Annotated in this window: 91 protein-coding genes and 2 pseudogenes (1 of these 93 running past the window's edge); 60 read left to right on the forward strand and 33 right to left on the reverse strand. The window is 55.1% G+C overall.

The genetic code is table 11. The features are described from left to right. Positions 1–444: 444 nt before the first annotated feature. From fsa to ACR0LN_RS00025, 5 genes are all read right to left on the reverse strand, one after another. Complete coding sequence (gene fsa / locus ACR0LN_RS00005) at positions 445–1,098, reverse strand: fructose-6-phosphate aldolase (protein ID WP_480426725.1); 654 nt, start codon at positions 1,096–1,098, stop codon at positions 445–447. Between the two features lie 93 nt (positions 1,099–1,191). Then, positions 1,192–1,710 (reverse strand): nucleoside/nucleotide kinase family protein, encoded by a 519-nt coding sequence (locus ACR0LN_RS00010; protein ID WP_480426727.1) that lies wholly within the window; start codon positions 1,708–1,710, stop codon positions 1,192–1,194. A 149-nt stretch (positions 1,711–1,859) separates the two neighbouring features. Then, a complete protein-coding gene (locus tag ACR0LN_RS00015) occupies positions 1,860–2,642 on the reverse strand; it encodes an ATP-binding cassette domain-containing protein (RefSeq protein ID WP_480426729.1) in 783 nt (260 codons plus the stop codon). After that, a complete protein-coding gene (locus ACR0LN_RS00020) occupies positions 2,642–3,712 on the reverse strand; it encodes an ABC transporter permease (protein WP_480426730.1) in 1,071 nt (356 codons plus the stop codon). Before ACR0LN_RS00020 ends, ACR0LN_RS00015 begins: the two co-directional genes overlap by 1 nt. Positions 3,713–3,821: 109 nt before the next feature. After that, positions 3,822–4,841, reverse strand: coding sequence for a substrate-binding domain-containing protein (locus tag ACR0LN_RS00025; RefSeq protein ID WP_480426732.1), 1,020 nt, complete (start codon positions 4,839–4,841; stop codon positions 3,822–3,824). Between the two features lie 186 nt (positions 4,842–5,027). Between ACR0LN_RS00025 and ACR0LN_RS00030 the strand changes: the two genes are divergently transcribed. Continuing rightward, positions 5,028–6,227: an ROK family transcriptional regulator gene (locus ACR0LN_RS00030; protein WP_480427675.1), complete on the forward strand. Its 1,200-nt coding sequence runs from the start codon at positions 5,028–5,030 to the stop codon at positions 6,225–6,227. A gap of 140 nt (positions 6,228–6,367) precedes the next feature. Here the strand turns inward: ACR0LN_RS00030 and ACR0LN_RS00035 are convergent, their stop codons facing one another. After that, positions 6,368–8,098: an adenylate/guanylate cyclase domain-containing protein gene (locus ACR0LN_RS00035; protein ID WP_480426734.1), complete on the reverse strand. Its 1,731-nt coding sequence runs from the start codon at positions 8,096–8,098 to the stop codon at positions 6,368–6,370. 170 nt (positions 8,099–8,268) lie between these two features. Continuing rightward, complete coding sequence (locus ACR0LN_RS00040) at positions 8,269–9,054, reverse strand: DeoR/GlpR family DNA-binding transcription regulator (protein ID WP_480426736.1); 786 nt, start codon at positions 9,052–9,054, stop codon at positions 8,269–8,271. A gap of 164 nt (positions 9,055–9,218) precedes the next feature. Here ACR0LN_RS00040 and ACR0LN_RS00045 point away from each other — a divergent pair, with 164 nt between their 5' ends. The 8 genes and pseudogenes from ACR0LN_RS00045 (at position 9,219) to ACR0LN_RS00080 (ending at position 18,615) form a co-directional block, all read left to right on the forward strand. Beyond that, complete coding sequence (locus ACR0LN_RS00045) at positions 9,219–10,187, forward strand: ABC transporter substrate-binding protein (protein ID WP_480426738.1); 969 nt, start codon at positions 9,219–9,221, stop codon at positions 10,185–10,187. After that, positions 10,184–11,878: an ABC transporter permease gene (locus tag ACR0LN_RS00050; protein ID WP_480426739.1), complete on the forward strand. Its 1,695-nt coding sequence runs from the start codon at positions 10,184–10,186 to the stop codon at positions 11,876–11,878. Before ACR0LN_RS00045 ends, ACR0LN_RS00050 begins: the two co-directional genes overlap by 4 nt. Then, positions 11,866–12,909: an ABC transporter ATP-binding protein gene (locus ACR0LN_RS00055; protein ID WP_480426741.1), complete on the forward strand. Its 1,044-nt coding sequence runs from the start codon at positions 11,866–11,868 to the stop codon at positions 12,907–12,909. The genes ACR0LN_RS00050 and ACR0LN_RS00055 overlap by 13 nt, the downstream gene beginning before the upstream one ends. Positions 12,910–12,924: 15 nt before the next feature. Then, entirely contained in the window at positions 12,925–13,995 is a 1,071-nt protein-coding gene (locus ACR0LN_RS00060) for an MBL fold metallo-hydrolase (protein ID WP_480426742.1), read from the forward strand. Next, positions 13,992–14,558: a histidine phosphatase family protein gene (locus ACR0LN_RS00065; RefSeq protein WP_480426745.1), complete on the forward strand. Its 567-nt coding sequence runs from the start codon at positions 13,992–13,994 to the stop codon at positions 14,556–14,558. Before ACR0LN_RS00060 ends, ACR0LN_RS00065 begins: the two co-directional genes overlap by 4 nt. Positions 14,559–14,950: 392 nt before the next feature. Continuing rightward, a pseudogene (locus ACR0LN_RS00070) lies at positions 14,951–15,626 on the forward strand (DDE-type integrase/transposase/recombinase). Positions 15,627–15,856: 230 nt separating this feature from the next. Beyond that, a complete protein-coding gene (locus tag ACR0LN_RS00075) occupies positions 15,857–17,305 on the forward strand; it encodes a phophatidylserine decarboxylase associated domain-containing protein (RefSeq protein WP_480426748.1) in 1,449 nt (482 codons plus the stop codon). A gap of 59 nt (positions 17,306–17,364) precedes the next feature. Beyond that, on the forward strand, positions 17,365–18,615 hold the full coding sequence (locus ACR0LN_RS00080; RefSeq protein WP_480426750.1) for a phophatidylserine decarboxylase associated domain-containing protein: 1,251 nt from the start codon (positions 17,365–17,367) through the stop codon (positions 18,613–18,615). 91 nt (positions 18,616–18,706) lie between these two features. Here the strand turns inward: ACR0LN_RS00080 and ACR0LN_RS00085 are convergent, their stop codons facing one another. Genes ACR0LN_RS00085 through ACR0LN_RS00100 form a run of 4 tightly spaced genes read right to left on the reverse strand, consistent with a single transcriptional unit; the run spans position 18,707 to position 24,184 of the window. Next, on the reverse strand, positions 18,707–19,759 hold the full coding sequence (locus tag ACR0LN_RS00085; RefSeq protein WP_480426752.1) for an adenylate/guanylate cyclase domain-containing protein: 1,053 nt from the start codon (positions 19,757–19,759) through the stop codon (positions 18,707–18,709). After that, the gene (locus tag ACR0LN_RS00090) at positions 19,756–22,548 is read right to left on the reverse strand and encodes a hybrid sensor histidine kinase/response regulator (protein ID WP_480426754.1); all 2,793 of its coding nucleotides are present in this window, start codon (positions 22,546–22,548) and stop codon (positions 19,756–19,758) included. The genes ACR0LN_RS00085 and ACR0LN_RS00090 overlap by 4 nt, the downstream gene beginning before the upstream one ends. Then, positions 22,548–23,156 carry an SCO family protein gene (locus tag ACR0LN_RS00095; RefSeq protein WP_480426756.1) on the reverse strand — a complete coding sequence of 203 codons (609 nt, stop codon included), beginning with the start codon at positions 23,154–23,156 and terminating at the stop codon, positions 22,548–22,550. Before ACR0LN_RS00095 ends, ACR0LN_RS00090 begins: the two co-directional genes overlap by 1 nt. A gap of 2 nt (positions 23,157–23,158) precedes the next feature. Beyond that, the gene (locus tag ACR0LN_RS00100; RefSeq protein WP_480426758.1) at positions 23,159–24,184 is read right to left on the reverse strand and encodes an ABC transporter substrate-binding protein; all 1,026 of its coding nucleotides are present in this window, start codon (positions 24,182–24,184) and stop codon (positions 23,159–23,161) included. Positions 24,185–24,451: 267 nt separating this feature from the next. On the opposite strand from ACR0LN_RS00100, the pseudogene ACR0LN_RS00105 reads away from it, so the two are divergent. Then, positions 24,452–25,065: pseudogene (locus ACR0LN_RS00105) on the forward strand (DDE-type integrase/transposase/recombinase). Between the two features lie 104 nt (positions 25,066–25,169). Here the strand turns inward: ACR0LN_RS00105 and guaD are convergent. The 5 genes from guaD to xdhA all read right to left on the reverse strand — a co-directional run bounded on the left by guaD (position 25,170) and on the right by xdhA (position 32,907). After that, on the reverse strand, positions 25,170–26,519 hold the full coding sequence (guaD, locus tag ACR0LN_RS00110) for a guanine deaminase (RefSeq protein ID WP_480426760.1): 1,350 nt from the start codon (positions 26,517–26,519) through the stop codon (positions 25,170–25,172). 63 nt (positions 26,520–26,582) lie between these two features. After that, positions 26,583–28,184, reverse strand: coding sequence for a xanthine/uracil/vitamin C permease (locus ACR0LN_RS00115; protein WP_480426761.1), 1,602 nt, complete (start codon positions 28,182–28,184; stop codon positions 26,583–26,585). A gap of 43 nt (positions 28,185–28,227) precedes the next feature. Beyond that, positions 28,228–29,106 (reverse strand): xanthine dehydrogenase accessory protein XdhC, encoded by an 879-nt coding sequence (gene xdhC / locus ACR0LN_RS00120; protein ID WP_480426762.1) that lies wholly within the window; start codon positions 29,104–29,106, stop codon positions 28,228–28,230. A 3-nt stretch (positions 29,107–29,109) separates the two neighbouring features. Continuing rightward, positions 29,110–31,428: a xanthine dehydrogenase molybdopterin binding subunit gene (gene xdhB / locus ACR0LN_RS00125; protein ID WP_480426764.1), complete on the reverse strand. Its 2,319-nt coding sequence runs from the start codon at positions 31,426–31,428 to the stop codon at positions 29,110–29,112. Between the two features lie 15 nt (positions 31,429–31,443). Continuing rightward, entirely contained in the window at positions 31,444–32,907 is a 1,464-nt protein-coding gene (xdhA, locus tag ACR0LN_RS00130) for a xanthine dehydrogenase small subunit (RefSeq protein WP_480426765.1), read from the reverse strand. 155 nt (positions 32,908–33,062) lie between these two features. Here xdhA and ACR0LN_RS00135 point away from each other — a divergent pair, with 155 nt between their 5' ends. Next, positions 33,063–33,965, forward strand: a complete 903-nt coding sequence (locus ACR0LN_RS00135; protein WP_480426767.1) for a LysR family transcriptional regulator — start codon at positions 33,063–33,065, stop codon at positions 33,963–33,965. Positions 33,966–34,032: 67 nt separating this feature from the next. Here the strand turns inward: ACR0LN_RS00135 and ACR0LN_RS00140 are convergent, their stop codons facing one another. Continuing rightward, positions 34,033–35,265 carry a urate hydroxylase PuuD gene (locus ACR0LN_RS00140; RefSeq protein WP_480426768.1) on the reverse strand — a complete coding sequence of 411 codons (1,233 nt, stop codon included), beginning with the start codon at positions 35,263–35,265 and terminating at the stop codon, positions 34,033–34,035. A 101-nt stretch (positions 35,266–35,366) separates the two neighbouring features. On the opposite strand from ACR0LN_RS00140, the gene ACR0LN_RS00145 reads away from it, so the two are divergent. Then, the gene (locus tag ACR0LN_RS00145) at positions 35,367–36,287 is read left to right on the forward strand and encodes a LysR family transcriptional regulator (RefSeq protein WP_480426770.1); all 921 of its coding nucleotides are present in this window, start codon (positions 35,367–35,369) and stop codon (positions 36,285–36,287) included. Positions 36,288–36,292: 5 nt separating this feature from the next. Here the strand turns inward: ACR0LN_RS00145 and uraH are convergent, their stop codons facing one another. Next, entirely contained in the window at positions 36,293–36,646 is a 354-nt protein-coding gene (gene uraH, locus ACR0LN_RS00150; RefSeq protein ID WP_480426772.1) for a hydroxyisourate hydrolase, read from the reverse strand. A 147-nt stretch (positions 36,647–36,793) separates the two neighbouring features. Between uraH and puuE the strand changes: the two genes are divergently transcribed. Genes puuE through ACR0LN_RS00165 form a run of 3 tightly spaced genes read left to right on the forward strand, consistent with a single transcriptional unit; the run spans position 36,794 to position 40,167 of the window. Further along, positions 36,794–38,206, forward strand: coding sequence for an allantoinase PuuE (gene puuE, locus ACR0LN_RS00155; RefSeq protein WP_480426773.1), 1,413 nt, complete (start codon positions 36,794–36,796; stop codon positions 38,204–38,206). Further along, entirely contained in the window at positions 38,203–38,688 is a 486-nt protein-coding gene (locus ACR0LN_RS00160; RefSeq protein ID WP_480426774.1) for an ureidoglycolate lyase, read from the forward strand. Before puuE ends, ACR0LN_RS00160 begins: the two co-directional genes overlap by 4 nt. A gap of 54 nt (positions 38,689–38,742) precedes the next feature. After that, entirely contained in the window at positions 38,743–40,167 is a 1,425-nt protein-coding gene (locus ACR0LN_RS00165; protein ID WP_480426775.1) for a uracil-xanthine permease family protein, read from the forward strand. Between the two features lie 259 nt (positions 40,168–40,426). Here ACR0LN_RS00165 and ACR0LN_RS00170 read toward each other — a convergent pair whose 3' ends face one another. After that, positions 40,427–40,615 (reverse strand): hypothetical protein, encoded by a 189-nt coding sequence (locus tag ACR0LN_RS00170; protein WP_480426776.1) that lies wholly within the window; start codon positions 40,613–40,615, stop codon positions 40,427–40,429. A 27-nt stretch (positions 40,616–40,642) separates the two neighbouring features. Beyond that, the gene (locus tag ACR0LN_RS00175; RefSeq protein ID WP_480426778.1) at positions 40,643–41,512 is read right to left on the reverse strand and encodes a bifunctional allantoicase/(S)-ureidoglycine aminohydrolase; all 870 of its coding nucleotides are present in this window, start codon (positions 41,510–41,512) and stop codon (positions 40,643–40,645) included. A gap of 365 nt (positions 41,513–41,877) precedes the next feature. On the opposite strand from ACR0LN_RS00175, the gene ACR0LN_RS00180 reads away from it, so the two are divergent. Beyond that, positions 41,878–42,642: a PP2C family protein-serine/threonine phosphatase gene (locus ACR0LN_RS00180; protein ID WP_480426780.1), complete on the forward strand. Its 765-nt coding sequence runs from the start codon at positions 41,878–41,880 to the stop codon at positions 42,640–42,642. 49 nt (positions 42,643–42,691) lie between these two features. On the opposite strand, the gene ACR0LN_RS00185 is transcribed toward ACR0LN_RS00180, so the two are convergent. The 3 genes from ACR0LN_RS00185 to ACR0LN_RS00195 all read right to left on the reverse strand — a co-directional run bounded on the left by ACR0LN_RS00185 (position 42,692) and on the right by ACR0LN_RS00195 (position 48,590). Next, positions 42,692–47,110: a WD40 repeat domain-containing serine/threonine protein kinase gene (locus ACR0LN_RS00185; protein ID WP_480426781.1), complete on the reverse strand. Its 4,419-nt coding sequence runs from the start codon at positions 47,108–47,110 to the stop codon at positions 42,692–42,694. 15 nt (positions 47,111–47,125) lie between these two features. Next, positions 47,126–47,587 (reverse strand): hypothetical protein, encoded by a 462-nt coding sequence (locus tag ACR0LN_RS00190; protein WP_480426782.1) that lies wholly within the window; start codon positions 47,585–47,587, stop codon positions 47,126–47,128. Positions 47,588–47,699: 112 nt separating this feature from the next. Beyond that, complete coding sequence (locus ACR0LN_RS00195) at positions 47,700–48,590, reverse strand: FHA domain-containing protein (protein ID WP_480426783.1); 891 nt, start codon at positions 48,588–48,590, stop codon at positions 47,700–47,702. Positions 48,591–49,461: 871 nt separating this feature from the next. Between ACR0LN_RS00195 and ACR0LN_RS00200 the strand changes: the two genes are divergently transcribed. Continuing rightward, complete coding sequence (locus tag ACR0LN_RS00200; RefSeq protein ID WP_480426786.1) at positions 49,462–51,345, forward strand: SLC13 family permease; 1,884 nt, start codon at positions 49,462–49,464, stop codon at positions 51,343–51,345. 512 nt (positions 51,346–51,857) lie between these two features. Here the strand turns inward: ACR0LN_RS00200 and ACR0LN_RS00205 are convergent. Both ACR0LN_RS00205 and ACR0LN_RS00210 read right to left on the reverse strand, forming a co-directional pair. Next, positions 51,858–52,949 carry an aminomethyl transferase family protein gene (locus ACR0LN_RS00205; RefSeq protein ID WP_480426788.1) on the reverse strand — a complete coding sequence of 364 codons (1,092 nt, stop codon included), beginning with the start codon at positions 52,947–52,949 and terminating at the stop codon, positions 51,858–51,860. 15 nt (positions 52,950–52,964) lie between these two features. Next, positions 52,965–54,515 (reverse strand): trimethylamine methyltransferase family protein, encoded by a 1,551-nt coding sequence (locus ACR0LN_RS00210; protein ID WP_480426789.1) that lies wholly within the window; start codon positions 54,513–54,515, stop codon positions 52,965–52,967. Positions 54,516–54,622: 107 nt separating this feature from the next. On the opposite strand from ACR0LN_RS00210, the gene ACR0LN_RS00215 reads away from it, so the two are divergent. From ACR0LN_RS00215 to ACR0LN_RS00225, 3 genes are all read left to right on the forward strand, one after another. Then, on the forward strand, positions 54,623–55,525 hold the full coding sequence (locus ACR0LN_RS00215) for a LysR substrate-binding domain-containing protein (protein ID WP_480426791.1): 903 nt from the start codon (positions 54,623–54,625) through the stop codon (positions 55,523–55,525). A 427-nt stretch (positions 55,526–55,952) separates the two neighbouring features. Next, complete coding sequence (locus ACR0LN_RS00220) at positions 55,953–56,948, forward strand: Ldh family oxidoreductase (RefSeq protein WP_480426792.1); 996 nt, start codon at positions 55,953–55,955, stop codon at positions 56,946–56,948. Next, positions 56,945–58,057: a mandelate racemase/muconate lactonizing enzyme family protein gene (locus ACR0LN_RS00225; RefSeq protein ID WP_480426795.1), complete on the forward strand. Its 1,113-nt coding sequence runs from the start codon at positions 56,945–56,947 to the stop codon at positions 58,055–58,057. Before ACR0LN_RS00220 ends, ACR0LN_RS00225 begins: the two co-directional genes overlap by 4 nt. 452 nt (positions 58,058–58,509) lie before the next feature. On the opposite strand, the gene ACR0LN_RS00230 is transcribed toward ACR0LN_RS00225, so the two are convergent. Next, positions 58,510–59,400, reverse strand: a complete 891-nt coding sequence (locus tag ACR0LN_RS00230; RefSeq protein ID WP_480426796.1) for a LysR substrate-binding domain-containing protein — start codon at positions 59,398–59,400, stop codon at positions 58,510–58,512. Positions 59,401–59,501: 101 nt separating this feature from the next. Between ACR0LN_RS00230 and ACR0LN_RS00235 the strand changes: the two genes are divergently transcribed. Continuing rightward, on the forward strand, positions 59,502–60,287 hold the full coding sequence (locus ACR0LN_RS00235; protein ID WP_480426799.1) for a HalD/BesD family halogenase: 786 nt from the start codon (positions 59,502–59,504) through the stop codon (positions 60,285–60,287). Beyond that, positions 60,284–61,534, forward strand: coding sequence for a M24 family metallopeptidase (locus ACR0LN_RS00240; protein ID WP_480426800.1), 1,251 nt, complete (start codon positions 60,284–60,286; stop codon positions 61,532–61,534). The genes ACR0LN_RS00235 and ACR0LN_RS00240 overlap by 4 nt, the downstream gene beginning before the upstream one ends. 203 nt (positions 61,535–61,737) lie before the next feature. Here ACR0LN_RS00240 and ACR0LN_RS00245 read toward each other — a convergent pair whose 3' ends face one another. Next, positions 61,738–62,637, reverse strand: a complete 900-nt coding sequence (locus ACR0LN_RS00245; RefSeq protein ID WP_480426802.1) for a LysR substrate-binding domain-containing protein — start codon at positions 62,635–62,637, stop codon at positions 61,738–61,740. A gap of 116 nt (positions 62,638–62,753) precedes the next feature. Here ACR0LN_RS00245 and ACR0LN_RS00250 point away from each other — a divergent pair, with 116 nt between their 5' ends. The 30 genes from ACR0LN_RS00250 (at position 62,754) to ACR0LN_RS00395 (ending at position 95,777) form a co-directional block, all read left to right on the forward strand. Next, positions 62,754–63,842 (forward strand): aromatic ring-hydroxylating oxygenase subunit alpha, encoded by a 1,089-nt coding sequence (locus tag ACR0LN_RS00250; RefSeq protein ID WP_480426803.1) that lies wholly within the window; start codon positions 62,754–62,756, stop codon positions 63,840–63,842. Further along, positions 63,842–64,582: a class II aldolase/adducin family protein gene (locus tag ACR0LN_RS00255; protein WP_480426804.1), complete on the forward strand. Its 741-nt coding sequence runs from the start codon at positions 63,842–63,844 to the stop codon at positions 64,580–64,582. The genes ACR0LN_RS00250 and ACR0LN_RS00255 overlap by 1 nt, the downstream gene beginning before the upstream one ends. Beyond that, the gene (locus ACR0LN_RS00260; RefSeq protein ID WP_480426805.1) at positions 64,579–65,226 is read left to right on the forward strand and encodes an enoyl-CoA hydratase/isomerase family protein; all 648 of its coding nucleotides are present in this window, start codon (positions 64,579–64,581) and stop codon (positions 65,224–65,226) included. The genes ACR0LN_RS00255 and ACR0LN_RS00260 overlap by 4 nt, the downstream gene beginning before the upstream one ends. Next, the gene (locus tag ACR0LN_RS00265) at positions 65,223–66,374 is read left to right on the forward strand and encodes a CaiB/BaiF CoA transferase family protein (RefSeq protein ID WP_480426806.1); all 1,152 of its coding nucleotides are present in this window, start codon (positions 65,223–65,225) and stop codon (positions 66,372–66,374) included. The genes ACR0LN_RS00260 and ACR0LN_RS00265 overlap by 4 nt, the downstream gene beginning before the upstream one ends. 35 nt (positions 66,375–66,409) lie before the next feature. Then, positions 66,410–67,261, forward strand: coding sequence for an alpha/beta fold hydrolase (locus ACR0LN_RS00270; protein WP_480426807.1), 852 nt, complete (start codon positions 66,410–66,412; stop codon positions 67,259–67,261). 178 nt (positions 67,262–67,439) lie between these two features. Next, on the forward strand, positions 67,440–68,267 hold the full coding sequence (locus ACR0LN_RS00275) for a TauD/TfdA dioxygenase family protein (RefSeq protein WP_480426809.1): 828 nt from the start codon (positions 67,440–67,442) through the stop codon (positions 68,265–68,267). Positions 68,268–68,445: 178 nt separating this feature from the next. After that, entirely contained in the window at positions 68,446–69,447 is a 1,002-nt protein-coding gene (locus ACR0LN_RS00280; protein ID WP_480426810.1) for a Gfo/Idh/MocA family protein, read from the forward strand. Next, positions 69,447–71,018, forward strand: a complete 1,572-nt coding sequence (locus tag ACR0LN_RS00285) for an acyl CoA:acetate/3-ketoacid CoA transferase (RefSeq protein ID WP_480426812.1) — start codon at positions 69,447–69,449, stop codon at positions 71,016–71,018. Before ACR0LN_RS00280 ends, ACR0LN_RS00285 begins: the two co-directional genes overlap by 1 nt. Next, positions 71,015–71,782, forward strand: a complete 768-nt coding sequence (locus tag ACR0LN_RS00290) for an enoyl-CoA hydratase/isomerase family protein (protein ID WP_480426814.1) — start codon at positions 71,015–71,017, stop codon at positions 71,780–71,782. The genes ACR0LN_RS00285 and ACR0LN_RS00290 overlap by 4 nt, the downstream gene beginning before the upstream one ends. 4 nt (positions 71,783–71,786) lie before the next feature. Further along, positions 71,787–73,310, forward strand: a complete 1,524-nt coding sequence (locus ACR0LN_RS00295) for an aldehyde dehydrogenase family protein (protein ID WP_480426817.1) — start codon at positions 71,787–71,789, stop codon at positions 73,308–73,310. 58 nt (positions 73,311–73,368) lie between these two features. Continuing rightward, on the forward strand, positions 73,369–74,619 hold the full coding sequence (locus tag ACR0LN_RS00300) for an ABC transporter substrate-binding protein (protein ID WP_480426820.1): 1,251 nt from the start codon (positions 73,369–73,371) through the stop codon (positions 74,617–74,619). 92 nt (positions 74,620–74,711) lie between these two features. Next, complete coding sequence (locus ACR0LN_RS00305; RefSeq protein ID WP_420584163.1) at positions 74,712–75,605, forward strand: carbohydrate ABC transporter permease; 894 nt, start codon at positions 74,712–74,714, stop codon at positions 75,603–75,605. Next, a complete protein-coding gene (locus ACR0LN_RS00310) occupies positions 75,605–76,486 on the forward strand; it encodes a carbohydrate ABC transporter permease (protein WP_170639053.1) in 882 nt (293 codons plus the stop codon). The genes ACR0LN_RS00305 and ACR0LN_RS00310 overlap by 1 nt, the downstream gene beginning before the upstream one ends. 6 nt (positions 76,487–76,492) lie before the next feature. After that, entirely contained in the window at positions 76,493–77,605 is a 1,113-nt protein-coding gene (locus ACR0LN_RS00315; RefSeq protein ID WP_480426824.1) for an ABC transporter ATP-binding protein, read from the forward strand. Next, positions 77,602–79,092 carry a GMC oxidoreductase gene (locus ACR0LN_RS00320; RefSeq protein ID WP_480426826.1) on the forward strand — a complete coding sequence of 497 codons (1,491 nt, stop codon included), beginning with the start codon at positions 77,602–77,604 and terminating at the stop codon, positions 79,090–79,092. Before ACR0LN_RS00315 ends, ACR0LN_RS00320 begins: the two co-directional genes overlap by 4 nt. Beyond that, a complete protein-coding gene (locus ACR0LN_RS00325) occupies positions 79,089–79,847 on the forward strand; it encodes a 3-ketoacyl-ACP reductase (protein ID WP_480426828.1) in 759 nt (252 codons plus the stop codon). Before ACR0LN_RS00320 ends, ACR0LN_RS00325 begins: the two co-directional genes overlap by 4 nt. A 16-nt stretch (positions 79,848–79,863) precedes the next feature. Next, entirely contained in the window at positions 79,864–81,456 is a 1,593-nt protein-coding gene (locus ACR0LN_RS00330) for a GMC family oxidoreductase (protein ID WP_480426831.1), read from the forward strand. Continuing rightward, positions 81,453–81,761: a Dabb family protein gene (locus tag ACR0LN_RS00335; RefSeq protein WP_480426833.1), complete on the forward strand. Its 309-nt coding sequence runs from the start codon at positions 81,453–81,455 to the stop codon at positions 81,759–81,761. Before ACR0LN_RS00330 ends, ACR0LN_RS00335 begins: the two co-directional genes overlap by 4 nt. Positions 81,762–81,765: 4 nt before the next feature. Beyond that, on the forward strand, positions 81,766–82,935 hold the full coding sequence (locus tag ACR0LN_RS00340; protein ID WP_480426835.1) for a dihydrodipicolinate synthase family protein: 1,170 nt from the start codon (positions 81,766–81,768) through the stop codon (positions 82,933–82,935). Positions 82,936–82,940: 5 nt separating this feature from the next. Beyond that, positions 82,941–83,948, forward strand: coding sequence for a LacI family DNA-binding transcriptional regulator (locus ACR0LN_RS00345; RefSeq protein WP_480426836.1), 1,008 nt, complete (start codon positions 82,941–82,943; stop codon positions 83,946–83,948). A 478-nt stretch (positions 83,949–84,426) separates the two neighbouring features. Further along, positions 84,427–85,710 carry a metal-dependent hydrolase family protein gene (locus ACR0LN_RS00350; protein ID WP_480426838.1) on the forward strand — a complete coding sequence of 428 codons (1,284 nt, stop codon included), beginning with the start codon at positions 84,427–84,429 and terminating at the stop codon, positions 85,708–85,710. 25 nt (positions 85,711–85,735) lie between these two features. Further along, entirely contained in the window at positions 85,736–86,866 is a 1,131-nt protein-coding gene (locus ACR0LN_RS00355; protein ID WP_480426839.1) for a substrate-binding domain-containing protein, read from the forward strand. Positions 86,867–86,929: 63 nt separating this feature from the next. After that, positions 86,930–88,447 (forward strand): sugar ABC transporter ATP-binding protein, encoded by a 1,518-nt coding sequence (locus tag ACR0LN_RS00360; RefSeq protein ID WP_480426841.1) that lies wholly within the window; start codon positions 86,930–86,932, stop codon positions 88,445–88,447. Next, positions 88,444–89,388 carry an ABC transporter permease gene (locus ACR0LN_RS00365; protein ID WP_480426842.1) on the forward strand — a complete coding sequence of 315 codons (945 nt, stop codon included), beginning with the start codon at positions 88,444–88,446 and terminating at the stop codon, positions 89,386–89,388. The genes ACR0LN_RS00360 and ACR0LN_RS00365 overlap by 4 nt, the downstream gene beginning before the upstream one ends. Next, positions 89,385–90,356 (forward strand): ABC transporter permease, encoded by a 972-nt coding sequence (locus ACR0LN_RS00370; protein ID WP_480426844.1) that lies wholly within the window; start codon positions 89,385–89,387, stop codon positions 90,354–90,356. Before ACR0LN_RS00365 ends, ACR0LN_RS00370 begins: the two co-directional genes overlap by 4 nt. Before the next feature lie 14 nt (positions 90,357–90,370). Beyond that, positions 90,371–91,720: a substrate-binding domain-containing protein gene (locus ACR0LN_RS00375; protein ID WP_480426845.1), complete on the forward strand. Its 1,350-nt coding sequence runs from the start codon at positions 90,371–90,373 to the stop codon at positions 91,718–91,720. Beyond that, positions 91,717–92,340: a helix-turn-helix domain-containing protein gene (locus ACR0LN_RS00380; protein ID WP_480426847.1), complete on the forward strand. Its 624-nt coding sequence runs from the start codon at positions 91,717–91,719 to the stop codon at positions 92,338–92,340. The genes ACR0LN_RS00375 and ACR0LN_RS00380 overlap by 4 nt, the downstream gene beginning before the upstream one ends. Before the next feature lie 2 nt (positions 92,341–92,342). Further along, positions 92,343–93,125 (forward strand): alpha/beta hydrolase, encoded by a 783-nt coding sequence (locus ACR0LN_RS00385; RefSeq protein WP_480426849.1) that lies wholly within the window; start codon positions 92,343–92,345, stop codon positions 93,123–93,125. Then, complete coding sequence (locus ACR0LN_RS00390) at positions 93,122–94,270, forward strand: fumarylacetoacetate hydrolase family protein (protein WP_480426851.1); 1,149 nt, start codon at positions 93,122–93,124, stop codon at positions 94,268–94,270. The genes ACR0LN_RS00385 and ACR0LN_RS00390 overlap by 4 nt, the downstream gene beginning before the upstream one ends. Before the next feature lie 10 nt (positions 94,271–94,280). Next, a complete protein-coding gene (locus ACR0LN_RS00395) occupies positions 94,281–95,777 on the forward strand; it encodes an aldehyde dehydrogenase (NADP(+)) (RefSeq protein WP_480426854.1) in 1,497 nt (498 codons plus the stop codon). Positions 95,778–95,995: 218 nt separating this feature from the next. Here ACR0LN_RS00395 and parA read toward each other — a convergent pair whose 3' ends face one another. After that, on the reverse strand, positions 95,996–96,634 hold the full coding sequence (gene parA / locus ACR0LN_RS00400; RefSeq protein WP_480426855.1) for a ParA family partition ATPase: 639 nt from the start codon (positions 96,632–96,634) through the stop codon (positions 95,996–95,998). Between the two features lie 272 nt (positions 96,635–96,906). On the opposite strand from parA, the gene ACR0LN_RS00405 reads away from it, so the two are divergent. The 4 genes from ACR0LN_RS00405 (at position 96,907) to ACR0LN_RS00420 (ending at position 103,366) form a co-directional block, all read left to right on the forward strand. Further along, the gene (locus tag ACR0LN_RS00405) at positions 96,907–98,697 is read left to right on the forward strand and encodes an adenylate/guanylate cyclase domain-containing protein (RefSeq protein ID WP_480426858.1); all 1,791 of its coding nucleotides are present in this window, start codon (positions 96,907–96,909) and stop codon (positions 98,695–98,697) included. 219 nt (positions 98,698–98,916) lie between these two features. Then, positions 98,917–100,014: an efflux RND transporter periplasmic adaptor subunit gene (locus tag ACR0LN_RS00410; protein WP_480426861.1), complete on the forward strand. Its 1,098-nt coding sequence runs from the start codon at positions 98,917–98,919 to the stop codon at positions 100,012–100,014. After that, positions 100,014–103,106 (forward strand): efflux RND transporter permease subunit, encoded by a 3,093-nt coding sequence (locus tag ACR0LN_RS00415; RefSeq protein ID WP_480426864.1) that lies wholly within the window; start codon positions 100,014–100,016, stop codon positions 103,104–103,106. Before ACR0LN_RS00410 ends, ACR0LN_RS00415 begins: the two co-directional genes overlap by 1 nt. Positions 103,107–103,195: 89 nt before the next feature. Further along, positions 103,196–103,366, forward strand: a complete 171-nt coding sequence (locus tag ACR0LN_RS00420; RefSeq protein WP_480426866.1) for a hypothetical protein — start codon at positions 103,196–103,198, stop codon at positions 103,364–103,366. Positions 103,367–103,455: 89 nt separating this feature from the next. Here the strand turns inward: ACR0LN_RS00420 and ACR0LN_RS00425 are convergent, their stop codons facing one another. The 3 genes from ACR0LN_RS00425 to ACR0LN_RS00435 all read right to left on the reverse strand — a co-directional run bounded on the left by ACR0LN_RS00425 (position 103,456) and on the right by ACR0LN_RS00435 (position 106,073). Continuing rightward, positions 103,456–104,274 (reverse strand): DUF2189 domain-containing protein, encoded by an 819-nt coding sequence (locus tag ACR0LN_RS00425; protein ID WP_480426867.1) that lies wholly within the window; start codon positions 104,272–104,274, stop codon positions 103,456–103,458. A 177-nt stretch (positions 104,275–104,451) separates the two neighbouring features. Beyond that, the gene (locus ACR0LN_RS00430) at positions 104,452–105,216 is read right to left on the reverse strand and encodes a hypothetical protein (RefSeq protein WP_480426869.1); all 765 of its coding nucleotides are present in this window, start codon (positions 105,214–105,216) and stop codon (positions 104,452–104,454) included. Next, positions 105,213–106,073 (reverse strand): hypothetical protein, encoded by an 861-nt coding sequence (locus tag ACR0LN_RS00435; RefSeq protein ID WP_480426872.1) that lies wholly within the window; start codon positions 106,071–106,073, stop codon positions 105,213–105,215. Before ACR0LN_RS00435 ends, ACR0LN_RS00430 begins: the two co-directional genes overlap by 4 nt. A gap of 329 nt (positions 106,074–106,402) precedes the next feature. Here ACR0LN_RS00435 and ACR0LN_RS00440 point away from each other — a divergent pair, with 329 nt between their 5' ends. The 3 genes from ACR0LN_RS00440 to ACR0LN_RS00450 all read left to right on the forward strand — a co-directional run bounded on the left by ACR0LN_RS00440 (position 106,403) and on the right by ACR0LN_RS00450 (position 111,074). Then, entirely contained in the window at positions 106,403–107,494 is a 1,092-nt protein-coding gene (locus ACR0LN_RS00440) for an efflux RND transporter periplasmic adaptor subunit (RefSeq protein WP_480426875.1), read from the forward strand. Then, positions 107,495–110,614: an efflux RND transporter permease subunit gene (locus ACR0LN_RS00445; RefSeq protein ID WP_480426878.1), complete on the forward strand. Its 3,120-nt coding sequence runs from the start codon at positions 107,495–107,497 to the stop codon at positions 110,612–110,614. 217 nt (positions 110,615–110,831) lie between these two features. Then, entirely contained in the window at positions 110,832–111,074 is a 243-nt protein-coding gene (locus ACR0LN_RS00450; protein WP_480426881.1) for a glycine zipper 2TM domain-containing protein, read from the forward strand. A gap of 934 nt (positions 111,075–112,008) precedes the next feature. On the opposite strand, the gene ACR0LN_RS00455 is transcribed toward ACR0LN_RS00450, so the two are convergent. After that, positions 112,009–113,601: a sensor histidine kinase gene (locus ACR0LN_RS00455; RefSeq protein ID WP_480426884.1), complete on the reverse strand. Its 1,593-nt coding sequence runs from the start codon at positions 113,599–113,601 to the stop codon at positions 112,009–112,011. Between the two features lie 128 nt (positions 113,602–113,729). Between ACR0LN_RS00455 and ACR0LN_RS00460 the strand changes: the two genes are divergently transcribed. Further along, positions 113,730–115,067, forward strand: coding sequence for a cytochrome P450 (locus tag ACR0LN_RS00460; protein WP_480426887.1), 1,338 nt, complete (start codon positions 113,730–113,732; stop codon positions 115,065–115,067). A gap of 48 nt (positions 115,068–115,115) precedes the next feature. Here the strand turns inward: ACR0LN_RS00460 and ACR0LN_RS00465 are convergent, their stop codons facing one another. Then, positions 115,116–115,343 carry the 3' end of a response regulator gene (locus ACR0LN_RS00465; protein ID WP_480426890.1) on the reverse strand. The gene runs 906 nt beyond the window's last position, so the window shows 228 of its 1,134 coding nt (coding positions 907–1,134); its start codon lies beyond the right edge, outside the window; the stop codon is at positions 115,116–115,118.

A 115,343-nucleotide genomic window follows, 5' to 3' on the forward strand; every position in this document is an offset into this window, starting at 1 on the left:
ATTTGGGAGCGCGTTTGCCAAGGCGCCGGTAACCCAAACAGTGGACGACTTTTGCTCCGCCCAATGGCAGACTTTCTCACCGCCGTTGACAGCTTTGCCCAGAGCCTTTGCATCACGGCGCAGTTGATCGAGTGATTTGGTCATCGGTCTTCCCTCCGCTGCCCGACGGTCCGCCAATCCGGGCTGAGAAACCGATGTGGTTTTCATACATTTTTTCAGAGGTGCCGATGACAGCTTTCCGCGGACCAGGTGGCCGCCTCAGAACGGCCTAAGGCCAGAGTAACCTTTGCCAACATGTCTCGCAAGCTGGATGCGGAACAGGCCGCAACGCAGGCGGCTACAATACGCAGCGAATGGTTGCAACCCGGGCTGCGATCGCAGGATTCCGGTTGGCTACTGGGTGTCGGCTTTGCGCCGTTCCGTGTCAGGCAAAATCATACCGTATTAAAGAATCGATTGCCCAGTCGACTTCCAATCATTGAAAAACTGCTCGATACCGGTTTCTGTCAATGGATGCATTACCAATTTGCGGATAACGGATGGGGGGATCGTAGCAATGTCTGATCCGGCCAGGGCGACCTCTGTTATATGATTGGGGCTTCTGATTGATGCTGCAATGATTTCAGTTTCAATACCATAATTGTCATAGATAATCCTGATGTCACGGATCAGATCGGCTCCGTCCAGGTTTATGTCATCTAGTCGGCCAACGAACGGCGAAACATAGGTAGCGCCGGCCTTCGCCGCCAAGAGAGCCTGATTGGGTGAAAAGCAGAGTGTGACGTTTGTTCTGATACCTTCTCTTTTGAAATGAGCACAGGCCCTGAGGCCATCCAAGGTCAGGGGCAGTTTGACGACGACGTTGTCAGCGATTGTCGCGAGGTGCTCTCCCTCTGCAATCATTCCTGCAGTGTCCAAAGCTGCAACTTCTGCGGAAACAGGCGTATCCGTCAGAGTGCATATTTCAGCAATGACCTCTTTGAAATTGCGGCCCGACTTGGCGATCAGGCTTGGATTGGTCGTGACACCATCCAATATTCCCAAGTCCATCAGATCTTTGATGTCGTTTACTTCTGCGGTGTCTACGAAGAATTTCATGAGTTTTCCTCATCGCTTATCGGGTGATTTTGATTGCATCTGAAACCGCCCTGAGGCGCTGCATCAACGGTTTGTGGCATCCAGAGCGCAAGTTCAGAACGCGTAGCGCATCCCGAATTTGGTGTAATTCTGGTTCAATGTAAGATCGGCTTTCCGGCTCTCACGGATGACACGCTCAGCGTTGGGCAGATCGTTGGTTTTCGCGCGTTGCAAAGCGGGTTTTGGGTCATAACCATGCTTGATCCAGCGGTGTTGCAGCCGGTTTTCGAGTTCTTTAAAAGTTGGGCTGACAAAAATCGTCGCGGCGTAGACATCCGCCAGCTTTTTCCACGGGTCGCTGTCCATCAGAAGGTAGTTTCCCTCAACGACGACAGTCGGAGTGTCCGGGTGAACCGCAATCGCGTTGGCAATGGCCAAGTCCATTTGGCGGTCGAACTTGGGATAAAAGGACTCATGTCGTGCAAATTTCAACCCTCTGATTGCATTGCAAAACCCAACTCCATCGAAGGTTTCAGGTGCACCTTTCCTCGCCAGTAGTCCTCGCGATTCAAGCAAGCGATTGTCCAAGTGGTAGCCGTCCATGGGGACCAGCGTGGCAAGCGGAACCGCCAAGCTCTGCTCCGCGTTCAGCGATTGCACAACGGTTTCTGCTAGGGTCGACTTTCCGGAGGCAGGGGGGCCAGCGATTGCAACAATCGTCCGAACCCCAACTTGCCTCCGGGAGGAGATCAAGTCGCAAACGCGCTTTGCATCGTTTTCGATCACGCGGCGTCCTCTTTCGGAGGTTCCTTGGCACCGGTCATGAACGCTACCGCATCGGACATGGTGTAGTCTCTGGGGTCGATTGTGCAGAGGCGTTTGCCAAGCCGGTGCACATGGATGCGATCGGCGACTTCGAAGACATGCGGCATGTTGTGGCTGATCAGGATGATCGGAATGCCACGTGCGCGTACGTCCTGAATGAGTTCAAGCACCTTGCGGCTTTCTTTCACGCCCAAAGCAGCCGTTGGTTCGTCCATGATAATGAACTTGGTCGCAAAAGCGGCCGCACGGGCAACAGCTACGCCTTGGCGTTGGCCGCCAGACAGCGTTTCAACTGCCTGATTGATCGACTGCACGGTCATCAATCCAAGCTCAGTTAGCTTTTCACGGGCAAACTTCTCCATGGCAGGTCGATCAAGCTGACGCATGTATTTGCCCATGAAACCTTGTTTGCGGATCTCGCGCCCCATGAACATGTTGTCGGCAATCGACAGGGCAGGGGACATGGCAAGTTGCTGATAGACGATCTCGATCCCCATGTTTCGGGCGTCTATCGGAGAGGTGAAATTGACCTTCTTTCCTTCGATCAGAATCTCGCCCTCATCCGGGATTGTGGCACCACAAATCGCCTTGACGATGGATGATTTACCCGCGCCGTTGTCCCCTATGACTGCAAGGATTTCTCCCTGACGCAGTTCAAAGTCGGAATGGTCGATGGCGGTGACGTGGCCATAGCGCTTCACGATCCCGCGCCCTTGGACGACTGGAGTTGTGTCTGACATTAGCCCGATACCTTTCTAATCCACTGGTCAACGGCGACCGCTGCGATGATGAGAAGCCCGATGAGAAGGAAGGTCCACTGTGCGTCCGCGCCCAGCAGCCTGAGCCCCAGAGTAAATACGCCAACGATCAGTGCGCCGAACAACGATCCCAGAATGGATCCCCGCCCGCCAAACAACGAGATGCCCCCGATCACAACCGCCGTGATGCTTTCAATGTTGGCCAATTGACCAGATGTCGGCGAGACCGATCCGATGCGCCCGATCAAAGCCCAGCCTGCAAAGGCGCAGATTAACCCGGACAGCATGTAGACAGACATCAGCGTTTTGTGGACGTTGACGCCAGACAGTTCGGCGGCCTCGGGGTCGTCTCCGACCGCGTAGACATGCCGCCCCCAAGCCGTGTGGCGCAGCGCATATGCCAACACGACGATCAGCAGCAGCATGAACACCACGCCAATTGTAAAGGAGGCACCGCCAACGCTGAATTTGGTGCCGAAAAACTGCAGGAAGCTGGCTTCGGCCTCGATATCCTGACTGCGGATGGTTTCGTTGGCCGAATACAGGAAATTTGTCGCCAGAACGATCTGCCACATGCCGAGCGTTACGATGAAAGGTGGCAACTTAACCCGGCTGACCAGCCAGCCGTTTATGGCTCCGATGGCTGTTCCCACAGCCAGTCCACACATAACCGCAATCGGCACGGGGATGCCGTAACGGAAGGTGAACTGCCCCATGATAACGGATGAAAACACCATGATCGCGCCAACGCTCAGGTCGATGCCCGCCGTCAGGATGACCAAGCTCTGCGCTGCGGCGACGATGCCCACGATCTGTACCTGCTGCAGGATCAGGGTCATGGCAAAGGGTGAAAAGAACTTAGAGCCGAGAAGAAGACCGAAAATGATGATCGCGGCGACGAGGACGATAAGCGGTACAAGTGATGGGTTCACGTGCAACGCGTGTTGAATTTGCCCGATGGCACCGCGCCGGTGATCTTCGAACTCGGCGACTTTCTCACGCCGATTGGCTGCCGCTTCGAAGTCTTCTGCTTTTTTTGCAGTATCTGACATAACGCCTCCCTTATCGCGAAAGCTATAACGCGATTGTTGTCGTGCGACGGTTTCAGGGTTTTATCGACTGAAAGGTAGCGAGGCGACTCTGTCGCCTCGCCGGTCGGGTTCAACCCCAGCAGAGATTCAGACCTTCAGCGACCGAGATGGATTCAACGCCATCGACAGGTTTGTCCGTGATCAGACCAACGCCTGTGTCAAAGAAGTCCTTGCCCGGGGTGGTTTCCGGTTTTGAACCATCCTCGGCCCATTGCTTTACCGCCTCGACGCCGAGGGAAGCCATCAGCAACGGATATTGCTGGCTTGTCGCGCCTATGATTCCGGCCTCAACATTGCGCACACCAGGACAGCCGCCATCTACCGAGACGATCAGAACATCGTTTTCGCGTCCGATGGATTTCAAAGCCTCATAAGCTCCGGCAGCTGCGGGTTCGTTGATGGTATAGACCACATTGATCTCGGGGTCCGTGGCGAGCAGGTTTTCCATCCCCTTGCGGCCACCCTCCTCAGAGCCGTCCGAGACATCATGGCCCACGATGCGGGCATCGGTTTCATCGCCCCATTTTCCGGCATCACCGAGATCGACTCCGAATCCTTCCAAGAAACCCTGATTGCGCAGTACACCGACCGTCGGCTGCGAGATATTGATGTTGAGCAGGCCGATCTTTGCATCGGCTGCAGCGTCGCCCATCTGCCCTTTGGCCCATTGACCAATTAAAAGCCCGGCACGGTAATTGTCGGTCGCAAAGGTGGCATCTGCGGTGTCCGCGGGATCAAGTGGTGTGTCGAGGGCAATAACCAGCATCCCAGCATCCCGTGCCTGGCCAACCGCCGAACCGATTGAGGAAGTATCTGATGCCGTCAGCAGGATCCCCTTGGCGCCATCCAGAATGCAGGTCTCAATCGCTTGAACTTGTGTCTCATGATCGCCGTCAAATTTACCCGCAAAGGCCTTGAGCGTCATACCGAGTTCTTCGGCCTTAGCCGTCGCGCCTTCCTTCATCTTTACAAAGAATGGGTTGGTGTCGGTCTTTGTGATCAGGCAGACCGTTTCCCCTGCCGCTTGAGCAGATGCCGCAGCCATTGTGAGCACGGTCGCAGATGCAGCAAGCTTGAGTAGATTTCTCATGTTGTCCTCCCAGAAAATTGTTGTCGCCTCGCGTGGCGTTCCTGCGAGACGCGCCTCCATCCTCCAATGAAGGTCTTATTCAAGAAACTGTGATTCTGGTCGCCCTGTCAATAAATAAATAAAGTTTATTTATTAATTTGCCTGATTACCTTTTCATAGGAAAACAAGGCGTTTATGTTCGGAGATATGGAGAAAGAAGCACTAAAAATACTGACTGGCGGGGTCAGCCAAAGCGGTGTTCGCGATCACAACGAACGCCTGATTTTGACAGTTTTACAACGGCATGGACCCGCGGCAGGTGCAGACGTCGCGCGGTTGACGGGTCTCTCTCCTCAGACTGTATCCATCATTTTACGCAAGCTCGAAAAGGACGCGATTCTCAAGCGTGGAACGCCACTGCGTGGGAAAGTGGGTAAGCCGTCGATCCCGATGGAGCTAAACCCGGAAGGCATCTTGTCGGTTGGTATGAAGATTGGCCGACGCAGTGCTGACTTGCTTTTGATCGACTTTACGGGCAAGCCACGTCGCCAGCTTTCCACGACTTATGACTATCCTCTGCCTGAAGCCGTTTTCGGGTTTCTGGAAACGGGTTTGGAAACTCTTCTCTCGCACGAGCCCCAACGGCTTCGTGACCGGGTCTGCGGAATAGGGATTGGCACACCATTCGAACTTTGGAAATGGCATGACCTGTCTGGACTTGCGGCCAAGAAATTCAGGTCTTGGAAAAACGTGAACTTCTTTTCTGAGGTTGCCAAATTCAGTGACCTGCCAGTTTTTGTGGTCAACGATGCGACGGCCGCGTGTCACGCCGAACACCTCTATGGCCGTGGGGCAGAGTATCGCGATTACTTTTACTTCTTCATCGGATCTATGATCGGCGGCGGAGTCGCGCTGAACGGCACTGTATTCGAGGGCAACCAAGGCAATGCAGGTGCGTTAGGCGCGATGCGGACGACGGGTCCTTTGGGGGAAAGTCAGCAACTGATCGACACCGCCTCGTTGTTCCTGCTCGAGGACAGGCTGATCGAAGCCGGTGTCGATCCTGAAATTCTCTGGAAGAAGCCACAGGATTGGAGCAGCATTTCGCGATATGTCGAGCCATGGATTGGTACTACAGCACAGGAATTGGCCAAAGCTGCACTTTCCATCTGTGCTGTCATCGATTTTGAGGCGATTTTCATCGACGGCGCATTCCCACCGGAAGTGCGGGAAGAGTTGGTTTCACGGGTTCGCCGTTACCTAGTCAACCAAGATAAACGTGGTCTAATTCCTCCGGTTGTGGAAGCCGCGGCGGTTGGGGAAAACGCCCGTGGGATCGGTGCGGCGAGCAGCCCGATTTTCCGACAGTTTCTTTTGAACACTAATGCAGGGCTATCTGGGATGTAGCTGATGCTTCTCGGTGTCAAAAAACCTAATCAAGAAAGGCCCCTGAATCTGCTAAGTGTGGCGGACGGCGAAAGATAGCATTGGCTCTGTCGCAGTGCAGCATTGAACCCCGAGCGAAAGCGCGTATTTCCGTAAATGCTTCACTGCGGCACTCCGGCTTTTCGCAACCCCTCCACCAAATGTTCAAAATAGTCTTTGTTGTATCCAGGCAGGCTTTGGGCGACGAATGACAGCGAAAATTCGGGCTTTAGAGCAAGAGCTTTGGAAACGGCTGTGCGGGCTTCATCTATCTTGTCCAGCTGGGCCAGCGCCGCTGCACGGAACAAGTTTGGCCAGTATTCACGCTCGTTTTCTCTGACAGCCTTGCCTGCCCAGTGTTCTGAAAGCTCGTAGTTTTTCAATTGATAGTATGCCGATGCGTTGTTGACGTAGAACGTCCACAATAGGGGATCGTTGGGACTTAGTTTTATAGCCATCGCCACATGAGCCAGCGAGTCCTCCGCACGCCCCCCAGCTTTCAGGGCGAAGGCCATGCCGTGATGTGCAAGGGCAAAGTTGGGATTGAGTGTGATGGCCTTTTCCAGGCTGGCGATCCCAGAATCCGTATCTCCGGAAAGACAAAACGCCCGACCGAGGGCGTAGTGGGTCAGCGCTTCGCGGTCATCCAACGCCTTTGCTTTTTCTGCTAATTGAATTGCGTTCGTCACTGTATCGGAGGAATCGTCGGCAATTCGCATTATGACGTCTGAGACGCCCACAAGAGCTTGGCCAGCGTACGCCAAGGCAAAATCCGGATCGGCCCGCGCGGCCGTCTCAAACAACTGGTGAGCCGTTTCATTGTCCTGCTTGGTAAAGCGATTTAGATGCCAGTTTCCCCGTTGATACAGATCCCAAGCGTTGAGATTTGAGGTTGGCTTATGCTTCGCTCGGTCTTGCTCGGCGCCACGCAGCTCTGAATCGATACTGCCAACTATTGTCTCGGTAATCTCGTCTTGCAGTGCAAAAATGTCATCGAGTTCCCGGTCATAACGGTTGGCCCAAAGATGATTGGAACTTTCGGCATCAATCAGCTGCGTGGTGATGCGAACCCGGTTTCCGGCTTTTCGGACGCTTCCTTCAAGCACGTAACGAACGCCAAGCTCTTGTGCCAACCGACGCACATCCACCGCCTTGCCCTTGTGAACAAACGTTGAATTGCGGGCAATTACAAACAACCAGCGAATGCGCGATAGCGCAGTGATTATGTCTTCGCTAACCCCGTCTGCAAAATACTCCTGCTCGGGATCGCCGCTCATATTGTCAAAAGGCAAAACAGCAATCGATGGTTTTTCAGATGCTAGTTGCGCGCTGCCGTCCACGACGGCCTCGCGCTCACTTGACGCGGACCAATGCCAGGCGCGCACCGATTGGCCAATATTCTTCAGGTTTTGTTCGCCAAGGTCGCTAAAGATCGGCCCGGTTTTCATGCGCACGGCTTGTTGGACAATGTCGGATACGCAGACGCCGCCGGGTTCTGCCAACGCCTCCAGCCGCGCAGCGATATTGACACCGTCGCCATAGATGTCGTCCCCATCAATAATAACGTCACCAAGATTGACCCCGATGCGCAGGAGGATTGGGCCTCCGGTCCGCGCCAACGTTGATTGGACTGTCATTGCGCAATTCACGGCATCCATGACACTGGCAAATTCAACCAACGCCCCATCGCCCATCAGCTTGATGATGCGGCCGTTATGTTCGCTGACTGTCGGATCAAAGGTGTCCAGCCGATGTGATTTCAGGCGCTCAAGCGTGCCTTCCTCGTCTTCTTCCATCAGTTTGGAATAGCCGACAACATCGGCGGCGAGTATGGCGGTCAGCTTGCGGTTCAAATTCCGTTCCTCCACAGGGCCAAGTTAAACCCGATGGTGCGTAAAATCTATGCTGTGCATTTGATGGTAATAAGGCCGCAATAGGCAAAAAGCACCAAAGTGGAAGTAGTCGCAATTTGGCTGCTGCTACTGTTCCGACTCATTTACCAAAATGAGCTTGGACAGTTTGTTTAGGCATGCTCATCATTGTTTACATGTACCACGCGGCAGCCTGAACCAGTGCATTTGGCCACCAATCCAGGCGAAAGATCCGCGCCAGTGACGACTATGTCGTAATCCCAGATCATGTGCTTTCGACAAGGTAGATCGCGGCCAAATTTCGTGCTGTCTACCACTAGTATTTTTTGTGCTGCACACCCCGATATTGCGACGCGTGCGGCGATTTCGTCGGTGTTGTAATCCAACACCTCACCGGCCTCAGACACACCGCCGCAGCTGAATATCGCCTGCTCGACCCGATAATCAGAAAAAAAACTTGTGCTTGCAGTGCCGATCAGGTCGAGATCGCGCAACCGAACTGCACCACCAGCCACCATTACCTCGGCGCGAGGTGCTAGGTGCAAGGCGATCACGGCATGCAGGTTGTTTGTGGCGACAAACAATCCCTGGTGAGCGGCGAGTAGTTGTGCGCAGGCTTCTACGGTGGTGCCGGTGCCCAGAGCGATCCGGGCGCCATCCGCCACCAATCCTTTGACGGCCAACGCAATGCGCCGTTTTTCCAGCCGCGCCATACTGATACGCGGTGTGTATCCAATGTTTTCCGATTGTTGGCGCAGCCGGACAAGCCCATTGCGGCGCTGCACAAGCGATGACTCATCCAGATCACGTAAGTCCGCGCGAATGGTCTGGACCGAAACGTCTAGCCGCTCAGCCAGTTCCGAGGCTGAAAGCGCCGGATGCTCGCAGAGCATTCCAATGATCTGGTCCCTTCGACGGTTCAGTTCATTCCGCCTCATCGGCTTTCCTTTGAAAGTGAAACGCTCCTGCTTTTGTGCCTAACAACAACAGCAGAATCGCAGCAAGACAATTTTTCTTAAAAGGAATGTCACAAAAGCTTTTCAGACTCACATCATAAGGACCGCGTTCAACTTTCGTACGAAAGCCAAACCGGAGAGCTTTGATGAAAACCCTTCTGACAGCCGCTGCCGTGGCCTTGGCCGCCACTGTGTCCCATGCCGAGACCCTGACCGTGTATACGTCTCAGCCCAATGCCGACGCTCAAAAGACGGTCGATGCTTTTATTGCCGCCAATCCCGGTGTCGAAGTCGACTGGGTGCGCGACGGAACCACCAAGCTGATGGCGCGCCTGCGTGCCGAGATCGAGGCTGGAAATCCGCAACCTGATGTGCTGCTGATCGCGGACACCGTCACGCTGGAAGGCATGGCGCAAGAGGGGCTGCTAAAAGCCTATAAGTCGCCCGAGGCCGAAGCCTATGATCCGGCGCTGTACAGTGCGGATGGCTATTATCACTCGACCAAGCTGATCACGACCGGGATCGTCTACAATACCGGGGCCGAGGTTCAGCCCGCATCATGGTCCGATCTGGCTAAGCCGGAACTGAAAGGCCAGATTGCCATGCCTTCGCCGCTTTATTCAGGTGCTGCGCTGATCCATCTGGCGACGCTGACTGGGGATGATACTTTGGGCTGGGACTACTACAACCAGTTGGCGTCGAACGAGGCGCGGGCCAAGGGTGGCAATGGTGGCACGTTCAAAGCGGTCGCCTCGGGTGAAAAACCCTATGGTGTCGTGGTCGACTTTCTGGCGATCCGCAACAAAGCGGACGGATCGCCGGTCGAATTTGTCTTCCCGCAGGAAGGTGTGTCTTACGTGACCGAACCGGTCGCGATCATGGATAGCGCCAAAAACGTTGAGACAGCCCAGAAATTCGTCGATTTCGTTCTGTCGCAGCCGGGCCAGGATCTTGTGCTTGAGATGGGCTATATCCCCGCCCGCGACGGCATGGATGTGCCCGAAGGTTTCCCGGCACGTGAAGAGATCAAGCTGATGGCTTTTGATCCTGCGAAGGCGTTGAAAGATGCCGAAGCCAACAAGGCGAAGTTCGCCGACGTTTTCGGTGCTGAATGACCTACATGCCGCTGAATGCGGGGCGCAGCCGGTCCGAGGGCCGGCTGCTGTCTATTGTACTGATTGTTGCCATTGTCCTGACGCTGGCACCGGTCCTGCGTCTGTTCATCGAGGGGTTCACGGCGGGTGGGGCGCTGAATCTTGCATTTTTGACCGACGTGCTGGCGCGGGACTCTACCCAATCTGCTTTGCGACATTCACTGGTGACCGCAGGTTTGGGAACGCTGGTGTCCGTTGTGATTGGCAGTATCTTTGCCTTTCTGGTCGCTCTGACCGATTTGCGGCGCAAGGCGGCGCTGGTGTTCTGCCTGATGATCCCGCCACAAATTACCGCACTGTCCTGGACACAGATCATGGGGCCTTCGTCGGTGCTGCTGAAAACCCTGGGACTGGCACCATCCTTGGGTGCGCCACAGCCGCTTTATTCACCAGGCGGGATCATTCTACTGCTGGGGATTCAGCACAGTTCGATCATTTTTTTGACTTTGCGCGCGGGCCTGCGTTCAATCCCACAGGATGTGGTTGAGGCGGCGCGGGTTTCAGGTGCGCGCGGTCTACGGGTTTGGTGGCAGATCGTGGTGCCGCTTAGCGTGCCCAGTCTTGCCGCAGGTGTGGCCATCACCTTTGTCACCGCCTTAGGGAATTTTGGAATTCCGGCCATGCTGGGCATTCCAGCCGGGTATTCGACGCTGCCGACACTGATCTATCAGCGGCTCGCGGGCCTTGGAACGACCGTTCTGGCCGAAGTCGCGGTCCTGGCGATTTTGATCGGCGCGGTCGCTATCGCAGGCATTCTGCTTCAACGCCTGTTTCAGCGCCGCCAGAAGGTGCATCTGGTTGGCAGTACGGCACGGCCGCTGTCCATACCGCTGGGCCGTGCACGCCTGCCTGTCGAGGTTGCGCTTTGGACAGTCATCCTCGCCATTCTGGTGCTGCCGATGTTGGGTCTGCTGGCGACGTCTTTGGTTCCTGCCTATGGCGTGCCTCTACGATGGGATACCCTTTCGCTCAGCGGCTGGCACGAGGCATTGTTCCGCCAGCCCGCAACTACACGGGCCTTTGCGAACTCGTTCAGCCTGGCGATCGGAGCCGCACTGTTACTGATGGCCCTGTGCCTGCCACTGGCGTGGCTGATGGAACGCCACCCAACCCGGTTGGGGCGTCTGTTCGACAGTCTGTTGGATCTGCCCTATGCCTTGCCGGGAGTTGTTCTGGCCATCGCGATGATCCTGCTGCTGATCAATCTGCCGTTTACCAGTTACACGCTCTACGGCACGATCTGGATCATCTTTCTGGCCTATCTGGCGCGGTTCTTTACGGTGATGTTCCGCCCCGTGCAATCCAGCCTGAAACAGCTTGACCCGGCAATGAACGAGGCCGCGCAATCTGTTGGCGCGTCGCTGTTGCGCCGTCTGCGGGACATCATCCTGCCGCTGACCGCTCCTTCGGCGGCGGCGGGGGCCATACTGGTATTTCTGACCGCGTTCAACGAACTGACGGTTTCGGCACTGCTGTGGTCATCGGGAACCGAAACGCTTGGGGTGGTGATTTTCAACCTTGATGACAGCGGCGAAGCGGTAATGGCCTCGGCCGTCGCCATGGCGGTCGTCGTGGTCGTGATCATTCTGATGAGCGTGATCCAACTGACCTCTCACCAACTTCCGAAAGGAGTTGTCCCATGGCAAAGCTGACCCTCTCCTCCGTCGGTAAATCCTTCGATGGCACACCCGCCGTTTCAGATGTTATGGCAACGGTCGAAGATGGCGAGTTTGTCGCCCTGCTGGGGCCGTCCGGGTGCGGCAAGTCCACTTTGCTGCGCCTATTGGCGGGGTTCGAACTTCCCTCGGAAGGCCAGATACATATCGGGGCACAAGAGGTTGCGAATGCTAAAAGCGGATACGCCTTGGCCCCCGAGGACCGCAATATCGGTTTCGTCTTCCAGTCCTACGCTCTGTGGCCGCATATGGATGTCCGCCGCAATGTGGGCTACCCGCTGGAGGTTCGGTCGGTTCCCAAATCCGAGCGCGCGCGCCAGATCGAAGCGGCGTTGCAGGCCACCGCGCTGATCCCATATGCGGATCGGATGCCGTCGGACCTGTCCGGCGGGCAGCGTCAGCGCGTGGCCTTGGCCCGCTGTCTGGTGTCTGATCCGACGGCCGTTCTGCTGGATGAACCGCTTGCCAATCTGGATGTAGCTCTGCGTGCGTCGATGCAGGACGTTTTTTCAGACTTTCACCAGCGCACTGGCGCGACCATGGTCTACGTCACCCATGATCAGGCCGAAGCGATGGCCATGGCCGACCGCATCGCGGTGATGGAGGCTGGGCGCATTGTACAGTTCGACACACCCGAACGCCTCTATGCCCGACCGCAAAACCGGTTTGTGGCCGGGTTCATCGGTGAGGGCAGCGTCCTGCCGGTGACGGACCCAACCCCTGCCGCAGATGGGGCCGATGTCACCCTGTTAAATCATCGTATCAGGGTTAGAAGCAACAGCGCCTCGCCCACGCTCAGTTGTCTGCGCCCCGAGGATATCGTTCTGGGCGAAACGGGCATGCTGCGCGCATGTGTTGAGCGCAGCACCTACCTCGGAGGGCAATACAGGCTGCGCTTGCGCACTGCGGACGGGGCAGAACTGACCGCTCGAACACACATCCGCCACATGCCGGGGGATCAGCTTGGGCTGAGTCTTTCGACACCCTGGGCGTTTTCCGAGACTTAACTGAACGAGGGTATCATGCATTACGTTACGGTCCTGTCCGGGATCGGCGATAAAGGTCCTGCCTGCATGCTGTTGGAGACCGCCGGTCGGCGCTGGCTGCTGGATTGCGGCTTTGGTCCGGAAGCAAATGCCAAGTTTGATCCCGACTGGCTTGAGGACGTCGAAGCGGTTTTTGTGACTCATGACCATATCGACCATATCGGAGGTGCGGCCTATGCCATCGAGGCCGATCTGCCGATCTTTGCCACGCGGCGCACCGCACTATCGTTGCCACCATCTGCCGACCTGCATCTTTTGCCGGAGAAAGGCAGTTGCGCGATCGGAGGCGTTCGGGTCACGACCGGGCGGAATGGTCACGCGTTGGGCGGGGTCTGGCTGCATTTCGATCTGGGCGATGGGTTGTTCTATTCCGGCGATTGGTCCGAGGAGTCGCGTTGGTTCGCCTTTGATCCGCCGCCTCGGGCGGGGACGGCGATTTTGGATTGCAGCTATCATCTGGATAACCTGTCCCAGGCGCAACGCCTGGATGCCCTGAACGACCTGCTGGATGGATTGACCGGCCAGGTCCTTTTTCCTGTGCCGCCCTCGGGACGGGCGGGGGAACTGGCGTTGCATCTGGTGCGCCGATATGGGGCAAACAACGTGATGCTGGACCCGGAATGTCGGGCGGCATTGCGCGCTGCGCTCGCCACGGACGGGGTCAACGGCGGCGCGCATGAAATTGCACCACTGTTGGAGCGGGGCGATCTGGACGGCGCGCGGTTTCTGATCTGCGATACACCCAACGCCGATGGCGGTGCGGCCTGGGGCTATGTGCGCGCCTGGCTTGAAGGCGGGCGGCTTGGGCGCGACGCGCATGTGGTTTTCACAGGACACATGACGGCACATGCCCGTGGCATCGAAAAGGTGGACGGCGGACATTTTCGGCGTTGGAACGTGCACCCACCCTTATCGGATCAGATCGGAATGCTACGTCACCTTGGCGCGCGCCGCTTTGCACCCGCTTTCTGCGCTTTGCCGGAGGAATACTTTCTGGAAACAGGTTTTGAGGCAGAGGTGTTTCTGCATGACAGGATTACGCTTTGACCTTGCCAATTCTGCCCCGGTTGCCTCAGCGCGACTTCACTCTGATCCGGCACGGTGAAACCACCGCGAACCGGGACGCCATCATTGCAGGCAGGCTGGATGTCGCTCTGACCGATGCGGGCCGCATGCAGGCGCGTGGTTTGGCCCAAAGAAGCTGGCCTGAAGACGCGGATATTTTTTGCAGCCCGATGTCCCGTGCGGTCGAGACCGCCCGACTGGGGTTCCCGGGGCGTATCTTGCAGCAACATCTCGGGCTGGTCGAACGCAATTGGGGATGCTTCGAAGGGTTGTCGCTGGACAGGTTACCACCAAGAGACAGCCACCCGGAACAAGGGGAGGCATGGCTGGACATGATACTGCGCGTCCATCGCGCATTGTGCGATGGCATGGAAAAGGCCGGCGGAGGTTCAGTGATTTTTGTTTGTCATTCGGGCGTAATTCGGGCCGCTCGCCTCTTGATCGGGCAAACTACCGTGGGAACGCGCCCTCGGAATGCGGTGCCGCATTTCTTTCTCTGGGATGGAGTGAGCCATACCGAGCATGTTGACGTGAAACCGGTTTGAGCTTTTGGGAGTGATCAAAAGAAGCACCGCGAAGCTGACGTAGATGTTTGGCTTGCCTTTAACGGCATAGATTCATTGCGTCCCATCGAATTTGGCTGCCGCTTTGAATTGGTTGTTATACTGGGCTGCATCGTTCCTGAGCTCTGCAACGCGCCCCTAGAGCCCGACGTTGTGCGGCGTACCAATATCAGCTTTCAGAGATAACTTGATTGAAGCTATCGCGCGGAGTGACAACTGCCAGTGCAGTGCGATCGAACTTACTCTTCGGCGCAATCCGCCCAACAGCCCGCTTTTCGGGGCGGGCAATAAATTGCTTCGCGGGTCTTGTCAGAAGAAATTGTCTTGAGGTGGGCAAGAGATTTTCGTGGCTTCGGGCCCTAGCCAATTGATTTCTGTTAAATTTCTTAAAAATTGGCCCCGAGATTATTCGCCTTTCCGTGATGTTAGGCGTTCGCTTCCCACTGTCGTTTTGAAACGTGGAAGATCAGTTGCATGAGCGCAGCATCGAAGTAAGCCGTGAAACTTTGCCGTATTAGTGGAACCGTTTCGGCCCGATGTTTACGCTTTATAACCGAAAGAGACGGGCCCTGCGGTTGCGGGCGTTCTCAAATTCGAATTGGTGCATTGACGAAGTTTTTAGAAAATCAATGGCAAGCGCCACGATCTGTAACGAGCAGTCCAAAATGAGGGCAAAGTTCTATATGCCCTTGTCACCAAAAGTCTAAACAAGCAGGCTGCGCTGAAATCCTAAGGAAATTATTGAAGCAACACGATGCTACGGATGAAGCCGTTGCAGATCGCTTCGCTTCATGTCGAGCTGCGCTCAGAAATCTCGGTGTGAGGAAAAAGCAGAAAACGGGCAGGTGGATAAACAATTGGGGTGAAGGTTCGCACTCACCCTTCCGACGTCAAGAACACGCGAAGCAGCGTTTAAGGCGTATGCGATTTTTGCAGAAACTCGCCGCCGTTCATTTTTTCGTCTGCGACCACTTCAACTGCGAACGACCTCGCACCAGCAGAGTCACATTCAATGTGGACACGCACGCAGCTCTCGCCGAGTGGCGTTAACGTGGCGCGGCGTAAAGGACAGCACTGATGGCGCAACTGAGACCGGTTCGAATTGTTCTGACATCACCTCGACGACCAAACAATTTAGAACCGCCGCGTGTTAGATCGCAATAAAGCGGCATAGGTCGAAACAGCAACGAGCCAGATCCTGCGATGCCAATCATCTGCTCGTGTTCCGGGTCATTCGACGACTGACATTATGGCCAACCTGAATTTTCTTCCAGATAGACATGGTGGCTGCTATCACTGAGGTTAGTTTTTCAAATTTTTTCAAGCAACGTGGCCTGGTTGGCTCCGTTGTACATCTGGTTGGGGAGGTCCAAGTTATGGATAAGAAGACTTTTGAATCGATTCAACAAGTTAAGCATGACCCTAAATCCGGCCCCTTGACCGAGGGCGAGTTGCTGCAGGCGCTCCATGAACAAAGACTGGCGGTCACCGGTGCCAAGATCGATCGCGATTTTAACCAGATCAGTGAGTTTCAGCGCTTTGTGCGGCTCGAACTTGAAGCGGGCAAGGGGCCAGCATGGACGCAGGAGGTCCAGGATCTGGCGGAGGTAATTGAAAAAGAAGCATTTGTGCGGATGTACGCCGAACTTGGGTTACAGCAAATTCCGGCAGAACGTAGTCATTTCAACAGCGTCCATCAAATGCTGGATGCAATCAACTACGTCGTGCATACTGCGCCAATCTACAAGGACGTCAGCTCCATATCATGGCAATTCCCTCTGTCGGCGCTGATGAATTTCTGGATGATGACCCCTGCGGGCAAAAGACTGATGCGTATGCCGCAATTCAACTCTGGCATGAACGCGATCATGAAGGCCTGGTGCAAATTCCTGGACAGCCCGGACAGTCGATATGTCCTGAATACCGGGCCGACGGGGTGGCTTAATCCCAAAGCGCTTGAATACAACCAAGTGCTGGAAGACTATGTTGTTCCGGATAAAGATGCGCCTTATTGGGGTTGGAAATCCTACAACGACTTCTTTCACCGCATGGTGCGCGAGGACAAGCGCCCAATTGATGACCGCGACTCTAATCGCACCATCAATTCGCCCAATGACGGTGTGGCTTGGGCCCTGGAAAACTATGTTCAGCGCGACGACGCCTTCTGGTTGAAGAGCCAAGCCTATTCGATGGCCAACCTCCTGAACAACAGTGAATTTGTTGACCGTTTTGTTGGTGGTTCCGTCTATCAGACTTACGTCAACGGTGGGGCCGACTGGCATGGGTTTAGCGCGCCGATCAATGGAACCGTGGTCGGGCTGGAACTTATCGAAGGGTATGCCTGGACCGAAAGCGATGCTGTCGGCCCGGATCCGATGTCAGGTCCCTATTCGCAGGGTTGGGCTGCCGGTGTTGCGACCCGTGGTTTGATCTACATTGACAGTCACGACAAAAAGCTTGGGGTTGTCTGCGTGGTTCCGATTGGCCTGACTGAGGTATCCTCGCTGGAGTTCGCGCCCCATCTGGCAGTTCACAAGCCGGTCAAGAAAGGCGACTTGCTAGGCAATTTCAGCTTCGGCGGATCTTCGTTTGCCTTGGTATTCCAGCCCGGCGCAGTCAAAGAGTTTTTGGTTAAACCTCCGCTGATCGGACGCAACGCCCAGCCCGAAGATACGCTGCGCGCCAACGCAAAATGCGCGATTGCCAATCTGGAAGGCGACGACAACTGACCTGTATATCCGGCGGTCTGTTCCGCCGATTGCCGGAATTCGTATTGGGGGAGGGGCGTATGTCGAACGCTGCACAACTGGACCGAAAATATGCGGAACTTCCTGCTGTGTCGGCGGGGAAGCTGCCAGCTGACAGACACGCCGTTTCGGACTGGCATCGTGACCTTCGAGAAATCGTCGCGGGTAAACGTGACGCCCCCCTGCGCCCGTCCGTTGCGGCCTTCGAGAGCCTGATGAAACGTGATGGCGTCGTCAGGATGCTGGTTAGCGAAATGATCGACGAAGTGGATCCGGCGCACAAGCATGTCGATGATATCCCGGAACTTCTTGCGCAACTCAGCTATATCGTCACCGACGCGCCAATCTGGGAAGAGAAAGAGGAAAAGCGGAACTTCTTCCCGATGTCCAAGCTGTTTACCTACATGATGATGACACGGGCGGGCGAGGCTGCTTTTCGCAATCGCGCTATGAATGACGCGCTGCGGCTCATCCTGCGTGAATGGTGCCATTATCTGGACAGCCCGGCCAGCCAACATGTGATCAATCGCGGGGCTCATGGTTGGCTGTCGCTTGGTGCGTGGGCTTACAATGAACTTGATGAATTCATTCTTCCCGACCCCGAAGCCGAACACGGCGGCTTTCCAAGTTTTAACGCTTATTTTCACCGTGAGATAAAGCCCAAGGCCCGCCCGGTTGCCGGGCGCGGAGATCCGAAGGTCGTGGTTTCCCCAAATGACGGCAAAATCTTCCGCGTTGCCCGCGAAGTGGATCTGGAACGGGAGTTCTGGGTAAAGGAGCAGCCCTATTCTTTGCGCGACATGCTTGCGGGCAGCGATCTGACCGAGATGTTCGACAAAGGAGATGTGCTGCAAAGCTATTTGTCTGGCGCGGATTACCATCGCTGGCACGCGCCGGTTTCCGGTAAGATACTGGCCACCGATGTCATCGAGGGACTTATGTTCTCGAACCTCGCGAGCCTTGGTAATGCGGTCAAAGGTGTTAGTGCTCAGGGCTATTACACGGCCGTCAACACACGCGGGCTTGCGTTTATAGAAGCGGATCACAAGCCGCTTGGCATTGTTTGCGTCATGCCGGTAGGCATCACCGAGATATCTTCGATCAGGCACGCTGTCGCGCCGGGTGATCACGTGTCAAAAGGGCAAGAGATCGGGCGGTTTTCTTACGGCGGCTCCAGTATGGCGGTTCTGTTTCAGAAAGGTGCGATCGATTTCTTTGATGTTAAGAACCCGCCCACGCCCGATGAAAGCGAAACAATCAAGGTGAACGCCGCCATTGCGGTCTCCAACTGAACCGCTACAAATCCCGCGCGTGAGTTGTGTAAAGGTGCCGCCCATGGACTACCCCATGCGTTAGGGTGCGACTGTATTTACCGCGCCGGTACTATGTCGTTTCCAGTGCCGGTTTTAGGATGTTGATCCGGATCGGGTCGACTAGGCCGCGCAACGGCGCAGAGCCTACGTCAGTCAGGGGGAAATCCCGCGTCAATCGCCGAGCGGTATTGCCCGAGACAATCACCATCGAGCCGCGTTCCTTGTTCAACTGCTCGAGCCGCGCAGCGGTATTTACCGTCGAGCCAACGACTGTGTAGGTCAGACGTGATCCGTCGCCGACATTGCCTGCAATAACATTGCCGGTATCGATTCCAATTCGCGTGCGCAGGGTGATACCGGCAAACTGCCGGGTTTCAGTTATTTTGTTGATTTCCATAGCCGCCATAACGGCGCGATCTGCGTGGTCCGCTACCGTGACCGGAACGTTGAAAAGGGCCATGAGGGCATCGCCTTCGAAATTATTCACAATGCCGCCTTGTCGCGTAATCGGCTCAAGAACTGTATGGAAATACGCGTTCAGCATCTCGAGAATGCGTTCGGCGGGATGGCTTTCGACAATTCTTGTGAAGTCCACGATATCGGTCATCAAGACCGTCGCAACGGTTCTTGTCGGCTCCAGGTCTCCCCCGCTTTCGACCATCTTCTTTGCGACGATGTCGGGGATATATTTACCCAACATGTCACGAATGAATTCCATCTGCTGCCGCACGGCGTCATTGAGACGTTTTTTGGTCAATGATCCACTGATCCTTGCCTTTAGCAATACCGGATCAAACGGTTTGTGCAGGTAGTCTTCCGCGCCGAGTTGAATGCACGCAACAGCATCCGAAGTTTCGTTGATTGCAGACACGACAATGACCGGCAAGGTTCGCAGGTTTGGGTCCGCCTGCATTTCGCGCAAAACCTCGTGGCCGGTCATTTCCGGCATGAGAATATCCAGCAAGACGAGGTCATAGGTGTTGGCGCGCATCATTTCCAGGGCGATCAGCCCGTTTTCCGCCTGATCGGATTCATGCCCAAGCGCACGAACTGCCATAGAGAGTTTCAGGCGGTTGGTTTCGTGATCATCGACGATGAGTATCTTGCCTGGCTGATCTGTCATAGAATTTCCCCGTCTCTGATCTGTTTCGAGACAATAACAAGCTCGGCTTCTACCGCACTCCATTCCGAGGCTGCTTTTTGGATGAGCTTTACCGCATCTTCTGCCCCCCCCGACGCACCGATTTTTTCCAACTCGGCGCATTGCGCGGCAAGCGTGGTTGCACCAAAATCTGCAGCGCTTGATCTTACGGTATGGGCGGCAATGCGCAGTTTTTCGGGGTCTCTGGCGGCACCCGCCTTCAGTTCGACGAAGAGTTTGGGTGCTTCTTTGCAGAAGCTTTCAAGCAATTCATCGAACATGACCGGATCTCCGCCAATGAGGTCCATCAACCGTTTTATCGCGGACCTGTCGATCAGCGTTTCAGCGTTCCGGTGGTTGATGGATGTTTTTTTGCCCGGCCACTCTTCACATTCCGGTTGTGTACCAAGTTTTTTCGGCGAGAGGTCGTTGTGGGTAAGCGCGGCGTGACAATCTTCGAGTACGGCGATCAATTTGGGGATTTCTATGGGCTTTCGAACGATGTCCACGGCCCCGGCCGCCTGACACGCCAGCCAATCCCGTTGCATGACATTTGCGGTCATCATGACAACGCGGGGCCAACCGGATGGGAACCGGCGTCGAACTTCTTCTGTCGCATCTTTGCCGTCCATCTCGGGCATATGGATGTCCATGAGCACAAGATCATAGGTCTTTTCTTCAAGCTTCTCGAGCGCCTCAATGGCGTTTTCTGCCGTGTCGATTTTGTACCCCAGCCTTTTCAGGACCTGCGTGGCAATCTTTCGGTTTGTCGGGTGATCATCAGTCAACAATATCCGCAGGGGGCATCTTTGCGCCAATTCAGGATCAAGCGAGGATGCGACCGGATTAAACGTTGCCGAGCCCGAACCGTCGCCAAAAAGTGTGTCAATCAGGGTATTGTACAGAATAGACGGTTTGAGAGGCTTTTGAACCAATGTGGTGAAACCATCCAACTGCCCGGCTGAATGTCCCAAACGCACCATTGATATGCCGGGGGTCGATTGTATCGCATTCGCAAATTCTGAAATGTCCGCCCCCGCTTCTGAATAATGATCTGCGTCCACCGCAAAAACATCGAAACGTGTTCCTCTGTTGAGGAGATGAACTGCGTCCTGAAGGGTTTCGGCCGTGGTAATTTTCATACTCCATTTTGAAACATATCGCTTCAGTTCCTCGCATGTGGTGGACCCGCCGTCGCACAGGATCAACATTGATTTGCCGGTCAGTTCGACGCCCCCAAGCGTCTGATCTTGGGCGGTAACCTGCAGGCCAAGCTTTACGCTGAACGAGAAAGTGGTGCCCACGTCTAGGGTACTGGTCACGCCAATTTCGCCATCCATCAATTCCACCAGCCGTTTTGAAATCGCGAGGCCAAGCCCCGTGCCCCCGTATTTCCGTCTGGTCGAAGCATCCACCTGCCTGAAGGATTGAAACAAACGGTCGATACGATCCTCGGGGATGCCGATACCGGTATCGCGTACTTCAAAGCGGTAAGTGCCTGCGTTTGGTGACTCCTCGGCGATAAAGCTGATATCGATCGCCACTTCGCCCCGCTCGGTGAATTTGACTGCGTTGTTGAGCAAGTTGATGAGGATTTGCCGAAGTCGCGTGATATCCCCTACGACTGCTTCCGGCGTGCCGTCGTGGATGCGATAGGCTAGGTCCAGATCCTTGTCCGATACGACAAAGGCAATCATGTCCAGAGTGCTTTCAACACAGTCCCGCAGGTCGAACGGTGCATATTCAAGCTCCAGCTCACCCGCCTCGATCTTTGAAAAGTCGAGAATGTCATCGATGATCGCGACGAGCGCTTTGCCGCTGTCGTGAGATGTCTGAACATAGTCGCGTTGTTCGCGGGACAAGGGCGTGTCCAACATCAATTCCGCCATTCCCAGGATGGCGTTCATCGGCGTGCGAATTTCGTGGCTCATTCTGGCCAGAAATTCGGTTTTGTGCTCGCTTGCGCGTTCAAGCTTGTCGTAGAGCGATTCCAGCTCTGCGCTCATCCGATTAACATTGTCGGCCAGTTCACCCAGTTCGTCCCGGTTTTCTACTATGAGCTTTCCGGAAAAATCGCCTGACGATATCTGTGCCAGACGGGTGTTGGTGCGTTCGAGGGGGCGGACGATAGTGCCGGAAAGCGCGTATCCGACCACAAGCGCGATCAAAACGCTGACCACGGCCGTTGCGATGAGAGTGTACCGGGAAATCTGATAGGATTTCCTGCCTTGAGCCGCCTTCTGGATCATGTCGGCCTCGGCGCTGGCAATGAGTGCGTAAGTCAGCCGTTCGATGGAGTCGCCCAGCCGTGCAGCCGATCGCATCTGGAAGGCTTCGGCAACCTCTGTCTGCCCCGCCGCCAAAAGCCTGATTACTTCATACCCGATCTCGACCAGTTGTGCGTAGTCGTCCTTGATCGTATCGACCTTTTTCCGATCCTCGGCCGATATGAATTCCGCTCGATTGAAGTCATACGCGATCTGGCTGATTTGCCGCCGCGCGGTATCCAGATCGCGTGCGCTGTTTTCCAAAAAGGCGTTCGAGACGATAAAGCGTAGTGCAGTTGTGTTGCTTTGAAGTGCCTGATACGCGGCGATTTTCCTCTGAAGTTCGATAAGCGACTGAGTTCGCCTGTCCGAGTCTCGGAGTGCTCCGATGCCGACCGCGCCCAGCACAACAAACAGGCCAACAAGACCGAACAATGCGATAGAAAGCTTGAAGCCAATCCGGGCGTCGATGCGCGCAAAGATTTTTGGCAGCCAGTCGAGCATCAGCTCCGCGCATGGTCCGCAATGGCGCGGATATCTTCAAGCAGTTCATCCGTGTCGAACCGCTCGCCCAGATACTGAACGCGCATGACGCCATCTGGATCGATGACTGTGGTCAGAAGATTGTGATTGATAGTGTTACGTGTGTCCGTTGCCATCAGAACGCCAAATGCATTGGCAACGCGACGCACGTCGGCATGCTGACCGGTCAAAAACGACCATCCTTCGGGGGAATAGTCCAGGTTTGTCGCGAACTCTTTGAGAACTTCTGGGTGATCGTAGTCCGGGTCCACTGTCACGGACACGAAATAGACGTCTTCGCGATAGCCGTCCTCCAGGTCTTCCTGCATTGTGGCGAGCTTGGACGTCAGGATCGGACAAAGGTCATAGCAACGTGTGAACATGAAGCTGACAAGCACAACCCGGCCTTCGACCTCTGAAAGCGAAAAGGCTTCTCCGTTCTCGTCGATAAGGGTAAAGTCAGGAGCCTGACCGAGGTTTGAATAGGGCGAGTCGTCTTGCCGAGCCCCCGCCATCCAGATGATGGCTCCGGCCAACACTGCCACAACACCCGCGCTATAAAGTGTGCTGCGTCCAAAAAACCAGGCCATTTTCAGGACTTCATCTCTTTCAGGAGCTGGTTCAAAGGCGCCCAGTCCGTACCGGAAGCGATGATGCTTTCGGGGGTGGCATCAATGATCCCGGCCTCATTCAGGCGTAGCGCATAAAACCGCAATGTGTCTTCGGGATCATAGGTATCCCATGCATCGTAGGGCAGATCCTGCAGCGTACGCATTGCATAGTCGATTGTGGGTGACTGACCTTCATCGACAAGCCATTGCGCTGCAATTTCAGGCGTTTCCGAACACAGTTGGTTGGCCTTGAGAATCGCGCGCAGCGCCCGCTTTGCCGCAATCGGGTTCTCGGCAGCAAATGTTTTGTTGGCTGCAACCATGCAGCAGAAATAGTGCTGCCAGGGATTGTCGGTCGTAGTGTTCAGAATGACGTGTCCGATACCCTCGTCATGCAGGATGTAGTTGAGCGGTGGAAAGCTCGCCATGGCGTCGATCTTGTTTTCCGCCAGCATGCCGGCCCAGTCATTGGGATGCGCAAAAACCCATTGAACATCCTTTTCCGGGTCCAGCCCGATATAGGCAACAACGCTGGCCAGCAGATACCGTTCGGGGCTGCCCAGCCCGTGAATGGCCACACGTTTGCCCTTGAGATCGCCCACCGTTGCTATGCTCTCATTCGCAAAGATTTCGACGCAACCTGCATGCAGCCCGCTCAGTACGACAATTGGTTCGCCCTGAGAGATCGGAAGCACCCAGTCGACACCAAGTGCCGCGCTCATATCTGCTGTACCATCAGTGAGCGCATGCGCGTACGAACCGTCGTCCCCAAGCGAAACATACTCAATCTCTGTGAAGCCCTCCATTTGCAGGAACTGTTCCGCTACATACTGAGGGGCATAGCAGAGTACTGGAAATTTGCGGTCACGGATAAGTCGAATACGCGTGGTTTCCGGCGCTTCGTCCGCTCTGGAAGAAACCGAACCGAGGCCAGCCGCACCGGCGGAAATGGCAGCCGCACCAAGTGTAAAGCCACGGCGATTAAGAAAATTTTTGTTAAAACGCATGTTTTTGGCCTTTTGCTTGCTTATAGCGCAGAGGCTATGCCGCACATGATAGCAGAATTTTAGACTAAGTCATTTTTGCCGATTACTTAGATTTCAGGTGGAAACATGTCGTTTGCCGCTTTCTCAAAAATGAGTCGTGTTGAATGGGGAACTTGAGCTGGATTTGGTCTTGTCAGAAGGACTTGGGTTGAGACGGGCAGGGCGCCCTCGTAACCGTCGTGCACTAATCTGCGATTGCCATTCAAGCACTTCTAAACCGGTTCCGAGATCATCCGTTTGGTGGTGACGTTGTACGTTCGGTTCCCGCTATCGCTTCGGAGCGTGAAAGATCCGTTGAATGAGCGTAGTATTGAAGTGAGCCACGAGACAGTCCGCTATTTTGGGAACCGTTTTTGCCCGATGTTAGTGCCCGAAATCGAAATGGCATGTCGACGGCGTGCTCATATAGGTAAGCGGTCGGCGGCACTGTTTTTGGGGCGTCGTTGATCGCGAAGGCGAGCTGCGTGAAGCGATTGCCACCAACTGTCAAAACAAATAGGCAGCACTAAAACTCAATAAGAAACTGACGCGGCGTTACGGTTCTTCAGATGAAGTTGTATCCGGTCGCTTTGCATCATACCGGGCTGTGCTCAGAGATGTCGGAGCGAGGGAAAAACGGGTAACTTAACAACCGGGTTGAGAACTCGCATCTTTCGCTTCGACAAAGAGATCGCGCAAGGCGGCGTTTTAGGCGCATGCGAAATTTGGTGTAATTCTCCACCGTCTAGTCCTTTGCATACAACAATATTGACCATAAACGATCTCTCACTAGCCGAGACACCTTCAAGCTGACACAAGCGACCGTTTTCCCCGAATGGTGCCAACCTTGCAGTTCACAGTGAACATCTCATCTGGCCGGGCTGAGACTGTTTCAAAATTGTCTGACTGCCCCGCCCCGGGGCGGCCAGAACCATCTCGGCACCGAAACTCTATACAAGGCGGCGTTTTAACTCGGTGTCATCATGGGCTTACTTGCTGTGTTCAGGTCTGGAAAATGCGCCCGGCTTTCGAAGCTTGGCGACCCAGAAACATAAACCTCTTCGATGGCGCGGTCATCGCCCATCATCTGCAAAACAAATAATTCTTCTGCGAGAGTACCAACGCGATCCATGCGTAGGGCCATGGCAGGTGTGCTGCGCGCATTCAGAACTACAACATCCGCCTCAGTACCGGGGTCCAAATTTCCGATTTTATCTTCCAGTCCCAGAACACAAGCATTGCCTAGAGTTGCCCAATGGAATGCTTGCAGAGGATGCAAGGCCAGACCTTGCAACTGCAGAATTTTGTAACCTTCGTTGAGGGTCTGAAGCATCGAGTAACTGGTTCCTGCCCCAATGTCGGTGGCTATACCATTCGAGATACCACGTGCGCTGAGACCACCATGATCAAAGAGGCCGCTACCGAGGAACAGGTTCGAGGTTGGACAAAACACTGGATGGGCGCCGGTTTCTGCTAGCGCATCAATCTCACGCGTCTCCAGATGGATGGAGTGTCCCAGCAGTGTTTTTTGCCCCAGCAACCCATAAGACTGGTAGACGTCCAGATAGTCCCGGGCCTGAGGGTACAGCTGCGCGGTATAGGCGATTTCGTCCTTGTTTTCCGAAAGATGAGTTTGGATGTGGCAGTCTGGGTGTTCCTGCGCCAGAGCTTGCGCCATCGCCATTTGATCGGGCGTGGAAGTGATCGCAAACCGAGGTGTGATGACATAGCCGTTCCTGCCCCTGCCATGCCAGTCTCTGATCAGATCCTTGGTATCATCATATCCGGTTTGTGGTGTATCCAGCAGGTCTTGGGGCGCGTTGCGGTCCATCAGGACCTTGCCGCCGAGCATGCGCATGTTGCGCCTAGTGGCCTCAGTAAAGAAGGCGTCCACGGATGCCTTGTGGACCGAACAATATGCGACCGCGGTTGTCGTGCCATGCGAGATGAGCTGATCGAAGAACGCGCGCGCCATAAGTGCGCTGTGTTCATCCGAAGCAAACCGGGTTTCTTCCGGGAACGTGTAGTTGTTGAGCCAGTCCAACAACTGCGCCCCCCACGAGGCGATCACCTGAACTTGCGGAAAATGGACGTGCGTGTCGATAAATCCAGCCATCATCAGGTGCGGACGATGGTCTGTCACAGGCACATCTGCGGCCTTCATACTGATCTCGGCGAAGGGGCCGGTATTCTGGATCATGCCATCCTTGACGAGCAATGCTCCGTCTTCAAGATAGGTGTACGCATCGGAATCTTCGCCGTTCTGCGGTTCGCGATGAAAGGTCAGCAAGCGACCGCGAAGCAATCTCTGTGTCATGAAACGTCTCGATTGAACGAAAGGTAAGGGTAGGGGGCAGCCCAGCGACTGCCCCGCAGTGGATTAGGCCTGTTGAGCAGGCGAGTCGTCGTCGATGAGATCAGGCTCATCCGGCACGATCACGCGATGCTCAAGATCCTCTTTCGGTGCGAGAACCGGGTAGATGTAGAGGAAAGCGCCGACAATCAGGTAGCCGATTGTGATCCCGTCGAACTGAGGCATCTGCAGCGTGTAGGAGTGAATGATGCCGACAGAAGACATCAGACCGCCTGCGAGACCAAACACCGCTGCCATCCGAAAGCGACCGTCGATCACATCGGCCACAATGGCACCCCATATCAGACCCGTTATAATCGCACCCTGACTCAGGGCTAGGTGTCCCTCGTAATGGGCACCTTCCATGAGAAGCGCTGCGGTCAGTCCCTCATCACCCAGAGAGGGCAAACCTTCGACACCGGTGTTGCGCAACGCATTCATCAGCGAACCCCATTTGACCATCAGAAAGGCCGAAATGTGGGGCAGGATCGCGAAGGATACCGCAGCCATATGCATCGGCTTCACGGCCCAGGCCGTATTGGTGATCAGGCTTACCGAGACAAAGACCAGCACAGGTGCGGCAGCAGCGATCGGGATCAGACCTGCAAGAAAAGACAGGAAGCCGAGGAAAGCAGCCGCAGCAATTACGACCGCCACACCGACAATGTACCCGGCATGTGCATCAAGACGCTTGTAGGCTGGGTGGCCGATGTAAACGGTTGTCGGGAAGGGCGAGCCAAAGAGCGCACCCAGCATCGTGCCTGCACCGTCCGTTACCTGGCAGAGTCCAACGGGGTAATGGTCACCTGCTGCTTCGGCAGATTCCACATTGTTCATCGTTTCGATGAAGTTGTAGATTTGTACGGGTATCAGGACCAGGAACAGTTCAGGGTTTGCGAACAGGTACTGAACGCCCGCGATGAGGTCACCGATGTACGGGATTGGCGGATAGAAGCCGATGCCACTCACGTCGATTTTGGATTCACCAAGGACAAGGGCGATCACGGTCCCGGCAGCAATCGCGACAAGGCCTGCAGGTACATTGCGCGGAAGGCGGAAACGACCGATCAGACCCCAAAGGATAAACAGCAGCGACGTGAAACCGATTATTGGGTTCTCGAAAACCTCAGCAAGTGGCACGGAACCGATGAAGACCAGTGCAATACCGCAAAGCGTTCCCAGCATCCCTGCGCGTGGCGTGATCCGCTTAAGATATGGTCCGACCACGGAACCCAGAGCAGCAACGATACCGCCCATGAACCCGGCACCAATACCCACTTGCCATGCATGCATCGGGTCGTTGGTCGCCCAGTAGATAGGCCCGATCACACCAAACAAGTAAACGAACATAACCGGTGTTGAAATGCCGTAAGGCAATGCGGTCACGTCTTTACCTTGAGCGGTTGCCGCCCATTTGGCGAGGTAGGTGTAAACAGCTACGCCGGCCAAAATCGCGATGGCTGCACCGGGGACGATGCGGCCAAAAACGATGTCCGCGGGCATCTGAAACACGAACTGGCAAACCCCGGAAAGGATCAGCAAGTTTACAAGGTTATCGGTAAATAGCGCCCAGAATGCGCTGAAATCGCTGCGGGTAAACAGCTTGTATTCGTAGGTCCTCCCGTCCATGACGGTCTCCTCCTCTGATTTGACCGGAATAGCCCGACGTTTGTCAGGCTGATCTCCCTTTCCGGTCGCGATGGTGGCCCGCTAGGGGCGCTTGGTTTGCCCCGGTCAGGGCGGTCGCGGCAGTTTCAGAGGTCAATTCAGCCATCACTTCTGCCACCACGAAGGCGGCGATGACGCTGGGCCGCTTATCGCGGCTACCGCTTGCCCCAATGGGGCAATTCAAATGTTCGATAGACTGTCCGTCACAGTTCTTGTGCGACCAGTTTCTAAGCTTTATCCGCTTGGTGGCTGAGCCGATCATTCCCACGTAAGCGGCGTCCTGACGTTCCAATGCTGCAGATGTCAGCAGGAAATCCAGCCCGTGGTCATGGGTCAGAACGATATAGGCGCTGCCCGCAGGGGCGCCCCAGATGTCTGCCTCTGGAATGGCGCTGACCCGGGTTTCGACATTTGCGGTGCAAAGCTCGATTTCGTCAGCCCGAGTGTCCACGAGGATGCAGCGCACTGGCAGGTGTTGAAACTGATTGGCCAAGGCCCGTCCGACATGGCCTGCGCCCATGACGTATACATGCGGCAAGGCTTCGTCGCGCTTGGCTGCGCGTTCCGTTGCCGCCCATTTGTCTGACACACGCATACGGGTCAGTTTCAGCTCGACCCGACCCCCACAGCATTGCCCGATTTCGGGGCCAAGAGGCACATCCAGATCCTGATGCAGCGCACCGTCACGCAGCATGTCGCGCGCGGCATTGATGGCCATGAACTCCAATTGCCCGCCACCGATGGTTCCCCAAAGCGCCTTTGGGGCAACGAACATCTCTGTCCCCTCATTGCGCGGTGACGACCCGCGCACGCGAGTAAGGACGACTTGGACCACGCAACGTTGTGAGAACAGAAATTCGTTCAGGGAATCCGGGGTAGCCATTGCTCAGGAACTTTCCTGCAGTCGTGCAACCGCCATCAGCACACGCTCAGGCGTGGCTGGCGCGTCAAGGCGCGGGCATACCCGATAATCCGCGACTGAGGCGACCGCCATCGACAGCGCTTCGAATACCGAGATGCCCAGCATGAATGGTGGCTCACCGACAGCCTTGGAGCGTTTGATCGTCAACTCGCGGTTTTCTGACCAATCGGCAAGGTTCACGTTGAAAACACGAGGACGGTCTGATGCCAGAGGAATCTTGTACGTCGACGGAGCGTGCGTGCGCAGGCGGCCGGCATCGTCCCACCAAAGCTCCTCGGTTGTCAGCCACCCCATGCCCTGAATAAACGCGCCTTCGACCTGACCCTTGTCGAGTACCGGGTTTAGCGAGCGGCCAACGTCGTGCAGAATATCCGTGCGCTCCACCCGGTATTCACCGGTTAGGGTGTCAATCGTCACCTCGGAACACGATGCGCCATATGCGTAATAATAGAACGGGCGGCCCTGACCCTTTGCGCGATCCCAGTGGATTTTCGGAGTTTTGTAGAACCCGGCAGCCGACAGCTGAACGCGCGCCAGATAGGCCTTCTTGATGAACGCATCAAACGACAGCACTTCCTGACCGATATAAACCTGATTGGCGTGAAAGGCGACTTCCTCAGGGGCGACATCCCAGGTCTCGGTTGCAAATTTCACCAGACGTTCTTTGATCTGTTCGACTGCGTTTAACGCTGCCATACCATTCAGATCGGTCCCGCTGGAGGCCGCGGTGGCCGAGGTGTTGGGAACTTTCTCAGTCGTTGTCTTGGTGATCTTGATCCGGCTGAAATCCACCTGAAAAGCCTCGGCCACGACCTGCGCAACCTTAGTGTTGAGCCCTTGGCCCATTTCGGTGCCGCCGTGGTTCAGATGGATCGAGCCATCATTATAGACATGCACCAGCGCGCCAGCCTGATTGTACCAGGTTGCGGTGAAGGAAATGCCGAATTTGACGGGTGTCAGCGCGATTCCCTTTTTTAGGATCGGAGACGTCTTGTTGTATTCGATGATGTCCTTCCGGCGCTGGCGGTACTCGGACGTGTCTTCCAGCTCGCCGATCAGACGGTCGAGGATGTTGTCTTCGACCTCCTGATGATACGGGGTCAGGTTGCGGCCCTCGGAGCCGTAGAAATTCGCCTTACGCACATCCAGCGGGTCTTGTCCCGTGGCATAGGCTATTTCTTCGATCATCCGTTCTGCGGCAATCACACCTTGCGGCCCCCCAAATCCTCGGAACGCAGTATTGGACACCGTGTTGGTCTTCATCGGATGGCTGTTCAGTCGCACGTTCGGATAGAAATAGGCGTTGTCCGCGTGGAACAGGGCACGGTCGGTCACGGGGCCAGACAAGTCCGCCGAGAACCCGCAACGCGCCGCAAAGCTGCCTTCGACGGCCTGAATGCGGCCATCGTCGTCAAAGGCGACATCGTAATCGATCACGAAGTCATGGCGTTTTCCGGTCGCCGTCATGTCCTGATCCCGGTCGGGGCGGATTTTCACGGCGCGGTTCCACTTTTTTGCGGCGATTGCCGCAACGGCGCAGAACAGGTTCATCTGGCTTTCCTTGCCGCCAAATCCGCCACCCATGCGGCGCACATTGACCACAACGGCGTTGGACGGCACCCCAAGAACATGCGCCACCATATGCTGCGCCTCGGATGGGTGCTGGGTAGAGCAATGCACGACCACATCGTCGTCTTCGCCCGGAATGGCAAACGCGATGTGCCCTTCGAGATACATATGATCCTGGCCACCAACGCTCATCCGACCTATGATCCGGTTGGGGGAGGATGTCTGCGCCGGGGCGACGTCCCCGCGCTCCAATTTCAATGGCGCGGTGACATATGGGTATCCGGCTTCTTGGGCTGCAATCGGGTCCAGCGCGTGGGGAAGGGCTTCGTATTCAATCTTCGCCAGTTCCGCGGCGCGGCGCGCGATGTCGCGGGTCTCGGCAACCACCGCAAACAATGGCTGACCATGGAATTGGATGGACTCGGTCGGGAAAACCGGTTCGTCATTCAGATGTGTCGGGCTGATATCATTGGCTCCCGGCACGTCGTCAGCGGTCAGAACGCCGACAACTCCGGGCGTTACCAGAACGTCAGTGAAATCAATCCCCAACAGTTTTGCATGCGCGACGTCAGAGACCCCGAGATAGGCGTGCAAGGTGCCTTCTGGCTGAGCGATATCGTCGGTGTAGTCGGCCCGTCCGGTGACATGCTTGATCGCGCTGTCGTGGTTAACGTTGGTATGGGCCGTCCCAATGATGGAAACGTTGTCTTTCATTGTTTCGTCTCCTGATTAGGCGCAAGCCAGTTGAACGGGACTGTCGGTCTGGGCGTCGTTTTCAAGGAACAACCGACGCAGCAGGTTTTGGGCTGTCAGCATTCGATAGTCGGAAGACGCACGCCAATCGGTGAGGGGTTTGAAGTCCTCGGCCAGTGCCATGGCGGCAGCTTCGAAACTTTCGCGCGCCCAAGGTTGACCATTGAGCGCGGCCTCGGCAGCAGAGCCACGTTTGGGTGTAGCGGCCATGCCACCGAACGCGATGCGGGCGTTGCTAATTACGCCGTCGGTGACCGTCATGTGAATGCCGGCAGCCACAGAAGAGATATCCTCGTCTCGCCGTTTGGAAATCTTATACGCGGCGTCCAGATCGTTGGGTCCGGGCAGGGGGACGCTGATGCTTTCTACGAACTCATCGGGTTGGCGGTCTTGCTTGCCGTAGTCTATGAAAAAGTCCCCGAGAGGCAGGGTCCGGCTTTCGGAACCACGACGCAGCGTGATCTCCGCTCCAAGCGCGATAAGAACCGGCGGCGTGTCTCCGATAGGGGAGCCGTTGGCGATGTTCCCGCCGACGGTTCCCATATTCCGCACCTGCCACCCTGCGATGCGATCCCAGTAAGAGGACAGGTGTGGCAAGTGCTCGGACAGGAGTTCCTGACAATCGGTGTAGCTGGCGCCCGCACCGATCAGGAGGAGGGAACCCTGTCTTTCAACAGTTTTGAGATCTTCGAGATGGCCTGTGAAAATCGCAGGCCCGATGTTACGCAGGAATTTGGTGACCCAAAGGCCTACGTCTGTGGCCCCGGCCACAATTGTGGCGCTGGGATAGGTCTGCAGGCATTCGGCCAGGTCATCCACGCTGGAGGGGATGATGCTCAGATTGCCTTCTGGTCCCGACACCACGCGCCGTCCGTCTGTGAGGGCGGCCAGACGCGCGGTCATGGTTTCACGCTCGGTGTTCAGGTGATCTGATGCAGGGGTGCCGTAACGGCTGACGGCGACGGCGGCGCGGATGATCGGCTCGTACCCGGTGCAGCGGCACAGGTTGCCCTGCAGTGCGGTTTCAACCTGCGTCTCGGTTGGCTCGGGTGTTTGCATCCAAAGGGCATAAAGCGCCATGACGAAACCCGGCGTGCAAAATCCGCACTGGCTGCCGTGATGGTCGATCATGGCCTGTTGCACCGGGTGCAAACGACCGTCGGGCCCTGACAGGTGTTCAACCGTCACGACATGGCATCCGTCGACGGACGCGAGGAACCGAATACACGCGTTCACAGGAACATAGGTCAGGCCAGCTTTGCCGAGCCGACCGACAAGCACGGTACACGCGCCGCAATCGCCTTCGGCGCAGCCTTCTTTCGTTCCTGTCAGGCGACGCTCTAAACGCAGGAAATCCAGAAGTGTCTGATCAGCTGCGACGCTGGGAAGGGACACATCCCTGCCATTCAGGACAAAGCGGATGTCGGTACGATGCGTCATGGTATTCTCCCTCTACACCTGCCGTATGGTGGGTGGTCGACGGGACCATAGAAGCAACGATTGAGTCTTAAAATCGCCAGAAACGGCAAATACTTTCAACAGAACGTTGAAAAAGAATGGGCTATAACGCAGTCTTTCCGTGTCGGGAGGATTGAATGTCGTACATCGAAAGCCTGCGGGTCTTTGTCAGGGTCATGGAGCTGGGCAGCATAACGTCCGGGGGGCGTGACCTGCGATTGACCCCGGCAGTGGCCAGCAAACGGTTGAAAGAGCTGGAGAACCATCTGGGTGTGCGTCTGTTCAACCGAACAACAAGGTCGATGACACCGACCGAGGTTGGAACAGTATTCTATGATGAGGCCAAGGCGGTTCTGTTGGCGCTTGATCACGCCGAAGCGCGTGTTGCCAGCTTTTCAGACGCGCCCAGAGGCGCAATTCGCATCACCGCGCCGCTTGGGGTCGGGCGGAGAATCGTTGCGCCTCTGGTGCCGGAATTCTCGGATCGTTATCCGGAAACAGAGATTCGCATGCGCCTGTCTGACCGCAAAGTGGACATCATGGCGGACGGTCTGGATATCGTGTTTTTCATAGGAGAGCCCGGAGACTCCACTATGAAACTGCGAAAATTTGCGGATTGTGATCGTGTGTTGTGCGCCTCGCCGGATTACCTGTCGCAATTCGGTGTGCCCACGACACCGGATGACCTGCTGCACACCCCTCATAACTGTCTGTTGTTGCGCTATCCCAGATCGCCTGAATATTACTGGACACTCCGCACGGATATGGGGCCGCGAAAGCTTGAGGTCCGGGGCAAGTACGATGCCGATGATGGTGACGTGCTGACCGATTGGGCCTTGGCGGGCAGAGGGATCGTCAACAAGCCGCGCTTCGATGTTCGGGAGTATCTTGAGAATGGTCGGCTGGTCGAGGTTCTGCCCAAGACGCCGCCGTTACCAACGATTTTTGGGTGTCTTTACCCGCACAAAAAGCTTCAGGACCCAAAGGTGCGTTTGTTCGTCGAACATATTGCGCAGCACAGCAAACGGTTTTTCGCTTAGTCGTCATGGGAACAAAAAAACTGGGCGTAATAGCCCAGTTTACAAGCCGCAACATTCTGGCGTGCGCTTATTGATCCCGAACCTCACGCACCCATGCGATGATTGTCTGGCGTGCCTCTTCATCCATTTGAACTGCCGATGGCGGCGGCATTGCGTGGCTGATCCCGGCTTGCAGATAAATCTGGTCGGCCTGTCGGGCAACATCACCGGGTGTTTCGAGATAAACCTTTTTCGGGGCCCATTTCATGGTGCCGTAAACCGGTTCGCGCGCATGGCACATGGAACAATTGCCAAGAACGGTGTCGTAAGCTGCCTCAAAACCGGCAGCCGACGCATATTTCTGCTCGTATGGCGTCAGCTCCCGTGCTTCGGCGTCCTCCCATGTCTCGCCAGTCCTGACCGAAGACAGCCAGGCGATCACTACCATGAGAATAACGGTGACGCCCCAGGTCCAGTGCGGGCCCTTACCGGTTGCGTGCATCGTGTTGAAATAGTGCCGGATGGTCACGCCTGTCAGAAAGATCAGGCTGGCGATGATCCACGAGTATTCTGTTCCAAAGGCCAGTGGGTAATGGTTCGACAACATCAGGAACACGACCGGCAGAGTGAGGTAGTTGTTGTGCGTCGAGCGGACCTTGGCGATTTTCCCGTATTTGGCGTCGGGCGTCCGACCGGCCTTGAGGTCTTCGACCACGATCCGCTGGTTTGGCATGATCTGGAAGAACACGTTGGCGGTCATGATCGTCGCGGTAAAAGCACCCAGATGCAAAAGCGCGGCACGGCCTGTGAATATCTGGTTGTAGCCCCAGGACATGAGCACAAGGATCACGAACAACAACAGCATCAGCACGGTCGGGTGATCGCTCAGTTTCGATTTGCACATCTGATCGTAAAGAAGCCAACCGATGGTCAGTGATCCGCCCGAGATCAGGATACCCTGCCACAGCGCGAGGTCCACTTTGGTTGGGTCGAGCAGGAACAGCTCGCCACCGACCCAGTAGATGATCATCAGCAACGCCGCACCAGAAAGCCACGTCGTGTAACTTTGCCATTTGTGCCAGGTCAGATGCTCAGGCATCCGGGCGGGTGCCACCAGATATTTGACTGTGTGATAGAACCCGCCTCCGTGCACTTCCCATTCTTCGCCATAGGCGCCATCCGGCAGAGCAGAGTTCGGCTTCAGCATGAGGTCGAGCGCGATAAAATAGAATGACGCGCCAATCCACGCCATAGCTGTGATCACATGCAACCAGCGAACCGAAAAGGCGATCCACTCCCAAATAACGGCCAGGTCGTACATGGCATTGCTCCTAAGATTCTAAGTTTCCAGGCACCCTATGCGATAGAGTTTTCCTCTGGTATTGCTACGAAAGACCAAGCAGTATCAAAAAATGCAAAAAAATGTCGTACTTTGATAATATCCGCACGTTTGTTCGCGTTTACGAATTGGGCAGTATGTCCGCCGCAGGGCGGGATTTGCGCGTCTCACCAGCGGTAACTTCGGCTCGAATCTCCCAGTTGGAAGAACATCTTGGTGTCCGGTTGTTTCAACGCACGACGCGCAGCCTTACTCCGACAGAGCAAGGAAAATCTTTCTATCGGGGGGCTGCAGAGATTCTTGAAGCGGTCGAACGGGCCGAAGCTCAAATCGTCAACATTACCGAAAACCTAAAGGGTTCACTTTACGTTGCAGCACCATTGGGAGTTGGTAGGCGATTGATTGCGCCACAAGTGCCGAAGTTTCTTGCAGAATACCCTGAGGTTAACGTTCGCCTACGGCTGACAGACCGGAAGGTGGATCTAACTACCGAAGGCTTGGATCTGGCTTTTTTTCTCGGTCAGCCAGAGGACAGTAATTTACGAATTCGAAAAATTGCAGACGTTGAAAGAGTGCTTTGCGCTTCCCCGAAATACATCAAGAAACATGGGATGCCTGCAAGCGGCGACGACATCATTACCGATGCACATGAATGCCTGAATTTGCGCTTTCCGGGTGCGACTGAATTCCAGTGGTTGTTGAGAACGCAAGAAGGACCAAAGCGATTTCGCGTCACTGGACGCTACGAGTCGGACGACGGAGACGTTCTGACCGACTGGGCCTTAGCGGGTCACGGCATCGCCTTAAAACCGATTTTTGAGATCGCCCAACATCTTAAGGCAGGATCATTGATCCCGGTGGCTGAAGAAACGCCTCCGGAACCGATTCAAATGGCTTGTCTGTTTACGCACCGACGTATGCAGGATCCCAAAACGCGTCTGTTCATGGAATTCATGATAGATCGCATCGGATCAACAATTGCCGCGACAAATACGTCTCGTTAGGGCGTTCAGCTGCCGCGATACGTCGCGTAACCAAAGGGGGAAAGAAGTAGCGGCACGTGGTAGTGCGAGTGTTCGGACATCCCAAAACGGATCGGGATAACGTCCAGAAATCGTGGGTCTTCAGGCGGAGTCCCAGAGGCGTCGAGGTAGTCTCCGGCGTAGAAGATCAATTCGTATTCACCCAAGGCAAATTCGGCCTCGGGCAGGATTTGTTCGTTGGTGCGGCCATCTTCATTTGTAACCAAGGTTTTTAGCAATGTGCGCTCTGCGCCTTCAATGCGAAAAAGTTCGATTTTCAATCCTTCGGCGGGACGTCCACAAGCCGTATCCAGAACGTGGGTTGTAAGATATCCAGTCATTTGTGCCACTCCTCAAGTTTTCAAGGTTTTAATCTGATTTCTTCTCAAGAGGCAAAGGTCGCCTGCCCAAAGGCTCCTTCGTGTATTTTTTGAAAAACATCGGTGATTATCTGGGTTATTCATTATCTCAGGAATAAGGAAAGAGACGTGACGCGTTATCCGAGAGACATGACAGGCTATGGCGGGCAAATGCCCGTGGCGAACTGGCCAAATGGGGCGAAGATCGCAGTTCAGATCGTACTGAACTACGAAGAAGGTGGCGAAAACAATATTTTGCACGGCGACTCGGCCTCTGAGGCTTTTTTGTCTGAAATCACGGGTGCAGCCCCTTGGCCGGGGCAGAGGCATTGGAATATGGAGTCCATATACGAGTATGGCAGCCGGGCAGGGTTCTGGCGGGTGTACAACTTATTGCAGGACATACCCGTGACCGTCTACGGCGTTGCAACTGCATTGGCGCGTGCACCACAACAGGTTGCGGCGATGAAACAGGCCGGGTGGGAGATCGCAAGCCACGGTCTGAAATGGATCGAGCACAAGGACATGGACCCCGAAGAAGAACGTGCTCAGATCCGCGCAGCGATCCAATTGCACAAAGAAGTCACCGGTAACCCGCCACGTGGTTGGTACACAGGCCGCTGTTCGATGAACACGGTCGACATTGCGGCTGAGGAAGGCGACTTCGCTTATATCGCGGACAGTTATGCCGATGACTTGCCCTATTGGACAAAGGCTGGGGGCAAGGACCAATTGATCTTGCCATACACAATGGATTGCAACGACATGCGTTTTGCGATTCAAGCCGGCTACACCAATGGCGAACAATTCGAAAGCTATCTGAAGGACAGCTTCGACATGCTTTATGCCGAGGGTGAGGCCGGAGCGCCCAAGATGCTTTCGATTGGATTGCATTGTCGATTGATTGGTCGTCCGGGGCGCGCCATGGCGCTTAAACGCGCATTGGAACACTTTATGAAACACGACGGTGTCTGGTTCGCGACACGCGAACAGATTGCCGATCACTGGGTACAGGAGCACCCGCCGATGCAACGGCTAACCCCTTCCGAAATGAACCGGTCAACCTTTGTTTCCGAATTTGGCGGGATATTTGAGCATAGCCCGTGGATTGCTGAAGGTGCGTTCGATCTGGAGCTCGGGCCTACACATGACAATGCCGCTGGCGTTCACAGCGCGCTGGCAAGAGTATTCCGGTCGGCTACGCCAGAGCAACGTCTTGGCGTTCTGACCGCACACCCGGATCTGGCAGGCAAACTGGCATCGGCAGGTCGTTTGACTAAGGAAAGCACGGCCGAACAGGCTGGCGCCGGTCTGGACATGCTGACAGACGATGAGCGCGCTACATTCACTGGGTTGAATGAGGCGTATACAACCAAGTTTGGCTTTCCTTTCATCATTGCCGTCAAGGACAACACCAAGGCCAGCATTCTCGAAGCCTTTCGCCGCCGCATTGACTGTGACCGAGACACAGAATTTGCCGAGGCGTGTCGTCAAGTCGAGCGGATCGCTGAATTGCGTTTGATTGAGAAGTTTGCTGAATGACAGCGCAATTGAAACTCCGCCCACTGACGTCCGAGGCCTTTGCCCCGTTTGGCGATGTCATCGAGGTGGCTGGCGACGTGGACAAATACATCAATCAGGGAAAGTGCGCGCGGTATCACGACCGCGCCACGCTGGATTTCCACGACGGGCGCGCCGGGATCAGCGTGTTTCAGTCCGAGGGATTCAGCCTGCCGATCAAACTGGAAATGGTCGAACGTCATCCGGATGGAAGTCAGGCGTTTCTGCCTCTGTCGGACAAGCCCTTTGTTGTGGTCGTGGCCCCCGATTTAAACGGAACGCCTGGCGATCCCATCGCATTCAAAACAGCGCCGGGGCAGGGCGTGAATTATCACCGCAACACCTGGCACGGGGTGCTAACCCCGCTTCATGCGCCCGGACTTTTTGCGGTGGTGGATCGAATAGGAACCGGGCCCAACCTCGAAGAGCACTGGTTCGAAGAGCCTATCACTATCACAGAATGAGGAACGTTGCCGGAAGAGGAGCCGGTTGCCGTTTTTCAAGGGAGGAAAGACACAATGTCAGATGCATCCATCGGAACGCCGGAGCAGCTCCGCGATCCGAATTATTCGCCACCACTCGTAAAAGCGGTACCGCTGGGTATTCAGCATGTGCTGGCGATGTTCGTTTCAAACGTCACCCCGGCCATCATCGTGTGTGGCGCTGCCGGTTTTGGATTTGGCTCGAACAGCCCCGACTTTCCGCAGATGATCTATATGATCCAGATGTCGATGTTCTTTGCGGGCGTGGCCACACTGTTCCAATCCATTGGAGTGGGGCCTGTCGGTGCCCGGCTGCCCATCGTGCAGGGGACGTCTTTTGCCTTTATCCCGATCATGATCCCGTTGGTGGTCGGAAAGGGCGTAGACGCCATTGCCGTCCTGATGGGCGGCATTGTCGTTGGTGGTCTGTTTCATGCCTTTCTCGGGCTGTTCATCGGTCGGCTGCGCTTTGCGCTTCCGCCTCTGGTTACGGGCTTGGTCGTGACTATGATCGGTCTGGCGCTTGTAAAGGTTGGCGTTCAGTATGCGGCAGGGGGTGTGCCGGCCATCGGCACCGAAGAATATGGTTCTGGCCTGAACTGGTTCATGGCTGGCACCGTGATTGTGGTTACGCTGGGCCTCAAGTTCTTTGCGCGGGGCATGCTATCGGTGTCGGCGGTTCTGATCGGACTGTTGGTCGGCTACGCAGTGGCGTTCGTACTTGGTGAGGTAAACCTGGGCAACGTTGGTCGTGCGGCATCCTTCGCGCTTCCGAACCCACTGCATTTCGGCCTTGAATTCTCGGTCGCGGCCATCATTGGTTTCTGTGCCATGTCCTTTGTTTCTGCCGTTGAAACGGTGGGGGACGTGTCCGGTATCACCAAAGGCGGCGCCGGGCGTGAGGCAACCGACAAGGAAATACAGGGCGCGACTTATGCGGATGGTATCGGTACCGCAATCTCAGGCTTCTTTGGTGCATTGCCGAACACGTCCTTCAGCCAGAACGTTGGCCTGATTGCCATGACCGGTGTTATGAGCCGCATGGTCGTGACGATCGGTGCACTCTTCCTTATTGTGTGCGGTCTCATTCCAAAAATAGGCGCGATTATTTCGTCCATCCCGATTGAAGTACTTGGCGGTGGGGTAATCGTTATGTTTGGCATGGTGGTCGCGGCGGGTGTCTCAATGCTGTCGGATGTTAACTGGAACCGGCGCAACATGGTGATCTTTGCAATTTCCCTGAGCCTCGGTTTGGGTTTGCAGCTGGAGCCCGGTGCGCTCCAATACCTGCCAGGTACCTTAAAAGTTCTAGCTACATCGGGCATTCTGCCCGCCGCAGTCATCGCAATTATCTTGAATCTGGTGTTGCCCGAGGAACTTTCGGACGAAGCAACAGAAGAAGTTTCCGGGGGTATGGCAGGCCATGGCCTTGGCTCGATAGGGCATGACGATCACGTCTAATGTTGGTAGGCGATGCTGCTGATTTTGGCCCAGAAATAGACGGCGGCGTGCTATTGCGCGCCGCTTCCACGACTTGTCTCTCAATAGTGACTTTTCCCATGCAGACGACATTGGTTGCAAGGGCAACGTGGCCTTCCATTAGCGACCACGCAAATGCCGGAGTGATTGAGGTCAACACATCTGCTTCTGCCTTAACATTTGGTTTGATCGCTTCATTGGCGACATTTTAGATATCGGGCAGCATCCAAGGATGACAATTCTAGCCGATGACCTTTTCAAAGACTTGCAGCTCCGACGCTGCCGCAAGTTGGAAGGTTGTTTGGAGGCCGTTGCCGATCGTGCAAATTACTTTTTCGACGTCAATCGAGAAGCGGTTTCCGACCCCGCCAGCCGGATCAGTGAGTCCGAGTATGAACAATTGAGCCGCCTCGTTATGGAAGCGGCTCATCAGTGAAGTTCGTTAAGGGTGGAACTGTTACTCCGCCGCATTCCTTAGGCTTCTATGCTGCGGATAGGCAGACGGTCCCGGCCGTAGAGCCATGTGCCGGTTCACATCTTTGTACAGCAGGTAACGGAACTTACCGGGGCCACCTGCATAGCATGCCTGTGGGCAAAACGCGCGGAGCCACATGTAGTCGCCAGCCTCAACTTCGACCCAGTCATTGTTCAGCCGGTAAACAGCTTTTCCTTCCAGAACGTAGAGGCCGTGCTCCATGACATGGGTTTCAAGAAATGGAATAACGGCACCAGGCTCGAAGGTCACGATTGTCACGTGCATGTCATGGCGCATGTCACTTGGATCGACGAAACGCGTTGTCGCCCATTTGCCGTCTGTTCCGGGCATAGGTGTTGGCGCGATGTCATTTTCGTTTAGGATTAGAACATCGGGCGTGTCCAATCCCTTTACCGCTTCGTAAGCCTTTCGAATCCAATGGAATCGCAGCGTTTCATCTGCATGATTGTGTAGCGTCCATTCACTTTCAGGGGGCAAATAGGCATAGCCGCCGGGTGTCAGTTCGTGGGTCTGGCCTTCAACACTTAGGGTTGCTGTACCTTCAACAACGAAAAGCACACCTTCGGCCTCGGGGTCTAGCTCGGGCCGGTCAGAACCGCCACCGGGCTGAACCTCCATAATATACTGCGAAAAGGTCTCGGCAAAACCACTTAGCGGACGAGAGATTACCCACAAGCGTGTGTCGTTCCAAAATGGCAGAAAGCTTGTCACAATATCCCGCATTGTGCCCTTTGGGATCACTGCATAAGCGTCAGTAAAAACTGCACGATCAGTCAGCAGTTGTTCCTGTCCGGGATGCCCTCCGCGCGGTGCGAAATACTTGGTGCTCATGTACACTCCTACAAGTTTTGTGCCTTAAATATGTGCCGAGTAATGAGCGCGAACCACCCGCAAAAATGTGACAGCTCTATTAAGGAAGATTTGAAAAATCCGAACTTCGCAAATGAAAAGAGGGTCGTTTCAGAAGGGCTTGCCTTGTGGCGGGCAGGGGCTTGCAAGCTGGCACGCACTTTCGCCCCATCAAGTGGCGCGGTCTACGCATCCAAAAAACAACACTGCTGGTCTGGTTGCTCTGGGTTCAGAGTTTGTCGGACGGCACTGTTTTAGGATACAATTGGGTGTACCAATGCTCTCTAATTTCGGTCGCATTTCTTGAATGCCACACAACAGTAGTTTGAGTTCGGTTTGACACAAATATGAAGATTTCTGGATCGGCCATTACAAACACCGGCAGCACTCGTCCTTCAAATCAGGACTGCATCTTGGCGGGAGACTGGAAACAGCAGCGATCAATGTCCGTGCCCCACAGGTTTGAGTTTTCCGAGCCTACTGGCCAACTCGCCCTGATTGCTGACGGGTTGGGCGGTCATCGTGCCGGTGAATATGCGAGTGAAATGGTTGCAAATACATTTCTGTCAATTGAATCGCCGCTAAAGCGCCCAAACGAACTTGTTGATTTCTTAAGAGCTGCAAATCGCACATTGTATGATTTGGCGGCAGGAAACTCACAATTGGAAGGTATGGGTACGACCGTGGCTGGCGTGGTGTGCCTCTCAGACACCCTGATCTGGTTCAACGTGGGCGATAGTAAAGTCTTTCGTTTTCGAAATAAGACTTTGCTCCAGCTAAGCGTCGATGATCTCGCTTCAGAGACACCCATGTCGAGCTTGGTGAAACCAGCGTTGTCCCAGTCCCTTGGGGGAACACCACATTTCCATGATATTGACCCACATTCAGGTATTGAGCCCGCGTGCAATGGCGAGAAATACTTGATTTGCAGTGACGGCCTGACGGACGTCGTTCCGATTGCATATATCGAGCAAATTTTGTCTCAATCAGATGAAATGGCCGTTGGGCGACTGCTTGATGCGACACTTGCACAGGGAGCCCCCGACAATGTTTCTATCATTGTGATGTCGGTGGAAACCGATGGGCCTCATGAGTCCGAGCGTTCCTCATGACGGGTCACACCTACCCAAGCTCAGCGGCATTTTCATGAGCGAACACCGACTACTCGCGGAAGGCATCGCAACTGGTTGCTGGCTTCTGACTGCCTAAATACTGTATTCGTCTCTCACTGTCGAAAGTCGGGTTGCCCAGTGCACAGGCAATCTCCAAGTTCAATCTGTCCCAAACGCGGGTCACGCCCTCTTCACTTGTGGTCGCAAAGGACTGACCATCTGGTGCCAGTGCAATTCTCCAACTGGGGGCTGTGTGCACTTTCTGAACAGGCATGAGCCGTCGGTTTGCCACAGTGTCCCACCAGTGCAACTCTCCTGATCTGTCGACTGCAACCAAAGTCGCGTCATCCGCCAAGAAGGCAATATCCGTGGCACCGCCCTTGTGTCCACCGTATGAAGCCAGTTCTTCGCCGCTTTCCACATCCCAGACTTTTACCACCTCGTCGCTTGAGGCTGATGCAACTTTCGAGTTGTCAGTCGAAAACGCAACACTCCACAGCGTGTTGTCGTCAGCGTCTACCATTTTTTCCAACTCATTTTGCCCAATATTCCATATGTAGACCTTTCCGTTGGAGGAAGCTGCCGCAAGTCTGGATTCATCCGGAGAAATGGTTACTCGGTTTATGACTGTTTCAGGCAGCCCTATCGTCTGGACTACACTTGTGTCAGCTGCGTCAATTCTGTGAACTCCATTCCCTGCGGCCACAAAGAACAACGATGACGTGGTAGGCGCGATGTTCCAGATCGGCGTTTGCCCCAAGTTGATTTCTACTTTTAGCTGCAAGGAAGTTGGGTCCCAGATCCGGATATTGCCGTCGCGATCACCAGTGAAAAGGTATCGACCATCTTGCGAGAAGGCCACGGCCCAAACCTGATTTTGGTGCCCCCTTAACAACATGGGTTTCATGGTCGGTCCCATGTCCCATATCCAAACATTGCCGTCGCCATCGCCAACCGCGATCTTTTTTCCATCGGGACTGTACGCAATGCCAAGGGCTTTTTCCCCGCCTTCAAAAGTCAATGTATTGTCGCGGCTTGTTTCGTAACTGACCTGCCAAATGCGGACCTGCTGGTCCCGCCCGAGGGTGGCCAGGATGGGAACTTGCGCGGCAGTTTCGATATCCACGATGCTTTGGCTATGCGCTTGAACCTCGTTTCCGATTGGCAATAAATCGGCATCTTCCATAATAAGCGTTCCGTTCGCTGTGGCCCCGATAAGAACGTTTTTGGGGCCGGAAAATGCTGCTGCGACAACGACTTCAGCGTGGGTAAAGCGATTGACGATTGGACGACCTGAGGGAAATCCAATCGTCGTGACTTTTCCGTTCGAATGGGAGACTGCAAAAAAACTGCCGTCATTGCTGAACGAAAGGTGGTCCGGGTCGGGGCCTAGCGGACCACCAGGTATTGGGGGGAATGCAGGGCGTGCATCAATGTCCACCCAACCGTAAATGGCGCCATCAACATTTCCTGCCACCAGACCTTCCAAAGCCGGGGAAAAAGTGACCCGTTTGAAACCCAGCGGCTGTTCCGCGAGGGGTGGACCTATTTGCATCCCGTTGGAAACGTCCCAAAGCCGTATGGTGCCATCTCCGGTGGCAGAAGCGGCGCGTCTACTAAGTGAATCGAAAGCCACGCCGAACGCGACATCGTCACCGGAAAACAGTGTTGTGACCGGACCAATTCGAGAAGGACCAACATCCCACAAGCGGACCTCGCCGTCAGTTGCAGCCGACAACAACAGTTTTCCATTCGGCGAGAATTCCAGATCTCGAATCCCCCCCGAGTGTCCTACCAATTCAGCCAGAATACCTTCATCCGAGTTGGTGCTGTGGATCATGATACGGCCATCTCGCAAACCAACAGCCACTCTTAGCCCGTCGGCATCAAGGTCCATGGTTTGAGCGTCTCCGACCGACAATGGACTTCCCAATGGAATAAGGCCTGGTTCGCTCAATTTCTGGCGCGCCAACAGCATTGCAGAACGGGCTTCCGAAGTGGAATCGGCTGAATTGGCACGCGCGATGGCCTCAGTGCTGAGGGAAAGGGCGAGCAGCGGGTCTGATTGAGATAGACCATTCGCGGCCGCACCTAACGCACGCGCAAACCGCTCGTTGGCTTCTGCAGTTGCAGCAACGGCAATCATGCGGTTACTTTCAGCGAGGTTGGAGGCACGAATAGCCAAAATAGAAGCACCCGTCGCCCCTATGGCCAGAACTGTCAGCGCACCGGCAGCAACCTTGTAGTAGAAACGCCGCCGCCGCTTCCGCTGGTCGGATGCCGCCAGAGCTGTGTCGCGAGTCTCGCGTGCCAGCCCAAGGAATTCTCGTTCAAGTCTTCCCAACTCATTTTCGTTTTCCACCGCCCACTCTTCCGCAGTCAGCAGCCGTGTTCCGCGATACAGCAAATCCGGTTCGCGGTTATCCTTTTCCCACTCAGCGGCATCATGCTGAATACGTTGACGCATTCGCAGGTCGTCTCGGCTATCTTCGATCCATGAGTTCAATCTTGGCCAAGTCCGAAGAAGGGCTTCATGCGCGATTTGAACTGTGTTTTCGTCCACCGTCAAAAGGCGTGCGTCTGTCAGTGCTTCCACAACCTTCCGCGTTGTATTCGGTTCAATGTCTTGTTCAACCTCATCTATCGGAAGCAACCTGCGTGTATCCGGCGTGCCCTCTCCGGGTGTTACCAATCGCAAAAACAATCGTTGCGTGGCATTTTGCTGGTCATCATCAAAACTGTTTGAAAATAGCGTTTCCGCTGTTTGGCTTATTGCACCCGCCACGCCGCCAGCCTCTCGGTAACCGTCCAGAGACATGGTTGCACCCTTGCGTCGGATGTAGGTTTCGTAAAGCGAATGCGCCACTAAGGGCAAAGAGCCAGCTTCTTTGCCCGCATCATCAACAATTGCATCTATCAAAGACCTGTCCATATGCAGCCCAGCTGCACGGGCGGGCTCGCTGATCGCGCGGCGAAGCTCCGCGCGGTTCATCGGCCCAACCATCAATTGGTTTTCGGAAATCCTATCAGCAAGCCAAGGTATTTCCGCGCAAGAGGCGTAAAAGTCCGCGCGAATTGTGATTACAATTCGCACTCGACTATCTGCAGGGTCGGTCATTGCGGATAGTGCTTCTATGAACTTCTTTCTGCGCTCTTGTGTGACCAGGGTAAAAAGTTCTTCAAATTGGTCTATGCAGACAAGCAGTTCACCTTCATTGGCCGTCGCAAGACGGCGCGCTGCGCTGGGATATGCGATAAAGTCATTCAGTGAGACCTGAGCGGTAAGATGTGAGTTGTCCCCGATCAGTTGGAAATACAAATCCGTCATTGGGTCCCGGCCGGGTGTGAAAACACAAACACGCCAGTTTTCGCTGCCTGGAATTGCGTTCGCAGCCACGGCGGGAAGCAATCCAGCGCGTAGTACTGACGATTTACCACTTCCTGAAGAGCCGCCCAGGACCAGCATTCGGCTTTGTTGGAGACGGCTTACAAGTTCTTCGACCAGATCTTCCCTGCCAAAAAAATAGCTGGCGTCTTCGGGTTGAAAGGCCGCCAACCCCTTGTAAGGGCATTCCACCTGTCTCTCTGAAATTTGTGTTACTGCCTCGGACGCCGCTTCTCGCCGATCCCTGTCCAGGGCATCGTTCATTGCTTTACGCCACGACACCATTTCCTGAAATCGAGCTTCAGGGTCCAGCGCCATTCCATGCTCTATGCAGTCACGCCACATTTCTGGCAAACCGGGCAGGTTTTCCGAGATGCGATGGAATGGCGGTGGTGCCCGACCCGACAAAACGTGCCACATAAGCGCAGTTGCCGAATACACGTCGGTCATCGGAGTTACGGGTTGTCCACTTTCAACCTGTTCAGGCGCTTGATAGAGCGGCGTTCCGGCCATCATTGTCGCACCCGTCACGCCAATCGCCATATCTTTCGCGATTCCCAAGTCAGCAAGAAATACTCTTTCGTCCGGCTCAACCAGCGCACTAAAGGTGTCTGAAGTGTCGTGGTCTTTTTGGCGTTTAATGCGTTGCAAAAGCACGTTCGCCGGTTTGACGTCACGATGCACAACATTTGCTTCGTGAACCGCGGTCAGACCGTCGGCCAGCGCGTCGATTAAGATGCCCACACCATCGCGCTGAGCTAAATCTGCTGGCTCCAATCGCTTCAGGCGTTCGGCCAGAGTGCCCCGATCTGCATAATCCATGACAAAGTAAGGTCGGCCATCCTCCAGCCGACCGACATCATGAACGGACACGACGCGCGGAGATCGAATGCGCCTTAGCAACCGCGCTTCCTCTAGGAAGTGGGTGATGACCTTGTCGTTGCTGGCGAGATTTGCGTGAAGAATCTTAAGCGTAACAGGAACTTCCAGTTCTTCATCCCTCGCCAGTACTACGGCTGCAAAGCCACCACTTGCGATTTCCCTTTCTACGGCATAGCGACCTATAAAAGCAGGGAAACTCATGCCACGTCCCTTACCTTAAAAGTGCTCCTGCACGTCCACGCAATGATACTTGGTCGCGTCCAGAATATTGTGGTCTCTGTCAGCTGCCGTGACGCACATTGTTGTGGCCCCGTCTCGCGCCGAGGTTGAGGCCGCTTCCTTGGTCACATAGGTGGGGTAATCGTCATGCCGATGCCACCGTCCTTGCTCGACATTAAACTCACTCTGAGCGTTCCTGCCGACCTGTTCGACGGCGTAACTTTCCCCCCACCAGGCGTGCAGGTGGTTTTTCGAGACGTCAGGTTTAAAATTTGCTTTGTAGGTGATTGTAAGTTCGTCACCATTTTTTTCGACTGACACTATTTGAACTTCGCACCCATCCACAGGGCAGGCGTTAGGCATGTCCGATTGCGCTGCCGCTTCCAGACCGGATAGAAATGCGGAAGTTCCAAGGATCAAACCAGCCCGACAAAATTGGTTCAAAAAAACAAACTGCATGCTTCCCTCCTGAGCTTGTCGAAATCAACACTGCAGGGTGATCCTAGCACGAAATACAAATATCCTTCTGAGACTTTCGCCACAGAACTCAGAAGTTTGACATTGGGTTACATCATCGACGTACGATCTCAAATTCCAAAGGGCGGGCGTCGGCGTGTTGAGTGGGTAGAGACAGCGAAATCAATCCGCCACTCGCCAGCATGACCGCTTCTCGCTTTAGGTGAATTTCTCTTTCGTTATCAAGCTTTACGAACGTCCCGGAAGAACTTCGATCCGTAAGCATAAGTTTGCCGTTTTTCATGTTCAGCACTGCGTGTAGCCGCGAAACCCACGGCTGAGGCATAACTACGTCGCAGTGTTTGGATCTGCCAATCTTAATTTCATCACCTTCTCGACAACGCCATGAGCGGTCTTCGTGATAGAGGATAAGGGTAAAACTATTGCTTTGAGCCCCTTGACTGATACCGCGACCAATCAGCGTTGGCGGGTGCACAACCGTACTCAGCCCATCTGTGGGCGCTCGCATTGAGTAGGCCTTTACAGGATCGCTCACACCTTTCAGGTGAAGTGGCCCTATCGGAAGGAGCAACTCTTTCACGTCAGGGCTCAGGTATCTGGCGACGCTCTCGCTGACGCAAGCCTCGCCCGGGTTCGCTGCTGCGGCTAATCTGGCAGTTAGATTAACGGTTTCACCGAAAATACCGTTTTTTGCGAAAACGACTGGACCATGGTGCACGCCTGCATGAACGGACAGCAGAGTTCCGTGCGGCTTGTTTATCATCTCCAAAGCCGATTGAACTGCGGCATCCTGATCGAGGAAATAGCATAAGACGTCGTCGCCCTTTTGCCCTACAGGAATGCCACCAAGGGAAACTGCAGCTTCTCTCAGGCGTTCGATTTCGAACTGTATCAGCTTTTGCGCCTGATCATCCCCCATTGCTTCATAGAACGGAGTGCTATCCGAGATATCGGCAATTATCGTGGTTGCGAGTTTTGATTCCACGGTCACTTCTGCGATTTTGCTCTTTGAAACAGCATGCCATTTGGCATTGAACTTCCAGACAAGGTTAAATTAGCGAAACTAAAAAAATCAACCTGACTCACTTGAGATGGGTAGGAGCGTTGGAATTAGCCTCTTGCACGCGCTCTACGTGCTGGTTGCCAAAACCAAGCTGCGTTCGAAGGCCCTGTCAAAAGAACTTGGATTGTCGCGCTTGGGGCTTTCGCAGCTTCAGCTCATGAATGGACGATCATCAATCAAATACTACAAAACCAGTCCGAAGCCATCCGCTTGGCCGGGTTACAGTACGTTCGGTTCCGGTGAAACCTTTTTGGTTCGATGTGCGCGTTAGAAAAAGGCGGAAGCGTGTTCACCAAATACGGGCATACCTAACGTCGAAATGGCATGTCGAAGACGTGTTTGAGAATATCAATGGCAAGCGCCACTTCCGGTGCGTGCGGTCGACTTTGAAGGCGAGGCGCTGGAAACTGTAGTTTCCGGACGTCGACACAAGCGGGTCGCATGGAGATTTCTCCAGAATTTGATGCAACGGAAAAGCAAAAGACGGGGCAGGTGGCCCAACAATCGAATTGGAGTTTGCCATCTTCGGTTTCAACCAGAATGGGTGGAGCTGCGTTTCAGACGGGTGCTAGGGCTGCAGAAATTCTCGGTGGTACAATCCTCTGTTTGCAACCTTGTAAGCTATGCGCGATCTCGTACCAGCCAAGACACCTTTCACTGGAAGATCAATGCGCAGGCCGTCTCTTAAAATTTTGTTTCGCGCGACGTGCCGATCACGAAATATCATGACAGGGAGGGCGCTGTAGTTTAGTTCTTAACTATAAACAAAGAAGACAAAATCTCGGTGAACTCGTTGGAACAGGTAGCCTTTACGTTTGAGATGGGAGTGGTTTGCGCTCTATTGGCCTTCACAGTTTTTCTGTTCGTCTCCGAAATTGTCAGAATTGATCTTTCCGCGATACTGGTTCTGGTCCTTGTTGGTCTGCTTAGCTACGCGCCAGGACTTGAGAACCTCGCAGATGTTACACACTTGTTTGACGGGTTTGCGTCCAACGCGGTGATTTCAATCATTGCGGTCATGATTGTCGGCGCTGGTTTGGACAAAACCGGTATAATGAACAAGGTTGCGGCGGTAATCCTTAAATACGGTGGCACAGCTGAAAATCGCGTGTTGCCGATAGTCTCAGGCACAGTTGGTGTTATTTCATCTTTCATGCAGAACGTGGGGGCGGCCGCGTTGTTTCTGCCGGTTGTCAGCCGTATTTCGTCGAGATCAGGAATACCGTTATCACGTCTGCTGATGCCTATGGGGTTTTGCGCCATTTTGGGTGGAACGATGACAATGGTCGGTTCATCGCCCCTGATTTTGCTGAACGATCTAGTTCTGACCGCGAACGAGGGTTTGCCGGAAGGCCAGAAAATAAAACCATTTGGTCTTTTTTCAGTGACGCCAATTGGGGCTGTTTTGATACTGACCGGGATCGGTTATTTTTTGTTGCTTGGGCGTTGGGTCCTGCCTGGAGACGACGGATCTGATAGTACTGGCACAGGTCAGGGTACGCAGGAGTACTTGCAGCGTGTATACGGGCTTCAAGCAGATGTTTTTGAAGTAATCGTGCCCGCAGAAAGCCCCTTGGTTGGCCAAGTATTGGCTGATATCAACCACGAAAACCACCTCTACATCATTTCCACTTTCTACCGCGGCAAGACTTCTATGGTGCAGGTCCTGACCGCCGAGATCGCGGCACCCTGCAGGCTGGCCATCATTGGAAACCGATGGGTTGTCGAGCAATTCGCCAAGAAATTTGGTCTGACCGTTCTTCCAGAATTAGATATCTTTGTTGAAGAGTTTGCACCTACAAATGCCGGAATCGCCGAAGTCGTTGTGACGCCCGACAGCAAGCTGATTGGTAAATGCCCCCGCGAGCTTTTGTTTCGCAAGACATATGGCATGTCCCTGCTTGCAATTCATCGGGGGGAAGAAACGCTCAGCCATGTAGAAACCGATACGCATGAGTCCACTCAGATCGGGCTCGAAGAATTTCATGCTGGCGACATGCTTGTCGCGCACACGAGGTGGGACAACCTTATGCGGATCAAGCGGGATCCCGATTTTGTTGTTGTCACAACTGATTTTCCGCAGGATGAACTGCGGCCGCAAAAAGTTGGTTGGGCTTTGGCCTTTTTTGCAATTTCCCTTTCATTGATCCTGTTCACCGACGTTCGCTTATCGCTTTGTTTGCTTACCGGGGCCGCCGGGATGATGCTGTCGCGTGTCCTTAGCGTAGACGAAGCGTATCGCGCTGTTGGTTGGAACACCGTGTTTCTGTTGGCCTGTCTCATACCATTGGGACAGGCCGTGCAAAATACCGGCACCGCAGCTTGGATAGCCCAACAAATCATGGTCATTTTGAATGGTTGGCCGATCTGGGCGCTTCAAGCTGGTGTCGCAATTTTGGCCACTGCTTTTTCGTTGGTTATGTCGAATGTTGGGGCCACGGTTTTGCTTGTGCCGCTTGCTGTTTCAATTGCGGTGGCGGCTGGTGGAAACCCCGCAGTATTTGCGCTGACAGTGGCGATTTCGACCTCAAACAGCTTCATAATTCCAACCCATCAGGTAAACGCCCTGATCATGGGTCCCGCCGGGTACAAGGTTATGGACTTTGTCCGTTCAGGCGGAGTGATGACTGTTTTGTTCCTGGTCGTTTCTTTGTTAATGCTCAACGTGATCTATTGAACGACCGGGAAGGACGGAGAGTTGACCCTCACTGCATCCGCCAAGGCAACTCCCCCGGTATTTGAAACCAGTCTTTCAAAGTCCAAGGGGCAAGCTTAGTCAAGCAGCAACAACGACAAACATACTGCAATAACAGGGCTGTGCATTGTCGTGGGATCAGCCAAAGGTGAACCGTAGGTTCGCCTAATTTTCCATGGGGTTGGCATTGTCGATCTAGCGAAATAGTCGGTCGCTGCCTACGATTGCTCCTCTGGCGCGCAACTTAGATGTACAGAGTATCCGGTTTTAAAGTCGCGCCAGGCTAATTCGAGCGCGAGGGTTAGCCCTTGAATATGCCGCGATCACTGCGAATGTCAGATTCGGCGGGCTGAGTTTCACCACTATTGGCTTTGCACCACTGGCAGTATTGGGTTGCCAGTGACCTGCGTTAGCTAATTGGGCCAATTTTCCAAAATCGAATGTTATGAGACCGGCATCGCGGATTTCGCTTCCGGCAGCCACATTTGATTAAGTTACTGATGGGTTCGCGTCTTTTGCGGATCATACACCGGGTTTTCGACCACGATTGCGGTCATTTCCAAAGCATCGCTAACAGTCTTTAAAACTGCGCCAATTTCGATCCCAGGGGTGATATGAGCAAGTGCCAAAGACATGGCCAATCTATGAGAATAGCAAGGGCTGTTGATCATCCCGACTTCTGCTCCGTCCAGAGTCAAAACCTCACCGCCCTCGACCATGTCAGAATGATCGATCTCAAGGCAAACATTGTTGATCTTGGCGCTGCCTCTTGCGACCATGAGCGCCTCTTTCCCGCGGAAATTTCCTTTCGAGCTGCTTACGGTAAATCCCAGGCCAACCTCCCACGGAGTGTTTTCTTCGGTCATGTCATATCCGTAGAACAAGAGCCCGGCTTCAATCCGTACTTTGTCCAGCGCCGTAAAGGAGCACGGCATCACATCAGCTTTTGTCAGCTTGTCCCAAATGTCTGTGATAACAGAGCCATCTGCAAAGATTTCGTACCCGCGTTCGCCAGAGTAGCCGGTTCGTGAAATTCGGCAGGGACGGCCGAAAAGCGCGGCGGGAGCGTGCTCAAAATAGGCCAGTTCTGCCAAGTCGATATTGCAATGGGCGTTCAGGATATCCAGGGAGGCGGGGCCTTGCACAGAGACATCATGGAGGTCGTAAGTGAATTCCAACGACACGTCGCGGCCTTGTGCCGAGGCTTCAAGCAACGACATAGTATCGCCAGAGCCATGCACGATCATCCATTCGTCACCGCCATTGTTTGACACGATAGCATCGTCGGCAATGCCGCCTGCCTCGGTTAAAACGCAAAGATATGCTGCCTTACCGGGGGTGACCTTTGACAGATCACGGGTGGTCAGGTGATCCAGAACCGCTTGTGCGTCAGGTCCGCGGACAAAAACCTTTTTTAGTGGCGACATGTCAAACATGCCCGCATGTTCGCGTACCGCGTCGTGCTCGTCATTAGGGTCTGTATCGTAGGTCCAGGCGGTGCCCATCCCGTTCCAGTCTTCCAGCCCCGACCCAAGCGCCAAGTGGCGTGAAGCAAGTGCCGACGTACGGCTCAGTTCTTCGGTCATTCAAGTACTCCTTTCTCAGTACCATTCATCGGGCATCGCGGCTTTGCGCTCCGCCGCTAAATCGTCCAGTGCGACGCGGGTGCTGCTCGACATCTCTGGAGGTTCATACTCTGCCAGCATCATTTGCCAGCGTGCAGTTGCGCGCTGGTCCGCGGTTAAGCGGCCGTTTTCGTCCCATGTTTCAAAAGGCCCGGCCTCCGGCACTTGTGGTTCGAAATTGGCCGTCGCGTAGTGGCGTAGTGTATGGCTGCTAGATAGGAAGTTCTCACCAGGACCAGCCTCACGATAAGCGTCGCGCCCAAAATCCTCGTCGCTAGTGCAGAACCCCTGCAGCATCTTAAGCATTGCGCCGCAGTGATCGAGGTCCATGATGAATTTTTCATAGGACATCACCAGCCCGCCCTCTAGCCAACCAGCAGCGTGCCAGATCTGATGTCCCCCCGACAGAAGGGTCGCCCACATCGCGTCGGCGCTGTCTTGCATGGCTTGGCCATCCGCGGCATTGGAAGCTGTGACCTGCCCTCCGCCTGATCGTACCGGGACACCAAGCCGGCGGCCCAATTGCGATAGCGCCATGGTCGTTAGGTTGGCCTCTGGCGAACCAAAGGTCAGTGCGCCTGTCCGCAGGTTCATCGAGGAATGGAAACTGCCAAACACCGCAGGACAACCAGGGCGCACAAGTTGGGTAAGCGCAATGCCCACCATGGCTTCGGCTAAGGTTTGCGCCGCGACCGCAGCAGGAGAGAGCGGCCCCATGGCACCGGCAAATATCGCGGGCGAGACACAGACGCATTGGTTCGCCGCTGCGTAAGCCCGTAGCGAACGGGACATCACCTCATCAAAGATCAGCGGCGAATTGACGTTAATATTCGCTTGCATGACCGCATGTGTGTCCAGAAATTCCGAGCCAAAGACCAATCGGGCCATATCCAGACTGTCCAGTGCGCTTTGTTCGGATGTGACCCCGCCCATGAACGGTTTGTCCGACAGATTGAGATGCGCAAGCATCATATCCAGATGCCGCTTGTTCACCGGCACATCAGTCGGTTCGACAACAGTTCCACCGGAATGGTGCAGCGCAGGTGAGTGATGCGCGAGTTTTACGAAGTTCTGGAAATCCTCAAGAGTGGCATAGCGTCGGCCCCGAAGCAGATCACTGACAAAGGGCGAGCCATATCCCGGCATGAGCACCAGATTGTCGCCCCCTAAGGAAACCGTTCGTTTGGGAATGCGACCATGTAGTTGAAATGCGGAAGGTGCATCCGCACAGATGCATCTGGCATGGCCCGGTTCTAACTGAATCCGGCATCCGTTGACCCGGGCTCCGGCCTCTGAAAACAAAGCAAGCGCCACATCGTCGCCTCGGAATTCGATGCCGACGTTTTCCAGAATCCAATCTGCCTGAGTTTCGATCCGACTCAGCGCTGTTTTATCCAGTAAATTGTAAGTCGGAATTTTGCGGCGATGATACACTGGTGCTGAGGGCAACGCGTTATGCCGGGTCCACCGAGTTCGACGCGACTGCCTACGTTGCGCGATATGCGTGGAAGCGTTCAATTTTTCCAACGATCGATCTCCTGAGAGGCTTACAGTTTGCCATCATTTGTGAAACTACGCGTTCGACAATCGAAATTATTTGCCCACTACGTTCAAAATTTTTATACGTTCAAATCATGCCTGTAGGTTTCCGCCATCACGACACACTGCGTCTGTTCGTTGAAATTGCTCGCTACCATAGCTTTTCTGATGCAGCTGAAGCGCTGAACATGACCAAAGGCGCCGTCAGCTATCAGGTCAAAACGCTGGAAGCGGACCTGGGCCTTCGATTGTTTCAGCGGAAAGCCCGCGGAGTAGAGCTGACGGCTGCGGGACGGAAGCTGCTTGTCGCTTGCCGAAGCCATTACGAGGATATCGAGGCTGAGCTTCTGGCAATGACGGGCATCTCTGCCCGAACATTGACCGTTGGTGTGTCAACCTATTTCGCTGCGCGATGGCTATCGCCCAGACTGATGTCATTCATGCAGGATCATTCGGACATTCAGTTGCGCTTGCAGCCGATGATCCGGCTGTTCGAACTTGAAGCTCAGGGAGTGGATCTAGCGATCCGATGGGGCAGTGGTCATTGGAACGATGTTGAAATCACTCCGTTCCTGCCGTGCCCGGCCTATCCCGTGGGAAATGCAGAGGCTTTGAGCGCGGTGGAGGAATTCGGCATGGAACAGGCGATTTCTACCTTCACGCTGCTGCGCGATCATGATGACAGCAACGCCTGGACCGACTGGCTTAACGTAGCGGGTTTGCCACACCAGACGCGCAGGGACACGCTTATTATTCCAGATCCCAACGTGCGGGTTCAGGCTGTTATTGATGGCCAGGGGATTGCACTGATGGATGACTTGGTCGAGCAAGAACTTCGGGACGCCAACCTGTTTCGCCTGTCGCAACACACGCTTCAGGATTACGGCTACTTCCTGGCTCGCCCGCGACAAAGCGGAAGCCATAACAGCGTCCGTGCTTTCGTTGAATGGCTGCAAAGTCAGTCGCCGCAATCGGGCGTGGCGCTCGATCCCGCCTGAGATGCGGGTAGCCGGCAACTGTGGGTGCGTGAAGTAGGTCAGTTGCTGGATTTTTAGCGGCATAGACCATTTGTGCCCCTGAGTTTAGAATTTCAGAAATACACGAAAAACGAACGGCCGATGGGACATGCCGCAGTGAAGCTGCGCAACGCTTGCGGGCCTCGTTACAGAGGTGGTGGTAACAACTTCAAAGTTAATACGGGTTTTAGGCAATGATTGGGGCGCCGGGGTTTGGGTGGCAAATTTTTCCGTCGATTGAATCAAGTCCCTCAGTTCAAGAAGCGCAGATTCCACGACGTAACCTTGCTTTGTCAAAGAGGCATTGTGATCCAGCTTCACCTTGGCGCAAATACGGAATTAAGCTGCATTGGGACTGGTCCTGCTGCGCAGGTCTGCGGTGTTGAAGGGATAGAACATGAATACCAAAATGACTCTTGACCAAGTGGAGCTTGCATCCAAGCGCGCTTTGAGTGTCGCCGGCGCAAGTGACGTTCAGGCAGCTTCGGTGGCCCGGTCCATTCGCGCAGCAGAGGCCGAGGGCACTCGCGGGATTGGCCTTGGCTACCTACCTTACTATTGTCAGCACCTACGCGTGGGCAAGATACTTGGCGACGCTGTTCCTGACGTGTTCCATATGGCCCCAGCAATGATCCGGGTTGATGCCAAATCAGGTTTTGCACATCCCGCATATGAGGCGGGTGAAGACGCGTTGGTTACAGCCGCCTCTGAACATGGCATCGCTTTGATGGGTATAGCGAATGCCTATGCGTGTGGCGTTTTGGGATACTTTACGGATCGTCTGGCGCGGCGCGGGCTTATTGCGATCATGGTGGCCAACGCATCTTCGACAATGGCACCATATGGAGGCAAGACACCATTCTTCGGCACCAATCCCTGGTCCTTTTCAGCGCCTCGCTCTGGCGATCCGCTGGTGATCGATTCATCTTCGGCGGCAACGGCCTTTGTCAATCTTGCAAATGCGGCGGAGGCAGGTCAGCAGATCCCGGCAACCTGGGCATTGGACGCGGAAGGCCAAGCCACAACAGACCCCGAGGCAGGAATGGCTGGGTCAATAGCACCTGCTGGCGGGCACAAGGGGGCTGCCCTTGCATTGATGGTCGAAACATTGGCGGCCGGGCTCACCGGTGCAAACTGGTCCTATCGCGCTTCATCTCTGGGTGATGACGAAGGCGGGCCACCGAACCTTGGTCAAACCCTGATTGCGATCCGCCCTGATGGGCTGACTCATGACGTCTCGTTTGAAAACCGACTTGAGACGATGCTTGACGCAATGACCGCAGAGGATGGAACACGGGTGCCAGGGGATCGGCGGCATGAGAACAGGCGGCGTATAGAAGTCGAGGGCGTCGATTTGGATGATGTACTGATTGAATCGCTGCGCGAGTTGAAGGCAATCGCATGACTAACCTTGTTCCAATTGTTTCAGCCCGTGCGTGGCGGCAATATCAACCGTTCGTCGGAGGGACGTATACCTGCCGAGGTCAGAGCGAAAACGGGTTTCACGCCATTATCGTCGCCCTTGCAGCGGCCGACGGAACGGTTGGTTGGGGTGAGGCGGCGCCGCTTGGTGCATTTTACGCCGAAGCATTCCCCGAGGAAATGGCCGAAGGCACGGCCCGCCTTTTGCCAAGTATAATTGGACAGCCCTCCGACGCGCCAATGCAGCTTGCAGAGACGCTCGACACTGCCATGCTGGGTCAACCCGGTGTGAAATCCGCGATTGACATGGCGGCGTGGGATTTGGCTGCACGTCGTGCAAACCTTCCGCTCTGTTCGCTATTGGGCGGCGCGGCCTCGCAATCTGCCACACTCTATCGCTCTATCAGTCAGGCGTCGCCAGAGGACATGGCGCAGGCTGCACAGGCTTACCTCAAACAGGGCTATCGGCGGCTGCAGGTGAAAGTCGGGCAGGATCCTTTGGAGGATATTGAGCGCATGCGCGCGGTCCGAGATGCAGTTCCGCCATCGGTTGCATTGTATGCGGATGCTAATGGCGGATGGCTGGTTGAAGACGCATTGCGTTTTTTGCGAGGGGTCGGCGACTTGGACTTTTGGCTGGAACAACCCTGCATGTCGATGGCGGAAAACCGGATTGTCGCCCGATCCTGTTCCCACCCTTTCATTCTGGATGAGGGTGTAACCGGGTTGGAGGACGTGTTGACCGCTCATGCTAATGGGATGATCTCTGGCGTCACGCTCAAGATCGCACGTCTCGGCGGTATCGGACCAACCCGCTTACTCAGTGATGTGGCCGTAAGACTGGGCTTGAAGGTCACAATTGAGGATACGGGTGGTAGTACGATCAACACAGCCGCCACCGCTCAAATGATGGCAAGACTCCCGGCACGAAACGCAGCGCATACTGTCGATTTCATGAACTGGGTGACGGTGCAAAACGCGACTGGAATGCCAGAGTGCAGTGATGGCCAACTTCATTTGCCCCAAGGCGCGGGTTTGGGAGTAACGGTCGCCTCAAGCAGCTTTGGTGAGCCATTTGTACAGGCGGGTTAATGGGAGCCGTACCTCAAGCCAAGAAAATAGTTTGCCCATCTCGACATCGGAGTATGTCTGAAGAACTGTAAGCCATGTATTTTGCGATCTGAGAATTGTCTCTTGTGACAAGGAAACAGCTCGCTTTGATGTGCTAATACCGGCGATATACCTCGGAAAAGACATAGACCTGTTCGCTGATTTCTGTCTGCAATGACATGTGCCGCGATACCGGACGCCACGCTTCTGATCTTCATCGCGGGAGCGACTCGCCTGTCGCTGCCATAGTCTCCAATTCGCGCATCCAACCATGTCGTAGGACGCCAAATCAAAGCCGAACTTTCACCGCACGGCACCAGGAGTAAATATGCGTCCAACGACGCGGAATGCCACACAAGCGTCAAAGCTCGAATTGAGAATTCTGGCGTTTCCGGCAGGCATTGGAGCAATATCCAAAACAAAGACTGATTGGGTCAGTGGCTTTGCACATTCCTCAGCTTTTCGAGAATTAGTTGTACCTCAGGGTTTGATCTGTGCCTCTTGGGATAGGCCAGCATATAGTTTTGTGTGAGGTCCAATGGTTCAAATTGCAGTTTTGTGATCCTGCCTACGGCAAGATCATCAGCGGCCATCATGCTTGGCACCAATGCAACACCCAAGCCGTGCTTGGCAAAATTCAGAGCGGTACTGCTGGACTGAACCAGAAGTCCCAAAGAACGGTCGACACCTCTCTGACCCAGCAATGCAGTTTCCCAGTCAGGAGACGATGTAAACCCGCGCCCCCAATCGGTATGTATGAATGAACTATCCTCTATTGCGCCTAATTCGTTGCCATGACGCGCGGCGAATTCCGGGCTGGCAACGGCTATCAACCTGTCCGCAAAAAGCTCTTCAACCTGGTATTCACCGTATAGATCGTGGCCATAGAATATCCGCAAATCCACTTTGTTTAGCACAAGGTCAATGGGGTCTTCGTCGACGCGGATACAGAGCGGCACATGAGTGTTATCATCCGAGAGCGCAGCGATTTTCGGTGCAAGCCATGTTTCAGCCACTGATTGAGGTGCGCTTAGTGTTAGCCGCTTTTTCCGCTGCCGCTTGCGCTTCATCTTGGCTGACAACGTGCCCAGCTCACTCATAGCATGAGCAAGCTGCGGATAGGCTGTTTGCCCCGCTTCAGTTAATGAAATTCGATTGCCTTGCCGTATGAACAGCGTCTCCTGCCAAAAATCCTCGAGCAGTTTGACCTGTTGACTGATCGCAGCTGAACTAACGCCCAACTCACGCGCTGCGTTGGTGAACGATCCCGTGCGGGCTGCGGCCTCGAATGCACGCAGGGCGTTAAGTGGGGTGTTTTTGTCCATAGTCTGTCCGAAAGCTTTGCTTATGGACCATAATTAGAATGACTATTGATTGAAAGAGAGGCGCACACTTAACTTGTGTTCATCGCGGTGGAGGAACTGGCATGAAAGACCTGATCGACTTGGAGCGTTATCCCCTGGACGAGCCAAATAGTACTGTCTGGAAGGAGTTGGTCGAAATCTGCAAAACAAGCCTGGCTAAAGATGGGTTGTTCAATTTGCCGGGCTTTATCCGGCCAGAGGCGTTGCCGGGCACAATTTATGAATTGAAGCCGATTCTTGATCGTCAGGCATTCACTCACGCTCGGCGTCACAACATCTACTTCAAAAAAGATATCGACGGTCTAGAAGCCGATCATCCAGCGTTGGCAGAATTTGAAACCTCGAACCGCACAATCTGCGCGGATCAAATGGGCAGTACCGCGTTAATTCGCCTGTATGAATGGCAGCCATTCGCGCTGTTCCTTGCTGCCGTAATGGACAAAGCCGCACTGTTCACAATGCAGGACCCTTTGGCCCGCGTTAATGTCATGGGCTATTCCGAAGGTCAGACACTCAACTGGCATTTCGACCGCTCTGAATTTACGACGACCTTGTTGCTGCAAGCCCCTGATGACGGGGGTGAATTCGAGTATGATCAGGATTTGCGCAGCGAAACGAACCCAAATTTCGATGGCGTGGCAGACCTGTTGGAGGGGCGGCGCACGCCAACGCTCATCACGCTTGAGCCGGGTACTCTCAACATTTTCAAAGGCAAGAATACGGCTCATCGTGTAACGCCTGTCAAAGGTGATCATGATCGCATCATCGCTGTATTCTCATACTACGAACGCCCCGGTGTGCAATTCTCAGAGCAGGAGCGCATCGGGTTCTATGGTCGTGCGTCATGAATGTAAGTGCCGCGTTCAAGGACAGTCGTAAACTGACGTATCTGAATGCTGATGGCGCTGACAAACCCCTAAAAAGTCCTGTGCCCGACACGGTCTTGAACCGCGCGCGGAAATATCGACTGCAACGTCTGCGCGACTATCTGGAACAATCGGATTGCGCAGCGCTATTGCTTTATGATCCATGCAATCTTCGCTACGCGTTTGATTGTTCGAACATGCAGGTTTGGACGCTACACAATCCCATGCGCTACGCGCTGATCCTTGCGGGTGGTCCGGCGATCATGTTCGAATTCAAGGGCTGCCTGCATCAAAGCGAGGGATTGCCGGGAATTGACGAAATTCGTATCGCCAAAACGTGGATGTTCATGGCCTCGGGTGACAAGACAGGCGCGGCGGTTGAAAGCTGGGCAGACGAAATTGCTGATCTGATCCGGCAATATGGTGGCGGTAATACCCGAATTGCCTGCGACACTTTGGATGGAAGCGGTGTCCATGCGTTGGAAGCGCGCGGGCTGATCTATATCGAGGGCACGCAAATCACTGAGGTCGCGCGTTCGATCAAATCAGTTGATGAGATAGAACTGATGCGTTGGACGATCCGTGTCTGCGAGGCAGGCATGGCTCGCATCTATGACCACTCCCATCCCGGGGTAACCGAGCGCGAGCTTTGGGCGCATCTGCATTTCGAAAACGCTCGCTCGGGCGGGGACTGGCTGGAAACCAAGTTGCTAACCTGTGGTCCGCGAACTAACCCATGGTATCAGGAATGCTCAGATAGGGTCTGCAAGGCCGGTGAAATGATCTCATTCGATACCGATATGATCGGGCCTTATGGGTATTGCGCCGACCTGTCGCGGTCCTGGACCTGTGGCTATACCAAGATGACTGATACACAGCGTCGTTTGTATGACACGGCGCTGGATCAAGTTTATCATAATCTTGAACTTGTGCGGCCCGGCATGAATTTTGTTGAATTTAATGAACTGAGTTGGCGCATCCCCGATGCGCACCTACGCCACCGCTATTCACTCGCAGTCCACGGCGTCGGCATGGCTGATGAATGGCCGGTGGTACCCTTGCACGTAGATTGGGGGCCAGGTGCGATGTCCGGACTGTTCGAGCCTGGTATGGTTGTCTGCGTCGAAAGCTTGATAGCCGAAGAGGGTACAGAGAGTGTCAAACTTGAAACCCAAGTTCTGGTGACTGACGAGGGATACGAGCGACTAGATACTTTCCCGTTTGAATGACGCCCTGCGGCAATTCAGGCAAAAGATAGCAGTCCAAGAAACCAGGGTGAAAGCCGACGCTCAGACGGGCCTTATCACCCGGAAATATGGGGCCCGCCGGGATCATTCCTGGCAACAAGTGGCGCAACTAAACAACAACAAATCGCGCCCAGATATCCTAGGTACAGCATATCCTATGAACGTCTACCTTCGTAGTATTTCTATTAGTATTGGTTCAGGTTGGCTTCTTCTACAATCCAATCCCTGAATGCTTTCAGTTGCGGCTGCTCCATAGCATCCTGTGGGTAGACCAGATGATAGGATCGCGATGGCGTGAATTTTTCGGCGAACGGCTGGACCAACTGCCCGGTATTCAATTCACTCTCGATGAGCGGCAACAGTCCGAGCGAAACGCCTTGACCGGACAGGACGGCCCTGAGGAGAACACTGGAGTCGTCGATAACAACGCCGGGTAGGCGATGGTCTGTTTCGACGCCCATTGCCTCGAACCACTCCAGCCAGTCGAATTGATCCTTCCAGTGGAGCAAGGGTAGGTTCAACAGTTCTGCAGGGTCGGTTGGAAGAGCTTTCCCGTTCAAAAGAGAAGGGCCGACAACCGGCGAAGTTCTGAGACGAAGCAAGGGCTCCGATGTCAATCCCGGCCAGCGCCCGTTGCCCCAAGCCAGCATCATGTCAGTCTGTCCACCCGAAAATTCGACGCCGCCAGGGGAATATTGCAGATGTAGCCCGGTTTCAGGGAAGCGCTGCCAGAAGCTGAACAGGCGTTTGGACAGCCATTGAGATCCGATCAACGCACCTACGCCTACTGTAATCGACGAACGATTGGCCACTTGGCGAACGTCCTGTACTGCCTTGTCAAGTCGCGTAAAGACAGCCTCGCAGGCCTCGGTAAATTGCTGGCCGGCCTGGTTCAACGTCACCGACTGCGCCTTGCGGTCAAACAATTTACAACCGAGGTAAGCCTCAAGTGTTTTGATCTGAGAACTGACGGCGGTTGGAGTCACGCCCAACTCAGCTGCGGCCCGCTTGAAGTTGCCGTACTGAGCGGCAACCGCAAAGACACGTATCGCTCCCAGTGGCGCCTGATCGGTGTGATCTGTCATTGCTAGGACAACTTCTAATTACCCTTAGATGCAGAAACTTTTTATCTATGCAATGAGATCAGAGCAAGGCAGGCTAAAACTCAAATGCAAAACGGCAGGGAAGGTGTGGGGCGCTGATGTCACGGGATAAGCCATTGCAGGCCCAGTATTATACCGAGCCGGACTGGTTCGAGATTGATAAGGAGAAGATATTCTTTCGCAGTTGGCAATGCGTTTGCCATGTGTCCGAGATCGCGGAAGCGGGCGATTTCAAGACATTTGCCATCGTGGACGAGGATATCTTTGTTATCCGTACAAAGGATGGGGATATCAACGCCTATTACAACATCTGCCGCCATCGTGGCCACCCGCTGGTGGAGGGAACAGGCAAGGGTAAGCGGGTGTTGGTCTGCCCCTATCACGCATGGACCTATGAACTGAACGGCAAGCTACGTCGGGCACCAGGTTCAAAAGCGAGCGATGGCCTTAGCTGTGACCAAATCAATCTGCGAAAAATCAGAGTTGAGGAGTTTTGCGGCTTTGTCTTTGTCAATCTTGATGAAGGCGCTGTGCCCATGGGGCCAGAGCTGGAGGAATATCGCCAGAATCTTGAGAGTTTTCACCCCGACCCGACCCAATTGAAATTTGTCTGCGAAACCGAAATCGCTCATGATAGCAACTGGAAGCTTTCTGTCGAAAACTACAACGAGTGCTACCATTGCCCGACCGTACACGCGAGCTCGTTGACACATGGGGTTCTGGATATGGATGGCTACACCACGACCCCCAGAGGAAAGACCATCTGGCACGACGGCAAGGCGCAGACGAAGAACGAAAAGCAGTATGACTACGACGTAACCGCCAATCCTCGCGCGGGTGACTATGGGGCTTACTGGGTTTTCCCAAATGTCTCGATGTGCTGCTATCCGGGCGGCTATTTCACGATCCGGCAGTTCCTGCCGGTGGCCTGGAACAAGACGATCTATCGCTATCGCTGGTTTTCCAGCGGGGATATCGAAGACGAGGACGTGATTGCCCTGATGCACAAGCACAAGGCCACGACCGGCGCAGAAGATGAGGTGGTCGTCTCCAAGATCCAAAAGGGGATGCAAAGCCGCGCCTTTGAGCCCGGACCATATGTCATTGGTGATGGCTCCGGTGCGATGAGCGAGGTGGGCCTGCGCCACTTCCACAACCTGTACCGCGACGCCTTGGGGGAAATTTGATGCCCGAGAGCAATACAGGTGCCATCCGCCGGGACCTCGCCGCGCTTTACCGCCTTGCGCATCACTATGGCTGGACCGATTTGACCTCGACACATATCTCAGCACGGTTGCCTGATGATCCGGGGCATTATCTGCTGAACTCGCATGATCTTATGTTTGATGAGATCACCGCCTCGAATCTTACGCGGATGTCCTTTTGCGGCCGGGCGGTTGACCATGCGCCGGGCAGCGGTCGAACTGTCAATTTGGCCGGGCATATTATCCATTCCGGCATCCTGAACGCGCGCCCGGACGTGAATTTCGTCATTCACAGCCACACCCGTGCTGGGGTTGCTGTGTCAGCCATGCCCGGGGGGCTGATGCCGCTGTCACAGCATTCCGGTTTCGTACTCGGTACACTGACAAGCCATTCCTATCAGGATTCAACTAAAGTCGCGGATGAAGGTGCACTGCTGGCCCGCGATTTGGGTGACAATTTCGCCATGCTGTTGCAAAATCACGGACTTTTGGTGGTCGGTCGCACAGCGGCGGAGGCCTTTATTTATCACTACTACCTTGAAATGGCCTGTAAAATTCAAGTGGACATTTTGAGTACTACGGACAAGCCGATTGAGATCACCAAAGATGCCATGTCCGCCCTGCATGACTGGGGCTCAACCGAAAACGGGCCGCATGGGGGGCTTCAGTGGCCTGCGTTGATCCGAATGCTGGACCGGACCGTGCCGGAGTTTCGGTTATGAGAGACGAAAGTCCGATCCTGAGCCGACGTGACGGCGCTTGCTTAACGGTCACCATTAACCGGCCCGAAAAGGCCAATTCCGTGACATCGGACATGCTGGTCATGCTGCGCGATATTTTTCAAGCGGCAGCTGAAGATGACGGGTTGCGCGCCGTTATCGTAACCGGAGCGGGCGAGAGAGTGTTCTGCGCTGGCGCAGACTTGGACACGCTTTATGACGAAACGAGCGGCCCGGATCTTTGGGATGAAATGGCGGAGACGTTCAGGACTATTCCTGTAGTAACCCTTGCAGCTATTAACGGCCCCTGCATGGGCGGGGGGCTGACCGTTGCGTTGGGATGTGACATCCGGGTCTGCGTGCCCGAGGCACGGTTTTCGTATCCTGTCCTCAAAAACAATGCGCTACCGGCACAATATGACGTTGACCAACTGCAGGCACTGATCGGCCCGGGGCGCAGCGCTGCGGTCCTTTTGTGTGGTGAAACAGTGAACGCTGCGGATGCCTTAAACTGGGGGTTGGTTGACCACTTGGTTCCGAGAGAGGCGCTAAAGCACACCTGCCTTGAACTTTGTAAAACGGCGCTGTCCGCCGACGAAGCGCATCTAAAAGCTCTGAAATCCATGCTCGGAAGGAGTTATTCATGAATGGGATCCGCGTTGTCGACATGACATCGGTACTGTCCGGGCCGTTCTGCACCTGGCTTTTGGCAAGCCTGGGCGCGGACGTGATCAAGGTTGAAAACCCCGCTGGCGACCTGGCCCGCACGACACCGCCGTTCGAGAATGACATCAGCCTCTATTTCGCCTCGTTGAACCGCAACAAACGGTCCGTGGTGCTGGACCTCAAGACCGACGCGGGCAAAGAAGCGCTGCACAAACTGCTCGCCACGGCGGATGTATTCGTCGAAAACATGCGTCCCCACGTGCGCGACCGGCTGGGCTGTGGCGATGAGGATCTGGAACAGATCAACCCACGCTTGATCTCGGCCTCGATCAGCGGGTTCGGTCAGACCGGCAGCCTGTCAAACCGCCCTGCTTATGACATCGTGGTTCAAGCGATGAGCGGGATGATGAGCATCAATGGTGAATTGGGTGGCGAGCCGACCCGCGTCGGTTTTTCGATCGGCGACATTTCGGCCGCACTTTTTACCACCATCGGCATCCTGCACCGCCTCTATGAACGCGACGCCGGCGACGCGAAAGAGACCAGCCATCTGGATGTCTCGATGTTGGCGTGTCAGTGGGTCTGCCTGGAAAACGCATTCGCCCGCTATCTGAATGCCGGGATCGTGCCCGGACCGATTGGGTCTCGCCACCCCTCAATGACCCCTTTCGAACCTTATCCCACGGCGGACAGGGATATTGTCATCGGACTGGGGAGTGACAAGGATTGGCCACGATTTTGCGAAGCCATCGATTTTCTCGAACTGTTGAATGACCCGCGGTTTCAGGGGGACGAAGCAAGGCTGGCGAACCGTGATGCACTGGACGATGTGCTGGGCACACATCTAAAAATGCGCCCTGCCGACTATTGGATTCAAATTCTGATCGACAACGCCATTCCCTGTTCGATGGTTGAAAACATTCAGACTATTGCTGACAGCTCCATTGCCGAAGAATATGCCGCGTTTTCCTCGGTAGAGGTGGAAGGGCATGAAATGCGATTTGCCAGGAATCCGATTGCTGATCGAGACTTGCGGGAAAGTCCTGCGCCGGGCCTTGGGCAGCATACCAGAGAAGTCCTGGCAGAGCTTGGTTATGACGCCGCGGCCATCGCGGCCCTTGCAGGCTGACGGCAAAAGTTACTCCCGCAGACAGGAAGCTGGATTTGTCCGAATTTCAGACCGGTGACGGCATCACACTTTTTTTCGAAGAGACCGGAACAGGTGCCCCGATCCTTTTTGTGCACGAGTTCGGAGGCGACTACCGCAGTTGGTACAGACAGGTGTCGGAACTGTCTCAGTCCTTTCGCTGCATAACTTACTCTGCGCGTGGATTCCTGCCGTCTTCCGTTCCTCAGGATCGCAGCAAATATGGCCAAACGCGATCTACCAACGATCTGCTGGCTCTTATGAATCATCTTGGACTTGATAGGGCGCACCTGGTCGGGACTTCTATGGGTAGTTTCACCAGCCTGGATTTCGCGCTGAACCATCCAGAGCGGGTCAATAGCTTGACTTTGGTTGGAAACAGCTCGGGACCACGCGATGAAGCCGAGCGAGAGCGCTACCGCGCGGAATGGGTCGGGCATGAAAAACTGCGGCGAAAGGAAGCCGGTGGTTGTGGCGCCGTCGCGGTTCTCGAAGAAGATCCAGCATACCAGAGCTTTCAAAAAAATGATCCCGACGGTTGGGCTACCTACGCGCGGAACCTGCGCGCACAATCGGCCGAGGGCGCTGTTCATGTTCTGTCGACCGTTCATTGGGACCGACGGTCCTTGTTTGATGAAACAGCGAAGTTGAAAGCCTTTGATAGACCGGTCCTATTGGTGACCGGAGAGGAGGACTTCTATCTGGTCGGTGAGACGAATGCCCTTTTGCTAAGTGTCTTGCCTGATGCCGTGTGGCACCAGTTCCCAGCGACCGGCCACCTCGCCAACATCGAACGCGCCACAGAATTCAATAGCTTGCTGGCTGATTTTGTCGTTTTAAAGGAAATGCCCTGTATCCAATGCAAATAGATCATTCTCCGGCAGTCCGCACCGGGTCGTCCGGGTTTTCACTATCCCTATACACTGACCACCGGTTCGCCTTTTCCGCGATCCGAACAAGTTTCTAAATAGTTTTTTGAAGCCAAACTGATTGTTTTGAAATGACGTATCTCATCCACTAGGCTTGGCGAAGCAGGGGGGAAAGTGCATGGACGTAAGACCTCTCACGGGCGGATTGGGTGCAGAAATCGTAGGCGCTGACATCCGGCGCGAAGATCAATTCGACCCGATTCATTCAGCCTTCGCAGAGTATTCCGTTATCGTTCTGAGGGGCCAAAGCGTCAGCCCGGAAGAACATCTGGCGTTTGCTAGAAGGTTCGGCCCGATCAACGTGAACCGCTTTTTCAAACCGGTGGACGGCCATCCCGAGATCGCCACGGTTCTGAAGGAGAAGGATCAGAAGGAGGCTGTGGGAGAGGGGTGGCATACCGACCACTCCTATGATCAGGAACCGGCCATGGGCTCGATCCTTCATGCCGTGGAAGTGCCGCCTTATGGCGGTGATACGCTGTTTGTGTCGATGGCTGCTGCCTACGAGGCTTTGTCGCCTGCAATGCGCGGTTTCCTCGATGACCTTTGGGCCGTGCATTCCTCTCGCCATGTCTTTGGTGCCAGTATAATGGATTCAGAGGCCGCAAAAAGCGGCAGGCTTGGCAATGCCGAAGCCGCTACGCAAGACGCTTTGCATCCCGTTGTCATCACGCACCCGCTTAGCGGTAGGCGAGGGCTGTTCGTCAATCCAGTGTTCACCACCGAAATCAAAGGGCTTAGCGAGGAAGAGTCTGCTGCGATGCTTGGGATGCTATATGATCATTGCAAGCAACCCGAATTCCAATGCCGCCTCCGTTGGCAGGCAGGAGATATCGCCATTTGGGATAACCGAGCCACGTGGCACAAAGCGATTAATGACTACCATGGCTTTCGACGCCTTATGCACCGGGTGACAGTGGAAGGGGTCGGCCTGACGCAGCGATGAAAAAGGCGCAATGCAAGCCTCGGCGACTCAGTCTATGCCGCGGCTCTTTCAGGCTGGGTGTTCGATACTGAATTTTTGATTTAAGTTCAATCTCTTAGATGATTTGTTGAATTTTACCTTGTCAAAATTGGAACGTTCCATTAAATAATTTGGAACCTTCCAATAATGGAGTTGATAAATGAACTGGGCATTTGTCGGAGCAAGCACGATAGCTTCGCAACATATGCTGGACGCAGTGCGTCAGCAGGCAGGTAACGACGTGACCTGGATCGTTAGCAATTCTCCTGATCGGGTTCAAACCTGGGCCAAGGAACACGGTATTCCCAACGCTGCCACAGACCTGAACGCTGCGCTTTCAGACCATAGGGTTGAAGCTGTCTATATTTCGTCGACCAACGAGAAACACCACGGACAGGCAATGGCAGCCATTTCGGCTGGTAAGCATGTCCTTTGTGAAAAACCACTTGGGATGACCCAGGCGGAGGCTGTCGAAATGGTTCGTGCTGCCGAAGCGAACGGCGTGACTTTTGGTACAAATCACCATCTTCGGTGCTCAGGCAGCCATCGGACCATTCGTGACCTCATCGCAGACGGGCGTGTCGGCGATGTGCTTTCGCTGCGCATCCATCACGCAGTGCATTTGCCGGGTAACTTGCAGGGGTGGCGTATCAACTCTGCCGATGCTGGCGGTGGCGTGATCCCCGACATCGTCGTTCATGACGCGGATGTTACTCGCTTCCTGCTTGATGAGGACCCGGTTTCTGTGGTTGCGCAAATGGCCAGCTCGGGCATGGGGCAGGGTGTAGAGGACTCGTGCATGTCCGTTTGGACGATGCCCTCTGGCGCGATGGTCATGACCCATGAAAGCTTTACGCATTCCTTTGCCGGGTCAGGTCTGCAAGTGCATGGGACCAAGGGTTCGATTTTTGCTGATGGTGTCATGACGCAGCGCCCAGTAGGAGCGATAACACTGGTAACTGAAGCCGGGCGTGAGGAAATCCCGTTTTCGGGTCACTCACTCTACATTCAAGGCGTATCAGAATTCGTTGCCGCGACCGCCGGCCAAGGTCGACCAGCAGCAGACGGTCCGGATGGGGTGAAATCACTGTCCGTGGCGCTTGCCGTTCGTGAGGCCGCAGCCTCGGGCCAGCGCTTCAATGTAGACTATGGTGGCTTCTGATGACCAAGCTTGTTTCTGTTGCTCAGGCGGTTTCTCGCATCCCGGACAATGCTGTCGTGACTGTATCCTCGTCTTCGGCGCTGGGTTGTCCTGACCTTGTTCTCAAAGCACTGGGTGAACGGTTTCGCTCGGAAGGGCATCCGCGCAACATTACAACGCTGCACCCCATCGCCGCCGGGGATATGTATGGCGTAAAGGGTATGGATTATCTGGCGCAGGATGGATTGCTAAGCCGAGTTCTTGCCGGATCGTACCCGTCGGGCCCTTCCAGTCTTGAGATGCCGGAAATCTGGAAGATGATCGATGAGGATCGGGTGGCCGCATACAACGTGCCCTCGGGAATTCTGTTCGACATGCATCGTGAAGCAGCTGCGCATCGGCCTGGTGTTCTAACGCAAGTCGGGCTTGAGACCTTTGTGGACCCTGTTCGTGAAGGATGCGCGATGAATGCGCGTGGATCAGCCGCGCCGATCGTCGACAGAAAAGAGTTCGACGGTCAGACTTGGCTGCACTTCCCGAACATCAACCCGAATGTATGTGTTCTGCGTGCGACCACGGCGGATGAGTTCGGCAACCTGACCTACGAACATGAAGGCGCCTATCTTGGCGGGCTGGAGCAGGCGATCTGCGTACGCAATCACGGTGGTATAGTGATCGCGCAGGTCCAGCGTGTAACCGCCGCGGGCAGCTTGCGTCCACATGACGTACGCGTACCGGGGCATTTGGTCGATCTGATCGTTGAAGATCCGACGCAGATGCAGACAACGGAAACATCCTACGATCCTGCTATTTCGGGCCAGATCATGCGTCCATGGGAAAGTTTTTCGCTGGCCGAACACGGCGTCGAAAAAGTCATCGCCCGCCGTGCCGCCCAAGAGCTGCGTACAGGCATGAGCGCGAATTTGGGCTTTGGCATCAGCGCGATGGTCCCGCGTGTTTTGTTGGAAGAGGGGCATCCACAGGCCGTGACATGGGCGATCGAGCAAGGGGCGGTAGGTGGCGTCCCACTCACTGGGTTTGCATTTGGTTGCGCGTCCAACGCACATGCATTTGTGCCATCGCCGCAGCAGTTTATTTACTTCCAGGGGGGTGGGTTCGACATGTCGTTCCTTTCGTTTCTTGAGGTCGATGTCGAAGGCAATGTGAACGTCTCCAAACTGGGCAAGAAGCCTTATCTGACCGCAGGGTGCGGCGGGTTTGTCGATATTACCGCGCGGGCCAAAAAGATCGTGTTTTCGGGATGGTTCGAAGCTGGTGCCAAGATTGATCTGGCAGATGGCGGTATCCGGGTGAGTGCCCCCGGCAAGTTTACCAAGATGGTAGATCAGGTCGAGCATGTCACATTTTCGGGCCGCCGTGCCCGCGAAACCGGCCAGGATGTACTTTATGTGACAGAGCGATGCGTCATTCGCCTGACAGACCAGGGGCTTGTGGCGACAGAAATTATGCCTGGTATCGTGGCGCAGGACGACATTTTCGAAGCTTCGGGCGGTCGCGTCAAAGTCGCGGAAAACGCGGTTCAGATGCCCAAATCTCTATTCACAGACGGCCCGATGGGGATGACCTTGTGAGCAATCTCGGTTTTCATATCGAAGGCGCTACCGCGGTACTGACTTTGGACAACGTGGCCAAGCTGAATGCCCTGACCGTGGACATGCTGGATGCACTGGAAGCCCGCCTGCAAGAGGTTGAGCGTGACGCATCAATTCGTGCCCTCATCCTGACCGGTGCGGGCGAAAAGGCGTTCTGCTGCGGGGCCGATATCGGAGCGTGGGGTGGTCTGAGTCCCGCCGAATTCGCGCGACACTGGGTCCGTGACGGGCATCGCATTTTCGACCGCCTGGCGCGGATCGGCAAACCGACAATTGCTGCACTCAACGGTCACGCCTTTGGCGGCGGGCTGGAATTGGCCAGTTGTTGCGATCTGCGTCTGATGGCACCGCGTGCTACGCTGGCCTTGCCCGAAGCTCGGGTCGGGATCGTGCCCGGCTGGTCTGGGACGCAGCGGTTGACCCGGCTGATCTCCGAGGCAGCGGTAAAGGAAATGGCGTTATTCGGGCGCCGCATCAAAGCCGACCGCGCGCTGGCTCTTGGCTATGCGACCGAAGTGGCTGACAACGTTCTGGCGCGTGCGCTTGAACTCACCGGCGATCTTGGCGCCCTCTCGCCCCGTGCAACTGAAATCTCGAAGAACATGATTCATGCAGCGGTCGGTGAAGACACGTCTGCCGTTGTTGAAGCTCTTGGCAGCGCCGCAATTGCCGCGTCGGCGGACCGCGAAGAAGGGGTCGTGGCGTTCATGGAAAAACGAAACCCAAACTTCTCGGGCTTGTGACATTATGAAAGATATCACCATCAACCCCGCTATTCCGTTCGAGATGCCGCCTCTTTTTGAAGGACGGCATCTCATCGATGGCACATGGCAGGACAGCGCTTTGGGCGAAACATTCGAGCGCCGATCGCCGTCGCATGGCCATATCGTCAGTCGATCAGCATTGGGTGGTGAGGCTGAGGCCGAGGCCGCAATCCAGGCAGCACGCAAGGCGTTCGACAGCGGTGTCTGGAACCGGGCATCGGGCAAAGAGCGCGCAGCCGTTTTGCTGAAAGTTGCAGACCTCATCGAGCAACACGTCGACCGGATCGCTCTCATCGAAACGCTGGAAAGCGGCAAACCGATCAGTCAATCCAAGGGCGAGGTTGGCGGTGCCGCAGATTTATGGCGCTATGCGGCCTCATTGGCGCGCAGCACTCATGGAGACAGTCACAATACGCTTGGCGCAGACATGATGGGTGTGGTTTTGAAAGAACCAATTGGTGTCGTGTCGATCATCACGCCTTGGAACTTCCCGTTCTGGATTCTCAGTCAGAAACTGCCTTTTGCGCTGGCTGCAGGCTGCACCGTCGTCGTGAAACCATCCGAGATGACACCGTCGACAACCTTGATGCTGGGTGAGTTGCTGGTCGAGGCCGGATTGCCCGCCGGTGTCTGCAACATCGTGCTGGGTTACGGTGTTCCGGTTGGCAGCTTGATGTCCAGCCACGACAGCGTGGACATGGTCAGCTTTACAGGCTCGACCGCGGTGGGCAAGGCGATTAGCGCAGTTGCGTCGGACACACTCAAGAAGGTCGCGCTAGAGCTTGGCGGCAAGAACCCGCAGGTCATCTTTCCTGACGCCGATCTGGACGCAGCCGCCGACGCTGTTGTGTTCGGGGTCTATTTCAATGTCGGTCAGTGCTGTAATTCCAGCAGCCGCATCATCGTGCACGAAGACATTGCTGACGATTTCCGCGAGCGCATTGTCGCTCTGTCGCGAAAGGTCAAATTCGGTGATCCACTGGACCCGACGACGCAGGTTGGAGCTATCGTAACTTCCGAGCACAATTCAAAAATTGACGCGTATGTCAAACAAGCTCAGGCGTCCGGCGCGACCGTAGATCTGGGTGGCGAGCCACTAGTGGTCGAAGGTCTGGGAGATCAGTTCTATCAACCGACCGTGATTTCCGATGTCGCGCCCGACATGCCAATCGCCCGCGACGAGGTATTCGGGCCGGTTCTGTCCGTTTTGACCTTCAAAACACTGGACGAAGCTGTCGCGCTAACTAATGATAGCGCTTACGGTCTGTCGGCAGGGGTCTGGAGCGAAAACGTTCACACCTGTCTTGAGTTCGCTCGCCGCGCAGAAGCGGGCACGGTCTGGACCAACACCTGGATGGACGGATTCCCCGAAGTTGCCTTTGGCGGGTTCAAACAATCCGGGCAGGGGCGGGAAATCGGACGTTACGGGTTCGAGGAATTTTTCGAAGTAAAATCAGTGGTCATGCGCATCGGTAACAGCCGGGCGCCATGGGTGTCGCAAGACTAAGACAATGCTCCGAAATGAGAGTCTTAACAGAAATAACGCATTAAGGGAGGAAACAAGAATGCGTAAACTGCTGAAAACAAACTCGCTAATTGTGGCCGGTCTGCTTTGCACGACCAGCCTTGCGCACGCTGAAGACGTGGAAGTTCTACACTGGTGGACTTCAGGGGGTGAGGCCGCAGCGCTGAACGTTCTAAAAGACGACCTGTCCGGCCAAGGTATCGGTTGGACCGACATGCCCGTTGCGGGTGGTGGCGGTGAGCAGGCAATGACCGTTTTGCGGGCCCGCGTCACAGCCGGAAACGCGCCCACAGCCGTGCAGGCACTGGGCTTTGATATCCTGGATTGGGCTGGTCAGGGCGCATTGGCAGACCTGAACGAAGTTGCGGCGCAGGAAGGTTGGGATGACGTGGTGCCGGACGCGTTGAAGGCGTTTGCCAAGTATGATGGCAAGTGGGTTTCGGCGCCGGTGAACGTGCACTCGACCAACTGGGTCTGGGCCAACAAGGCCGTGCTGGACGCCAACGGAATTGCACAACCGACCAACTGGGATGAGTTCGTGGCCGCTGTTGAAGCGTTGAAAGCTGCTGGCATCACCCCGATCGCACATGGCGGTCAGGCTTGGCAGGATGCGACCATCTTTGATGCGGTGGCGATGTCCACGCTGGGTCCAGACGGCTATAAGGCAGCTTTCATCGACCTGGACGACGAAACACTGGGTGGTGACGCAATGAAAGAGGCCTTCGATCGCATGGCCTTTATCCGCGATAACGTAGACGAGAACTTCTCGGGCCGTGACTGGAACCTTGCAACAGCGATGGTCATCAATGGCGAGGCTGGTTTTCAGATGATGGGTGACTGGGCGAAAGGCGAATTCCTGGGCGCGGGTAAAGTCCCGGGCGAGGATTTCCTGTGTTTCCGTTTCCCCGGTACGCAGGATCAGGTCACCTTCAACGCCGACCAGTTCATGATGTTCGATCAGGGTGGTTCGGTTTCGGCTGAGCAGGCTGCCTTGGCCAGCGCAATCCTGTCTCCATCGTTCCAGATTGCGTTCAATAAGGTGAAAGGGTCAGTACCTGCGCGCACGGATGTGGACGGCAGCGATCTGGATGCTTGCGGACAGCAAGGCATGAAAGATCTAGCCGCGGCGGCATCGTCCGGTAACCTGTTTGGTTCGATGGCCCACGGTCATGCGGCACCTGCCTCGGTCAAGAATGCGGTTTACGACGTCGTCACGGCGCATTTCAACGGCGAATATGACAGCGAAACCGCCGTAGTCGAGCTGGTCGACGCAGTGTCCATCGCCAAGTGATCACCTGATCCTCCCGATGGGGCGGCTTTAGGGCCGCCCTGTCCCAAGAGGGCGCTCAACGCCTAAAAACTCTACTCGCAGGAGGGCGCGCCATGGCTGTTTCAGCCGACGCGGATTTCAAGACACGCCTTCAGAACTGGATCCCCAAGCTGGTCCTGTCCCCATCAATCGCGATGATGACGGTCTTTGTCTACGGGTTCATTCTGTTCTCGGTCTATCTGTCCTTTACCGACAGCCGCATTCTGCCGACTTTTGGATGGGTTGGCTGGGAAAACTATGACAAGCTGTGGCGGCTAAGCCATTGGGAAACATCGCTAATCAATATGGGCATCTACGCAAGCCTGTATATCGTGATCTGCACCTGCCTCGGTTTGGGGCTGGCGATCTTCCTTGATCAGAAAATCCGCGGCGAGGGGCTGCTGCGCCCGATCTACCTGTATCCGATGGCGCTGAGCTTCATCGTCACGGGCACTGCGTGGAAGTGGTTCCTCGACCCAGGTATCGGGTTGGAAAACGTCATGCATTCCTGGGGCTGGACCAGTTTTGAATTCGACTGGATCAAGAACCGCGATTACGCCATCTACACGGTGGTTCTTGCGGCGGTCTGGCAGACAAGCGGCTTTGTAATGGCCATGTTTCTCGCCGGGCTGCGGGGTATCGACAACGAAATTCTGCGCGCGGCACAGATGGATGGGGCCTCGAACTGGAACCTCTATCGTCGGATCATCATCCCGCAACTGCGTCCGGCGTTTCTGTCGGCTTTCGTGATCCTAAGCCACCTTGCGATCAAGACCTTTGACCTTGTGATCGCCTTGACCGGAGGCGGGCCGGGCCGGGCAACTGAACTGCCCGCGACGTTCATGTATTCCTACACTTTCACGCGGAACCAGATGGGGATCGGTGCGGCCTCGGCCACGATCATGCTGATGACCATCGCGGCGATCATGATCCCCTACCTCTACGCCGAATTGCGGGAGAAACGCTGATGTCCCAAGCAACTCAGGATACCGCAATCCGCACCGGCCGCGTCACCCGCACGTTGATTTATCTGGTGCTGCTGCTGTTCGGCCTGTTCTACCTGCTGCCGCTCTATGTGATGCTGGTGAACTCGGTCAAACCGCTGGAAGAGATTACTGGCGGCGGCATGATGAACCTGCCTCAGGTGTTCACGATTGAGCCGTGGCTGAAAGCCTGGTCTTCGGCCCAGATCGGTGTCGATCCGACGGGTTTGAAGCCGTATTTCTGGAACTCGATCAAGATGGTGGTTCCGGCGGTGATCGTCTCGACCATCCTTGGCGCGCTAAACGGCTATGTACTGACCAAATGGCGCTTCAAATATGACACCATCCTGTTCGGCCTGATGCTGTTCGCCTGTTTCATCCCGTTCCAGATTGTGCTGATCCCAATGGCGCGGATGCTGGGCCTCATCGGGCTGGCAGGCACAACCTGGGGTCTGGCGCTGGTGCATGTGGTCTATGGGATCGGCTTCACCACGCTGTATTTCCGTAACTACTACGCCGTGTTCCCGACCGAATTGATCCGGGCGGCGCAGATCGACGGGGCCGGGTTTTTCCAGATCTTCTGGCGCATCCTTCTGCCCAGTTCCGGGCCGATCGCCGTGGTGTCGATCATCTGGCAATTCACCAACATCTGGAATGACTTCTTGTTTGGTGCCTCTTTTGCCGACGCCAATAGCCAGCCGATGACAGTGGCGCTGAACAATCTGGTGCAGTCGTCAACCGGTGTGAAGGAATACAACGTTCATTTCGCAGGCGCCATTCTGGCCGCCATGCCAACTCTGCTCGTCTACATCGTGGCCGGACGGTACTTCGTCCGCGGCCTGATGGCGGGTTCCGTGAAAGGATAAGGCCTGATGGGTTTTCTGGACATAGACAACGCGACCAAATCCTATGGGTCGGTCGAGGTGCTGCACAAGGTCGATATTTCAGTGCAGGAGGGCGAGTTCCTAGTGCTGGTCGGCCCTTCGGGCTGTGGCAAGTCCACCCTGCTGAACATGATCGCAGGGTTGGAAGAGATCACCAGCGGTGAAATACGCATCAAGGAACAGGTGATGAACGGGGTCCATCCGTCGAACCGAAACATCGCCATGGTGTTCCAAAGCTACGCGCTTTATCCGAATATGACGGTCGGTCAGAACATCACCTTCGGGCTTGAGATGCATGGCGTCCCTAAGCCCGAGCGTGAGAAGGCGATGCAAGAGGTCGCCAAGTTGCTGCAGATCGAACAATTGCTGGATCGTAAACCCGGCCAACTGTCGGGTGGTCAGCGGCAGCGGGTTGCCATGGGCCGTGCGCTGGTACGGAACCCCGATGTGTTCCTGTTTGATGAACCGCTTTCAAACCTCGACGCCAAGCTGCGTGTCGATATGCGGACCGAAATCAAGAAGCTGCACCAGAACCTTGGCACAACCATCGTTTACGTGACCCACGACCAGATCGAGGCAATGACCCTGTCCAGTCGTATCGCGGTCATGAACGGTGGCTACGTGCAGCAACTGGGCACACCGCAGGAAATCTATGACACGCCCGCAAATATCTTTGTCGCAACGTTTATGGGCTCCCCCGCAATGAACGTGGTACCGGCGAAAGTCACGGTTTTAAACGGCCGCCCTCATGCCGAGGTGGCGGTTCATGACGGGTCGGTGGCGCAACTGCCATTCAGTCAGGACAACTTGGCCGCATGGGATGGGCGCGAAATTCTACTGGGCATCCGCCCTGAAACCATCACCGACATGGATGGCGCGGACCGCAAATCCTCGAACATCGCACAGATGACCAACCGTATCGTGGTGACTGAACCCGCAGGGTCGGACACGTTTGTGTCGATGCAACTGGGTGGTCGCGACGTGATCGCCCGGATGCGCTCGGATGCCGAGGTTGCACCCGGTCAGGATTTCCCCTTTGCGGTGAACATGGAAAAGGCCGTTGCCTTTGATCCCGAAAGCGAGATGCGGATAACTCCGTGACTAACCCAGACGTCATAATCATCGGGTCGGGGATCGGAGGGGCAACACTGGCGGCGGCACTCGCCCCGTCAGGCCGTCGTATCCTGATCTTGGAACGGGGAACGCATCTGCGCCCGACGCCGCAGGATCGCAACCCGCAGGCGATCTTTGGCGACGGCTGCTTTCGTCCGAATGAGACGTGGCTGGATGGGGAGGGGCAGCCTTTCAACCCCGGGAACTACTACTGCGTCGGCGGCAACTCCAAGTTCTACGGTGCAGCTCTGATCCGCTACCGCAAAACGGATTTCGAACCGCGCCAGCATATGGGAGGGCAGACCCCCGGATGGCCCATTATTTATGATGATCTGGAACGGGATTACACGGCGGCAGAGCAGCTTTACGCGGTGCGCGGAACCACGGACGAAGACCCGACTGAGCCGCCACATAGCGGGGCATATCCAAACCCACCGGTTGCGGATGAGCCGGACATCGCAGAATTGCGGATGCGGTTGCGCAGGGCGGGCCTGTCGCCTGCGTCAGTACCATTGGGAGTCGACATCGACCGTTGGCTGTCGGCCGGTCAAACAACTTGGGACGCGTTTCCCAATACTTGCGGCGGCAAGATGGACGCCGAGACCTGTGCACTGGCTGAGGCACTGAAACACAAGAATGTCGAACTATTGACCGACGCTCCTGCCAGCAAGCTTCTGTGCGACGGTGATGGACGCATTTCGGGCGTTGAAGTCGAAGGGCACGGCACTCTGTGCGCTCCGGTGGTCGCGCTGTCGGCTGGGGCCGTCCAATCCGCAGCGCTTTTGCTCAAATCCGCAAATGACAATTGCCCGACGGGTCTGGCAAACCGCTCTGATCAGGTCGGTCGGAACTTCATGAACCACAATTGCTCGGCTGTTCTTGCCTTGCACCCGCTGCGTCGGAACCGTTCGGTCTATCAGAAGACGCTGATGTTCAACGACTATTACAACGATGATGGGCAGGGCGGCGCGCCTTTGGGCAACGTCCAGATGCTGGGCAAAATCACCGGCCCGATCCTTGCGTCTCAAACCGGATTACCCGGGCCGCTGGCCGCAATGTTGGCAAACCGGAGTTTTGATTTCTACGCCATGTCTGAGGATCTGCCAAACCCCGACAGCCGCGTGACATTAGAGGGTAGCCAGATTCGATTAGACTGGAAACGCTCGAATTGGAATGCACATGAAGCGCTTGTCGCAAAACTGAAACAGCATCTGCGCCGGGCCGGATTCCCGATTGTCTTTTCGCGGCCTTTCGATCGTCGCACCCCCTCCCACCAATGCGGGACCGCACGGATGGGGGATGATCCAACCAGCAGCGTGGTCGACCCTTTCTGCCGCGGCCACGACCATCGGAACCTGTTCATCGTAGATGCGTCGGTTCTTCCGACTTCGGCTGCAGTCAATCCGGCCTTGACCATTGCGGCGCTTGCCTTGCGCGCAGGTCGACACATCCTAGAAACGGAGTTTGCAGCATGACCGGAATTGCTTTGGTCACAGGTGGGCAACAGGGCATTGGCCTCGGTATCTCTCGTGCGCTGATTGCGGCGGGTTACAAGGTAGCACTGGCCGCGCGGTCGGCACCGGATGCATCGGCGGTGCAAGAGGCATTGGCCGAGCTTGGGCCGAACGCGATCTATGTGCAGCATGATGTGTCAGATATCGACAATGTTCCAGCCCTGCTGGACCAGGTCGAGGCGCAGCTGGGACCGGTCACAGCGCTGATCAACAACGCAGGTGTCGGCGCACCAGTGCGAGGAGACATGCTGGACCTGACGCCAGAAAACTGGGACTTCGTGCAAAACATCAACCTTCGAGGTGCTTTCTTTCTGGCGCAAGAGGTCGCGCGACGCATGTTGGCGAAGCCGGTCGACGCTTATCGATCGATTACCTTTGTTACTTCGGTCAGCGCGACGATGGTGTCGATCGAACGCGCCGAATACTGCGTATCCAAAGCTGCCGCTGCGATGATGGCACAACTGTTTGCGGTGCGCATGGCGCCTCACGGAATAGGAGTGTTTGAATTGCGTCCCGGCATCATTGCAACCGAGATGACGGCCGGCGTCCGCGACAAATACACGGATCGAATTGAAGGTGGCCTTGTTCCCGCAGCACGGTGGGGTGAACCCGAGGACATCGGATCCACCGTCGTCCCGCTGGTTCAGGGGCAAATGCACTTCGCCACGGGTGCCGCTATCCCTGTTGATGGCGGGCTTTCAATTTCGCGTCTTTAAAGCAGGGCACACCAGAATGTCTGAAGGATATGATTTCATTGTAATCGGCGGTGGATCAGCGGGCTCGGTCATTGCCGCGCGCCTGTCGGAAGAACCATCTGCGAATGTGCTGCTGTTAGAAGCCGGATCGTCTGACCGTCACCCGTTTTTTCATCTACCCGCCGGGTTTGCGAAAATGACCAAAGGGATCGGCAGCTGGGGGTGGTCGACGGTTCCGCAGAAACACATGCAAAACAAGGTGTTTAACTATACCCAAGCCAAGGTGATCGGCGGAGGATCCGCGATTAACGCGCAAATTTACACGCGCGGCGCGGCGCAGGACTATGACGATTGGCGGCAGATGGGATGTGAGGGGTGGAGCTATGCCGACGTCCTGCCCTATTTCAAGAAGTCCGAAGACAACGATACCTATGACAACGAATTTCACGGCAAAGGCGGGCCGTTGGGCGTGTCGATGCCAGCAGCACCTTTGCCGATCTGCGACGCTTATATCAAAGCTGCTGGTCAGCTTGGCATCCCCGAAACACGCGACGTGAACGGCGCCAAACAGGACGGGGCCGGTTATTATCAGCTGACGCAGCGAAACGCGCGGCGTTCCTCTGCTGCAATGGCCTTCTTAGCACCCAACCGCAGCCGTCCGAATCTGACCGTGCGAACCGGAGCTCAGGCACGATGCCTCTTGGTGGATAAGGGCAGGGTGACCGGTGTTGAAATGATGGACGGCAAAAAGATCGCCGTGTCGAAGGAGGTCATTTTGTCCTCGGGGGCAATTGGATCGCCACGCCTTTTGCAGTTGTCAGGCATTGGCCCTGCGGATCACTTGGAAAGTCTTGGGATCAACGCAGTCTATCACCAACCGCAGGTGGGCGCGAACCTACAGGATCATTTGGATCTGTATTCCATATGCGAGGTGACTGGCCCGCATACTTATGATCGTTTTGCCAAGCTTCACCTGTCGGCCTTCGCGGGCTTGCAATATCTATTCACCCGCAAGGGTCCAGTGGCCTCCAGCCTGTTTGAAACAGGAGGGTTCTGGTATGCTGACCCGGATGCGCGCTCGCCGGATCTTCAGATGCATCTTGGCCTTGGTACCGGCATTGAGGCGGGGGTTGAGGCTATGCCGAATGGTGGCGTCACCCTCAATGCCTGTTTCCTGCGCCCGCGGTCGCGCGGTACTGTTCGGTTGCAAAGTTCCGACCCTGCGGCAATGCCGTTGATCGACCCCAACTATCTGGCCGATCCTTATGATCGCGAGATGTCCATTAGGGGTCTGAGGCTGGTTCAGAACATCCTCGCGCAGGATGCACTGAAACCTTACATCCTTGCTGAACGGCTGCCGGGCCCGGATGTGCGGACCGAGCAGGAGTATTTCGACTTCATCTGCGTGCACTCCAAAACATCCCACCATTGTGCAGGGACCTGCCGGATGGGTAGTGATGCCGAGGCGGTACTGGACCCGCGCTTACGTTTTAACGGGATTGAGGGGCTGCGCGTGGCCGATGCGTCGATCATGCCGACGGTCAATTCCTCGAACACCAATGCACCAACAATCATGATCGGTGAAAAAGCCGCCGACATGATCAAACAAGATCAGGGTATCACGCAATGATCCGCCATATCGTTCTAACAAAGTTCCGTTCCGACGTAGCCGAAGAAACCATCGAGAAAATTTACAGGGGCCTTTCAGACGTGTCCGAAGCCCTGCCGGGGGCCAGCGGTTTTACCGGAGGCCGCAGTAAAAGCCCTGAACAGATCGAACGCGGCTACATGCATGGGTTCGTGATCAATTTTGACGATTGGGCCGCCTTGGGCACCTATCAAAACAACGAAGCGCACAAGGCGCTGGGCGCTCAGCTGGTTGAAAACGCTGTTGGTGGCATAGACGGAATTCTGGTTCTGGATTTGGAGGTCTGAGACGATGCAACTGGTATTGCCAAATCCTGGAGGGCAGCTTGAAACCTACGCGCTGACCGGCACTCCATTGGTGCCGCGCGCGCCGAAGGTGCCATTGACGCGGACCGCCTTTGCGGCGGCGCATGTGGTCTCGGACCCTCTGGCCGAACGCAACCCCTGGGACGGACGCCCGGCAGTGGATTGGGACGCGACCCTGCAATTTCGGCTTGGGCTGTGGGATCAGGGGCTGGGCCTGGCCGAAGCCATGGACACCGCGCAGCGCGGTATGGGCGTGGATTGGGATACCGCTTTGGAATTGATCCAGCGCACGATGAAAGCCGCGAAGGCGCACCCGTTGTCGCCTCGGGTGGCGTGCGGGGCAGGGACCGATCACCTGCCGCTGAGTGCGTTGAACACTGCGGGCGAAATCCTGTCTGCTTACGAGCATCAGGCCGAGGCGATCGAAGCCGCCGGCGGGCAACTGATCCTTATGGCATCACGCGCCTTCCCGACGATCAACGCGGGCGCGGATACTTACCATGACGTCTATCGCGCGCTTATCGACGGTGCGGCCGAACCTGTAATCCTGCACTGGCTGGGCGACATGTTTGATCCGGCACTGACAGGCTATTGGGGCAGCACGGATGTTAACGTGGCCAGCGATTTTGTACTGTCCTTGATCAACGAGAACCCGGGCAAAGTGGATGGGATTAAGATTTCACTGTTGGATCAGGCGCATGAAGAGGCATTTCGCGCTCGGTTACCTGATGGCGTTCGTCTCTACACGGGCGATGACTTCAACTATGCCGACCTGATCGCAGGGGACGGGAACCGCTTTTCTCACGCTCTGCTTGGCATTTTTGCAGCCATCGCCCCTGCAGCCAGCCAAGCGCTTGAGGCGCTCGCGTTGAACGATATGGACCGGTATCGCGCGTTGTTTGGCCCTACGGTTCCGCTAAGCCGCGAGATTTTCCGTAACCCAACTCGGTTTTATAAGGCCGGTATCGCTTATTTGGCGTGGCTGAATGGTTCTCAGGCTCATTTCATCATGCCGGGCGGTTTTCAATCCAGCCGTGATATTTGCCACTACGCGCAAATCTTCAGGCTGGCCGACCAAGCCGGTTTGCTCTCGGACCCGGAACTGGCTAAAGCACGGATGACCACGCTTCTCAGCTTGCACGGAGTAGATCAATAGCCTGAATGCGCAGACCCACGATCATAGATGTCGCCAGCACGGCGGGCGTTTCCAAGTCGACAGTCAGCCTTGTCCTGCAGGGAAGCCCGCAAGTGAAACCAGAGACACGCAAGCTGGTTCACGCGGCGATGAAAGAGCTCGGCTATGTATACAACCGGTCGGCGGCAAATCTGCGATCAACAGGAACTGCACTGATTGGATTGGTTATCAACGACCTTACCAACCCGTTTTTTACTGAGTTCGCGACGTCGTTGCAGATGGCACTGGGCTCCCGAGGCTATGCCGTCGTGGTCGCCAACACCAATGAAGACCCTGAACTTCAGGATCAGGTAGTGGGCGCTATGCTGGAACACGGCGTATCTGCCCTAATCCTATCGCCTGCTTATGGCGATGTTTCAAATACCCTTTCAGCGGTCGAGAGGGCCGGAATCCCTTTGATGCAGGTCTTGAGGCAAGTTGAAAGCGAAACGGCGCGATTTCCCTTTATTGCACCAGATTATGCAGAGGGTGGGCGCGCGGCAACGCAATACCTTATAGAAACAGGAGCGCGGCACATCGCCTTTATTGGTGGTCTCGGCGGCGCCGAAGTCACTCAGGAAAGACTGTCTGGTTATATTGGTGCAATGAAAGACAACCGCTTGGAGCCATTTTTCAGAACGGGGAAATCCAGTCGGTCATTTGGGCATGAGGCAACTATCAGTCTTTTCGAGGAATATCCGGAATGCGACGCAGCAGTTTGTTTTAACGATCTTGTCGCTTTTGGGATGATCAATGCCTGCCATGAAACTCAGGTTAAGATTGGGCAAGAGTTTCAGATTGTCGGTTTCGACGATATAAAGGAGGCTTCGGAATGTTGGCCTGCTTTATCTACTGTGCATTGCGGGGTTTCTGAGTTTGGAGAAGAGGTTGCGGACACTGTTTTGCGTTGGCTGCAGGATGGAGCCACGCCAGCGCAATACACCCGCACGTCCACGCGTTTGGTTGTGAGGCAAACCACAAAAGGCAAGTTGTGACCGCAGGCCACAAATGCCCAAACCGCAGAGCACTGTGATTAGTTTAAATCAGAAGGGTCAGTTTGGTGGAAACTGTCTTTAGCCGCGGAAAACGGATCTAGCAGTTGCGGGTACACTCAAAATCAAAATGGCATGTCGACGAGGTGTATGTGACGAACAATTTTCACCGGCGTTAATTCAGGTGTGCCTTGCATCGTGAAAATGACGTTTTGGGGGCGTCGTCGCCAGCCGAGGCGTCTTCAAGTTGACACGGTCCGCCGCTCTATCCGGGGGGCGCGGCACAAATAATAGCTCGACCGGTCGAGCGGAGGTTGGTCGAAGTTTCCTATCAGCGTCCGAACAGTAGAAATGCAGCAACATATTAGATTAGTCCAATATATGGTTTGATGACTGCCAATTCACTCTGATAAATCATTAGGATTTGATGCAGGTTTTTCCCGACCGCAACGCTTGAGTTCCAGCGGGCAGGGAGGAAAACATGTCACAAATCACAATTAAAGGTGCTCTGATTTGGGATGGCGTGTCGGAAACGCGTTACCCAGGAACTGTCACGATATCGGGGAACAAGATCACCGCAATCGCCAAAGGCGAAGACACGGCCACAAAAGTGCAAGGCGATGTAATTGACGGCTCCGGCCACACACTAATGCCAGGCATGGTGGAAGGTCATTGCCATCCCAGCTTTACCGGTGTGGGCGAACCTTGGGAGCTTGGCCAGTTGTGCCCCGAGCAGCATATGCTGCTGACGGCCCAGAACCTGCGTCTGCTGTTGAGCCATGGGTTTACGTCGATTTTTGAGGCCGCGTCGGCCAAGCCAATGCTGGGTGTGACGGCTCGGGATGCCATCAACGAGGGGATGCTGGACGGTCCGCGTATGCGCGCTTCGAGCCCCGAGATCACGACCACAGCCGGTCTGGGCGATGAACGCAAGCGCCACATTTATCAGGAAAGCTTCGGTCTGGTTGCCGACGGTCCAATTGAGATGCGGCGCGTGGCGCGCGAATGTGTGCGCGACAACGTAGACAATATGAAGATCAATATCTCGGGGGATGAGTTCGTTTCATTCGCGCGGGCCGAAATCACACCGCTGGAAGATGATGAGTTGGCCGCCTTCATGGCCGTGGCGCGCAAATATGGCAAGACGGTTGCTGCCCATGCCAGGTCGTCAGAATCCGTGAAAATGGCCGTGCGTCATGGCGTTGATTGCATTTATCACTGCGATTTCGCCGATGAAGAAGCACTCGACATGCTCGAGGAAGCCAAGGATCGCGTAATCCTCGGGCCAGCATTCGGTTTGGTCCACAACGCAACCCGCGAGGGTGAGGCTGTCGGCCTCACCAAAGAAGTGGCCGAACAGATGAACCTGTTCCGAAAGTTCGATGCCACCTGCGCCACCTATCACGAAATCCGCAAGCGCGGCATGCGCGTGGCGGTCGGAGGAGACTATGGTTTTGCCATCACTCCGATGGGGCAGAACGCCCGCGATCTGGAACATTTCGTGCGCTATTTCGGTTACTCACCCGTCGAGGCATTGCGTTGTGCAACTACCGTCGGCGCACAACTGATGCAAATGGAAGACCAGATCGGTCAGGTCAGAGAAGGCTTTCTGGCGGATCTGCTGCTGGTCAAGGGCGACGTCACGCAGGATGTCAGCCTGGTTCAGCATCAGGACAATCTGTCGATGATCATGAAAGACGGGGTGATGTTCAAAGACCCCAGAACTGGCATCAATGCAGGCGGCTTGATCCGCGCTGCCGAATAAAACCAATACGTTAGGGAGGAAACGCATGCGTATTCTGAAAACCGCGGCAGCAGCCGCGACTCTGGGGCTGTTTGCCGGATCGGCGATGGCAGATGGATATCAAGGGGTGCCGCGCACCTTTTTATGGAACCCGGGCGCATCGGAAATCTATGACGCCGCCGAGTACAAGAAAGACGGCCCATACACGATCGGCTTCTCAAATGCCTCGATCTCGAACCCTTGGCGCGTAGCGATGCTGCACGGGATCGAAGCGGCGGCGGAACGCAATGCCGACAAGCTGAGCAAGTTCATCATCACCGATGCCAACGACGACCCCAGCAAACAAGCCGCTGACGTGCAGGATCTGATTGCACAGGGTGTCGACATCCTGCTTATCTCGCCTGCCACGGCTGAGGCGATGGACCCGGTCATTCGCCGCGCAAAACGGCAAGGTATTCCAGTGGTTCTGGTCGATCGCTCGGTGCCATCGGATGAGAACTTCATCAGCTTCGTCACCGCATCAGATCAGGCGTTGGGCCGGATTTCGGCCCAATGGCTGGCCGAAAAACTGGACGGTAAAGGCAAGGTCGTGATGCTGGGAGGTTTGGCCGGGGCGTCGCCTGCCGAGGCGCGCATTCAGGCCGCGATGGAGGTGTTCAATCAGTTCCCCGAGTTAGAGGTTCTGGAAACTCAGTACACCAGTTGGTCACCCGCCAATGGCAAGACTATCATGTCTGCTTTGATCCAAAAATACGGTGATGAGATTTCGGGTGTCTGGGCCGACTCGGGCCTGCAGGGATCAGGTTCGATCGAAGCCTTCCTCGCTGCGGGGTATGGGGCCGGCACCATACCTCCGCATACCGGTGGCGACTTCAACGCGATGTACCAGTTGTCGGTCAATAATGACGTACCAATGATCGGCATAGACTATCCACCAGCAATGGGCGCACAGGCCTTTGAGGTTCTGTTCGATGTGCTCGATGGCAAGGGTATCCCGAAGCGGATCGAGGTGAACCAGCAGGTTGTAGTTTCCGAAGGGCATGAGACGCCCTCGGTGCAGGCCGATGTGTTCGTTGCGGACTATGCGCTGATGGATAAGCCGGGTTCGGTCATCATGTCCTCGGGCGTTGGTGCGGATTACGATCCGGCAACCTTCTCGGCCGAGTATCCCAAATAATCGGGATCAAAAAGGGCAGGGGCGGCTACGCATCGCCCCTCCACCCCACGGGAGGAGAGAACGATGGCACAGCCATATCTGGCCGCGCGCGGCCTCAGCAAGTCATTTGGCCCCAACGAAGTGCTCAAAGGGATCGAGTTCGAAGTCCACGGCCACCATGCCGTTGCGCTCTGCGGCGAGAACGGCGCTGGTAAATCGACCCTGATCAAACTGATGACCGGGCTCTACACCCCGACCGGCGGCTATGTGGAGTTCGAAGGCCAGGAAGCGGGCTGGTCTGATCCGCGCCAAAGCCTCGCCGCCGGGATCGCTGCTGTGCATCAGGAGTTCTCGGTTCTGGGTGCCCTTTCGATTGCCGAGAACATCTATCTGGGGGCCGAGCCTCGCACCAAAATGGGTCTGATCGACCGCAAGGCATTGAAGCGCGACGCGCAGGCGCTGCTGGATGACTTGGGGATTTCTTTGAACTCAGATGACCTTGTTGAAAACCTGTCGGTTGCAGACAAGCAAATGGTTGAGATCGCCAAGGCATTAAGGGTCGAAGCCAAGGTGCTGATTCTGGACGAACCGACGGCGGTGCTGAGCCAAAACGAAACCAAACACCTGTTTCGCATCATCAAAGACCTGCGCGAGCGGGGGATGGGGTTGGTCTATGTCTCGCACCGGCTGGATGAGATTTTCGAGATTTGCACCGACATCACGGTGATCAAAGACGGGGTGGTGACCTCGAAAGGGCCCACCACGGACTACACCCATGACAGCGTCATCGCTGCCATGGTGGGGCGCGAGCTTGGTGACCTCTTCCCGCACAAGGCCGCGAACCCAACGGCGGGCGAGAAGGTGCTGGAGGTGGAGAACCTTGTGGTGGCTCCGCACCTTCCGCCCGCCAATCTGGATGTTCACGCCGGCGAGATTGTGGGGCTAGCCGGTCTGGTCGGCTCGGGCCGGACGGAACTGGCGCTGGCCTTGTTTGGCGCCGCCCCTTCGACGGGCAAGGTGACCCTGATGGGTGAGCCAATGACCCATCGTGATCCGGCGGGCTGCATCGAGGCGGGTATCTTGATGCTGACGGAATCGCGCAAGGATGATGGGTTATTCCTGAATTCTTCGGTTGCGCGGAATTTTGCTGCCACGACGCCGGGTTTTGGTGTGCACCATAACGCCATCCCCCCGGGGCATGAGGAGAGTCGCGCCGCGGTTCTGAAAGAACGTCGCGGCGTGGTGGTTGACCACGTGGGCCTGCCGATCTCGGCGCTGTCCGGGGGCAATCAGCAAAAGGTTCTGATCGCGCGATTGCTCGAAAATCGGCCCAAGCTGCTGATCCTCGACGAACCAACGCGGGGCGTCGATGTCGGTGCAAAATCCGAGATCTACAAAACCCTTCGCGAGCTCGCAGATGAAGGTATGGCCCTTCTGGTCATCTCATCGGAACTGATCGAAATCGTGGGGCTGTGTGACCGCGTCCATGTCATGCGCGACGGCGAGCTGGCGAAAGAACTGGTCGGCGATGAGATCACCGAAGAGGCGATCATCACCGTTGCCGCCGCTGAAACCTCAACCCATCACGGAGTAGCGGCATGAGCACAATTGCACGCGCCACGCGCGCCCAGCCCGTTCACCTGGTTGTCGTCGCCCTGATTGCGGTCGTCTTTGCAATCGGCATCTCGGCTTCAGACCGTTTCGCAACGCCTCTCAACATGGCGAACGTGCAGGATCAGATGGTCGCCCTTGCAATCGTCGCGCTGGCGCAGACCATCGTGATCCTGTCCGGCGGCATCGACCTTAGCTATGCCGGTGCGCTGAGTTTCCTCTGTGTGGTCTTCGCTGCCATTGCCGGAGACACAACGGGCACATTGTTGCTGGCTATGGCTGCCGTCATGGCCCTCGGTATCCTGATCGGTATGATCAACGGAGGGATAACTGCCTACGTGGGTGTGCATCCTCTAATCACAACGCTTGGCACCTCGACGATCCTTGCGGGCGCGGCGCTGTTGATTACCCGGCAGCCTTCTGGCTCAGTGCCTCTATTCTTCGAAGACTTCACGTATGGCCGTCTGGGTGTGATGCCCTATGGCATGTTGTTTGTCATCGCGCTGTATCTGTCGATCGGCTTCATGCTGTGGCGTACTGCGTTCGGGACACGCATCTACGCCATAGGTGATAACGAGGCCGCCGCTGCCGTTTCGGGCCTTCCGGTGAAACAGACCAAAGTGGCGATCTATGCTTTGTCCGGCCTGCTATGCGCCGTTGCCGCGATGTACATGAGCGGACGCTTCGGGGTCGGCGACCCGCGCGCGGGTATTGGGTTCGATTTACGCTCGATCACGCCGGTGATTGTTGGCGGTACGCTACTGGCCGGAGGCAAAGGAGGCGTTCTGGGGACGGCGCTTGCCGTGATCCTGCTGGCGTTCCTAGCCAATGTTCTGAATTTCATGAACATCTCCAGCTATTACCAGTGGATCGCCGAAGGCCTGATCATTATCGCCGCCGTTTCATTCTTTGCAGGAAAGGGCAAGTCATGACCGCGACCGCCACCAACCCCGCGAGTGCCAAGCCCAACCGCAACACGGTGCGCGCGACCCAGCGCCGAGAGCTGTTGATCCTGCTGGGCTTCCTTACCGTAATTTGGGCGGTGACGACTGTCTTGTCGCCCCGGTTCCTGACTCCCGCGAACCTTAAAGACATCCTTATCCAAGCCGCGCCGCTGGGCTTTGTTGTCATCGGTCAGATGATCGTGATCATCGTACGTGGGCTGGATCTGTCGGTCGCCTCGATCATGGCGACTGTCGCGGTTTTGTCGACCTCACTGATCGACTCTACACCTATAATTTTCATCGTCGGCTTGCTGCTGGGCGCGTTCATCGGGGCGATCAACGGTTACCTTGTCGCATATCGAAAGGTGACCCCTTTCCTTGCAACATTGGCGACCATGATCGTGCTGCAGGGTATTCGCTTTGCTTACACCAAGGGCGCGCCCGGAGGTACGCTGCCAGAAACATTCCGTTGGCTTGCAACCGGTGACATCCTTGGCATTCCCGTCGCTCTGATCGCCTTGACCATCGTGGGTTTGGGGATGCACTGGCTTCTTGAACGCACCGTTTTTGGCCGCCAACTGAAACTCTATGGTGATAGCCCGGACGCTGCTTACATGACCGGCGCTCCGACCAAGATTTTGGTGGTCATGGCCTTTGTCATCTCGGGCGTCTTGGCGGCCATCGCCGGGCTGTTCCTCGTTGGTTATGTCGGGATCGTCGACAACTGGACCGGGCGTGGATACGAGCTGGACAGTATCGCAGCTGCAGTGATCGGTGGCGCGGCACTATCGGGCGGAAAAGGCTCTGTCCCCGGCGTTTTGCTGGCAGCGTTGATCCTGGTGTCTCTGTTCAACATCGTCGTCATCCTTGGCCTGTCCATCGAGTTGCAGTTGGTGATCAAGGGTGCACTGATTATCCTCGCCGCTGCTGTTTACATGAAACGATCGCAGAGTTGATCGGGAAGGTTCCCATGTCTCAGGATGACAAATCGAATGTGCAGCGTATCGCGACGATCCTGAAAGGGTTCGACGTGCATAACACGCCGCGCCGAACGCATGATATCCTCGAGGTTTTGGGTGTCACCCGTTCAACTGGCTTTGGCCTTCTGCGGGCAATGGTTGCAGCGGAGTGGTTGGAACGCTTTGACCACGGGTTTCTGCGGCTTGGGCCAAAAGCAAGGCAGATGATCTTCGCCACGCTTGAAGTACCCGATACCGCCGAAGGTAAAAAATTGTCTGCCCGGCCCGGAACAACCGGGTCAGGGTCTCAGGAAAGCGCGCCAGAACTGGAATGGGACCCCGCGTTGGTTCGGACCGTCGATGCCAGCCGGTATCAGCGCGCGGCCCCATATCGTATCGGCTTTTCCAACGCATCAACCAGCAATGCCTGGCGCCGCGCGATGCTGCAGAGCCTGTTTTACGCCGAGCGGATTGCGCAATCTCAGATCGAAGCGCTTGTTGTGCTGGATGCAAACGACGATCCAGCGTTGCAGCTTCGGCAGATTGACGAGTTGATGGCGCAAGAGATCGATCTGCTGCTGATCTCGATCACCTCAATAAACGATCAGGCGCTGAGCGACCGGTTGGCTATTCTCTCAGCCCAAGGATTGCCGATTGTTGCGGTCGACCGGCGCCCAAATGATCGATCGTCGCTGGTGTCATTCGTAACTGCTTCTGATCATCGAATTGGTCGTATCAGTGCGCATTGGATGGCGGAACACTTGTCTGGGAAAGGGCGGGTCTGGATGCTGAGCGGCCTTGACGGGGCCAGCCCCGCGCTCCGGCGGCAGCAAGCCGCATTGGCTGTATTTTCCGAGTTCCCGGGCATCCGTGTCGAAAACGTCAGTTACACCGATTGGACCGAAGCAGGGGGCTATGCCGCAATTGACAAAGTGCTGGCCGAGGCGCGGCGACCGCCGGACGGCGTCTGGTGCGACAGTGGTCTTCAGGGTGTTGGGTCAGTTCGACGGTTCTTGGAATCTGGTTTTGATGTGCCCGCCCATACCGGTGGTGATCTGAATGAGATGTACAAGCTTTGCCTGCACTACAAAGTGCCGATGGCTGCGCTGGACTACCCGGCCAGCATGGGCGCGCGGGCGCTGGGGTTGGCCCTTGATATACTTGGCGGAAACACCGTGCCGCAGCGTGTGGAAGAGCCTGTTCAGATTGTCCTGCCGAGAGGGTTGGAAACGGCTTCGGTCAAAGCTGACACATGGGCTGAGTTACACGTCGCCTGGGATCTACCAGACGAGGCGATCCTGTCGCAGGGACCTGCCTTGCGCAGCACCAAACGAACCATCAGAGGGAGTGCCACAGGATGACCCAATCCGCATATGCGCGTGCAGTTGAAGTCTTTGAGGCTCTGATCACTGCTCCAGGAGTTGGCGCTCATGCCTCTCCGGCAGGTCTTATTCGGGCGGCGGGGCTGCCTCCCAGCAGCGGCTATCGCCACATTGCCACGCTTGAGGCAGAGGGGATGCTGCGCAGGGATACGCAGGGGTACTACCTGCCTGGAATGTCCGCTATTCGGATAGGCCTTCAAGGGTTCGGAGCAGGGCGGTTAGCACCGCTGGTACAACCCCTTCTTCTGCAATTGCGACAAAGCACCCAGCTTACGTCTTTTGTGGCAATCGCGCAGGACCTTGAGTTGCACATGGGTCCACATTCAATCGGACGTGAGACACGTGGAACGCCCGTGCAACAGGTGTATGGGTTCGAAACCATCCCTGGCTTTGAGATAGGAGAAGTGACGGAAACGGGCTTGCGCTGGTTGGAGGGCCCAATTGCCCGCCGCACCAATGTTGCCTTGATACCCGTCGAAAGCACAGCAAGCGACATCGTATTGCTGGGCCTTGTTCTGAATTCGACCCGCGGAGCGAGCGAAATGCAGATACGCGCATTGAAACACGCCTATGGCCAAATTGAAGACGCAGGGGTTTAGAAATGCAGGCCTATTGGGATAGTCAGTTCAAATTTTCCGAGGTCATTCCCGATTTTCCCGGAGCTTTGGAGCGGATGGCACAGGACAGCGACGCCGTCGCTAGGCAATTGCGTTTTACGCGTGTTGCGTATGGCGATCATCCGCGCCAATGGGTGGAATGGGCCGAGGGCACCGGGCCGCAGTCGGTATTGCCGGTGATCATTCATGGCGGCTATTGGCGTGCGCTTCAGGCGGAAACGCATCGGTTTATGATGCCGGGTTTTCTGTCTGCTGGGGCAGCGGTTGCCAACCTGGAATACCGCTTGATGCCTGAGGTGCGATTGGCCGATGTCGTGGCAGATACAAAAGCTGGCTTGCTCGAATTGGCCCAGGCCTTTCCGTCGGCGCGCTTCGTCCTGATTGGGCATTCTGCAGGCGCACATCTTGCGCTGTCCGCGCTGTCTGATGACGCGTTGGCGGAACGAACGATCGGGGTTTTGTCGCTCAGCGGAGTTTATGATCTGGCTCCAGTGCGTTTGTCTTTCCTGCAACCGGAATTGCGGCTTACAACGGATGAGACGAAGAATTTTACGCTGTCACCCGAGGCAGATCGCCCGCCCGTTCTCTACATCAACGGCAGTGCTGAAACGCCCGAGTATCTGCGGGGCGGTGCACTGATGTCGCAATCCGAAAACGCCGATTGGCACGTGATCGACAAGGCAGACCACATGTCACTGACTTGGGCCGCCTGTGATCATGCCGATGCGCTTCTGTCCAAACTCTATGCTCTGGGAAATACCGAATGACACTGAACCTACCTGACACCGGAACGTTCGTCGGCCGTATATGGTTACCTCATGCGCAGGGTCCCGCTGTGGTGGCCCGGCGTGGCGACCGTTTGGTTGATATTACCTCATCAGACGTGCCGACGATGCAGGCGCTACTGGAACTGGATGATCCGGCCGCTGCAGCGCACGCCATCGATGGGGCAGATGTTGGCAGTGTCGAAGATATCAGCGCCAATTCGACGGAAACGCCGGATCTGTCCAAGCCCTATCTTCTTGCCCCGCCAGACCTGCAACCGATCAAGGCCTGCGGTGTGACCTTTGTGTCTTCAATGCTGGAACGCGTGATCGAAGAAAAAGCCAAGGGTGATCCGGCAAAAGCCGACGCCATCCGCGCGCGCTGCACCGAGATTCTCGGTGATAGCCTGCGCGACGTGGTGCCGGGGTCGGACAAGGCGATGGCTTTGAAAGATGCACTGATCGCCGAGGATGTTTGGTCGCAATACCTGGAGGTCGGGATTGGGCCGGATGCCGAAGTGTTTACGAAATCGCAAGCGATGTCGGCAGTTGGCTTCGGCGCCAGCGTTGGGCTGCACCCGATCTCAACCTGGAATAACCCGGAACCCGAGGTGGTTCTGGCCGTGGACAGCGCTGGTCGCATCAAGGGCGCGACCCTTGGTAATGACGTAAACCTGCGCGATGTCGAGGGACGCTCGGCGCTTTTGCTGGGCAAGGCCAAGGACAACAATGCCTCATGCGCTCTTGGCCCAATGCTACGACTGTTTGATGACAGTTATGATCTTGATGATGTCCGGCAAACGGAACTGACATTGCGGGTAACCGGTGAAGAAGGGTTCGACTTGCACGGTTCCAGTTCGATGGCCGAAATCAGCCGTGATCCTGAAGATCTCGTAGGGCAGGCATGGGGAGCGCATCACCAATACCCGGATGGCTTCTTTCTAATGTTGGGTACGCTCTTTGCGCCCACGCAGGACCGGGACACTCCCGGCGGCGGCTTCACGCACAAAATGGGTGATTTGGTCGAAATATCGAACCCCGCGCTTGGACGGCTGGCCAACACGGTAAGGCTTTCCACCGAATGCCCACCTTGGGTTTTTGGCACCAGCGCTTTGATAAAAAACCTTGCCGCACGCAAACTGATCTGAGGAATTTGACATGAACGGACACAGCCTGATTGGCGGGGAATGGATGGCAGGCAAAGACAGCTTTCAATCCGCCCCCGCGACCGGCGATGCCAAAACCTATTGGGCAGGCACGCCGACACTAGTGAATAAAGCCTGTGCCGCAGCAGAGGAGGCCTTTTGGTCCTATGGGTATTCCTCGCGCGAAGCACGCGCTGTATTTTTGGACCGCATTGCCGATGCGATCGAGGAGCGCGGCGCAGAGATCACTGTGATCGGCTGCGCTGAAACCGGTCTGCCTGCAGCACGGCTGGAAGGTGAGCGGGGACGCACCACGGGACAGTTACGCCTGTTCGCGAACCATATCCGTGATGGTGCTTATCTGGATTACCGCCATGACGCGGCCTTGCCGGATCGTCAGCCATTGCCGCGCCCGGATCTGAAAATGGTGCAACGCCCGATCGGTCCGGTGGCCGTATTCGGAGCGTCCAATTTTCCGTTGGCGTTCTCGACTGCAGGTGGCGATACCGCAGCCGCCTTGGCAGCAGGCTGCCCTGTGGTTGTCAAAGGCCATCCGGCACATCCGGGCACGGGCGAGATCGTGGCCGAGGCTATCGACGCTGCCCGCCAGGCCCTTGGCCTGCATCCAGGGGTGTTCAGCTTTGTGCAGGATGGTGGTGTCGCTGTAGGAGGTGCATTGGTTCAGAATCCATTCATCAAAGCCGTAGGTTTTACAGGGTCCCTACGTGGCGGTCGCGCCTTGTTCGACCTGTGTGCAGCGCGCGATGAGCCCATCCCATTTTTTGGAGAGCTCGGATCGGTCAACCCTATGTTCTTGCTGCCCGGAGCCCTTAAATCACGCGGTACCGACATTGCGCAAGGCTGGGCCGCGTCCTTGACCATGGGAGTGGGGCAGTTCTGCACCAATCCCGGAATTGCCCTTGTGCCGGAAGGGCCGGACGCCGAGGCCTTCATCGCCGAGGCTACCGCTGCACTGCGAGAAACGGCCCCTCAAACCATGCTGACAGACGGTATAGCCCAAGCGTTTTGCGAAGGGCGTGACCGTATCGCATCTGCCCCTGAAGTAACGGCGGTGGTTTCCGGAACAACTGAAAACCGTGATGCGAGTGCATTTCTTTATAGGGTCTCGGCTGACGCCTTCAAAGCCAATCCAGTCTTGGCGCATGAAGTTTTTGGGCCGTTGGGCGTTGTCGTCGTCGTAAGGGATGTCGCTGATTTTACCTCTATCGCACGAACGCTGGAGGGTCAGTTAACCGCAACTTTGCATATGGAGCCTGCCGATGCTATGCACGCGACCAAGTTAATGCCAGTTTTGGAACGCAAAGCAGGTCGCGTGTTGTTCAACGGTTTCCCCACCGGAGTTGAAGTCGCCGATAGTATGGTGCATGGCGGGCCCTATCCTGCATCGACAAACTTCGGGGCAACAAGCGTAGGCACTCTTTCGATCCGCCGCTTCTTGCGGCCAGTTTGCTACCAGAATTTACCTGAAGAGATCAGCATTGGCTTGTAATATTCCATAGATCGAATGTTAATGACATTTGGGCAGAGTTTGGTTGTACTTATCGAAACAACACTGGTTGATGTGGGCTGGCTTATGCAAATTGCCAAAACAGAAAGATATCGACAATTGCGAGTGCCGTTCTGAGGTGCTTCAGCGCCATCACCCAATACCTGAAAGTGCACCGGAGCGGATAATCGACGAAAACAACAGTGCTGCATGCAACTGATTTACAACTCTAGGATAGAAGATACTTCCTTAGCCAACGCGCGGACTTCATCAAAGGCGACATCGTTCCTTTTCGCTTCCATTGCACCTAAGCCCCGCCCCAGCGCTTCTGCGTAAATTACACGATTGGCCAGCGCGGACTGTAATTGCCTGGCCTCAAGCTCGGCCACCGATTGTGCAACGTGTTCACCAACGCGCGTGCCAGCACGTGTTCGGTTCATGACAATATGTGTCGGCTTCCCAGCCCGGCCCGCCAAGTCCAAAATATCCTGGGTTGCCCACACATCGGCCTGACTGGCAGAGACAGGTATCAAGACTAAATCGGATTCTCGCAAGACCCAGCGAACGTCACTGTCAGCCTTCGGCGGTGTATCAATCAGAACTACGTCGGCCTCTCCTCCGATCCCCCGGATAGCGCGTGAAACCCCGTAAGCAGTCGCAGTAGAAAACTGAAGCTGTGAACTTTCGCCAAGTGTCTCTTCGCGAATATCCAACCATTTTCCAAGACTGCCTTGTGGATCGGTATCCAATAGGACAACGCTTTTGCCTTCGGACAAATATGCCGTCGCCAAGTTGGTCACGAGAGTAGTCTTGCCGGAACCTCCCTTTTGCTGCGCCACACAGATAATTCGACCGCTCATATCCCAAGCCTCCAAGAGCTCTTCTGCAGTGCAGCATAAGGCTTGGATGAGAAAAAGGCGATCTTCTTTTTTCCTTCGCAGGTAAGTGAAAGTATTGGTCGCTGCTATCCCTGATCAATAGACGCTGCCTAGCACGCAAAACTTTAAAAAATTCAAGAAATTGTATATAATTTGTCGAATGACACCATGGGATGGTCTCGGTCACGGGGCGGGTTATGGGGGGCATAAAACCAAAATTTGACCAAGCAAATGGCGGCAAATGGCATGCCTCTATGTCGGTCGCTTTGGCGCTTGGGCTGGGCTTTTTTGTTTTGACCTCGGTCGCTGGCGTATTGGGGGTGGGGCTGGTCGTTGGCTACCGCAATACCTCAGAGTTACTGACGCAAAAAGCACAGCTGATTATTGGCACCCAACGCCAACAGGTAGAGCGCTATCTGACCGCAGCTTCCGATCAGATCGATTTTATTGGGAGCAGAATTTCGACAGGGGAAGTAGAGCCAGATGGCTCGGAGGAGTTTGTTAGCCTGTTGCTTGGTGCTGTTTCGGCAACCCCGCAAATTCTGCGTATTCAGTTCATTGACAGACAACAGATTCTGACAGGTGTCGAACGCGCCGAAGACGAGACATTGCCGATATTTTTGAAACTTGGGGATGATGTGGATCTGCGCCACCTTATCGATAAGGCAATTGAAACTGGAAAAGCCCATTGGGGTGGTATTCTGTGGCGCGAAGAATACGGCCAGTCTGTGCTGAGTTACCAGAAGCCAATCATTCAAAATGGCCGCATAGTCGGCGTTCTTTCAGCGTGGGTTTCTGTCGTGAAATTGTCAGAGTTTCTGGCTGATCAGGAAATGGAATTCGGCGCAAATGTTTTCATGTTGTATGGGCGAAATTCTGTTTTGGCCCACCCGCTTATGGCGTTTGGCTATGCCGGCTTGAACCGCGCGTCGCCGCTTCCGCAGCAAGATCGTTTCTCTGATCCAATTGTTGCGGCAATGTGGCTGCCGAATGATCGTTTTAGCGTCGCCAAATACTTTCTGACCGGTGCAAACACCCGTTTCGTAGCTTACGCGGATTGGGAATACGTCGTATTCTTTGAAGAGTTGTCCAATTACGGCGTTCAACCGCTTACAGTTGCTACTTATTTTGAGGCTCATGACATTATTGCGGAAGCCGCTCGGCTGAGATGGGCGATTATTTTTTGCCTTATCATGGCGGTTATTTCGGCCGGAACTGCGGCTTTGATCGGTCAGAAAATCGCAAAGCCGGTGCGGCGACTATCCGACAGTGCAAAGCGTGTTCATGATCTTGATGTTTCAAACATCGCTGAAATTGAGGGATCGTTCTTTCGCGAACTGGATGAGGCAGCGCGCTCTTACAACTTCATGCTGGATGGCTTGCGGTGGTTTGAGCTTTATGTGCCCAAGCGCCTAGTCCGTCAATTGATGCGTCAGCATGCAGGTAAGCAGATCAATTCATCTCACCGAGATGTCGCAATAATGTTTACGGATATCGTCGAGTTCACGACCCAGTCGGAACATCTGACGGCCCACCAAACGGCATTGTTCCTGAATGACCACTTTGCCGGGCTTGCCGATTGCATTCAGAAAAACCGGGGCACTATCGACAAATTTATCGGCGACTCGGTGATGGCCATATGGGGTGCTCTGGAGCATCAGGATGACGCGGCCGATCTTGCGTGCCACGCAGCGATTGAGATCGCTCAGTGGATTAAGCAATACAATCGAAATGAACGGCAAGAGGCGGGCTTACCTTTCTCAGTTAGACTGCGAATCGGCATCCATATCGGTCGTGTCGTTGTTGGTAACATCGGCAGCGAAGGAAGGCTAAGTTATACCGTGGTCGGGGATGCGGTGAACGTCGCCCAGCGTCTTGAAGAAGCTGGACGGGTGTTGGGCAACACACAATCCGAAGCGAATATTCTTGTTTCCAGCTCTGTTCGAAGCGCCTTGGTCGAGCCGATAGAATTTGAGCGCATTGGCGCACACAAGCTTCGCGGTCGAGAGGAGTTGGTCGAAATTTATTCGCTAACAATAGACTAGTCGCTAGGCCCGAACAGTGCTGAAGGTGACAAGGCGACGATCGGTTGAGGTGCGGGTTGGTCCGCAGCAAGTTCCGATCTGATATTTATTCAACAAATTCCGATTTTTGACTTTGTTTGATAAGCGCGTACCATTCAAACATCTTTTGCCGCCGAATTCGCAGGTTAGGCCACCTTCGCGAAGACAGCTAAAGCAAAACGGTCAGCACGGGAGGGGGGAATGAAGAGAATATCTGTTTGGCTTTTTGTCTTCTTATTGCTCGCAGGATGTTGGGAAAAAGAAGAAGAAACGTCTGAAACGGTTATCCGTCCGGTCAGAGCAACCGAGATCACCGACCTGTCCAGTATGCATGACCGATATTTCGTCGGAACGGCCAGGGCGGCTCGCGAAGTGTCTTTGGCGTTTCGCGTGCCGGGCAATGTCGTCGGCGTGGACGTACAGGTTGGCGACCTTGTGGCGAAAGGGGATGTTGTTGCGGCTTTGGACCCTGCGCCGTATCAGGCCGAGGTCGACAGGCTGACCGCAGAACTTCAAAGCGCGCAGGCCACGTTCGACAATGCCAAACTGCAAACGGACCGGCAGCGCTCATTGGTTGAGAAAGATGTCGCAGCTCAGGCAACGCTTGATCGGTTCGTCGCGGGTGAGACATCGGCGCAAGCGGCGATAAATTCGGTGCAGGGCGCGTTGGACCGGGCGACTCTGGACTTGACCTATACAAGCCTGGCCGCACCATTTGATGGCCGTGTCGTGGCAAAATACATCGAGGACTTCGAAGAAGTCGCCGCGCAGACCCCGGTTCTCAGAATTCTGGATTCTGAGCGTATCGAGGTCGTGATCGACATCCCCGAGCGATACATCGCCCTGATCCCGCATATCGAGGACATTACCGTCACCTTTGACGCGTTAGGGGACGTGGTATTGCCTGCTGAAATCAGTGAGATTGGATCAGAAGCTTCGGCCACGACCCGAACCTTCCCTGTCACGTTGATTATGGACCAACCAGAGGACTCGCTTGTTCTGCCTGGCATGGCTGGTCGCGTGCGCGGTAAGCCAAAAGAAGGGCACGAGCCCTTTGACGCGATCATGGTGCCCGCCAGCGCGGTTTTCGTACCCGAAGGTGGGGCCGACCCGCATGTCTGGGTGTTCGACACCGGCTCAGAAACTGTAAGCGCACGGAAAGTTGCGCTTGGAACGCCGCGATCCCAAGGAGTGGCCATCAGCGAAGGTCTCGAGTTTGGCGATGTGGTTGTAACCGCCGGAGCGAATTCACTTCGAGAGGGGCAGAAAGTATCGCTTCTTGTTGAGGATGAAGAGTAATGGGCCTGGCCGCGTTCTCGATCCGCAACGCCAAATTCATTTGGTTTACGGTTGTCATGCTCACGTTGGGTGGCGTTTCAGCATTCTTCAGCCTGGGGCAGTTGGAAGATCCTGAATTCACGATCAAGACTGCGGTTGTAACTACGCCCTATCCAGGGGCCAGTCCTGAAGAGGTTGAGCAGGAGGTCACAGAGCGGATTGAGCTCAAGCTTCAGGAAATCAAGGAAATCGACTATATCTCCAGCGAAAGTCGGGCTGGATTGTCGACTATCAAAGTCGAGATCCGTCCGAACTATTGGTCTGACCAACTGCCGCAGATTTGGGATACGCTGCGCCGCAAAGTCCGAGACGTAGAAACCGATCTGCCGCCCGGTGCAGGTCGCCCCGCAATCAACGATGATTTCGGCGATGTCTTTGGCCTTCTGTTGGCGATGACGTCTGATGGGTTTTCAGCTCAGGAACTTGACGGCTTTGCCGAAGACTTCAAACGAGAGCTTTCACTGATCGACGGGGTAGGGCGCGTCGATCTGTGGGGAGAGCGTGACAGGGTCATTTATCTGGAAACTAGAGAAGAAGCTTTGGCCGCGCTGGGCGTTTCTGCTCAGACCATCTTCAATACCCTGCAGACGCAGAATGCGATTGTGGATGCAGGAAGGGTCAATATTGGCGACTACCGCATGCGCATCGCTCCAAGCGGCACCTTCGCCAGCCCAACTGACATCGCCGATCTGGTTGTGCGGCCAAGCGGTCTGGATCAGGCGCAAAGCGGCCAAATACGGGGGCCAGAACTGTTGCGGCTGGGTGAAATTGTCGAGGTCAAGGAAGGCTACGCCGATCCGCCAACAACTATGATGCGCTACAACGGCCTTCCGTCGATTGGATTGGCGATATCATTTCAGTCTGGTGTCAACGTCGTCAGCGTTGGCGAAGCGGTAGACGCAAAAGTATCAGAACTGATCGCGGGCCTACCGGTAGGCATCGAGGTTGAACGGGTTCATTGGCAGTCCGATGACGTAAACCTCGCGGTTAGCAGTTTTCTGATAAGCCTTGGCCAAGCGGTGGCCATCGTTCTGGTTGTTTTGACATTGGCGATGGGCCTTCGGATGGGGTTCATCATTGGCAGTGGGCTTATCCTGACGATACTTACCACCTTCATTCCGTTGGCGGCGTTGGGCATAGATCTTCAACGGATGTCTCTGGGCGCATTGATCATTGCGCTGGGCATGATGGTCGACAACTCGATCGTTGTGGCGGATGGCGCAATGGTTCGTATGTCACAGGGAATGGACCGGGCGAAGGCGGCGATCGACGCGGCGACCCGCCCCGCTATGTCGTTACTAGGGGCTACCTTCGTAGCGGTCATGGCTTTCTATCCGATTTTCGCTTCGGTTGAGAGCGCTGGGGAGTATTGCCGAACCCTCTTCTCGGTCGTTGGCATCGCGCTTTTGGTCAGCTGGCTGTTGTCGATGACTGTCACGCCGCTGCAATGCGTTGCCATGTTGCCCGAACCCAAGGGAGGAGCAAGCGAGACGTTCGACACTGGTCTTTACGCCGTTTATCGCCGTTTTCTGGCCGCGGCGATCCGCGTTCGATACCTGACTATTGGGGTGGCTGTGGGCGCGCTGGTCATCGCAGGGGTTGGCTTTGGTTCCGTCACGCAGTTGTTCTTCCCGACCTCGTCGATGACCAAATACATGATTGACTATTACGCGCCCGAGGGAACTCGGATCGAGGCTGTCTCCGAAGCGGTCAAGCGGATCGAAGAACAGGTGGAAATGGATGATCGTGTGACGGGTATCGCCAGCTTTATCGGAGCTGGCCCACCCCGCTTCTACCTGCCGGTTGACCCAGAGGGCACAAACCCGTCCTACGCGCAAGTCATCGTGAACGTTGAGGATTACCGAGACATTCCCGAGATGACCAAGGAAATCTCGCTTTGGATATCGGCCAATATGCCCGAGGCGACGTCATTTACACGTCAGTTCGGCGTCGGCCCCAGCAATACATGGGCGTTTGAGAACCGTATCATAGGTCCGGCGGACGCCGATCCCGACACACTGAGGGAAATCGGCGACAGGGCGGTTGCGATACTGGATCAGCATCCTTGGACAAAAGTGGCGCGCACCGATTGGCGCAACCGCGTTCTGAAAACCGTTCCCGACTACGATCAAGACCGCGCGCGCTGGACCGGTATCACCTACGAAGATTTGGGCAACACGACGAAACGCGCCTTTGACGGACGTTCGGTTGGCCTGTACCGCGAGGGTGACGAGCTGCTGCCGATCATCGTTCGGCCCGGTGCGGAAGACGTCGCTGCGGTGGATAACTTTGAACTGCTACAGATGCAGTCACCGTTTTCGGTTGAGCCTGTGCCGTTGGCCCAGGTCGTGCGCAGCGTGAACATTCAACCCGAAGATCCCACAATCAATCGCCGCGACCGGCGTCGCGTTTTGACCGTTCAGGCCAATCCGATTGATAGTGTCACACTGCCAAGCTATCGCGCAGCCGTTCTTGCGAATTTTGACGCCTTGGAGGCCGACTTGCCACCGGGATACAGCATGGAATGGGGCGGAGAGTATGAGGACACCGTATCTGCGCAAGCGTCATTGATACCGGGGATGATCCCGGCGTTTTCGGTCATGGCGCTTATCGTGGTTGGACTGTTCAATTCTTACCGAAGACCGCTGGTCATTTTCCTGACCGTACCGTTTGTACTTATAGGTATCGTCCCAAGCTTGCTGCTCACGAATACGCCGTTTGGATTTGTTGCACTGCTCGGGGGTATGAGTTTGGCTGGTATGATGATCAAAAATGCAATCGTTCTGATCGACCAGATCAACGATAACTTGGCCGAAGGTCAGCCGGGTTACGACGCTGTATTGAATGCCGGTGCGTCAAGGCTTCGTCCAGTGGTACTGGCCGCAGCAACCACGGTCTTGGGCGTAATACCTCTGTTGCCCGACGTGTTTTGGGTCGGCCTCGCCGTCACGATCATGGGCGGACTGACGGTAGGTACGATGCTCACAATGATCCTGATCCCTGTTTTGTACGCAACATTTCATGGAATTCGGCAATTGCCGAGCGGCGTTTGAGTCAGGATTTTAAGTCGTATTGGCGTGCGTGTGTCGCGGAAACGAAGCACGACGGAATTTCTTGAATTGTCTTTGTAGGGGGGCGGAAGTTGGACAATACAATTTTGTATTTTTTGGTCGGCATCTTTGTGGTTGGTCTTCTTTCGTTGGGATATTTCGCGAAAGGCAGCGGGGCACTTTGGGTAATCGCAATCCTGATCGGTGTTCTGGTGGCAATGATTGCTTTCTTCGGAGGGTACTTTGGAGAAACGCCGAAGTGAGATTGGGAAGACTTTTGTCCAATTCTGCTAGGTCGTAAAAAGACGCCGTCGGGTTTAAGTTTAGCTATTGTGCACGCGCAACGGATAGATCATCCCTCTGCTGGTGGCACCGCCCGCTGGTAGAGATGCCACGTGGCGTGACCAAGGATCGGCAGGGTAAAGATCAAACCCAGAAACGCGGGCACCAACGACAAGAGCATTGTGATCGAGATGATCGCCGCCCAGGTGAGCATGACCACCGGATTTTCCGAAACGACGCGAAGGGACGTGAGCATGGCAGAGACAAAGTTGGTTTCTCGGTCGAGCAGCATGGGCATGGCGATGACGGTCACCGAAAACAGGACGGCCGACAAAAATGCTCCGACACAGGTGCCAACCGCAAGAAAAGTCCAACCCTGCGGCGTGAAGAATACAGTGTTCAAGAACCCGTCAAAGTCCGAGAAGGAAGCCTTCTGCAGGATGATCGCCAACCAAAGCCTGATCTGGTAAATCCACACCCAAAAAATGAACAGGGTGACAAAAGCCATCCAGCCCATTTCGCGTTTGCGTTGGTTGGCCATGACGGCAAGGATATCAGACCAACCAAAGCTCTCGTTCTTCTGCAGTCGGCGCGACATCTCATAAAGCCCGGCTGCGGCGAAAGGAGCGACCAGCGGAAATCCGACAATGGCGGGAATGATCATCCAGATCTTACCAAGCCACACCAGACACCAAACAAACAGAATTCCGAAAATCGCATAGAACAGGCCGAAGAAGCCGCTCATGAACGGTCTGGCAAGAAAGTCGGAAAATCCGGTTTTAAGCGATGCGGTGATGTCATCCGCAGTCACTTTGTTGATCTCGGGCATGGACTGATGCTGCGGTGTCATTTTGTCGGGCGGCTTAGGGCCTGCGGTCTTGGATGTCATGACACACTCCTCCGAAAGCAAGGCGCAGCACTGGCAATTTGCCTAGAACCCCTGCGGCAAAAACAGACCTTTCTTATCTGCACACGAGTGTGCCTTAGCTGGGTCGCAAGGACAAGCAGGGAGTATGGCGGCTTAGTTTCCCGCGCAAATGTCTTTAGGAACCCAAGAGACCTTTGCTTATGGTCGTCCGGGAATAAGCTCTTGCTGTTGAAGAACCGTAAGGATGTCCAGAATTGTTGAAGGACTGACGTCAACAGATCCGTCCAGATACACACCTAGCCCTCCCTCTCCGATTTCCTTCGGCCCACCACTGTCGTAAACCGGGTCAAGCGATGCGAGTTCGGCAGGTAGCTCTGGGCACAAAGGTGTTTCGTTGAGTACAAGGTCTACGGCGGTCAGCATAAGTTCTTTCACAGAGTCGAGCGTGTCGTCTTCTAGGAGTTGCTCGCGCTGTTCTTCCGGCGCCGAGAGTGTAAGACCGATGAGTTTGAAATAAGCACAATTGTCGCGTAGTTCTACAGTCGCTTCGGTGGACATGTTCGCCAAAATAGCTCTTTTTTTGTCGCCCCTTTGAAAGTTGGTTTCACCGGTTCGGCTGCATTCGAAGATCGTGATTGTAACATCTCCATTCAGACCAATCGCATCGCCTTGCGCCTTGAGACTTATGTCATCAAGCCGGACTTGTAGGCCGCAGTTGTCGACAATTGCATTGTCGGCCAATCGCTCTGGCGCAAGTTTTTGGACTTCGCGCAGATCAAGAAGCGCGCCCACACCCATCCGAGTGGGAGCTACCGCGCTGAGGTTCAAGTCAAGCGTATACGGCAATTCGGTATCACGCACTGGCAGTTTCGCGTCGATGATAAAGTTCACCTGTTGTGCGCGGGGCGCTGTCGCGCCAAGAACGGCTGCCATGAAGACCGGGATCAAAAGCCAAAGTCTCATTCGGCAAACTCCAATACGCCAAGTTCTTTAAGCCCTCCGAGGACTTTAACAATTGTTTCGGCACTAACATCAGCCGATCCAACGATTGCTGCTCCCATACCGCCCGGGGCTATTTCGCGCGTGCCGCCGGAGTCGTAACTTGGATCAAGGACAGAAAATTCCTCAGGCAACGGCGGACAAACCGGGTGGGCCTCCAAAAACTCGCCACCCTTTTCCAGAACTGCATCGTTAATGCGATTTGTCAGGCCAAAGAGGTTGGAGACTGCGCCGATAAATCCCCGCGGATCAAGATCGACGCTTTCGATACTGAAGGTCAGGCATTGGCCTTTAACTGCTGCCTTTGCGACCGCAACCGCATCTACAGTGGCCCCAAAGTAACGAAAGCCCGGTTCTTCGCGCCTGTTGCAAGTCGTAAACTGCGCGCGGGTTGAGCCTTCGATCTGAACTGTTTCGCCTTTGGCGGTGACGTTCTCAATCTTCAGGTATATCTGACGTTTGCAGGTTTCTTCCAGTGGGCCTGTCAGAATCTCGGGTGTCTTTTCCTGCAATCCGCGCAGATCCACGAAGGCCCTCAAACGCAGGCGGGTCGGGCTGGATTCCTCAAGGCCGCCGTAGACCGTGAAGGGAACGGGTATGTCACGCAGAGGCACTTCTTTATCCAGCTTGATCTGGAAGCGGCCAGCATAGGTTGCAGGATCAATCCCCGTCGATCCAAATGAAGAAGACTTGCTTACGGGATCGGTTTGGGCCGCTGCCTCAGATGTTGCACCTTGATCTTGTGCCTTGCTGCCACACCCCGGCAACATTGCGAAAAGAACGCAAAGCAGCAGCCCCTTGTTTAACCGAGATGATACCATCCCAAATCACCCTTTTAGTAAATATACTGCCCCAAGATACCGGCCTGAGCCTCTTTAGCAACTTAGGTCTTTGCCAGACAGATTTTCAATCAACCCAGACGCAATATAATTGTTTTCTGTAGCGCTTACAGCCGCTTGCTCATCCCCACTTGGTTCTTAAGAGAGCGCCCTAAAATTTAAGCGGCGTACAAAACAGTTGTCGATTCCACCTTCGACAAAATAACCTACCCCTAGTTTATAGTGTTTTGCTTTGGGAGGTTTCGTTGCGGATAGGGTGCTGGAAAACGGATAACAACCGGACAGTACGCCATCTACTGCCGCTGTGCGTGATGACTTTTCTTACCGCCTGTTTTGAGGAAGAAACGAAGGAAACATCACCCCCAGCACCGAAGGTTGTCGTTGCCCAAGCCACGACAGAAGAGGTGCCGCTTTTCCTTGAGTTGACCGGACGTACCGAGTCCCCCAACACAGTGTCAGTGCGATCACGTGTCGATGGCCACGTTGAATCCCGCCCCTTCGAAGAGGGCACAGATATCGTCAAAGGCGATACCCTGTTCGTAATCGACCAACGTCCCTATGAAACTGAACTTAAACGCCTATTGGGCGAGCGGGACAAGAATCAAGCCGGTTTTGATTTCGCCGTCAGAGAAAGGGAACGCTACTCCGCTTTGGCAAGTGATGGAACCGTTGCGCAGGAGCAATTGGACAAGTCGACCACCGACGCGGCCCAAGCCAAGGGTGACCTAGAAAGTAGCCAGGGCGCGCTGGCCTCGGCACAGGTCAACCTCGATTATGCCACGGTATCCGCCCCAATCGATGGGCGAATTGGACGTGTTTTTCAGGATGTCGGTAACGTCGTTTCGGCGAATGACACCGTTCTGACTGAGTTGGTCCAGATGGATCCGCTGCACATCTACGTAAGCCCAAGCGAAACGCAATTTCTCGAACTGGAAAAATACAGATCGGCAGATCCGGATTTGAAAGTTGCGATCACGCTGGTTGATGGCAGCGTCCATCCGCATTCCGGATCTCTCGACTTTTCCGCACCGGGCATTGATCCCAAGACGGGCACAATTGCTGTGCGGGCAGTGTTTCCCAATCCCGAAAAAACCTTGCGCCCTGGTCAGTATGCCAAAGTGGATATTCAGCTTACCAAGCAGTCAGGCCAGATAACTGTACCCTCTGAAGCGATTTCGCAGGATCAAGCTGGGTTCTTTGTTTTTGTCGTCGACAAAAGCGGCAAGGCCGAAATGCGTCGGGTCACTGTTGGTCGCAATTATGAAGGTCGCCGCATTGTAACCACAGGACTCAAGGACAGCGAAGTTGTGATCACGCAGGGTCAACAGCGCGTCCGATCCGGCATGGCCGTCGATGTCAAAAAACCAACCGCCGGTTCGGATGCAGACAAGGCTGATGGCTGAATGCTGAGCCGGTTCTTCATCTTCCGGCCCGTGTTTGCGTCAGTTATCGCGCTGGTCATCGTGATCGCCGGTTTGATTTCGATACCGTTGCTTCCCGTCGGTGAATTCCCCGAAGTTGTGCCCCCAACTGTTGTCGTCAGCGCCACGTATACCGGCGGCAGCGCCGAGGTTGTCGAAGAGGCAGTAACCATCCCCCTTGAGGAGCAAATCAACGGGGTCGAGGGCATGGTTTATATGGCATCGACAAGCTCGAATGACGGCACCTCGAACATAACGGTCACTTTCGAAGAGGGGTACGACCTTAGTATTGCAGCCGTGGATACGCAAAACAGGGTTTCCACGGCAATGGCGCAACTCCCGGATGAGGTTGTCGCATCGGGTGTGACAGTCACCAAAGAGTCGGCTGACCTGACAATGGGGGTCAACCTTATTTCGCCAAACGGTCAGTTCGACGAACTTTTCATCTCGAACTACGCGGACATCCACATCACGGATCGCCTCAAGCGTATTCCGGGTGTTGGGACGGTGATGGTTTGGGGGGAACGGGTCTATGCCATGCGGATCTGGCTTGATCCCGAAAAAATGGCGAGCCTCGGCCTGACCGCGTCCGATGTATATGACGCGGTCACAGAACAAAATCAGCAGGTCGCTGCCGGGGCTTTGGGCGCACCGCCCAACGGTGCCAACCAGAAATTCCAACTGACACTGACTGCAAAGGGGCGGCTGCAAAGCAAGGAAGAGTTCGAAGATATCGTTCTGGGCATCGGCGAGGACAGCGCTGTCATAAGGCTTAAGGACGTGGCGCGCGTAGAACTGGGTGCAGAAGATTATTCCTTCAATTCTACGCTGGACAGCAGTCCGACGGTGGGTCTGGGTGTCATGCAGTTGCCGGGCGCCAACGCTCTGCAGTTGGCGTCGCAGGTTCGCGAGACCATGGCAGAATTGTCTCAGGATTTCCCCGAAGGGCTGGAATATACAGTTATCTACGATACGACGAACTTCGATCGCGAAGCCATTCGGGATGTTCTTTTAACACTGGGACAAGCAATCCTGCTTGTCGTTTTTGTCATTGTGATTTTTCTACCCAATCTGCGGGCAGCGCTTATCCCGGTGATTACGATTCCGGTCTGTCTGATCGGTACCTTCGCATTGATGTATGCACTGGGCTTTTCCATCAACCTGCTGACGTTGTTTGGCCTCGTGCTGGCGGTGGGGCTGGTTGTTGATGACGCAATTGTCGTGGTCGAGAACGTGTCGAGGCATATCGAGAACGGCGAGACAGATCCCAAGGAAGCTGCCCGGCGTGCGATGGACGAAGTCACCAGTCCGATTGTTGCCACCTCTCTGGTTCTTATGGCGGTTTTCATTCCTGTTGCCCTGATGCCGGGGCTGACAGGAAAGCTATACCAGCAATTCGCCCTGACGATTGCGTCTGCTGTCGCGATTTCAGCGATCAACGCTCTGACTCTCAGCCCGGCTCTGTGTGGTTTGCTGCTGGGTGGAGCGCGACCAAAGGCCAAGATCATCCAGAAATTCGACGCTGGCTTCGCCTGGTTTACGCCGCGTTATGAGGCCGTAGTTGGTTTGTTCATCCGGGTTTGGCAACCCGTGGCATTGGGCTTTGTGGCACTGTTGGCTGGAACTATCTACATGTTTACGGTTGTGCCCGTGGGCTTCATCCCGAACGAAGATCAAGGCTATTTCATTATCAGTTTGGAAACCCCGGAAGGTACAGCCGTTGGGCAAACCCAAAAGGTTGTCGATGAGGCTTATGAAATTTTGCACGATCTCCCCGGTATCAAAGGCGTAATCACGTTCACGGGCTTCAGCGTTTTGACAAACACGTCAGCACCTAATCAGGGCAATCTGTTCGCAGTTCTCGAACCGTGGGACAAACGGAGGGGGTCGGGCGAAAGTGTAACCGCGCTCATGGCCAAGGCGCAGGCGCGATTCGATGAAATTCCGGGCGGAATACTTACCACATTTAACCCGCCCCCCATCTTTGGTCTTTCGCCAACCGGCGGGTTCCAGTTCGAGTTACAGGACACAACCGGTGGCTCACTACAAGATCTGGAACAGGCGACGCGGGATATGGTTGCAGGTGGAAATGCCCTGCCTGAGTTGTCCGGGCTATATAGCCCATTTTCCGCAAGCACACCGCAGCTGCATATCGAACTTGATCGTACCAAAGCTCTGACCGAGGGGATCTCGATTGGCGACGTTTTTGATGCGCTTCAGACCTTTTTGGGCGGTGTGTACGTTAATGATTTCAACGTCTATGGCAGGGTTTACAAAGTCTATTTGCAGGCTGATGTAGATGCCAGACAAGCCGAAGAAGATATCGGTCGGCTTTATGTACGAAATGATCAGGGCAGTATGGTGCCGTTGAGTGCTTTGGTAAAGTTGCAGCCCCAAATCGGAGCGCGCACCATTAACCACTACAACCTGTTCCGATCAACCAGCATCAGTGGCGCTGCGGGGCAGGGGCACAGCTCAAGTCAGGCGATCACCGCCATGGAAACCTTGGCTAAACAGACGCTTCCAAGGGGTTACACGTTTGAGTGGACCGGAAACGCCTATCAGGAAATCAAGGCTGGCAATGTGGCTCCGATCCTTTTCGCTCTGGCGGTCATCTTTGCGTTCCTGTTTCTGGCTGCCCAGTACGAAAGCTTTGTTATGCCCCTCATGGTATTGCTGGCGGTTCCACTCGCGATCTTTGGGGCCTTGGTCGCGCAATGGCTGCGTGGTTACGACAACAATATCTATTGCCAGATCGGGCTCGTCATGCTGATCGGTCTGGCGAGCAAAGGAGCCATTCTCATCGTCGAATTTGCCCGGCGTAGGCGTCAGGAAGGTCTGTCGATCGAGGAATCAGCGATGGAGGCCGCGCGTATCCGAATAAGGCCCCTGCTAATGACCGCCTTCGCCTTTATCCTGGGGGTTGTACCACTGGTTATTGCAACTGGTGCTGGATCTGCAGCGCGGCGCTCTCTTGGAACCGCCGTATTTGGGGGCATGCTGGTCGCAACTGTTTTAAGCCTAGTGCTGGTTCCCGTCCTTTATGTCGTCGTGGAACGTTTGCGAGAACGGGCTTCAGGCAAGAAACCGAGTTCCAGCTAACTATGGTGGACGGCTCACACAACACTCGATGAAGAGAACCGCTCCAGCCCAATCTTACACGGTATCTTACCTTTGGATTCAGCTACGATTTCCTTTCACGCCTGAAGGAGAAGCAAGAGCTTTTTTCGAGTTGCGTCTACTTGGAACGCGGCTTTGTCGAACCTACATGACAAGAAACCAGAGGCAGTGATTTTCAGTCAAAGGGAAGGAAACCGACATGAGGAAAATAACAGTAGCCTGCCTGCTTGGAGGCTCTTTGCTGCTGGCAGCATGCGGCGCACCAACGACAGCAACTCAAGCGCAAGCCCAGGCTGACGCACGATGTGCAGCGGGTATTCTGGGTGGTGCTGCAATTGGTGGTGTCATTGGCAACCGCTTTGGTGGTGGTACGGGCCAAGATATCGCAACAGCTGCTGGTGCGGGTCTAGGTATGTATGCGGGCCAATCCGCGTGTCAGTGACAAGCTCACTAATCCGAAAGGCAATACCTGCGTGGCAGCACAGTGCCACAACCACTACTATCGCGCATGATTTCACCGGGAGCTTGCATTCAGAAACACGCTGGCTGCAAGCTTCTCGGTAAATCCCGGTTCGCTTGAACCAAATTGCGGCCTACGGCCCGAGTAGCCGCCTCTAGCAGAGGCACATGCTATGTACGGTGGCCATTTTCTTTGACCGAGCGTAAGGGTTTTGTCAACGAAACGCTTCTGCCTTCGGATGCCCAGATGCGGCATTACCGGACGTTCTACTCCAGCTCGACTGGTCGTTACATTGCAGTTGCAGGTTAGATCAGCCATTTCAGCTCTGCCCCACTGTCTCAGCAAGATCCACGACTCTACGAACGGGATGGTTGCTCTCGGATTCCGCCAGAAATGTGGGGATTCCTCTCGAAATACCTGGATCCTGTTAACAATGGCAGTTTCATTCGGCCACTGTTCCTTGGATGCTGTGGAATAAACAGGAAAAATCCAATATTTAAGTTCGGTTAAAGTGGGGGTTAATAAGATACTTCTTAGTTAGTGTACGAGTTGAAGATGGTTAAAAACAGCAAAAGGGAGCTGCTCCCACCTTTGAATTGTGTCGAGTCCGTAACCAACGGCACGGGCCAGAGTGGCTCCCTGAAGCTGTCAATGAATACTATCTGGACCGCTGGTCCGATAATTTTATACTTTATGTTTTTGGCCGTTTGCTTGTTGCAAGCTTCTGCCGATAGCTACGTATCGCACTTGATGTGAAGTTAGCTGCCCGCTGGTTTATTGGGAAATTTTTCTTCTATTTTAGGTGGTTGCCCGTATCCTAAGCAGAGTGGGTAATTGGTGGAATAGCCCGACCTTGTCGATCAAACTTAGCGGGCGTAAGGTCCTGTTTTCACAATTGTGGCAGAAAAACACAAGTTTACCTTGGTAACGCGGCGCCGACTTTCAAGGAACGAGCCCGGACAGTAGGTCCAGTCGATTTGCTTGCCAAGACGGGGAGTTCAATGAAGAAGACCGTGCCTTTGCCAAGTACACTTTTGTAGTCAATTTTGCCGCCAAAGTGCTCAACGATTTCCTTGGAGATGTGCATCCCAAGCCCGGTGCCCCCTGCGTGGCGTTCATCCGATGAATCAATTTGAGAGAAGCGGTCAAACACCTTGTCTCGGCTACCTTTAGGAATGCCTACGCCTTGATCTTTAACAAATATACGTACCTGCGAGCCTCGTTTCCTGCAGCCAACAATGACTTCACCACCGTCAAATGAAAACTTGGCTGCGTTGGAAATCATGTTCGCCAGCACCTGAAGAAGTCGCGATGCGTCACCCTTGATATACACTTCTTCGTTGCTTCGCATGTCCTCCACGATTTCCACATTATGTGCGCTTACATATCCCAAATTGCATGAAATAGCTTCTCGAACCAGTTCGTGAACATCAACTGTTCCCTCTTGGTACTTCATTTCGCCGGCTTCCATTTTTTGAATGTCGAGCACGTCATTGATTAGAGATGCCAGGCGTTCACTGTTCTTGCTTGCCAGCGTGATGATGTTCTGCATCGGTTCAGGAATGTCACCCAAAGCGCCGGTATTGATGAGATCCAGCGAACCTTTAATCGACGTTAGCGGCGTGCGCAGTTCATGACTGACTGTCGAGATGAACTGAGATTTGGCAATGTAGGCAGCTTTTGTTCTTTCATGTTCTTGTTTTAGTTTTTCGAGTTGCTCCAAATTTTTGCGGTAGAGCTTTAAAAATACCAATGAACAGTCGATCAAGAAGTACATGACAAAGACGACTGTAAAGAATTGCAACCAAAGTTCGGATGAGAGGTCTGGTCGCTCGACCCATATGTCCTTCACGACAATAATCATGAACGAAACACCATACATCGCCAGGCGGACACTCATGGCCCAGACGAACTGATGGTTGTTCATAGCTGCAAACAATGCGGCCGCAAACAAGAAGAACAGAGGGGTAAAGTGCCCACCGGTCGACTGTGAAAATGCGACGGAAATCGTGTAGAGGCAGATCGCAATTGAGCTGAGCATCGTGTTCAGCAGAATCCAGGCGACCATCATTGCAATCGCTTTGTGCTGGTCTGGCCTGAGCCGAGGCACCCGCTTTGCAAGCATTAGGTCCTGAGCTTCGCAGACGAGAATCGTACCGTAGAACAGCAACGCATTGATCGGATCGAAAAAGAACCCAGTCAGAATGGTTGTTGCCAAAAAAATAGCCTGTCGCTGCCACAAGAGCGCGAAGCTCATGGCAGTGTAATCCTTGATGTTTTGCAAAAGCCGGTTTTCCGGCTCGCCGGTGGACCCGTCCGGCTGCACTGGATCGATTGCCGTCATTCCAAAGTCTTCATTTTCGCTTCCCTGAGACTGTCGTAGTGAAACAATGAGGACGTAGTTGGTCGGAAATGGGTTCACAGTTTGGCAATAATTTTGGCAATCGCTTCCAATTGTTCCGTTTTCAAATTGGCTCGGCTGGACAAAGGCGGAACGATTGTTGCTCAAGTGCCTACATTGATGTCAAAAAGTCTATGATTTCATTGCTAATATGATGTTTTCCCACCTAGATTGAAGCATAGGCAGGCTAAGGCACTAAAAGGAACCGCGTTGTGACCGCGTTTGGAATGACGAAAATGAAGCAGTTCGACGTCACTCCGGTTGCGGCGAAACTTGCGGAAAAACCTGTGACTTTGCTTCAGTTTGCAAGGTCCGCTGGTCGGAATATGCTTGAGGTCATCCCAGCCGAAACACTGCGTGAGACCTATGTTCGCGGCCCGTTGAACATACATTATTTCTGTGACCCAGAAATGATCACCGAATTGTTGGTAGGGCAGGGCAGAGCTTTCCCTAAAGCCAAGTTCACAAAGGATATTATCGGGTCAGCTGTCGGCAATGGCCTGATACTTTCCGAAGGCGACAAGTGGCGCCAACAAAGGCGGAGGTATTCTCCGTTGTTCGCTGCCAGAAACCTGCCAGTGCTTGCGCGTCACTTTGCCGAGACCGGCGCGGAAGTTGCGGACTCTTTGGCAGAGAACGAAGGCTCTGTGGATGTTGCTCAAGTCGCACCCGCATCGACGTTGACGAATATTTCTCGCGTAATTTTCTCGGGCAATGAAGAGGTCAGTTCGGAACAAATTCGCGTAGGCCTTATCGCGTATTTCAAATACATTTCAGATATTTCACTGTTCGACTTGATGGGCTTGCCAAAGTGGCTGCCTCGTAAAAAGTGGTTGAGCAGCAGGGCGCCGGTTACAACGATGCGGGACCTGGCACGGCAAGTTATTGAACAGCGCCGCTCCGAAAACCGAAGCGAGCCTCTCGATTTTCTTGATTTTATGATTGAAGCTCTGAAGACGGATTTCGAAGACCAGGAAACAACCGTCGACAATCTGCTGACTTTTGTTGTTGCGGGTCACGAAACCTCGGCCAACGCTTTGGCTTGGGGCTATTATTTGTTGGCTCTGAACCCTGAAATGCAGCACAGAATTCGGGAAGAAATTCAGGCAGTACGCCCTGAAGGGATGGTTGAATTTTCTGATCTCGAAGCAATGCCTTTGCTTCGGGCTCACGTTAAGGAAACATTGCGACTTTATCCCTCCGCGGCGTTTTTCGCCAGAGATGCATCGGAATCTGTCACAATCAAGGATGTGAAGATCGAGAAGGGAGATGCGCTGTTTTTCCCGGTCTACTCGTTGCACAGAAACGAAAAGCTTTGGGATGCTCCCAACGAATATCGGCCAGAACGGTTTATGGGTGCTTCCCTTCCGCGTGGTCAATACATCCCGTTCGGAGACGGCCCCAGAATTTGTATCGGCGCGCAATACGCAGAAACGGAGATCATGGTTTTGATGGCCTCGGTGTTGCGCCGTGTGAGTTTTTCCTTGGGAGAAGCACAACTGCCAGAGCCGGTTTTGACCTTCACCATGCGCACTAGTGGCCCGCTGATGCTTGAAACTGAGCGAGTTTCATAAGCCTTTGGGCGGCACATAAGCATTAGGCAAAGTTGTTATAGATCGAGACTATTTTCGATCAAGATAGGTATTCTCGCCGTAGAGTTCCCTTAGAACTGTGTCAAACAGCCTTCCCGGTGCCTTCTTTTCATGCACTGGCGGCGTTTGAGACTGCATAGGTGTTCTTAGAGAAGCGCCTTTGCCCAGCGCTCTCTCTCGGCTGTTTGCTTTCTCGCACGCCTGAGTCAGGGCGGTAAGCGCGCCTGATTTTGAAAACGACCGCATGGACACCGGCGA

It is taken from the genome of Ruegeria sp. AA6, from assembly GCF_056542865.1.

Coding starts and splice junctions, on each gene's coding strand:
- fsa (WP_480426725.1), bottom strand. CDS start 1,098: ATGAAATTCTTCGTAGACACCGCAGAAGTAAACGACATCAAAGATCTG.
- ACR0LN_RS00015 (WP_480426729.1), bottom strand. CDS start 2,642: ATGTCAGACACAACTCCAGTCGTCCAAGGGCGCGGGATCGTGAAGCGC.
- ACR0LN_RS00020 (WP_480426730.1), bottom strand. CDS start 3,712: ATGTCAGATACTGCAAAAAAAGCAGAAGACTTCGAAGCGGCAGCCAAT.
- ACR0LN_RS00025 (WP_480426732.1), bottom strand. CDS start 4,841: ATGAGAAATCTACTCAAGCTTGCTGCATCTGCGACCGTGCTCACAATG.
- ACR0LN_RS00030 (WP_480427675.1), top strand. CDS start 5,028: ATGGAGAAAGAAGCACTAAAAATACTGACTGGCGGGGTCAGCCAAAGC.
- ACR0LN_RS00040 (WP_480426736.1), bottom strand. CDS start 9,054: ATGAGGCGGAATGAACTGAACCGTCGAAGGGACCAGATCATTGGAATG.
- ACR0LN_RS00045 (WP_480426738.1), top strand. CDS start 9,219: ATGAAAACCCTTCTGACAGCCGCTGCCGTGGCCTTGGCCGCCACTGTG.
- ACR0LN_RS00050 (WP_480426739.1), top strand. CDS start 10,184: ATGACCTACATGCCGCTGAATGCGGGGCGCAGCCGGTCCGAGGGCCGG.
- ACR0LN_RS00055 (WP_480426741.1), top strand. CDS start 11,866: ATGGCAAAGCTGACCCTCTCCTCCGTCGGTAAATCCTTCGATGGCACA.
- ACR0LN_RS00060 (WP_480426742.1), top strand. CDS start 12,925: ATGCATTACGTTACGGTCCTGTCCGGGATCGGCGATAAAGGTCCTGCC.
- ACR0LN_RS00075 (WP_480426748.1), top strand. CDS start 15,857: ATGGTGGCTGCTATCACTGAGGTTAGTTTTTCAAATTTTTTCAAGCAA.
- ACR0LN_RS00080 (WP_480426750.1), top strand. CDS start 17,365: ATGTCGAACGCTGCACAACTGGACCGAAAATATGCGGAACTTCCTGCT.
- ACR0LN_RS00085 (WP_480426752.1), bottom strand. CDS start 19,759: ATGACAGATCAGCCAGGCAAGATACTCATCGTCGATGATCACGAAACC.
- ACR0LN_RS00090 (WP_480426754.1), bottom strand. CDS start 22,548: ATGCTCGACTGGCTGCCAAAAATCTTTGCGCGCATCGACGCCCGGATT.
- ACR0LN_RS00095 (WP_480426756.1), bottom strand. CDS start 23,156: ATGGCCTGGTTTTTTGGACGCAGCACACTTTATAGCGCGGGTGTTGTG.
- ACR0LN_RS00100 (WP_480426758.1), bottom strand. CDS start 24,184: ATGCGTTTTAACAAAAATTTTCTTAATCGCCGTGGCTTTACACTTGGT.
- guaD (WP_480426760.1), bottom strand. CDS start 26,519: ATGACACAGAGATTGCTTCGCGGTCGCTTGCTGACCTTTCATCGCGAA.
- ACR0LN_RS00115 (WP_480426761.1), bottom strand. CDS start 28,184: ATGGACGGGAGGACCTACGAATACAAGCTGTTTACCCGCAGCGATTTC.
- xdhC (WP_480426762.1), bottom strand. CDS start 29,106: ATGGCTACCCCGGATTCCCTGAACGAATTTCTGTTCTCACAACGTTGC.
- xdhB (WP_480426764.1), bottom strand. CDS start 31,428: ATGAAAGACAACGTTTCCATCATTGGGACGGCCCATACCAACGTTAAC.
- xdhA (WP_480426765.1), bottom strand. CDS start 32,907: ATGACGCATCGTACCGACATCCGCTTTGTCCTGAATGGCAGGGATGTG.
- ACR0LN_RS00135 (WP_480426767.1), top strand. CDS start 33,063: ATGTCGTACATCGAAAGCCTGCGGGTCTTTGTCAGGGTCATGGAGCTG.
- ACR0LN_RS00140 (WP_480426768.1), bottom strand. CDS start 35,265: ATGTACGACCTGGCCGTTATTTGGGAGTGGATCGCCTTTTCGGTTCGC.
- ACR0LN_RS00145 (WP_480426770.1), top strand. CDS start 35,367: ATGTCGTACTTTGATAATATCCGCACGTTTGTTCGCGTTTACGAATTG.
- uraH (WP_480426772.1), bottom strand. CDS start 36,646: ATGACTGGATATCTTACAACCCACGTTCTGGATACGGCTTGTGGACGT.
- ACR0LN_RS00160 (WP_480426774.1), top strand. CDS start 38,203: ATGACAGCGCAATTGAAACTCCGCCCACTGACGTCCGAGGCCTTTGCC.
- ACR0LN_RS00165 (WP_480426775.1), top strand. CDS start 38,743: ATGTCAGATGCATCCATCGGAACGCCGGAGCAGCTCCGCGATCCGAAT.
- ACR0LN_RS00170 (WP_480426776.1), bottom strand. CDS start 40,615: ATGAGCCGCTTCCATAACGAGGCGGCTCAATTGTTCATACTCGGACTC.
- ACR0LN_RS00175 (WP_480426778.1), bottom strand. CDS start 41,512: ATGAGCACCAAGTATTTCGCACCGCGCGGAGGGCATCCCGGACAGGAA.
- ACR0LN_RS00180 (WP_480426780.1), top strand. CDS start 41,878: ATGAAGATTTCTGGATCGGCCATTACAAACACCGGCAGCACTCGTCCT.
- ACR0LN_RS00185 (WP_480426781.1), bottom strand. CDS start 47,110: ATGAGTTTCCCTGCTTTTATAGGTCGCTATGCCGTAGAAAGGGAAATC.
- ACR0LN_RS00190 (WP_480426782.1), bottom strand. CDS start 47,587: ATGCAGTTTGTTTTTTTGAACCAATTTTGTCGGGCTGGTTTGATCCTT.
- ACR0LN_RS00205 (WP_480426788.1), bottom strand. CDS start 52,949: ATGACCGAAGAACTGAGCCGTACGTCGGCACTTGCTTCACGCCACTTG.
- ACR0LN_RS00215 (WP_480426791.1), top strand. CDS start 54,623: ATGCCTGTAGGTTTCCGCCATCACGACACACTGCGTCTGTTCGTTGAA.
- ACR0LN_RS00220 (WP_480426792.1), top strand. CDS start 55,953: ATGACTCTTGACCAAGTGGAGCTTGCATCCAAGCGCGCTTTGAGTGTC.
- ACR0LN_RS00225 (WP_480426795.1), top strand. CDS start 56,945: ATGACTAACCTTGTTCCAATTGTTTCAGCCCGTGCGTGGCGGCAATAT.
- ACR0LN_RS00230 (WP_480426796.1), bottom strand. CDS start 59,400: ATGGACAAAAACACCCCACTTAACGCCCTGCGTGCATTCGAGGCCGCA.
- ACR0LN_RS00235 (WP_480426799.1), top strand. CDS start 59,502: ATGAAAGACCTGATCGACTTGGAGCGTTATCCCCTGGACGAGCCAAAT.
- ACR0LN_RS00240 (WP_480426800.1), top strand. CDS start 60,284: ATGAATGTAAGTGCCGCGTTCAAGGACAGTCGTAAACTGACGTATCTG.
- ACR0LN_RS00245 (WP_480426802.1), bottom strand. CDS start 62,637: ATGACAGATCACACCGATCAGGCGCCACTGGGAGCGATACGTGTCTTT.
- ACR0LN_RS00250 (WP_480426803.1), top strand. CDS start 62,754: ATGTCACGGGATAAGCCATTGCAGGCCCAGTATTATACCGAGCCGGAC.
- ACR0LN_RS00255 (WP_480426804.1), top strand. CDS start 63,842: ATGCCCGAGAGCAATACAGGTGCCATCCGCCGGGACCTCGCCGCGCTT.
- ACR0LN_RS00260 (WP_480426805.1), top strand. CDS start 64,579: ATGAGAGACGAAAGTCCGATCCTGAGCCGACGTGACGGCGCTTGCTTA.
- ACR0LN_RS00265 (WP_480426806.1), top strand. CDS start 65,223: ATGAATGGGATCCGCGTTGTCGACATGACATCGGTACTGTCCGGGCCG.
- ACR0LN_RS00275 (WP_480426809.1), top strand. CDS start 67,440: ATGGACGTAAGACCTCTCACGGGCGGATTGGGTGCAGAAATCGTAGGC.
- ACR0LN_RS00280 (WP_480426810.1), top strand. CDS start 68,446: ATGAACTGGGCATTTGTCGGAGCAAGCACGATAGCTTCGCAACATATG.
- ACR0LN_RS00285 (WP_480426812.1), top strand. CDS start 69,447: ATGACCAAGCTTGTTTCTGTTGCTCAGGCGGTTTCTCGCATCCCGGAC.
- ACR0LN_RS00295 (WP_480426817.1), top strand. CDS start 71,787: ATGAAAGATATCACCATCAACCCCGCTATTCCGTTCGAGATGCCGCCT.
- ACR0LN_RS00300 (WP_480426820.1), top strand. CDS start 73,369: ATGCGTAAACTGCTGAAAACAAACTCGCTAATTGTGGCCGGTCTGCTT.
- ACR0LN_RS00305 (WP_420584163.1), top strand. CDS start 74,712: ATGGCTGTTTCAGCCGACGCGGATTTCAAGACACGCCTTCAGAACTGG.
- ACR0LN_RS00310 (WP_170639053.1), top strand. CDS start 75,605: ATGTCCCAAGCAACTCAGGATACCGCAATCCGCACCGGCCGCGTCACC.
- ACR0LN_RS00315 (WP_480426824.1), top strand. CDS start 76,493: ATGGGTTTTCTGGACATAGACAACGCGACCAAATCCTATGGGTCGGTC.
- ACR0LN_RS00325 (WP_480426828.1), top strand. CDS start 79,089: ATGACCGGAATTGCTTTGGTCACAGGTGGGCAACAGGGCATTGGCCTC.
- ACR0LN_RS00330 (WP_480426831.1), top strand. CDS start 79,864: ATGTCTGAAGGATATGATTTCATTGTAATCGGCGGTGGATCAGCGGGC.
- ACR0LN_RS00335 (WP_480426833.1), top strand. CDS start 81,453: ATGATCCGCCATATCGTTCTAACAAAGTTCCGTTCCGACGTAGCCGAA.
- ACR0LN_RS00340 (WP_480426835.1), top strand. CDS start 81,766: ATGCAACTGGTATTGCCAAATCCTGGAGGGCAGCTTGAAACCTACGCG.
- ACR0LN_RS00345 (WP_480426836.1), top strand. CDS start 82,941: ATGCGCAGACCCACGATCATAGATGTCGCCAGCACGGCGGGCGTTTCC.
- ACR0LN_RS00350 (WP_480426838.1), top strand. CDS start 84,427: ATGTCACAAATCACAATTAAAGGTGCTCTGATTTGGGATGGCGTGTCG.
- ACR0LN_RS00355 (WP_480426839.1), top strand. CDS start 85,736: ATGCGTATTCTGAAAACCGCGGCAGCAGCCGCGACTCTGGGGCTGTTT.
- ACR0LN_RS00360 (WP_480426841.1), top strand. CDS start 86,930: ATGGCACAGCCATATCTGGCCGCGCGCGGCCTCAGCAAGTCATTTGGC.
- ACR0LN_RS00365 (WP_480426842.1), top strand. CDS start 88,444: ATGAGCACAATTGCACGCGCCACGCGCGCCCAGCCCGTTCACCTGGTT.
- ACR0LN_RS00370 (WP_480426844.1), top strand. CDS start 89,385: ATGACCGCGACCGCCACCAACCCCGCGAGTGCCAAGCCCAACCGCAAC.
- ACR0LN_RS00375 (WP_480426845.1), top strand. CDS start 90,371: ATGTCTCAGGATGACAAATCGAATGTGCAGCGTATCGCGACGATCCTG.
- ACR0LN_RS00380 (WP_480426847.1), top strand. CDS start 91,717: ATGACCCAATCCGCATATGCGCGTGCAGTTGAAGTCTTTGAGGCTCTG.
- ACR0LN_RS00385 (WP_480426849.1), top strand. CDS start 92,343: ATGCAGGCCTATTGGGATAGTCAGTTCAAATTTTCCGAGGTCATTCCC.
- ACR0LN_RS00390 (WP_480426851.1), top strand. CDS start 93,122: ATGACACTGAACCTACCTGACACCGGAACGTTCGTCGGCCGTATATGG.
- ACR0LN_RS00395 (WP_480426854.1), top strand. CDS start 94,281: ATGAACGGACACAGCCTGATTGGCGGGGAATGGATGGCAGGCAAAGAC.
- parA (WP_480426855.1), bottom strand. CDS start 96,634: ATGAGCGGTCGAATTATCTGTGTGGCGCAGCAAAAGGGAGGTTCCGGC.
- ACR0LN_RS00405 (WP_480426858.1), top strand. CDS start 96,907: ATGTCGGTCGCTTTGGCGCTTGGGCTGGGCTTTTTTGTTTTGACCTCG.
- ACR0LN_RS00410 (WP_480426861.1), top strand. CDS start 98,917: ATGAAGAGAATATCTGTTTGGCTTTTTGTCTTCTTATTGCTCGCAGGA.
- ACR0LN_RS00415 (WP_480426864.1), top strand. CDS start 100,014: ATGGGCCTGGCCGCGTTCTCGATCCGCAACGCCAAATTCATTTGGTTT.
- ACR0LN_RS00425 (WP_480426867.1), bottom strand. CDS start 104,274: ATGACATCCAAGACCGCAGGCCCTAAGCCGCCCGACAAAATGACACCG.
- ACR0LN_RS00430 (WP_480426869.1), bottom strand. CDS start 105,216: ATGAGACTTTGGCTTTTGATCCCGGTCTTCATGGCAGCCGTTCTTGGC.
- ACR0LN_RS00435 (WP_480426872.1), bottom strand. CDS start 106,073: ATGGTATCATCTCGGTTAAACAAGGGGCTGCTGCTTTGCGTTCTTTTC.
- ACR0LN_RS00440 (WP_480426875.1), top strand. CDS start 106,403: ATGACTTTTCTTACCGCCTGTTTTGAGGAAGAAACGAAGGAAACATCA.
- ACR0LN_RS00445 (WP_480426878.1), top strand. CDS start 107,495: ATGCTGAGCCGGTTCTTCATCTTCCGGCCCGTGTTTGCGTCAGTTATC.
- ACR0LN_RS00450 (WP_480426881.1), top strand. CDS start 110,832: ATGAGGAAAATAACAGTAGCCTGCCTGCTTGGAGGCTCTTTGCTGCTG.
- ACR0LN_RS00460 (WP_480426887.1), top strand. CDS start 113,730: ATGAAGCAGTTCGACGTCACTCCGGTTGCGGCGAAACTTGCGGAAAAA.